Below are 115,343 nucleotides of genomic sequence, written 5' to 3' on the forward strand. Positions count from 1 at the left end.
TCAAAAACCACCACTAAGCACTGGCTTTATCATAAAAGGGAAGCGGCTGCTTACCTCAAAATTACTGAGCAAGAGAAACTGCTTAGCGCAAGAGCAGCAAACGAGCAAAAACAAGCACGCAATTACATTCAAAAGCCTACTCAAGCTATACAGGCAATGCAGTGGTATTGTTTGTCTTGTCAGCTAGAATATCAGGGATATTCTACTGGGGTAAACCCTTGTCCGAAATGCCGTTCTCACTTTTATAGAAGACCAATGTGAGGTGTAATGTTAATTAAGTTAGCTACCTAGTATTTTAAGGGGTAATGCTAACGCTTCATTACCTGTTTGACCAACAAACCAAATAATGGCACTCAAACCACCTAAGGTTAAAACATACCACAAGGCTGACACGATTTGTGCATAACGGTTAAGTGGTAATAGTTCGCTTAAATGTCGACGTTTATATTCAAAAAATATTTCAACACTACCAATAGCCAGTAAAAAACCTAACAGCGCTAAACCAAAATGATAACTGATGTAAACCCCTAGCCCGGCCCCTAATACACATGCCACTAAACCAACTCTGGAGTTAAATGAAAAAGCGATGCTTTTCAGCACATGACCGCCATCTAAAGGCAATACTGGTAGCATATTAAATAAATTAAGCAGCGCATTAAATACGGCTAGGCCTGCAAGTATTTCTATATCAGTAAGCCAATAGCCAACTAAACAAGCAATAGATAATATCAAACCAAAAAATGGCCCCATAATTGAAATAACAATATCTTGCCAACGGGTATTAATTTTATCATCGCTCAGCGCTAAACCGCCCACAAAGGGAATAAGATAAATACCCTTGGTTTTCAGTCCAAAGTACTTCATCGCCTTGATATGACCATATTCATGAAAAACAAGACAAAGTATCAGCGCAATAGCAAACTCAATAGAAAATAGCCAGCTATATGCCGCCAAGCTACCCGCAGCAAATAATACTTTAATAACCTTGGCACTTTTCAATAGCTTCAAACCAAGGCCTGCCATGCCAATGAAACTGAATTTAATGGGGTGTTTTTGATCTTGTCTAACTTGGCGTTGTTCTATGTCTTTTTCTTTTAAGGTGTTTTCATGCAAAAGTTCACCATTAATTAATAGCTGAAATAGCAATTCAAAAGGCTGCCATTGTAATAAGCCCTTAAGTTCAACGTGTACCTCACCTTGCTCATTTTGCAAGAGAAATTGATGTGAAAAACCCTCGTTGTCAGTACTGGCATCAATTTGCGAGACACATTGATCATCCCAAAACAGTTGCTGCCACCCAGCCATTGAACCCTCTAACCGTAATGTTTTACCTAAACACTCTATTGCTAATAATTGCACTGTATGTATGTCCTAATATAAACCCAATAAATAACGCCGAGCCCGATTATCACTATATTTATTGATACAGCAAGGTTTATCTGTAGGAAAATTATTTAAACCTTCAATGTCACAGTTATTTTACTGTATATTTTAAATAAAACCGCTATACTGTATAAAAACACAGTTAATTATTTTTTATGAAAGTCATCCCTATATTTGCAGAAGCGGGTATAAGTGGTTTTGAAAGCCCTGCTGCTGAATATAAAGAGCTTGGTTTATCACTTGACCAACTATTGATCAAACACCCTAACGCGACCTTTATTGGTCAAGCCAATGGCGACTCTATGCAAGGCGTTGGTATTTTTAATGGTGATTTATTGATTGTGGACAGGTCGTTAATGGCAAACAATGGCGATATTATTGTTGCTAATTATAATGGTTGCTTTGTTTGTAAATTGATAGATAAAACCCAAGCACTTTTATTGTCTGCATCAAGCAAACACCCTCCGGTTCATATAACACCTGAAGATGATTTTCAATTAGAAGGGGTGGTTACTCGCTCTATTCGTCTACATCAAAAATCACCTGAAATTACGCTATGTACGCATTAGTTGATGCCGTATCTTTTTACGCTAGCGCTGAAAAGGTATTTGATCCAAGCATACGCAATAAACCCGTAGTAGTGCTAACAAATAATGATGGCTGTATTTGTGCGGTGTGTCCTATTGCAAGACGTTTGGGTATTCCCAAGTTCAAGCCTTACTTTCAAATTAAGTACTTCTTAGAAAAGCATGGGGTTGTTGTGCGCTCATCTAACTATGAGCTATATGCAGATTTAAGTGAGCGGATGATGAATGTTATGGCCAGATATTGTGATAACCAATATATCTACTCTATTGATGAATCTTTTTTAGCATTTAAAAACTACGGTAGCATGATTAATGACTGGCATAAATACGGACATGAAATCCGCAAAGCTATTTGGAAAGAAACGCGTTTACCCGTTGGCGTAGGCTTTGGTACCACCCCTACCCTAGCAAAAGCCGCAAACCATGCAGCAAAAAAATTAACGGGGTTTAACGGTGTTGCTGTCATTGGTGATAATCAATCACGTATGGAAATACTTAAACGCATGTGTGTTACTGATGTATGGGGAATAGGAAATAGGCTAGGTAAAAAGCTTAACTTACTTGGTATTAATACCGCTGAGCAACTGGCTCAGCAATCAGCTAAAGACATGCGTAAACAATTTAGCGTGGTGGTTGAACGTACAGTTAATGAGCTTAACGGTATTGCTTGCTTATCTTGGGATGAGATCAAAGCGCCCAAAAAAGAAATATTTTCAACACGTAGCTTTGGTCAAAGAATAACAGATCACCAAGCATTAATGTTTGCGCTAGTTACCCATGGCGCTATTGTTGCTAAAAAACTACGCCAACAACAATCATTGGTTAAGCGCTTGCTAATTTTTGCTGCCAGTTCACCGCATGATAATCAGTATTATAAAAAGTCTCTGATCTATGAATTTCCGCTGGCAACAAATAGTAGTAGTCAAATAGCTTCAGCTATCGGCTTGGTTTTACAAGAAATCTTTCAAAGCGGTGTCTATTTCTATCGCTGCGGTGTTGGCGCTATTGCTTTACAAGACCAACAATATCAACAGCCTGATTTATTCGCACCTACGCAACCTAGCCCGTTAATAATGAAGTGTTTTGATGGCGTGAATCACCGTTATGGTCAAGGTACAATGACATTGGCAAGTGAAGGTAAAGCTGAAAGATGGCAAATGAGAAGACACTTTTTATCGCCACAATATACCAGTAGTTGGCGTGATATTCCTAAAATAAGTTGTTAGTATCTAATGTTAAACCGTATGAAAAATGGAGTTATATTAAAATGTCTCGTATTGAGTTTTCTAGTGAACAAAGAGCGGCCATGGTTGAAAAACTTCAAGACTATTTTGATAGTGAACTAGACCAAGAGCTTGAGCAGTTTGACGCTGAGTTTCTTTTAGACTTTTTTTCTAAAGAAATTGGCGCGCATTTTTACAATCAAGGGCTTCATGATGCTCGAGCGGTATTTGAGTCTAGAATTGAAGCAATTGATGATGAAATTTATGCTATTGAAAAAGAAACCAACTAATACCATTAATTTGATTAAAAGGTATAAATAGCACCTCTGACTATCGAGTGCTAGAATGCACAACTTAAATACCTAATAGGATAAATTATGAAATATGTTGTTTTAGTTATCATTATTGCCATGATAGCAATCTACTTTACCCGAAGTTCAAATAACGCCAAGGCTGCCATTGAGAATAATGCTATTGCTAAAAAATTTTTAGCCAACAATAAAACCGTCGAAAATGTCATTGAAACCGCCTCAGGGTTGCAATATCAAATACTAGAACAAGGTGATGGCACTGAACACCCAACAGCTAGCTCAAAAGTTAAAGTTCATTACCATGGCTCTTTATTAGATGGCACCGTTTTTGATAGTTCAGTAGAAAGAGGTGAGCCTATCAGCTTTGGCTTAAATCAAGTAATAAGTGGTTGGACTGAAGGCGTACAATTAATGGTTGTTGGTGATAAGTTTAAATTTTTCATTCCTTCAACGTTAGGCTACGGTGATAGAGCCGCAGGTAAAATTGCCGCTGGTTCATTACTTATTTTTGAAGTAACACTGTTGGAAATTCAATAGTGTGTCTTAGAGCAAGTAAGCGATAACCTCATTTAATGTTTACCCGATAAAAGCCAATGGCTGTAATCAAACACAGCGATTGGCTTATATTAGTAGTGTTACGATTGACTTGCTTTGTCAGCACGAGCTTGATGAAGTTTTTTGTAGCTTTCAATCAACCTAAGGTGTTTGTCTAAGCCTTCAAGTTTCATACTGGTTGGGGTTAGACCAAAAAATCTAACGTCTCCAACTACTGAGCCAACCACATTTTTCATCGTATCTACACCAAACATTCTGTTTAAGTTATCAATAAAGTCGTCTAATGCCATGTCATCATCTAAGGTGATCTCAAGCACGGCATGAACTGCTTGATAAAATAAGCCTCGTTCAACGGTATTATCATTATATTGAAGAAACTCTCCTACAAGCTCAACAGCATCTTCTAGGGCACCAAGCGCAAGGCAAATGAGAATTTTCAATTCTAAAATTGTCAACTGCCCCCACACGGTATTTTCATCGAACTCAATACCGATTAACGTTCTGATATCGATATAGTTATCTTGCTGACTATCTTCTAAACGCTCAAATAAACGTGCAAGTGCTTCATCACTTAAACGATGAAGATTTAAGATATCTTCACGATAATCTAATGCTTTATTGGTATTGTCCCAAATTAAATCTTCTACGGGGTAAACTTCAGAATAATCAGGTACCAGTATACGACACGCCGTTGCGCCAAGTTGATCAAAAACAGCAATGTAAACTTCTTTATCAAGCGCTTGTAGAATATCCATCAAACGATTGTTTTCTTGTTCATTTGTCCCTGAGAAATCCCATTCGCAAAACTCATAGTCATGTTTAGCACTAAAAAATCGCCACGAGATAACCCCAGTTGAGTCAACAAAATGCTCAACAAAATTCTCAGGTTCGGTAACGGCCATGCTATTGAATGTTGGTTTGGGTACATCATTTAACCCTTCAAAACTACGACCTTGAAGTAACTCAGTCAAGCTGCGCTCTAATGCGACTTCAAAGCTGGGATGAGCACCAAAAGACGCAAACACCCCACCCGTTTTTGGATTCATTAACGTGACACACATTACCGGGAACTGTCCCCCCAATGACGCATCTTTTATCACCACAGGAAACCCTTGAGCTTCCAAGCCCTTGATGCCAGCTAAAATGGCGGGATATTTTTCCAGCACGGTAAGCGGAACATCGGGTAAAACAATTTCTTGTTCTATAATTTGTCTTTTGACGGCTCGTTCAAAGATTTCTGATAAGCACTGCACCTGCGCTTCATAAAGATTATTCCCCGCACTCATACCATTACTTAAAAACAAGTTTTCAATTAAGTTAGAAGGAAAAAAAACTGTTTCACCATCTGATTGACGAACAAAAGGGATTGCACAAATACCGCGAGTTTTCATTCCTGAGTTAGTATCAATAAGGTGTGAACCGCATAACTCATCATCTGGGTTATAGATTGCTAAACAATGCTCATCTAAAATTCCTGCGGGGAGTTGATCATCGTCTTCAAGAGCAAACCATTTTTCATTGGGGTAATGAACAAATTCAGTATTGGCTATTTCATCACCGAAGAATTGATCATTATAAAAAAAGTTGCAGTTCAGGCGTTCTATAAACTCTCCTAAGGCTGAGCAAAGAGCACTCTCTTTGGTTGCTCCTTTACCGTTAGTAAAGCACATAGGAGATGCCGCATCTCGAATGTGTAATGACCATACATTAGGTACAATGTTACGCCAAGATGAAATTTCAATCTTCATGCCTAAGTTAGCTAAAATTTCTGTCATGTTAGCAATGGTTTGCTCAAGAGGTAGATCTTTACCTAGAATATAAGTATTAGCATCACCTTCTTGCTGCTCCATCAACATCGCTTGAGCGTCTTGCTCAAGGCTTTTAACCGCCTCAACTTGAAATTCTGGCCCTGTTTGTACCACTTTTTTTACCGTACAACGATCGATTGATCGTAAAATACCTTGCCTGTCTTTATCAGAAATACTATCGGGCAGTTCCACCTGAATTTTAAAAATTTGGTTATAGCGATCGTCAGGATCAACAATATTGTTTTGCGAAAGCCTAATATTATCGGTAGGAATATCACGCGCATTACAATACACCTTAACAAAATATGCTGCACACATAGCAGATGACGCTAAAAAATAATCAAAAGGCCCTGGCGCAGAACCATCGCCTTTATATCGTATCGGTTGATCAGCAATAACAGTAAAGTCATCAAACTTAGCTTCAAGTCTGAGATTGTCGAGAAAATTAACGTTAATTTCCATGGGATAGTTTCCGAAATAGTAAAATGCCATAGATGCTTGTTAAGTGTGTACTTAGCAGGCTATACCAATCGACCATTAATTCGTTTGGTAGTCTCTATCGCGGGATTAATCTTTATTGGGGGTAATTATCTGTGTTTTTAACGCAATAGTCTTGGGTTAATTGAAGAAATTAATAAAACAAAAGAAAACACGTATAAAAAATGCAGCTCCATGAGCTGCATTTTTATAACTAGCTTATATGCATCCTGCATCGTATTTAGTGTTTCTCTTCTTCCTTGACAACTTTCCTTAGTATATCCTTTGAGCAAATACCCACTCTTGTCCTTAGCAATACATCCGTATACATCCATGCTATATTTAGCCTTAGTTAATTCCTGTAACTAAAAAATTAGTGTTAAATCCTTTAACACACGTTTTGTCTCCTAGACACGTCTTCCTGACATCAATCGTCCTAATTGAATCACATCCCTATTTGTTTCTTCCGTTAGTGAATTCCTATTCACTCGACTTATTCCTTAAGCCTCCCTCAAATACTTTAGTACTCCGTACTGCAGCAATTTTCACCTCAAGTAATCATTACTCTAGTAAACTTAGTAAAAGAGCTTCCTGCTCTGTGCCTTCCTGACAAGACAAATATTACGCTAAAAACGGATATTTTGATGGCTACAAAAATGAGTTTTTAATAAAAAATTTAAGTGACAAATAGCATAATTAAAATTTTTTTCTTTATATTCAACAAGCTAATTATAAAAAACAAAAACGACAACAAAAAACTAACAACATATCTCACGAGCTTGTAAGACATGTCTCACAAAGAAATAGGCACATATCGCTAACAATATCTTTCATTCAATTTTACGTGATAGCGTAGTGCAGTAAAATTACCGACAAAGCGCATTTTCATGAAAAAATAAGAACACATCTGCGCAAGAATAATGCACTAAATAAACATTGCTAAAATGCAATTATATAATCAAGTGCCGCAGTAATCGCTGCAACTTGAGCGAGAATACAGTTTTCATCGTCAACTTTTGGGCTATCCGGGTAAACTTCGGTTGTCGTCGTATACTGAGCATCTGTTAATCCCATGCAAAGCCCTAATTCTTTACCAGCATAATTAATCACACCAAATTGCTCTAGGGTTACGCCAATAAGCTTGCCGTTGTCATCAGCGGGAGCAATATGAGTTACTTTTTCAACCGATTCAATGATTGCACGTTGAAAATTGGGCTGAGGATTAGCGGTATTTCCCACCAAATAAAAGCCATCAGGAATATTCCAATTTTTTTGCTCTATGGCGTCACGTGCCGATAATGCCGGTCGAAACACACTATTATCGGTATCTGTCGTTTCATGTAAATCAATATGCATGAAAATATCGACGGCCAGTGACTGCATAAATGTCATTATGGCTGCTGACTCTTGCGCAGGGCTGTTAGCATAAAATGAACGATTAGGATCAATAGCTTGATGATTCCAACGGTTAATCGTTTCATAGCCCCAAGGGCTTACACAAGGAATAACGATAATATTGAACAACTCACCATAACGACTGGTGGTCGACTTAGCTTGCTGCTCTAAAAATCGTAGTGCCCCTTGCACGCCACTAGTTTCATAACCATGTACGCCACCGGTAATTAACACACACTTTTTGTTCGCCTGCCAATGTTTACTTTTCAAAGCAAATAGCGGATAACGCATTTTATCAATAGCGAGTGCATCATATTGAACCACATCAAAAGCTGGGGCCAACGCTTGCACTTTGCTAATAACCTCATCTTGATATGAGCGTTTAATTGTCTGTGCATCAAACCATTGTGCCTTTTCAATATCACCCCAAGGTTGACCAAGTGTACCTATTTGATTCTCACGATTGTTAGACATATGCTACCTGTACTATTTTGAACTTGATAAGGAAGTAAGCCCATAAAATACCATACTAAGTTATGGACGATGTTATAGGCTTAATAAATTAAAGACGGGGGGTATTGATTCGTACGAGTAATACTCTTATTTAGCGTCTGCGCGTCCCATAAATTTGCGTTCTTCGGTATTGACTTTAATTCTGTCACCGGTAGAAACATGCTCAGGTACTTGAATGGTTAAACCGGTAGATAAAATAGCAGGTTTAGTTCGCGCAGTGGCACTTCCGCCTTTAATAGAGGGATCTGTTTCAGTTATGACTAATTCAACACTCGCGGGAAGATCAATTGCAACGGGTACATCATCAACAATAATAACCGAAAGACCTTCTGTTTCTTCGGTGATAAAAGAAATTTCTTCGCTGATACTTTCCTTATTCAAGTTATAAGGGGTGTAGTCTTCATTATCCATGAACACATACTCATCGCCATCAATATACGAGAACATTGATGGACGGCGGCTCAAATCAGCAAAATTCAACATATCTTCAGCTTTAAAGGTTTCATCTACTTTGCCGCCCGTTACTACATCGTATAAACGCATACGATATAAACTGCCGCCCGCTCTCCCTTGAGGTACAGAGCGTGTTATATCTCGTACAATTAATACCTTACCGTTATGCTCTATTGCAGCATTTTTTTTAATATCACTCGCCTTTGGCATGAGGAATCCTTTACATTAATTATAATTAAAAAATTACCTGAGAAAATACCACGAACTAGCGGTAATGCAAGTGTTGGATAAAAAAAACGTGCCTATATACTCAAACCACTTCACTCAGGAATAACAAGTACTCTACTTTTGGCGATATATCGCCCGTTATCGGACTAAAGTACAGCCTAGATAATTATTCTAATATTTTTCAACAGCTCCAGATAGCCATCTCCAAAGGGTAGGCAGAATAGGCAGAAAAACAATGATCATCAGAATGAAACCATCCTATGCAAGTTTCAAAATTAATTCACTATTTATCTTAATAAACAAAAAGGCTAAGGTAATTGCTTACCTTAGCCTTTGCTAAATAGAGCAGTGCTATGACAATAAGATAAACTTATTCGTAAGAGCGCTCTAGCCATGCTATTTGTAGTTTTAGATCGGCGATTTCATTATGGGCATCAGCTAATTGTTGTTGTGTACTTTTTTGCTCGTTAGCGTGGTTACTTTCACTAAGGCTGGTATTCAACTCAGTATTATTCGACATATTACTTCTATCCTCATGGGCCATATTAGCCTCCCAACATTGGTTGCTATACCTGTATTATTACATAAGGGGTTACAAAAGTAATATTATCGGCCAATATTATTACTATAAATTTGACCAATAATGGCAAATCATAGATTTCACAGCTTTTTAAATAAAGTTGCTTAACAACATTTACCACATAAGATCATCAGGAATTTGATAATCAGCATAAGGATCGTCTTCGGCTATTTCTTCATCAACAACCCTATCGTTTTGCACTAACACTACACTTGCATCAAGTTCAGCTAACTTCTCAGCTGTTTCACGTGTGACAATGTAAGTAACATCATCTAAGCCGCATAATGCTAATTGGCCATTAACCAGTGATTTGTGGGTAACGGTATCTAATGATAATTTTTTTATTTTTTTATCAAAGGTATAGTTATATTCATGATCACCTAAGGTCTGCTTAATTTGATGATGAATTAGAATTTGTTTAATACGCAAATGCTGTTCTTTTTGAGCTAGTTGACGCTTATGCGCTTCATTTAAGGCATTATCTTTAGCCAGCTTTTCTGCTTTTGCTTTGGCTAAATCTTGTTTTATTTGCTCTTGCAACGTTTCATCATGCTGAACACCGCTACGTTTTTGTTTGTTTTTTTTACGCTTATCTGAATTTGCTTGACGAGTTTTTTGCTTGGTTGTTAAACCCGCTTTTAGGAGTTGGTCTTGAAGTGATGCCATTGTCGTTTATTAATCGAATAAAATTGATAAACTATTCTAACAATAAAAAACCAACTGACAATCCCTAGTTGATTTTTCTTATCATGTTTGCGCTAAAAAATTTGCTGGCTTACATTTATTTTACTAGATGGATTGGACTATTACTTTTAATGGTAACCGGTTCTTCTGATGGCGTTACCTTAACATCTATCGTTTTTGATTGACCATTTTGATAACGATGATAAGAGAACTGCTTAAGATCTAACAAACGACTAAAGTCTTCAAAACTTTTAAAGTCGCTGCGAGTAAAGTTTTCTTCTTCTTTGGTTAATAAGCCATCAATATACATAGCATCACCATTAATATTGCAATTTGCAATAGCCGAGTACGGTTGACCATATTCATCAACTTTTAAAGCACGAACCATTTTCACTTCAAAAATCCAATCACCAACTTGTACATGCTTTGACATTGATTCTTTCACTTATAAACCTACTAAAACACTAACACAAAAAAATTATAACATTCGATTAACCTGAAAACCTATACAATTTTTATCATTTTTTAATGTTACTATAAAACAATCACTTAACTGTTGTTTTTACTAAATACTGCACCATCTAAACAAAAGCTTCGTTAGTGTGTATTTATACGTTATTCTTAAGGACACGAATTTTCACCCTTTTTGTACAACACTATTATGATAAAAAGAATAATTATTGCTTTATTGTTGATTAGCTCTCTTATTATGGCTTCAGGAGCCACTTGGGTTTACAGTCAAATAGATAGTGCCTTACCTATTTTGGACGGTAAAAAAACGGTTTTTGGATTAGCAAACAGCGCAACCATTGAACGTGACCAACAAGGCATAGCCACAATAAAAGCTGAAAGTCGTTTAGATGTTGCCGTTGCAACAGGGTTTGTGCATGCCCAAGAACGATTTTTTCAAATGGATTTACTCAGACGTAATTCCGCAGGTGAGCTATCAAGCTTATTTGGCTCAGCCGCACTTAAATATGATACATCAATAAGAGTTCATCGTTTTCGAGAAAGAGCCTTAGAGATAGTAAAAAGCTTACCTGCTGAGCAAAAAGCATTATTAAAATCTTATACTCGTGGCGTTAACCAAGGTTTAAAATACATTAGCTCACAACCTTTTGAATATCTGCTATTACAACAAGAGCCAGCACAATGGAGTGAAGAAGACTCTATATTAGTAGTCTTTAGCATGTACCTAGATTTACAATACCGAGATGGACAACGTGAACGCTCTTTAGGGTTAATGAAAGCAACCCTATCTAACGATGTTTACGACTTTTTAAATCCTAAGGGTAGTATTTGGGACGCCGCGATCGATAATAGTCAATTCTCCCCCTCTTCTTTGCCCAAAAAAGCCTGGCCATCAGCTTCGGCAGCAATGGTTGAAAACAGAGCATCTGCAAGTAAATTAACCGCTAACAATAACACTTCACAATATCTAGCCAAACAATTTCCAGGTTCAAATAACTGGGCGATATCAGGTGATATCAGTAGTACGGGGAGCGCCATTATAGCCAATGATATGCACTTAGGTTTAAGCGTGCCAAATACATGGTTTAGAGCAAGCTTTGAATACCCCAACAACGATAAACTGATAAAAGTCACTGGGGCTACACTACCTGGCACGCCAAATATAGTCGTGGGAAGTAATGGCGACATTGCTTGGGGATATACCAATAGTTACGGCGATTACAATGATGTGATAAAAATTGAAACCGTTAATGATGGCTCGCATTATCTTACTGCTGATGGCGCAAAAGCATTCAGCTTTCATAAACAACTGATTGCGATAAAAGATCAACAGCCCGTAGAAGTCACCATTAAAGAAACTATTTGGGGGCCTATCATTGGAGAAAACCATCAAGGGCAATTGTTAGCATATCGCTGGGTTGCTCACGACCTACAAGCGGTAAACTTTACCAGCAAAGAATTAGAGCTAGCAACATCTGTCAAGCAAGCGTTTGACATAGCCTCTCGTAGCGGTATTCCTGCACAAAATATGATGGTAGGCGATAAAGCTGGAAATATTGGCTGGACGATTATGGGGCCACTACCGATAAAATTTGGCGATACTGGCGAAATCCCCACCTTTTGGCATCAAGGAGATAACGGTTGGCGAGGTTATTTAACATCTGCACAATACCCGCGTGTTATTAATCCGGCCAACAATCGATTATGGACAGCAAACTCGCGTGTTGTCGGTGATAAAATGCTACAAAAAATTGGCAATGGCGGCTATGCCCTTGGCGCTCGTGCCAAACAAATACGTGACGATTTACTTGCCCTAACAACATTTGATGAGCAAGCATTACTCGCTATTGGTTTAGATGACAATGCTCTGTTTTTAAAACGCTGGCAAACCTTTTTATTAAAACAAGTACTAACTCCACAAGCATTAGCTAAGCATAAGCAATTTGTTGAAATAAAAACGTTACTTGACAAACAACCTATGGTGCAAGCAAGTTCTGATTCGGTGAGCTACCGCCTCGTTAGAAACTTTCGCGTGAATGTTCGCAACTTAGTTTTTAGTCAATTAAACGACACCCTTAAAAATATTGATAACGCTTTCGAGCCTCGCAGTATTATTCATCAACTTGAAACCCCGTTATGGACACTAATCACTGAGCAGCCTAACAATTTTTTGATGCGCCCATTAAGTAGCTGGCAAGCCATTTTTAACCAAGCACTACAACAAACTTTTGATGATATGACAACGTTAGACTCAGGTGAAAAACAAGCATTAACAGCGGCAACATGGGGTCAACAAAATACCACAGACATTAAACATCCTCTGAGCAAAGCGGTCCCTTTCATTGGTCACTGGCTAGATATGCCTGCTAATACGTTATCGGGTGACAGTTTTATGCCGAAAGTACAAGGCAAGGCTTTTGGTGCATCACAACGCATGGTAGTATCGCCAGGCCACGAACAACGAGGAATTTTTCACATGCCTACTAGCCAAGCCGGACACCCCTGGAGCCCATATTATGGAGCAGGCCACAAAGACTGGGAGCAAGGGAAAGCGTCGCCATTCTTACCCGGAGAAACCGTCTATAAGCTAACGTTGCTGAGTTATTAATGAACTGTTATTAATGAATAGGTATTAATGCACAGTGAGTAATAACCGGCTTCTATTATTAAAGCTATCTCTACAAAAATCACTACTATAATCACAACCATAAGGAACAAAAATGACAACGTTAATTTGGTGCTTATTTATCGCCACACTACTCCCGATTATAGCGAAAGGGCCTGTAGCTTATGCCATGAGTAAACTAGGAGGCTACAACAATAATCATCCTCGAGAGCAACAAAGCAAACTTACTGGTTTTGGCGCTCGCGCATTAGCGGCTCATCAAAATGCATTTGAATCTTTAATAATTTTTGCCCCAGCCGTGTTACTTGCCATTGCAACCCAACATACCGGTGAAAACATCACCTTGTTAGCCATAGTGCATATTTGTGCGCGAATAGCCTATAACATTTTTTACTTAATCAATAGTGACAAGCTACGCAGCATTGTTTGGTTTGTTGCCACGCTCTCTAGCTTTGGCATTATTTGGCAGTGTATCGCGTAAAGCTACTTGACTAAAAAAAATGGTATAAAGAAACTATTGACAGTATTTAGTTAAGGCCGCTAGAGTAAGGACTCTAGTGATATATTGCATTCATTATCAAAAGCCTCCTGCCCGAGGTTTTTTTATTGATCACAAACAGAAAATTATAGGAATCTACAGTGAGCGAAAAATTAGACTTAAATGAAATACGCAAAGAAATAACCAGCTTGGATAAAGAGTTATTAACATTATTTGCTAAACGTAGGGCGCTCACTCTAAATGTAGCAAAAAGTAAAGTACAGCAGATTCGCCCTATTCGTGATCAACAACGCGAGCAAGAGTTATTAATTCGATTAATAAAACAAGGTAAAGCGCTCGGATTAGATGCTCACTATGTCACGAGTGTATTCCAAACAATTATTGAAGACTCTGTTTTAAATCAGCAAGCTTACTTGCAAAGTTTAGCCAATCCAAATATTCAAACACCTACGGTTAGCGTTGCTTTTTTAGGTGACAAAGGCTCTTATAGCTATTTAGCAAGTCACCGCTACTTCTCAAGACGTGCTGAAAAAATTGTTGAATCTGGCTGCCAAAACTTCAGTGATATATTGCAACAGGTTGAATCAGGTCAAGTAGATTATGGTATGTTGCCTATTGAAAATACAAGCTCAGGCAGCATCAATCAGGTTTATGATCTACTACAGCATACAAATTTATCTATTGTTGGCGAAATCACTCAACCTATTGAACACTGTTTATTAACGGCTGTTGATACCAGTTTAGCCAAAATAAAAACGATATATGCTCACGGTCAACCTTTTGCTCAATGCAGTAATTTTTTAGACAAACAGAAAAACATTCGCATTGAATATTGCGATAGCACTGCTGATGCAATGGTAAAAGTATCTGAGTCGCGAGATGAGACCATAGCCGTTATTGGTAGTGAAGAAGGCGGGCAATTATATCAGCTGCAAGCGCTAGAGAAATCTATTGCCAACCAAAATGAAAACCACTCTCGCTTTATTCTTGTTGCAAGAAAAGCAGTGGATGTCGCCGAACAAATTCCAGCTAAAACAGCAATTATTTTAGCCACGGGTCAAAAAGCGGGAGCCTTAGTAGAGTGCTTATTAGTACTAAAAGAGAAAGGTATAAACATGTGCAAACTTGAATCTCGTCCTATTCAAGGTCGCCCATGGGAAGAAATGTTTTATATTGATGTTGAGGCCAATTTGAAAAGTTTTGCTTTGCAAGAAGCAATTAATGAAATAACAAAGCATACTAACTTTATCAAAGTGTTAGGCTGCTATCCTATTGAGCATATTAATCCAACCAGTGTGCCTAGCACCGAAATAGACTAGCACGGTTATAAATAGCTGCTTTGCCAATAAAAAAGGGGAACGTCGCCAAGCGATTTCCCCTCCCCCCTTTATACCTTCAGCCGTTGCTCTTTAGCAATTTCATTAGCAATAGCTTGCGGTGATCCCGTATTTCGACACAACCAATAATACGCACTGGGCACAATAAATAAAGTAAAAATACTGGCCAAAGACACACCAGCGAAAATAACCACACCAATCACCATACGACTTTCAGCGCCGGGACCTGAGGCCAGCACCAATGGAATAGCACTCGTTACCGTGGTAAACGTCGTCATGACAATGGGTCGTAAACGCTGCTCTGCACCGCCGAGTAACGCCTGTTCAAAAGCAATCCCTTTATCCCGAAGTTGGTTGGCAAACTCAACAATTAAAATACCATTTTTAGCGGCTAAGCCTATTAACATGACAATGCCAATTTGGCTATAAATGTTCAAACTCATCCCCATCAATTGAAGCCCTGCAAGTGCTCCCACTAATGCCAAGGGTACGGTAAATAAAATAACCCAAGGGTGGATAAAACTCTCAAACTGTGCTGATAACACTAAAAAGGTAATCAATAATGCCAAAGCAAAAATAAGTATAATTGCATTGCCAGACTCTTTTAATAATAACGACTGGCCTTTGTAGTCAACTTGCGCTTCTTCAGGCAACTGATTGTCAGCAATACCTTTTAAAAAGTCTAAAGCATCACCTAAAGCATATCCGTCGGCTAAACTCGCGGTAATGGTAATACTACGTAAACGATTGTAACGATTTAACCGTGACGAAGTTGCATTTTCTGTGATGTTTATTAGGTTTGATAATGGGATTAACTCATTAGTGCTACGCGAGCGCACATAAATGTTATCGATATCTGACGGGCTATGATATTGAGTTTCATCACCTTCAACTACCACATCGTATTCTTCTCCTCTTTCAACAAAGGTTGTTACCCGGCGCTGCCCTAACATTGTCTCTAAGGTTTTGGCAATATCACCAACAGGCACACCTAAATCATAAGCACGGTCACGATCAATTTTTATCATCAGTTGTGGATAGGTTTCTTTATAATCGCTATTAATTGATGACAAGTTTGGGTTTTTCTGTGCTTCTTTAATTAAAATATCCCGCCATTTTGCTAATTCACTGTATGTATTACCCTGAAGCACAAAAGCCACGGGTGAATGACTGCCGCCACCACCAATACCTCGACGCATCATTGCAAAGGCTCTCACATCAGTAACACTTTGTAATTCTTTGTTTATTTTCCCTATAAACTCAAAGGTATTAAAAGCTCGCTCTCCCCAGTCAGGCATACCAACAATTGCAATTCCGCCAGTACCGCCAAAACCGGGCACCCGCACAATCACGCGATCTAGTTCATCACGCTGTTGATAAGCTAATAATTTATCTTCAATTTGCTGCATGTTTTCAACATTGTTTTCGTAACTTGCTCCCTCAGCACTTTGCATTATTATAAATAGATTACCTCGATCTTCTTTTGGCGTATATTCAGAAGGCAGCTGTATAAACAGTAGATATACTGCGACTAAAGATAGCAAGAGTACACTCATCAATAACCAAGGTTGATGAATTGTATGTCGTAATGCACGCCCGTATGCTGCTTCAAACTTGGCAAACCCTTTATCGAGTAATTGACCTATTGAAGAGCTGCGCTCTCTATGTTTAAGCATTTTAGAGCACATCATCGGCGTTAATGATAATGCCGTCACACTGGAGAACACCACGGCAGCTGCAATAGCAATGGCAAATTCAGTAAACAAACGACCAACATTCCCAGATAAAAACACCAAAGGTACAAAAACCGCTACCAACACTAAGGTTGTTGCGACAACCGCAAAAGCCACTTCCCTTCCACCTTCATAAGCTGCCATTAAAGGGGTTTGCCCATTTTCAATACGACGATAAATATTTTCAAGTACCACAATAGAATCATCTACGACTAAACCAATAGCTAATACTAAGGCTAATAAGGTTAATAGATTAATAGAAAAGCCAAACCAAGATAAGGTCATCATTGAACCAATTAGCGCAACAGGTACTGTCACTGCCGGAATCAAGGTCGCGCGAACATTGCCTAAAAAGAGAAAAATCACCAACACTACCATCAGCATAGCAATCACTAAGGTGTTGTATACTTCATCTATCGACCCCTGGATAAAAACAGATGAGTCATAACTGTTGGTTATAGTTGTACCTACAGGCAAGCCATTACGTACAGCAATCATTTCTTTGCGCGCTGATTTAACCACCTCTAAGGTGTTGGCTTTCGACTGTTTTATAATACCTAAGCCAACCATATTATTGCCATTACCGCGAAACATATTTTCATCATCTTGGGCGGCTATTTTTACTTCGGCAATATCACCTAAACGTACTAATGATTGATCTTTATCGCGGGCAATCACCATATCCGAAAAATCTTTAACGGTTAAATAACTTCGCTCTACACGAATAGAAAAATCGCGATCGACTGATTCCACTTCTCCGGCAGGTAACTCAACATTTTCATTACGCAACGTTGTTTCTATATCTTGTACGGTAATACCACGAGCAGCCATTGAAACCCGATTCAATACTATTTTCATCGCGTAAGTGCGACCACCACCAACACGCACACGTGCCACGCCATCAACCACAGCAAAACGATCAACAATATAGCGATTAGCATAATCTGTTAACGCCAACGTACTCATAGTGTCACTTTGTAGTACAAACCATACAATGACACTTTCATCATCATTAGCTTTATAAACCTCTGGAGGATCGGCTTGTTCAGGCAGATTATTAAGTGCTCGCGATACCCTATCGCGCACATCATTGGTGGCAGAATCAATGTCACGGTCTAATGAAAACTCGATCGATATTGATGAACGTCCTACACGGGAGTTTGACGTAATAGTTTTCACACCTTCTATGCCACTAATTCTATCCTCTAATACTTGAGTTATTTTGGTTTCAACTATCGCAGCTGATGCGCCGGGATAAGAGGTATTAATACTAACCACAGGCGGATCAATATCAGGATATTCACGTAAAGGTAACAATAAAAACGCCACAATACCAAAAGTGATAATAAGCAAATTAAGCACAGTAGCAAACACGGGCCTTTTGACGGAAAGATCAGATAAAATCATTTACCTTCTCCTGAAGCAGTGCTTGTTTGTTCAGAGGCTGGTTGTTCAGGCTCATTGACTAGGCTGACCACTGCACCATCACGCAATTTTAACGTGCCTTTTGTAACGACTTGTTGACCCAGTTTAATCCCACTAATAACTTCTACAAGACCTGCTTGGCGGCGACCAATGGTAACATTTTTACGCTTTGCTAGTTTTTGCCCTGACTCCCCTTGCTCCACCACAAAGACAAAATGCTCTTCTTCTATAGGAATAATCGCGCTTTCAGGAATTTGCATGAGTGTTTGTTGTTGTCTTACTAACGTCAGGTTTAACAGCATACCCGGGCGTAACTTTAGCGCCTTGTTTTCAATGTTTGCTCTGACATTTATACTACGGGTAGAGGGATTGATACGACTATCTATCGCACTAATGCGACCGGTGAACTGCTTATTTTTATATGCACTGCTTCGGGCAGTAATCGTTTGCCCAACTTCAATGGTGGTTAGAAAGCGCTCAGGTAAAGTAAAATTAACTTTAATAACAGATAAATCATCTAAACTGGTAATAATACTGCCTGCATCGATATAAGCGCCTAAACTAATATCTCTAAACCCTAATACACCAGAAAATGGCGCTTTAATGGTTAAATCATCCAGTTTAGTGCGGGCACTTTGTAACTGTGCTGCTATGGCCTTTGTTTTCGCTTCTTGTTGGTCAACCAAGGATTTAGAGGTAGCATTACTGGTTAATAATTCTTGAAAACGCTTAAATTGCGCCATTGACTCAGATAAATTAGCATTTAACTCACTTACTTTGGCTAATGCTTGTTGGTTATTCAATTTAACTAACACATCACCTTTATTCACAACTTGACCGTCATTAAATAATATCTGCTCAACAAAATCTGAGTGCTTACTGGTGATTAACACCTGTTCATTAGCACGTGCTGTACCGATAGCCTCAAGACTATCAGTAAACTCTGCTAATGTAACTGTGGTAGTTTGTACTGAAATGATACGCTGAAAGGCTTTCTCTTTAACTTCAGCTTTTGGCCAAAGTATGTTGGCAATAATGCCAAGCAGAACCAATAGAATAATGAATAAGGGTAATCGTTTGGTGATATAGTTATCATTTAGCATTACTGAAAAGCCTCAAAGGTTAATCGAAAAGAAAGCGGCTTTATTATAACCTAAAATATCTAACATAGCGTTTACCTAATCCGCAATTTACCTTAAAATATCAGGCATTAACCGCATGTAGAGACATTATTTTGAATAAACTCGCTGTTTTAGCTTTTGCCTTACTTTTGTTTTTTAGCACCATGCTTTGGTACTTAGCTAATGGCTCACTCAATGAATATTTATCGAGCCAAGTACAATTACAGGGTCACTATTACAGCGGTCAACAAACAGAGTTAACCTCAGCAGAATATGCATCTAATACTGGGGTAGCTCAATTTAAACAACTAAAATTAGCTAATTTACAAGATCATCACAGCAAATATGTCTTAATTATTGATAATGCATTCGTTGAAGTCTTACCTGAACAATCCTCATTGGTCACTCAAATAAATCAAGTCTCCATTGATAACCTGACCATAAACATCGAGCGAAAATCGGGCAATGAATCAAATGTTGAGCAACTTATTAAGACTATTAGTTTAAAGCTTGCTCATGATTATCCTAAACACTATCCTGCTATCAGTGCTAAGATTTATGCAGCAAACAATCCAAGTCTCAATGCTGATGAATATGCGAAAAAACACCCTCAAACAATGCCTGTTATTAAAGATAACAAACCCAAGAAGACACGAGGAAAGCCTCAACAAAAAATAGCAATTAGTGCTATTACCATTAAAACAGTAACATTAAATACCATTAAACTTGATGGTATTGATACAGTACAACTGCATGATATTAAGATATCCATACCAAACCTTAATGAAGGCTATGTAAGTAATCAACTCGGTGGTGAACTTTTGCTTACTTTTTTAAGCTTGGCAGGCTAATAGTGTATATTTGCAACTTAAACACTTGAATTATAAGTCAAGCAGAGTAAGCTTGTACTACATAAAATACAACTAATTCAGATACTAAAAATAAAGGAACATGCAATTATGCCCTCATTGAATTTTTTTGCTAGCTCAAGGATAGTGTTAGGTTTACTCAGCTGTTCATTCATGTTTTCAACAAACCTGCAAGCCGTTGAGTTTGAAGTTGCCCCTATGGTGGGTTATACGTTCAGCCCTGATCTAACCAATGGTAAGGTAACTCAACTTTTATCAACCACAAACGAACCTAATTTTGCTCTAGCATTAAACTGGCACGACACGGAGTCAGGGCAAGGACAAGTTTTAATCAACTATATTTCTCGGGACTTCACCGATGATATCGACCAATCAACGCATTCATTTGAAACAGTTTACACCCACTTTAGCGGCATTGCCTTCTTTCCAGAAAAATACTATCTAACCACCTTTGGTTTTGGTTTAGGAGCTACCTACTTTAACAGTGACTTTGATGATGATTTATACCCATCATTAACCGTCTCGTTAGGGACCCGTTATACCTTATCAGACACCTTAACGTTGATAACAGAAGTACGAGGTTATGCAACATTTGTTAATGATAATGACACTTTATTTTGTCAAGATGATAACTGTTATGCTCATTTTAATTCGGGTATTTGGTTTGATAGTCAACTGTCAATCGGTGTTGCCTATAAGTTTTAATTAATTGCTTTTAAGTATATGTTTTTAAACTTATGTTTTTAAACTTTGATAATAGATTTGGATGGGGTAAAAAGTAAAGCAGGCCAAATGCTGACCTTAGTTAAATCTTTAAACACCTTTAAGCAGGCATGGTATTGGCTAATGTTTTTTTAGTTCATTAGCCTTTAACAACATGGTTTTACTTTCCGCCAAAAACTCATCAGCATACTCACCAAACCAATCAGACACCTGCGAAAACATCGTCACAAAGGCTTGTTTATCGCCTGTTTCCACATCCTCTAACAGCTCTAAAAATCGATAAGCAAAACGTTTCATCATACTAATATTGTCAGGATTTGAAAAAATGATATCGCTATATAAAATAGGGTCTTGTGCAAATAAGCGGCCCACCATAATGAGCTCTAACCGGTAAATAGGTGAACTCATGTTAACCAAGTTTTCAATATCAGCACCCTCAGCCATCAAATGATAACCATAAGCAATGGTAGAAAAATGTCGCATCACCTGCACCATAGACATGGCTTGATCATGCTCATGAGCACTAACAGAATACGTTTTAGCGCCCCACACCTGAAATTGCTTTAACAGCCATTGATATTGTGATTTATCACGACCATCACAGACAATAATCGTTTGCTTAATTAACCCGGTAACATCAGGACCAAACATCGGATGCAACCCTACTACAGGACCTTGATGCACTTTCATCATTTCATATAAAGGAGATTCTTTTATACTGGTAAAGTCGGCTAAAATACAGTCATCAGGCAAGTTATTTAAATGATGAATGACCATAGAGGTTAAACGAATTGGCACAGCAACAATGACCAGGTTAGCATCAGCAAGAATAACCTCACTATTTGGCCAGTCATCTTGCTCAATTACACTTACTTGGTAGCTTGAACGCTTAAAAAGATCAACAAAAACGCGTCCCAGTTGACCTTTGCCGCCAACAACCACTACCTTTTTACAATCAGGGTTAATGCATTGATAGCCACTAGCATCCTGACTCACATAAGAGTCTCTCATTAAGCGGCGAAGAATATCTTCAATTAAATCGCCCTTTAGTCCTGAATTTTCAGCTTGTTTCCGGCGCTTACTGATCAGAGCTGCTTCTCGTTCAGGATCAAAAATAGGCATTCCTTCAGCGCTTTTCAACTCGCCTACCTTAGTAGTAACTGCCAAGCGTTTTGTGAGTAACTCCACCAACTGACTATCGATACCATCAATTTCGTCACGTAACGCTTTAAGGTTGTTGTCAAAATTACTCATACTTTCTCTTATAGTCTATGGGTAAGCCATGAAAAATGTGTTGTTCATTTTTGCATAGATTACTTAAATACGCTGTTTTAATGCCTTATTGAGCATATCGTCTGCTTCAGCCAACAGTGTTTTAGTCGCTTCTAAATCAATACAAGCATCGGTTACCGAGACACCATATGCCATATCCTCAAGCGCCAACTCACTACTTTGATTACCCGCTTTAATGTTACTTTCTAACATAATACCGATAATAGATTTGTTGCCTTCAAGAATTTGATTAAAAACATTGGTTGCCACTAGAGGTTGGCGTCGGTAATCTTTATTAGAGTTACCATGACTGCAGTCAACTACAATTCCTGGCTCTAAACCATGCTTAGCTAACACTTGTTCACACTCACTAATATTAACACTGTCATAATTAGGTTGCTTACCGCCACGTAAAATAACATGACCGTCAGGATTGCCTGATGTTTTAATCAAAGAAACTTGGCCTTGACGGTTAATCCCCATAAAGCGATGCGATGATGCTGCAGATTGTAATGCATTAATGGCGACATCTAAACTACCATTAGTACCGTTTTTAAAACCAATAGGCATCGACAAGCCACTTGCCATTTCTCTATGAGTTTGTGACTCGGTAGTGCGCGCTCCAATTGCCGACCAGCTAAATAGCTCCGCTAAGTATTGTGGGCTGATTGGATCAAGCGCCTCAGTTGCAAGCGGTAAGCCTAACTCGGTTAAGTAGATTAATAATTCACGTGCTTTTCTTAGCCCCGTTTCAACATCAAACGAACCATCCATGTGAGGATCATTGATTAATCCTTTCCAGCCCACGGTAGTACGAGGCTTTTCAAAATAAACCCGCATCACTATGTATAGCGAGTCTTGGTATTGATCGTGTAGTTTCTTTAATTCTCGGGCATATTCTTTTGCTGCTTCAACATCATGAACCGAACAAGGACCACTGACCACCAATAAACGAGGATCGCGCTTATGAATAATATCAGCAATAATTTTGCGCGCAGATTTAACATAAGCACGACCTGGGTCTTTTAACGGCAACTCTGCTCTTAATTGCTGCGGCGTGATTAATACATGTTCTTCATTTACATGAATATCATTTAAGGTACTTTTATGGGCTGTATTTTCAGCAGTTAAGGTAGTCATCATCTTTTCCTAATGGTTAATTATGTATAACACAAACGTAAAGTGCGCAGAATAAAACAAGGTTTGCAGAAGATATTGAAAAGTTCAAATTGTACATTTAAAGGGGTACAGCTTAACCAAAAATAAAAACACAAAATTGTAAACATTTAATTACGCGATTTGTAAGGTTATTTTTACACATTATTTCACCTGAGTACACCTCTTTTTTAAGAAAAAGCTAGCTAATATTTCACTGTCATATAACTGTCACAAATTAGTCATGTAACTGTCATACAAAATTTTTACACTGCTCTCAGTTAATTTTTACCCCCTTTAACAAACTTAACAATTTAAGTAACAAAGTGAGAGATTTTATGAACACTTATTCAATGAGAACAGCAATGAAAAAAACAATAATTAACCTATCACTAGGTACAGTTGCCATTATAAGTAGCTTTGCAAGTGCTCAAGGTGGCAGCCGAGATACGATAACAGCGGTTGGCTCTTCAACTGTGTATCCTTTTTCAACTGTAGTTGCCGAACGTTTTGGCAAAAGTACTGAATTTAACACGCCAAAAATTGAATCAACGGGGACTGGTGGCGGCATGAAATTATTCTGTGCTAGCAACGCTATTGACACACCTGACCTTTCAAATGCGTCTCGTCGCATGAAACAAAGTGAATTTGACATGTGTGCTAAAAATGGTGTGACTAGTATCACTGAAGTACTTGTTGGATATGACGGTATTGTTATTGCAAACGCAAATTCCAGCAGCGTGATGAAAGTGACCCGCAAAGAACTATTTTTAGCGTTAGCTAAAGAAGTACCAGCAAAAGATGGTAGTGAGAAACTAGTCGTTAACCCATATAAGTTATGGAGCGAGATCAACCCTGCCCTACCAGCAAATAAGATTGAAGTATTAGGCCCACCACCTACCTCTGGTACTCGTGATGCCTTTGCCGAGTTAGTGCTAGAAGGCGGTTGTAAAAAGTATGCTTGGATTAAAGCCATTAAAAAACAAAACAAAGCTAAGTACAAAGAAATTTGTCATAGCGTGCGAGAAGACCACGCCTACATTGAAGCAGGTGAAAACGACAACTTAATTGTTCAAAAATTAATGGCTAACCCTAAAGCCTTTGGTATTTTTGGTTTTAGTTTTTTAGACCAAAACAGCGACACACTTCAAGGCTCTATCATTGACGGTCAAGGTCCTAGCTTTGATGCAATTGCAGACGGTTCATACCCTGTATCTCGTCCATTATATTTCTACGTGAAAAACGCTCACGTTGGTAAAGTACCCGGCATTTTAGAGTTTTTAACTGAATACACAAGTGAAGCTGCTATGGGTGAAGAAGGTTACTTAACTGATAAAGGGTTAATTCCATTAGGTGAAGAAAAGCTAGCATCAGTACGTAAAAATGTTTTGTCACTGACACCGTTAGCATTAAATAAATAAGGTAGTACAAACTAAGGTCTGTTGATCTTTACTGATAGGCGAGAATTTTTATTCTCGCCTTTATTTTTCAGAAAACTTGGTCTTAAAATATGAATTCCCCCTTACTGTTTGCAGTTTTACTTATTCTTACCTTAATGAGTTATTGGTTTGGCATAAAACGTTCATTAAACGTTGTTGGTGGTCCTGCACATAAAAAAGAACTTGCCTGCTTACCTGAGCAATTTGGCTTGTTGACCGCTATGGTTTGTGGTTTACCTGCTTTAATTACACTACTTATTTTTAATAGTGCGGAACAGCTTGTAATTGAACAGTTGCTCACGAGTACGCTACCCGAAAATATCAAATCACTTTCATCAATTGATTTAGGGTTATATCTCAATAATATTCGCTCATTAGCCACTACAGAAACACCCGATGCTTTAATCAATAGTATTAGTAATAGCAATGATTCTATCGTACAAGTTCAGCATCAAGCAGCATTAACATTACAAGCCCTCTATCAACAATCAACTTGGCTAAAAACTGCTTTGGTACTTATTGTCGCCGTTGTTAGTGTCACTCTTTTAGTTAAACAATTCAGCATAACGTTTAAAGCTCGTCAAAAAGCGGAAGCGATCGTTAGCGCACTCTTAGTTGCTTCATCTGCCATCGCAATTTTAACAACACTGGGTATTGTTGTTTCGGTATTATTTGAGTCTATCCAATTTTTTAAAAGTGTTGCGCCAAGTGACTTTATGTTTGGCACGCAATGGAGCCCTCAAACAGCGATGCGCGTAGATCAAGTGGCGGGTTCTGGATCGTTTGGTGCTGTGCCATTATTTGCCGGTACCATGCTAATCACTTTCATAGCCATGTTACTTGCGGTGCCTGTTGGTTTAATGATTGCTATTTATTTGTCCCAATATGCAAGCGCAAAACTACGTAGTTTTGCAAAGCCTATGCTCGAAGTGCTCGCAGGTATTCCAACGGTTGTTTACGGTTTTTTTGCCGCGTTAACCGTTGCCCCAGTAATTAGAAATATGGGGGAACATTTTGGTTTAAGTGTTGCTTCTGAAAGTGCTTTAGCTGCTGGTTTGGTTATGGGGACTATGATTATCCCATTTGTTTCATCATTATCTGAGGATGCTATTAGCGCAGTGCCAAAAGCACTAAAAGAAGCGTCATTAGGGATGGGCGCAACCCACAGTGAAACAGTAGTAAAGGTTTTATTGCCCGCCGCACTTCCCGGAATTGTTGGCGCTATTCTACTGGCAATATCTCGAGCGATTGGTGAAACCATGATAGTAGTGATGGCCGCAGGCATGGCAGCAAATTTAACCGCTAATCCATTAGACTCTGTGACAACTGTAACGGTACAAATAGTAACCTTACTCACCGGCGATCAAGAGTTTGATAGCCCAAAAACCTTAGCTGCTTTTGCTTTAGGTTTAATGTTATTTATCACCACACTCGGCTTAAATATTTTAGCCCTAAAAGTCGTTCGAAAATATCGAGAGCAATATGAATAATCTAAAAGAAACCGCTTCTGTGAGTAATAGCCTGCCTTCAACAACACAGAAGGTGAAGCTAAGCCTTAAAAAACGTCACCAAAAAGAAAAGCGCTTCAAAAGTATAGGACTGTTTGCGGTACTTTTTGGTTTTATGTTGGTTGTAATATTAATTAGTGATATTACTTCAAAAGCACTACCTGCATTCCATCAACATTGGATTAAACTTGATGTAGAGTATAACAGTGGCGGATTAAACATCGACCAAGCATCACCTCAGCATTTACAAAAGGCAAATTATAGAGCTGTTTTAAAGCAATCTATTTATCAAATGGTCGCAAGTAAGTCAGGTAAAAAGCTCTCTCGAAAAGATAAACGGCAATTGTTTAAGTTGTTTTCAACAAATGCTGAGTTCACAATTCAAGACTTTTTAATTGCTTCTCCTAAATATTTCAACAAGAAAACAAGTGTTTGGGTAAGGCTTGATGATGATGTTGACAGTTACTTAAAACAAGATTTCGCCTTAGGTGAAGCTGGACTACGTATCAATGAAACACAAGCGCAATGGTTAGCACAATGGACAAGTGAACACCGCATTGAAAGCCGCTTTAATGTTAGTTTTTTTACTGCCAGTGACTCACGTGAGCCTGAGCTTGCCGGCATTAAAGGTGCATTAATGGGCACCTTATTAACCATGATGGTAACCTTACTTTTATCCTTTCCTTTAGGTGTTGCAGGGGCGCTTTATTTAGAAGAGTTTGCTCCTAAAAACCGCATTACTGACTTAATTGAAATAAACATCAATAATTTAGCCGCGGTGCCTTCAATTGTATTTGGCTTACTTGGGTTGGCTGTCATCATCAACTTGTTTGGTTTGCCACGCTCTGCACCATTGGTAGGGGGAATTGTACTCACTTTGATGACATTACCAACAATAATTATTGCCAGTCGTGCTGCTATTAAAGCCGTTCCTCCTTCAATAAGAGAGGCGGCATTAGGGTTAGGTGCGTCAAAAATGCAAGTGACTTTTTCACATGTGTTGCCACAAGCAATGCCGGGGATTATTACTGGCGCTATTATCGGTATTGCCCAAGCACTCGGTGAAACAGCGCCGTTATTAATGATAGGTATGGTTGCTTTTATTGTTGATGTACCTTCGAGTATTGTTGATTCTGCTACGGTATTACCAATTCAAATATTTTTATGGGCTGACAGCCCTGAACGCGCTTTTTTAGCAAAAACTTCTGCGGCCATTTTAGTATTACTTACCTTGTTGTTAGTAATTAATGTAACTGCAACTGTGTTACGCAGTAAATTTGAGAATAAATAACATGAATAATATAGATTTAATTGTAAACGAAACAACAGCGGTAAAACTCGACCAATTAGAGTTTGCTGATACAGTTGGCAATATTTATGCGGATGATGCCAAAATGACCATTCGTGGTGCTAATGTGTTTTATGGTGAAAAACAAGCTATTCATAATGTCAGTTTAGATTTAGCTAAAAACCAAGTAACGGCGCTTATTGGGCCGTCAGGCTGTGGTAAATCAACCTTTTTACGTTGCTTAAACCGTATGAATGACACTATCGATACTTGTCGTATCACCGGAGAATTAATGCTAGATAATGAAAATATCTACGCAAAAGCACTTGACCCTGTACTGCTACGAGCGCGTGTAGGCATGGTTTTTCAAAAGCCCAACCCTTTCCCTAAATCAATTTACGATAATGTTGCCTATGGTGCTCGTATACATGGGCTAACCAACAACAAAGCTGAGTTAGACGAAATAGTTGAAACAAGCCTTCAAAAAGCTGGGTTATTTAATGAAGTAAAAGACCGGTTGAAAGATCCAGGTACTGGACTATCGGGTGGCCAGCAACAACGTTTATGTATTGCAAGAACCATCGCCGTTAGCCCAGAAGTTATCTTAATGGATGAGCCAGCTTCAGCACTTGATCCCATAGCTACCGCTATAATTGAGGAGTTAATAGATGAACTGAAGAATAAGTATACCATTGCTATTGTAACTCACTCAATGCAACAAGCCGCGCGAGTTTCACAGCATACGGCATATTTTCACATGGGTAAATTAGTTGAAATGGGCAAAACCGAAGATATCTTTACTCGCCCAAGTCACAAATTGACTGAAAACTATATTACCGGCCGTTTCGGTTAACAGGAGAATAACATGACCATTACCAAAAATACTGATAACCCATCTGGCTTCACACAAAAGCTACATTTAGATAAACATATTTCAAAACGCTTTAATGAAGAATTAGAGCAAGTAAGAACGTTAGTCATGAATATGGGTAAGCTGGTTGAGCAACAAGTTAATGACGGTCTTACATCCGTACTAACAGCAGACGCTAAACTCGCAGAAAAAGTGATTGAGCGCGATCAAAAAGTGAACGCCATGGAGTTGGAAATTGACGAATATTGCACCCACATTTTAGCACGCAGACAACCAGCTGCTAGCGATCTGCGCTTATTAGTGAGTGTGATCAAAAGTATTACTGACCTTGAGCGCATGGGTGACGAAGCCGTAAAGTTTGGCCGAAATGCCATCAAACTTGCCCGAGGTAATTTTGCCGAAGAAGAAGGTGCTCGACCGCTAGTCGAGCTCAAGCATTTAGGTAAACATGTCAGCGAGTCTGTGCACAAAGCACTTACTGCTTATGCACAAATGGATGTTGAGGCAGCATTAGAAATCATTAAAAATGATGATATCGTCGATGAAGAGTTTGACAACATTTCACGCCTGTTAGTGACCAAAATGATGGAAAACCCTCGTGAAATAAAAAATGCGCTACGTGTTACTTGGTGTGCCCGAGCGCTAGAGCGTATAGGCGATCACACGACTAATTTATGTGAATATATTGTTTATTTAGTGGAAGGTAAAGACGTGCGCCATGGTAATATGAATCAAATAAACCTAAATAATAAGTCAAAATAAGCCCAACAATTTAATCATCTTGCTGTGCTTACAACCTAAGGGCGATGTAATCAACTTTGGGTACAAGTGAAAAAGCATCACTTGTACCCATTTATTAACGTGCCAATAGCTTTTGTGGATTACTCAAAGTCGAAACATAACCTGACAGATTAAATCTAGGCTTTACAATTTATAAAACTACAACTTATCGACTACATTTAGGATTTCATTTATTGCTTGGCTATAGGTATCTGAATGTTTGCCATTTTTTACTATATATAAAGAAACATTGTCGCCGTAAGTCCAATGCTGTTGTAATTGTTGTAATGGTGTTTGTAAATCCTTATCACCTTGAAAGACGCTAATCGGTGTTTCTTTTAGTGCAAGCATCGGCTCATTGAGCTGATAGTTTTTCGGTAATAATAAGGTTATTGGCAAGATGCTCAGCGGTTTCAAATACCACCTTGAATTAAGGTAGCTATCAATGGCAATCGATAGTGATGGGGCGACACTATCTAAAATAATTCCTGACACCTTGTTGTCATTTACTGCGTACATAGCAACCATTGCCCCCAACGAACGTCCATAAACAATGGTACGTTCAGATGAACAAGTATTTAAGATGTTGCTCATAGCATCACCAATGAGCATTAATAATGCTGCCATAGTTTTAACTTGACCTAACGCACCATCTTGTCCTGGGTATGAGAAAGAAAACACCTTAAAGTTATGCTTTTGGAAAGCGTTAATAATAGATTTTTCATATTTTTTTATTCCACCATGACGCCCAGGAAAAAAGAGCAAACATTGTCTGTTTGATTGACCATACTCACGAACCAGTAATTGATTATTCGAACCATCATAAAATTTAAATTGATGTAATTCTTCAGTTTGAGCAGTTAAAACGATTTTAGGGAAGAGATAACGCGGTAGCTGGGTAGATAATAAATATGCGCCTAGAGAAAAATAGCCAGCGACGACGAGAGCGATCACAATCATGATGCGATTCATTTATTGTCCACTGATAAATAAACTGATACATAGGCCAAACTCATGCCTATTATTTGACAGTTTGATATTTGAGGGTTGTAATTCCCCAAAATGCATGACTTTTTGCATCTAACTGCCAACCTTTCTTAATGAGGGATTTTCGTATATAACGGTTCATAAAGCCATGTCCAAAAAGCACTAAATTCTCATGCTTTTCTGCTAAAGCTATCAGCCTTTCTGTCGCTAACTCAGCTCTTTTTTTAGCTTGTTTAAATGACTCGAACGAACCTTTAAAACCTAGCAGCCAAAGAAATCGTGATAGATAAACCCAATTCCAAGCTTTTAATTTTAGTGGAATTTTATATCTAGGCACTTCCATTTCTCGGTAAATTTTATCAATTTCTTCAACTTTTTTGTCCATGTAAATATATGCTGAATGACGTGCTCGCTTTAAATCACTTGCAACAACATAAAAAGATCTATATTGCTCATTTATATTTACCGGCCTGCTACTGCTATCAACAGCGGATAGGTTGTATTGCCTGATCCATTTTGTATACTCGCCAGCATTAACAACTAGGTTGTTGGCTGATGCTGGTTTTCCGTGGCGTATTAATACTATTTCCATTCTTCGCTACCCTGCTAATTGCTTTTTCCTGTATCACTGGTATCGATACTGATTTTATACCCGATATTATTGCGATACGTTAGCATGAAAGCTTTTTTACTTGGATCATTGTACTGCACATGACTAGCTATGATTTGATACCCCCACGGCTTACAATTTACGGCTTCGATAAACCAATGATTGTTTAGTAGTTCAGTGACCGTTTTCTGACCATTAATTTTAAGCTCGTGAACAATATGCTCAACCCCGCGAGTTTCAAGTACCAAGTGATAATCAAGGTATTTACAGTCAAATTTACTTGAAGTTGCCAAAGTATTTAGCGATATAAAAGCAAGCAATATAAAGCAAAATCTCACATGAGTTCCTTAAAAATCAACTTGGTGTTACTATAAAGCAGCCACTTGCTTTACTCAAGAGTCACTAAAGGAGAAGCATGTACAAGGCAAAAGTAATGTTTTATTTTTTTATGATTTTAGGTCTAAGTAAAAAGCCAATAAACCTACCAAAAAGACTTTGATACATTGCTTCTATCTCATTTTTACTGATACTTCCGCCAAATATAAGCATCTCAAGTTTTTCTCCTGGTTCTTTCACAATATAACCTGATGAGTTAAATCCGTTTTTTTCATAGAAAGCTTTACGTTTAAGCCTTTGTTGGTAATTTTTTTCGCGCTTATCAAGCAGTTCAATATTCAACACAATTCTTTTGCCTAAGTATACCACTTTCATTAAATCCAATACGTTACTGCCATATCCAGCTGAGCGACAAGCTTCAGCTATAGCGAAAAAGTGTGTCAAAACAATATCGTTATACTCAGTAGTATAAATTAGCCCAATCCAAGTATCATCGGCATAAAGGACGTTAAAACCTGCCTTCCCATGTCTCAATTTAAACCTAAGAAACCACGTTGGAAGTCGTTTGGCAGTGGTAAACGCATTTTTGTATAAATCGATAACCTTCGAGAAGTTATCTTCATTTTGATTGAGCGGTCGTAGGTTAATACGCAAATGTTATCCCTATAGCCTAATGAACAGGCGAAATAATGAGTTAGGCTTCATAAACATTCATTGATAGTCGCTAAGCCCAAATCAATATGAGCGACAATATAACCATACTCTTTTTTGGACAGTAAATCGTTTTCAAATTGTTGCTTGGCAAGTTGATGTGTCCATTTATTATTACACGATGGCAGTGGAATTGCGGTATCAATTTTTAATAGCTGTGCATCTTCAACTGCAAAACCTTTTTTTACCGCACTTTTAGCGCATAAACTCAATGCGTATTCTACTGCGTATTTGTCAACGCTTGGCATACCAATAAACTCTACATCGCAGGCAAGTTTTCGAGTTCCTTGTTGATCAAGGTAGTACAGTTGACCTGTGGTGCATGCGGTCATTAGCAAAGAAAACAGGATGATTAATAATTTATTCAAGTCTGGTTGTCCTTGGTTCAGTTAAAGCTATGTTAAAGCTAAGTTACAGCTAAATTCAGTCATGTCATGATAAAATATCCATTCAACCATGTTATTAACTTCTAAACTCAATTGGTAAGCTAGCGAATCAGCAAATATTGAACTTTTTAAAACAAGCCAAACAATAGCAATAAGCTCAACAGCCGAGCAAGTCGTCATTAACTTAGGTCGAGGGCGTAAGGTTTTAATAATTCCATCGGCACGATTTCTAATGCTCTGATATGAGTTCTTTGTAGATAAACTCTAGGTGCTCTATCATTTGCTAACGCTTCCATCCACCTTGTTGCACACAAGCACCAAGTATCACCGGCTTTAATCCCTTTAAAACCAACTTCAGGAACCGGTGTTGATAGATCATTCCCTGCAAAGCGAGAATATTCTAAAAATTGACTTGATGCTTCAATACAAACAGTATGTGACCCGGTATCTTGTTCACAAGTGTTACACTTTCCATCACGGTAAAACCCTGTGACCGGATTTGCACCGCATATTTCTAACGCTTCTCCAAATACATTAACTGACTCTGCCATTTCCATTTATCGTTCCTCAAAAATCACTGTAAATTATCACTAATATCCTATCTAATACCATATATAAACCCTAACCCATTAAAGGTGCAAGTATCAATTGATACCATTAAGTGATTATATTATGTTGATTGCATAAAGCAAAAAAGCGCCTTTCGGCGCTTTAATCAATTGATTCTGTCAAAGTGAATTAACCACCATGAACAATACGTTTATCAATTAAGTCTTCAACCACACTAGGATCTGCCAGTGTTGAGGTATCACCTAAACTGTCAACATCATTTTCGGCAATTTTACGTAAAATACGACGCATAATTTTACCTGAACGTGTTTTCGGTAATCCTGGAGCCCATTGTATATAATCAGGCTTAGCAAAACGACCTAACTCTTTGGCAACAAATTCTTTTAACTCTTTGTTAAGGTCGTCTGATTCTTCAGCACTTGCCATCAAGGTTACGTAACAGTAAACCCCCTGCCCCTTGATTTCATGCGGATAACCAACCACTGCAGCTTCAGCAACCGCAGGGTGCAGTACTAAGGCACTTTCAATTTCAGCCGTACCTAAACGGTGACCTGATACGTTTAATACATCATCTACGCGACCTGTGATCCAATAAAAACCATCTTCATCGCGCTTAGCACCATCACCGGTAAAATAGTTACCTGGATATTGGCTTAAATAGGTTTGATAGAAACGGTTATGATCGCCATACACGGTACGTAATTGTCCCGGCCAACTCGCCGTCATCACCAATAGCCCTTGGTTTTCACCTTCTAAGGTATTGCCATCTTTATCGAATAGCTCTGGTTGAACACCAAAGAATGGTTTACCCGCACAACCTGGTTTCATATCAACGGCGCCCGGTAACGAGGTAATCATAATGCCACCTGTCTCAGTTTGCCACCAAGTATCTACTATTGGGCAGTTACTCTTACCTACCACTTCATAATACCAATTCCATGCTTCTGGATTAATAGGCTCACCCACTGATCCTAACAAACGCAGTGAAGAAAGATCTGATTTTTCAACTAATTCATTGCCTAAACTCATTAACGCGCGAATGGCTGTAGGTGCCGTGTAAAAAACATTAACGTTATGTTTTTCACATACTTGCCAAAAGCGTCCAGCATCTGGATAGGTTGGTACACCTTCAAATACTAAGGTAGTTGCACCATTAGCTAACGGACCGTAGAAAATATAAGTATGACCCGTAATCCAGCCAGCATCAGCAGTACACCAATAAATTTCATCTTCTCGGTAGTCAAATACATATTTATGGGTCATTGCTGCATAGACAATATAACCACCACAGGTATGAACTACACCTTTAGGGGTACCAGTTGAACCCGAGGTATAGAGAATAAATAACGGATCTTCAGCATCCATAACTTCAGGCTCACAGGTTGCTGGTAAGTTGGCAACTGCATCGGCATAATTAATGTCTATTTTTTCGTTCCAAGCAACATCACCACCGGTACGAGTAACCACAATCACTGAATGTACTGCTGGGCAATCGGCAATGGCAGCGTCAACGTTAGCTTTAAGCGGTATATGCTTGCCACCACGTACTGACTCATCAGCAGTAATAATAACTTGGCACTCAGCATCAAGTACCCGTGCCTTTATTGACTCTGTCGAAAAACCACCAAACACTACTGAGTGAATGGCACCAATACGGGCACAAGCTAGCATTGCATAACCTACTTCAGGGATCATAGGCATATAAATACAAACACGATCGCCTTTTTTCACGCCACGTTCTTTTAATAAATTAGCAAAGCGACATACATGATCATGTAATTCTTGATAGGTTACTTTTAAATCATCTGAAGGATCATCACCTTCAAAAATAATCGCTGTATCATTGGCTTTAGTGGCTAAATGACGATCTATACAGTTATAACTAACGTTTAATTTAGCACCTGAAAACCAATTGATTTCAGAGTTTTTTAAATCGACTTTACTCACACTATCCCAAGGTTGGTACCAATCAATAAACTCTTTAGCTTGCTCACCCCAAAAAACATCTGGTTGCTCAATAGATTGTTTATACATAGCATCATAAGCAGCACTATCAATATGGGTATGCGCCTTTGCTTTTTCTGATACGGGATAACAAGGTTTTAATTCATTCATGTGATATTCCTTCGGGGCTTTGCCCCCAATGTAATAATTTTTAACTAAAATTGATTAACTTTATGCTAATTTTTTTGCGGCACTTTTCATATACGCCTTTAGTCTTAAATAATTCACTACCTATGTACCATTGCATATAAAAAAATTTCATTAAAAATAAGTAATGTACAGACTAGAAGCCATAACTACTCCATGTGACAAGCAATGATTATATGAAGCTCATTCATAATAATCCACTTATTTACCAGCTTATAAAATGAATGAATCTTTACTATTTTCAACAATGATTTTTAACAAAAAAAGCGCCCTTAGGCGCTTTTAACAACAATATTACAACAGTAGGTTGTGTTTATAAATTATAACCCGACTCTTCATGATCAACCTGATCTAGGCCATTAACTTCATGCTCTTCATCAACGCGAAGTCCATCGGTTGCCAGACTAACAACTTTTAGTAAAATATAAGTTACCACTGCCGTATAAGCGAATGTCGATATAATACCGATCAGTTGCACACCAACTTGCTCTGTCATTGTTGCAATGCCTTCAGCAAAACCATAACCACTAAATACGCCAAGGGTTGTTGCCGAGAAAACACCTGCAAGTAAAGTTCCTAAGATGCCACCAACACCATGCACAGGAAATACATCTAATGAATCATCAATTTTTAACTTCTGCTTTATATATACAGTTGAATAAAAGCAAACAAAGCCTGCACTAATACCAATAACTAAAGCACCGCCTGGGCCAACAAAACCTGATGCTGGAGTAATAGTGCCTAAGCCTGCCACCATTCCAGTAACTGCACCTAACACACTAGCTTTGCCAAATTTTTTCCATTCAATAGCCGCCCACGTTAAAGTGCCTGCTGCTGCAGAAATATGGGTTACCAGCATCGCCATTGACGCATCACCATTTGCCGCTAACGCACTTCCGCCATTAAAGCCAAACCAACCAACCCATAACATACCTGCGCCTGTAACCGACATGGTTAAGTTATGAGGTAGCATAGGGGTTTTAGGAAACCCACGTCTTGGACCAACCACCATGGCTGCAACTAGTGCTGCTGTACCTGCAGTAATATGTACAACAATTCCACCAGCAAAATCATACACGCCCATTTGGCTTAACCAACCGCCTCCCCAAACCCAATGAGTTACAGGTGCATAAACACAAAGCAGCCACAAGCCACAAAATAATAGTACAGAAGAGAATTTCATTCTTTCTGCAAAACCACCAATAATAAGTGCAGGGGTAATAACCGCAAAGGTCATTTGAAACAGCATAAATAAACTTTCAGGTATATCGCCGGATAAGGCTCCCTTGCCAATACCATTCATCATCACTTTTGAGAAATCACCAATAAAGCCATTACCTTCACTAAAGGCAAGGCTATATCCTACTAATAGCCATAAAATAGAAGAGATTGAGCCGATGGCAAAACATTGCATTAGAATTGAAAGCACATTTTTTTTGCGTACCAAGCCACCATAAAAAAGCGCTAAACCGGGTAAGGTCATTAACAAGACTAGGGCGGTAGACGTTAATATCCATGCGGTATTGGCACCATTAAGCGTGCCATCATCGGCAATAACCGATGTAGGTATAGCTAACAAGATTATAAATACTAGTAATAAGGGATGTTTTGACATGTTCAGTTCCAAAAATTTTTTATTGCCAACTTGATAGAAATTAGTGCAACCATTATCTATCAAAATTCATTAAACTTTTCTTTTGCACTGTTATGCACAAAATAAGCCACCAATAAAAAACCAACTAAAACAGCAAGATGAAACTCCCATGTTCGATAATAGCGCTTTTTATTGCACCAAAACAGTGAATAATCAAACAAGCAGCACAACAATGGTGCGAAACTTTTAAGGTGCTTCGAGTAAGCTAACAATAACGACATTTATCAAGTTTGTTCACCTAACTTTTGCAATTTGCCAGGTTAAAATAGAATAGCTGGTGGATATATTTACCAGTGCTGGTAAAAAAAAGCGGTATAAGTTTAATCTATATTCAAAATATTAATGATATGAATCATTGTTACGACTATTTAGCTATATCATTGTCACAATTTTTTGTTAAAATCGGCGCAATTTAAAACCTCTTCACCCACTCACAACTTGAGAATGTACATGAAACAACTATTATTCATTATACTAGCGATGTTTGCACCAAGCATCGCGTTTGCATCTGATGCCGCGCATCAAACCATAGATTTAACCTCCCATTGGGTTGGTTATGCTGCAATAGCTATTTTTGTTGTCGCATATAGCTTAGTTATTTTAGAAGAACAGTTACATCTTCGAAAGTCTAAGCCTGTTTTGCTTGCTGCGGGCCTTATTTGGATACTTATTGCTTGGTATTATGGCTCTCACGGTATGCCGCATGCTGCTGAAGTTGCTATTCGTCATAACTTTTTAGAATATGCCGAGCTTTTCTTCTTCTTGCTTGTTGCAATGACCTATATAAACGCAATGTTAGAGCGAGATGTTTTTGATGCCTTGCGCGATTGGTTGGTCGTTAAAGGATTTAGTTATAAGTCACTGTTTTGGTTAACAGGTATTCTGGCTTTCTTTATTTCACCTATTGCTGACAACTTAACTACAGCACTTATTATGTGTGCTGTAGTGCTGGCTGTTGGTAAGGACGAACCAAAATTTGTCGCGTTAAGCTGTATTAATATAGTGGTTGGCGCTAATGCTGGTGGTGCCTTTAGCCCATTCGGTGACATTACTACGTTAATGGTTTGGCAAAAAGGTATCGTTCAATTCCAAGAATTTTTTGCTTTATTTGTGCCGTCAGTTGTTAACTTTGTTATCCCTGCTTTTATTATGCAATTTGCAATTCCTAACGGTAACCCAACAGCAGCGTCAAGTAGAATGACGCCAATTAAACCTGGCGGTTTAGTGATTGTTGGTTTGTTTATTTTAACTATTATCACCGCAGTGTCTTTCCATAACTTCTTACACTTACCACCCGTATTTGGCATGATGCTAGGTTTAGCTTATCTTAAATTCTTTGGCTACTATATTCGCCAAACAAGCAAAAACGAAATTGACAAGTCAGATATGCCTACGGCACATGATGTTGAAGATGATTTTGATATTTTCAATAAAATTGCAAAAGCCGAGTGGGACACTTTATTCTTCTTCTACGGCGTTATTTTAGCTGTGGGTGGTTTAGGCTTTATCGGTTATTTAGGTATGACGTCTGAGTTTATGTACGGTGAGTTAGGACCAACAAATGCAAATATTTTAGTGGGTATTCTGTCGGCTATTGTCGATAACATTCCTGTCATGTTTGCGGTACTAACAATGAACCCTGAAATGTCACATACACAATGGTTATTAGTAACTTTAACAGCGGGTGTTGGCGGTAGCTTATTATCTATCGGCTCAGCTGCGGGTGTTGCTCTAATGGGACAAGCTCGAGGATATTATACTTTCTTTAGTCATTTAAAATGGACACCTGTTATCGCTTTAGGTTATGGCGCAAGTATTTATGTTCATTTACTTATAAATGGTTAATATCACTTTTTTATAAAAACTTGATATGATAAAAAGCTTCTAAACTATTTTAGAAGCTTTTTTATTTGTGATTGATAATTTTGATCGATAACAAAAACAGTAGGAAGAAAATGAAAACTTTAAGTGATTTAACAACCAACGCAAAACCTTGGCTCTTATTAGCTTTGTCAGCTTTAGCTCTCGAGCTGTGCGCTTTATTTTTTCAATACGTGCTAGATTTAGCGCCCTGTATCATGTGTGTTTATCAGCGCGTTGCTATTTGCGCTATTATAGTTGCTGGGGTTATTGGCTTTGCTGGCTGTGGTGTTTTAATTGCTAGAATCGTGGCTTATGGCTTATGGGCAACAGGCGCTATTTGGGGGTTAATCATAGCCTTAGAGCATGTAGAGATGCAGGAAAACTCAGGCTCATTATTTTTCAGTTGTGAGTTTGTTCCAAACTTTCCAACATGGGCGCCTTTACATCAATGGCTTCCAGCCATATTTGAAGCCACCGGCGATTGCGGTGAAATTAGCTGGCAGTTTCTAGGTTATAGTATGCCACAATGGATGGTTGTGGTTTATGGACTATATACTCTAGCTTTTGCACTGGTTATTCTAAACCGATTAATGCACGCTAAAAGACTTTAGCTTTGTGAAGTTAAATCTAGTTCAATTTATTAGGCTGTAATTGTTAAAGTTAGAGCCTAATAAATGCAGCTAATATCTGCTTTTTATTTAATAATTGGCGCTGCAACACCTGCAGCGACATAAGGTATAACTTGCTTGATGACCCCAGCAATATCAACTTGACGATCAAAATCATTTAACGCGATATCAATTAACGCGTCACTTGATGACATAGTAAAAACGATAGTTCCCATAGTGAAATGTAATCGCCAAAACATTTCTTCGGCGCTCAGTTCGGGATATGCTTTATGAACCGCTTCGGTAAAATTAGCAAAAACACCCGGATATTGAGTCGTTAAAAACCACCTTAAAAAGCCTTGGCTATCGGTATAACCTCGTCCTAAAAGCTGTAAAAAAGTACTAGTACCATTATCTTTAAAGCTATTTAAATGAAGCAATGGTTCAATAAAAGCAGAAAACACACCTATTAAGCTAGGCTTAACCTCAGTTTTACAAAGTGCAGCCAAAGCAGACTCTAAACGAGGCGCAAGTTCATTCATATAACGAGACATCACGGCTTTTATTAATTCTTTTTTTGAGCCAAAATGATAATTTACCGCCGCTAAGTTCACTTCAGCTTGGCTGGTGATCTCTCGTAAAGACGTACCATTGAAGCCTTTATCAGCAAAAAGAACCTCTGCCGCATCTAAAATTTTATTTTTTGTACTCATACTTTACTACACCAACAAACGTCAAATTCAAACAACTGTTTAAAATAGCCCATTTATCCATATCAGGTCAAGCCTAATCCCTAGTTAAATATTATTTATTAAAACAGCGGAGAAAAATTGAACTATTATTGGTGAATGCTTTCATACTTAATGTACATACATGTTACTTCCTGACTCAGTGGCCTGATCTGTCAATCTTCCCTGAGTCTTTTTTTGTCTTTGTTTCCTGACTTTTGTTAAGCATTCTGTACAATTTTAGCCAATTTGTTAATACAAATTATTGCACTGTAAAACCAGCCAATCCAATAAAAATAGCCCTTGTAGCGGTTTAGCGTTCCCTTCACTGACCTTATTAGGTAATGTATTTGAATTCATCCCTGCTTGGACTCCTAACCTATTGCGATATATTCCTAATTAGCTCCTTTGCCATTATATCGATATTTCAATATACTCAATCCACCTAACATATATTAACGCACTTATTTTATAATGAAAAAAATAACAAATACTTTTAAGTTAACAGCCATAGCTTTAGTTGTAGCTACTTCATTGGTTGGCTGTAGCCAAGATAACAAAAATACAAACGCTGCTAAGCAAGCTTCACCAACACCTGCCAAGGCCTTAACAGGTGAAGATGCACAAATATTTCTAGACGATGTTGCCAAAGAAATGAAAACGTTAGGCGCTTCAGGCGCTCGTGCTGCGTGGATTTATTCGAACTTTATCACTGAAGATACGGCATCTTTAGCCGCAGAAGCAGATCAATTATCAACTGAAGCTGGCGTTCACTTTGCGATGCAAGCAGCCAAGTTTGATAACGTAGATGTGAGCCCAACCCAACGTCGCCAATTAAATATTCTAAAACAATCCTTAGTATTACCTGCACCTCAAGATTCAGCTAAATCTGCAGAGCTTGCTAAAATAGGTGCAGAACTTGGGAGTATGTATGGTAAAGGAAGTTATACCACCAAAGAGGGTAAAAAACTTAGCCTAGGTGATATGACGTCAACCATGGCAACGTCTCGCAATTACGATGAACTATTAGAAATGTGGCAAGGGTGGCGTGAAATCAGTCCACCAATGAAACCTTTGTATACCCGTCAAGCACAACTCGCTAATGAAGGAGCAAACGGTCTGGGTTATAAAGATTTAGGAACAATGTGGCGTTCAAACTATGATATGCCTGCTGATGACTTTGCCACTGAGCTAGATCGTTTATGGGGGCAAGTAAAACCCTTATATGATGATTTACATTGCTATGTTCGCAGTGAATTAGGTAAAGAATACGGGGAAGATAAAGTACCACAAGACAAGCCTATTCCTGCTCACCTTTTAGGTAATATGTGGGCGCAATCATGGGGAAATATCTATGATCTAGTGGCACCAGAGGATGCAGATCCAGGGTACGATGTTACCCAACAATTAGCAGCGCATAATTACGATGAAATACAAATGGTCAAAGGTGCTGAAAAATTCTTCACTTCCCTAGGTTTTGATGCCTTGCCAGAAACGTTCTGGACCCGTTCTTTGTTTACCAAGCCCGCTGACAGAGATGTTATTTGCCATGCTTCAGCGTGGAGTTTAGATTCAAAAGATGATTTACGCATTAAAATGTGTATTCAAAAAACAGGGGAGGAATTCTCGGTTATTCATCACGAGTTAGGGCACAACTTCTATCAACGTGCCTATAAAGATCAACCGGTATTTTTCCAAAACAGTGCGAACGATGGTTTCCATGAAGCAATTGGCGATACTATAGCCCTTTCAGTTACACCAAAATATTTAAAAGAAATAGGCCTAATTGACAGCATTCCTGATGAGTCTAAAGATATTGGCTTATTAATGAAAAAGGCTTTAGATAAAGTTGCTTTTATCCCATTTGGTTTAATGGTTGATCAATGGCGTTGGAAAGTTTATTCAGGGGAAATAACTCCTGAAAACTACAACACTGCTTGGTGGGAATTACGTGAAAAATACCAAGGTGTAGCTGCACCTATAGCGCGTGATGTTGATGCGTTTGATCCTGGCGCAAAATACCATGTACCTGGTGGTGTTCCTTATAGCCGCTATTTCCTAGCACACATTCAACAGTTTGAATTTCATCGTGCCTTATGTGAAATTTCAGGGAATACCGACCCTATTCACCGTTGTTCAATTTACAACAACAAAGATGCAGGTAAAGCGCTTAATACCATGTTAGAAATGGGCTCTAGTCAACCTTGGCAACAAGCTTATAAGGTATTAACCGGTAATGAACAAATGGATGCTACGGCTATTTTAGATTACTTTGCTCCACTGCATACTTGGTTAAAAGATAAAAACCAAGGAAAGGAATGTGGCTTTTAATGGCTAAACGTTAAACCGTTAAACCGTTAAATACTTAGTGTTTACAAACAAAAGCCCTTGCATCATCGATGTCAGGGCTTTTTTCATTAGCGTCTTCAATAACAAATAATGCATTAACTAATTTGATATTTTTTCAACTTCATTGCGATTTTATTATGCGAAACATTTAAGCGCTCGGCCAATTTGCGTGTTGTCGGAAATAGCGGGTAAAGTTGTAACAAGAGTTTTTTTTCAAAATCTGCTTGGGCACTTGCCCAGTCATCGACTTCAAACGGTTTTATTTTAGCCAATGACGCATTTACCTGATTATTTTCTTGTGCAAACTTCTGCAAGGCTACTTTGACAGCCTCAGCCTCAATCACCGTTTGGGTATTTAGAGCAATTATCGAAAACAATAAGTTTTGTAATTGCCTAATATTGCCTGGCCAGTGATAAGACTGGAGTAAGTGTAGCGCTTGCTCGGTCAATTGCGGTGTTTTAGATAGCCCCTGCCCGTTTTGTTTAACTTGATTACAGGCATTTTTAATAAAGTATTTAGCCAGTAAAATAATATCGTCGGTTCTCTCTCTAAGCGGTGGTAAAGTTAAATGAAGCACATTTAACCGGTAGTAAAGATCTTCTCTGAACTCTTTTTTTGAAATCAATGTCGAAAGATTTTGGTGACTGGCACTAATAATCCTTACATTGGCGTGTAGCTCTTTAGTCCCACCAACCCGTCGATAAGAGAAATCTTGTAAGAAGCGAAGCAATTTAGCTTGCAAATAAATTGACATTTCAGCAATTTCATCAAGAAACACACTGCCGCCTTCAGCTAGCTCTATTAATCCAGGTTTACCAGACTTCTTAGCCCCCGTAAACGCGCCACCACTATAACCAAACAGTTCACTTTCTAATAAATGCTCAGGTAATGCGGCACAGTTGATAGCCAAAAACGGCGCTTTGGCTCTGCTACTGCTTTGATGAAGCGCACGAGCAATTAATTCTTTCCCCGTGCCAGTTTCACCGCTGATCAGTACAGGTAAATCTAATTTAGCAAAGCGCTCACTTTGCTCCTTTAACAGCAGAATACTTTCAGATTGACCAATAATATTATCTAAACTGTGCTCATGATGGGTTTGTATTAACGCTAACTGACGACCTATTGCCGTCATAGAGCGTAAAGAGATCATCGCACCGGTAATTTGATCAAAACCATTAGCAAGCGAACTCACCACAGGGGTTACATCAGCTAAATAGCTTTTCCCATCAAACACTAAAGAATGCGTGCTTGCTTTATCGGTTAAAAATGTTTGGTATTTTTGTTCAACAAACTGTTCAATTGATAAACCTATCATCACCTCAGAGTGCTTGGATTGCGCAAACAGATTTCTTGCGGAGGCATTCACAGCTAAAATAATGCCCTGATTATCAATATCTAAAATAGGATCAGGTATTCGGTCAAGTAACGTTTGCAAGTGGTTTTCACGTTGCTCTATTGGCAATAAGGTGACAACTTCAATACCGATAATACCCTCAATGTTACCTAAACAGGCACGGATGTCTTCAAGTGATAAGATTGAGTGTTCAATATGCACAAAGGTAAACTCTGTGCTGACCTCAACAGCCTTTAAATTCCATGACTTTAGCGCAAAAGCCGCGAGTATTTCTTGACTGATACCTATTCTGTCCGTTGATTGAATTTTGACCCGCATATCGCCCCTTGTAATAAAAATAGTACGCGTAACAATTATATTACAATACCATTAAAAAGCCTGTAATCACTAATTAAAAAGCTATTTTTGTATAAGTTTACTCTCTCGTAATAGGTGAACCAGCCCTACATTTGTAATAAAAACATGACAAAACAAAACGATTTTTAGATGAAAATCAATTAAGTCACTGAAATTAAACACTAAAACAATTATGGCCGTTTAATTGCAATAGACTGACTAACTAAAAAAACGTTTACAGACAGTATCAAATAGTTAAATACGTACTGAAATCTTTTTATTGATTAATGCCCCTTGAGAGAGAATATGACTAAAGATAATAATAAGCACTTCACCAGTGAGTCAATCGAAACTAAAGCTATCCACGCAGGCCGGATAAACGACGAGCAGTTTGGCTCATTAGCTACCCCTTTATACCAAACCTCAACATTCATATTTAACGATGCTCAACAAGGTGCAGATCGCTTTGCTGGAGAAAGTGAAGGCTTTATTTATACTCGTTTAGGTAACCCTACCACTCGCCAATTAGAGATGCGTGTAGCGGCAATGGAAGGAATGGAAGATGCCGCAGCAACCGCAACAGGCATGGCTGCAGTTTCTGCAGCGCTATTAACAAATTTGCAAGCAGGCGATCATATGATTTCGTCTAAAGCTGTTTATGGCTGTTCGTTTGCACTAATGAACCACATGTTGAAAAAATTTGGTATTGAAGTTACTTTTGTGGATATGACCGAGCCTGAAAATATTCATGCTGCGATTAAAGAAAACACAAAACTGATTTTTTTAGAAACGCCAATCAACCCGAACCTAGTGGTACTAGATTTAGCAACAATCTGTGCCATTGCGAAAAAACATCAATTATTATCTGTTGTCGATAACACCTTCTTGACTCCCGTTTTGCAGCAACCAGCTCAATTTGGCGCTGACATCGTCATACACAGTGCAACCAAATACTTAAACGGCCATGGCGATGTTGTTGCCGGTATAGTTTGTGGTAGCAATGAAATGATAAGCGACATTAAATTAACTACGTTAAAAGATATTGGCGCAACCATGAGCCCACATGATGCTTGGCTGATTATGCGTGGCATAAAAACCCTACCCATTAGAATGGAGCGCCATTGTAATAATGCACAAACTGTTGCTGAGTTTTTAGAACAACATCCCGTGGTAGCACAAGTGTATTATCCAGGCTTACAATCTCATCCTGGACACAAATTTATTGGTAAACAGATGAAAGCAGCAGGTGGTGTTATCGCTTTTGAATTGAATACCGATTTAACAGGAGGCGCTGACTTTATTAATAATACGCAGTTGTTTTCTATTGCAGTAAGTTTAGGTGACGCCGAGTCATTAATTCAACACCCGGCATCAATGACCCACTCGCCTTATGAGCCTGAGGAGCGCGCTGAAGCGGGGATTACCGATTCATTAATTAGAATATCAGTTGGTCTAGAGCATGTTGACGATATTATTGCTGATCTAAAGCAAGCATTAGCAAAGGTGACAGTAACAGCACAACAAAAAGCAGAGACTAAAAAGGCAGCGACTGCTGCTTAATTACTCACTGTTGATTAGTTCAGCAGCTAAAGTCTACAAGCTTAAGCTGCTATGTTATTTTACTTCGACGCTAAAACACACGCCAACTTGGGCAGCAACTGCGCTTTAATATTAGCTAGCTGCTCGTCGGTATATGGGGTTAAAGGTTGTTGTCCCCAAATGGGTTTAGGCCAACTGGCATCGGTTTTGTAACGCACAACATGATGCACATGCAATTGGTCAACAACATTGCCAAGTGCCGCCACATTCATTTTATCACCGGCAAACACCTGCATTAACAACTCGCTTAACAAGCTTGATTCATTCAATAGCTGTTGTTGCTGCTGCCAATCTAACTGATATACCTCAGTAATAGCATCAACTTTCGGTACTAAAATAAACCAAGGATAGGCACTATCATTACACAGCAATAATTTGCACAAGGGTAAATCCGCTAGTTCAAAACTATCGTTTGCTAGTTGAGGGTGCAAATTGAAAGGGGGTATTTGTTCAGACATGATTATTTCCTTTTATTCTTTCGACCACGGCCACGTGCGAGTTTCTTCGCTTCACGGGCAGCCACTTTTTTTGCTTCTACTTCGGCAAAGTGAGCATTTTCTTTTTCTATATTATCAGGCATTTCAAAGGTAATTGTGCCTAAGGTTTTATCTCTAATTTCATTAATTAAAATCACTGATGCTTTGTGCATATCAACATGTCCACCACTGCGAATACAACTGCGTTTACGGCCAATAGCCTCTATCAACTCTTCTTCGAGTGTTGGTAAGTTATCAAGTTTATAACGCTCGATTAAACGCTCAGGGTAGCTTTGTAGTAAAAATTCAGCTGCAAAATAAGCAATATCATCGTGATCAAATGCGGTGTCTTTAACGGCACCTGAAACGGCTAAGCGGTAGCCACTATTTTCATTGGCTATTTTTGGCCATAACATTCCAGGGGTGTCAAAAAGGTATAAACCTTCTTCTAACCGAATTCTTTGTTGTCCTTTGGTGACCGCTGGCTCATTACCAACTTTGGCTTTCGTTTTTCCAACAAGGGTATTAATCAAGGTTGATTTACCCACATTTGGAATCCCCATAATCACCGCATTAATTTGTTTACCTTCTTCATTTTTATTCGGCACGAGCTTTTTGATTAAATCAGGAATGATTTTTGAAGCTGCAGAGTTTTCAGTCGTTAAAGCAATCGCTTTAACATTATGTTGTGATTCAAAATACTCAAGCCAGGTTAAGGTTTTTTCAGCATCAGCCAAATCACTTTTATTTAAAATTTTAATCAGCGGCTTGTCGCCTCTTATTTCAGTGATCATTGGATTTTCACTGCTAAATGGCAAGCGGGCATCACACACTTCTATTACTACATCAATCTGAGGCAGTATTTCTTTAATTTCTTTTTGTGCTTTGTGCATATGACCGGGAAACCAGTTAATTGCCATGAAAAGTCCTAAGGTTAGCAAAATTCTAGCAAGGATCTTATCAAGCTTTACCGATTGGACAAAGCCTTATAAATTTTTATCCGCTAAAATTAAACTTTACACTCGAATTGCCGATAATATAAACAAAGCAACATTGATAGATGAGGTTGCTCAGACTTCCTGAATTAACTTTTTATGTGGCTTGAGTATCAATCAAATGAATTTTATAAATGAACTAATTTACAGCAAGCAAGTAGCGCAAACCAAAAAACTGGCAAAAGATAAAAAGCAAAAAAATCAATACCGCCAAATAGCTTTAATGAGCGATCATCAAGATGATGAAAAATCATCACAAACGCACATGGATGAGCTGTCTGATAATGAAGCGACTGAACTAACAGTGGTCATTAACGAAGAAGATGAGCGCCGCCATGGCGGTGACCGTAGAAAAGCACAACAAGATCGAGGGCGATATATTGAATCTCGCCAACAAAAAAACCGACGCTATCATGGTGAACTGTCTTTAAAGATTTAAAGTACAGGAGAGAAATGCTTCCTCTATTGATTGATAAAAGTAAGCCAAAGATTGTCTTCTTCCTATCTGCAGTGCCATGATGCAGAAGTTCACTTATCTGATAAAGCATCCATTTACATATTGAGTTAACAATATCTCGCTTTTTTCTGGCTAAATGCAAGGTTATTGATGATAATGGCAATCATTATTATCAATAAAAACAAAGCCTCACTTCTCTTTTAAAATGTTCTTTTAAATAACGTGTCATATAGATTTGAGGCTAGATGAGTAACCAATGGTATGAGTAAAAAATTTTATGTGGTCTGGAAAGGTGCTAAAACGGGTGTTTTCTCAACATGGAGCGAAGTACAACGTTATACTCAAGGTCGTTCCGACGCCCAATTTATGGGGTTTCCCTCTCAAGAAGAAGCTCAAGCTGCATTTGCTTCAACTTATACTAAGGCATTAATGAAACGTTCTTTGGCCAATAAAGGAAGCTCAACTAGCCAATCAAGGTCACAAAAAACTAACACAATAAATAGCTCCAATAAAAGCATGAGTGCTAGCACCAGTAATATTAATGCAGACATACAAATATATTGTGACGGTGCTTGCTCTCCAAATCCGGGGAAGTCAGGTACTGGCCTTGCCGTTTATCAACAAGGAAAAATCAGCACGCTTTATTACGGTTTGTACCAAGCTAATGGCACTAATAATACCGCCGAATTGAATGGTTTACTCTATGCATTTAAGTTAGCCAAAAAATACTTGGCAAACGTCGAAAAGGTACAGGTGCTGTCTGATTCAAAATATTCAATTGATTGCATCACTAAGTGGGCCAAAGGTTGGCAAGCCAAAGGATGGACACGAGGCAAAGGCGAAGAAATTAAAAACTTAGCCTTAATTAAAGACTGTTTCTCGCTTTATCAAGAACTCAAATCTCGATTAGTGATCAGCCATGTAAAGGGTCATGCCAATATTGAAGGTAATGAATTATCTGATCGCATGGCCGTATTAGCCAGAAAAGAACAGCAACAAGACTTAATTAAATATAATGGCGAGCTCGATATTAAAACCATTTTAGCCATGGAATCAGGCTAATTATGATTAATATAGTCATTATTTTAGTACTCATTGTGTTGTCTGCCATAGTATTAACTAAAAAATTCAACTTGCCTAGAAACATCAGTTTGCTTTTTATGGCGCAGCCTTTAGTGATGTGCTCTGCACCTATCATTGTTTTTATTGGCGGTTTATTGTCAAGTGAACTCACTGCCAATGCATCCCTTGCTACTTTACCTATTAGTTTAATGATTTTAGGTGTTGCAGCTGGCTCGATTCCTGGTGCTATGATTGCTAAAACCAAAGGACGTAAATTTGCGGTATTCACTGGGTTTAGTTGTCTGTTACTCGCTTCTCTTCTCGCTGTCTTGGCAACTACCTTGGCATTATTTAACCTGTTTGCATTAGCCAGTTTCTTATTTGGTATTGGTGGAGCCTTTACTCAGCAACTAAGGTTTGCCGCAATAGAAAGTACCGAGAACACTGATGATATTCCTAAAATATTAGCCATTTTAATGTTAAGTGGCGTATTCGCAGCATTTTTAGGACCTGAGATTGCAGTCACAGCTAAAGATTGGCTTGCTTCACCTCATGGTTATACCGGTTCATTTCTTTTATTAGCAATGTTCATTGGTTGTGCCACACTGATTATGATGTTTTTTAAAGAGCCTGAAATCCAAGAGAAATCTAATGAGGGTGAAGCAAGATCCTTAAGAGACATTACTAAGCAGCCTATTTTTATTATTGCTATTTGCACTGCTACCATAGGCTATGCACTAATGAGTTACTTAATGACTGCAACCCCCTTGAGCATGCATCATATGCAGGGACATAGTTTAATAGAAACCAAATGGGTGATTCAAAGTCATATTGCTGCAATGTACCTACCTTCATTATTAACACCTTGGTTGGTGAAAAAAATAGCATTGAAAGGTTTACTTAAACTCGGCAGTATTATTTATATTGTTGTTGCCCTCATTGCTTTTTCCGGTGAAGAAGTAATGCATTACTGGTGGGCATTAGTGTTATTAGGTATCGGATGGAATTTTTTATTTTTAACCGGCACGTCTTTGTTACCCCAAAGCTATCACCCATGTGAACGTCACAAAGTACAAGCTACTAACGACTTTGTTTTATTTGGTTTTCAAGCATTTGCATCACTTATGGCTGGCTGGGTATTATTCACTGGTGGTTGGCATTATGTGGTACTCACTAGTCTACCGTTGCTTGCTGTGTTACTGATTGTCAATGTACTTTATTTACGTCAAGATAATAAACAGCAACAAAGTAGTTAACAACTTAAGATAACAATTATTCAAAGGAGAAAGTAATGAGCGGAACAACTATGGTTGTGGTTATTGTTTGTGTTGTTTTTGGCGTTATGTATGAAATTTACAAAAAGCATATCGACTTTAAAACAAAAACCTTAAAACACAGCAAGTTATCAGATCAAGAAAGTAGTCAACTTAAACAACAAGTTGAAAAACTAACCGAGCGTGTACAAGTGCTTGAAAAAATAGTAACCGATGAGGGTTATCAAGTACAAAAAGATATCAATAATTTGTAGGTTATCTTCTATGAAATTAATCATGAAAACTGAATTTGATAACCTCAGAAATAATGATCATCACAGCTACGATGTCGACTCAAATGGAGACAAACAAGTGGTGAAAGTTTATTGTGATGATCAACTTATTGCTAAAAAATTGACTCAGAAAAAGTCGGTTAGGTATTTTGGTATTAATGATTATCAAAAACACCTAACGCAAGAGGGATAAACGGTCTACTTAGATAGCCATAACTCTATTTTTTCAACATAGATTTCAAGTCAGCAAAAGGGTTATAGGTTGCCGTGTCTTGGTTGGTATCGCCTGCTTTTATTTCGGTTTGATAGTTTGCATGCTCCGTGTACTTAGCGTGTTCGTTATCATGACAATATATACATAACAGCTCCCAATTACTGCCGTCGTTTGGGTTATTAGTATGATCATGATCCATATGATGTACGGTTAATTCTTTAATATTAGAGTAAACAAACTCACGCGCACAACGACCACACACCCAAGGAAATAATTTTAGAGCACGGTCACGGTAGCCCTGCTCTTTTTGTTTATAGTTAGCACTGGTGCCGAAACGATCTGAAGACATAATATAATTATTTACAAAATAAATGATTCATACATTGTATTGCCAAGTTAAGTGCTTAGCAATATATCTGTTGTTTTGAAGCTAGCTTATTTGATAATTTAACTATCAGTTTAACCATCACTTTGATTCATCAATCCTTGATAAGTTTTACCGTGAGGGATAGGTTTACGTGTCTGTGGATCAACTTGCACAAAAACAATATCATCGGCCAAACAAATGGTTTTTTTAGTCACTTTATTACGCACTAAACATGTGATGGTAATTGAGGTACTGCCTACTTTTTTGGTCTCTAGGCCGAATTCAACTACATCACCCTGCATTGCTGCTGACTCAAAGCTAATTTCACCAATATGTTTGGTCACTAGGCAATTAGTTTCTAACTGACAAATAGCGTAAATAGCGGCCTCTTCGTCTATCCATTCAAGTGCACGACCACCAAAAAGAGAATTAGCATAATTTAAATCATTTGGCATAACTAAACGACGAGAGAGAAAGCGCATACAAAACCTTATTTATAAAAAGTAATAATGATAAGCTGTAATTATAGCGACTTATACATTTTTGCTCTAGCTAACACGTTAAATTAAAAAGGGTCTTACCTTAATAAACACTTCAAATGGAACTTTTATGATAAAAAAAATAATTATAATTACTTTGCTTTTACTCAGTAATAACACATTCGCAGCAACTGAAAAAACACCTATTATCAGCGGCTATATGTTCGAGCATAAATCAACGTTATTGAAACAAAACAGACGTTACATGCTGTCTTTACCTGAACGTTATTACAGTAATAATCGCCATTATCCCACCCTGTATGTGATCGATGGCGATTTTCAGTTTCAACATACTTCTGCCTTAGTAACCAATCTAAGCCGTATGGGGAAAATTCCTCCGATGATAGTTATTGGCGTAGCGAATCAAGGGCAACAAGATTATATTTACCATACTACTTGGGCCGCTGATGATAACCCAGAATACGGCGGTGCTCCCTTGTTTAATCGCTACTTAGAGCAAGAACTGATGCCGCTAATTAAGCAAAATTATCGGACTAACTCACAACAAGCATTGGCAGGCTACTCGTTAGGCGGACTCTTCACCACCTATGCAATGATGCAAACAAACTCACCTTTTAATGCCTTTATCGCCATGAGCCCAAGTGCTTGGTTTGACGGTGAATCCTTAACAAAAAAATTACCTGCCTATATTTCAACATTGAAAACAACACCATCAACTCTCTTTCTTTCCGTTGCAAATGAAGAAGGAATGGGGGTGAGAAAACTTGTTGAGGCACTAAAAGAAAAAAACAAGGCAAACAATGAGTGGAATTGGCAGTTTAATACTTACCCAGAAGAAACTCATTTTAGTACTGCCATGCCTGCTCTGTATGATGCTCTGACTTTCTTAGCACCAAATTATTATGTAGATCCCCAAGAGATGATGAAACTTGAAAATTATCATCAAGTATTAGACGTATTTGAGAAGAAAAAGGCGTCATGGGCTGGTTTTCGTATTGAATGGCTACAGGCCTATCAATTAGCTAAGTATATGTTTTGGTCAAAACAATCTGCTGATATCGATGATTTTCTTAAAGAAGTATCAAGACGCTTTCCCGAATCACATACTGAAGTTAGCATACAATTAGCAAAAGGTTTTAATATTAAAAAACAACCAAAACGTGCTCAGCAATTGCTTTTAGCTATTGAAAAAACATCGGCAAATAATCCTTTATGGCATCGACAAATGAGCTTAAGCTATGCAGGGCTAGAGAATAAAGCCAAAGAACAAGCGCACCAGAGCAAAGCGCTAAGTTTAGCTAAAAAGCATCAACTCCCTACTTGGTTAGTATGGGAGTTGCAGTAAAGTACAGCAAATTGAGTAAAGCCTGATTACCGAACTGGTACCAAGCGGCAAGCAGATAGTTATGAAAACAGTTTTTTCAAACTATCTGCCATTTCAACAAACTTTTCTTTCATAGTACGTTTTACTTTTATATCAATGCCACTAAAGATACAAAACCCTTCGATTATAATGGTAGGTGTTACAATATGAGGATTAACTTGCGTGGCGGTTTGGTAGTCAATACCACCAAAGATACAAAAGGCTTTTGAAATCACATTAACGTTTTCAGGAATGTAAATGTTGCTGCCACTAAAAAGCGAAAACACTTTAATGCGCAATTCAGTTTGGGTAAATTTAGCATCGGTTAAGTCAATATCACAACCACTACATAAGCTGAAAGCGCGTATTTCTTTAGGCACAGTCCATGCGCCACTTCGAGTATTGCCACTAAAGACATTGATCATATGTTCAACATCTTCAGCATCACCTGAAACAATATTAGGCGCTAAATCTTGCTTTTTACTTTCAACGAAGGCTTTATCTACTGTTAACGGTAAATCTTTTGCAAGTTCAACTAATGTCTGATGACATTGTGATTCCATGGCTTGATCTAAACGGCGCTCGAATGCTTCGTAAGATAACTCACCATGACTGTAATTCATCACCAGTTGATCAATAATTTCACTGCGCACGCTTTCAATAGGTCTATCTGCTAAAATAACTGACATTTTATTTCCTTGTTTACAATTTTATTGTATTAGCGATAAAGAAAGCAAATGCCAAGCCAATTATTAATACCTTAAATTACAATAAGATACAAAGCTGAAGAAAAGTATCATAAAAAATAAAACGATTACTTAGTAAAATACACCATAACTTAGTTTTTTAGACAAGTTGCCTTTAACTCAATTTGATAAAACACCGGCAAGGCATAGTATCGATTAATGCAGTACCGCTTGAATAGGTAAACTTTCACATATTGCTGCTTCAGCAATTAATATTTCCTCTAAGCGCTGATCAACTTCAGCTTTATCAAAATACTCATAGGCGAGTTCAACAAACAAGTTTTTATGTTTTTCTTCTGATTTAGCAATAGCAACATACAGCTCTTTATCTTTTCCTTCAGGCAAGGCTTTTGATACTAAATAAAACTTTTCATAGCCACGAGCTTCTATCACTGCGGCCACTAGCAACCTGTCCATTAAGAAGAAACTAGTACCATTTCGAAACAGTTGCCTAATTTGATTAATGTAAGGATCTTTCTTGTCTTGTCCTAACGTTACATTTCTAGCTACTAGCAACTTTAATACTTGTTTAAAATGAATAAGCTCTTCAATTGCTAAATCTGTCATCGCGCGAACTAGTTTTGCTTTGTCTGGGTAGTGAGACAACATTGCCATTGCCATTCCTGAGGCTTTTTTCTCTGCAGCGGCATGATCTTGTAAAAAGCGCGGAAAATCAGCCATTACGGCATCAGTCCATGCTTGGGTGGTATGATATTTTAATTCAAACATGAGTATCTTTAGGTGTTAGTTAAATAAAAAAGATTTTACAGGTCAGACAAACATTAATAAAGCACCTTATCAATGCGACCTTTATTTGTGGATTCAATTTTCAACGTATTATTGAGCGCTTGCCAAGCTTTTACTTTACCGCCAATATTAATTTTTTCAAAACCATTTGCCTTTGCCTGACTTGGCTCTATACCTAGAAAGGCCAATAACTGCTGATAACTTTCGGGCTTGCTAACATCAATGGTTAATAAGTTTGACGGTCGGTGTTTAAAATAACGGAAAACCTGCTGCTGATGACGCTGATAACATTGCAATAAAAAATCATCTTGTGCGATATTATCTATTGTTAACGGTGAAAACACTTCGTTATAACAGCGTTTTAAGTGAGGATTGAAACCACCATCATTGCGTTGTAAATTGGTCATCATCCGTTGTAGTAATTGTTTTATTGAAGGCAGCCAAACGGATGCTTCACGAGTTAAGTAAATGAATTTACTTTCTGGATAATGGCAATCAAGGTGTTGATAATCACAAAATATAGGTGTATCAGCAAGGACTTGCGCTTCATTAAATGCATGTTGAGTATAAGCATTGTGCGCCGTTTTAAATCCTAACCCCAACATAGCCAAACAAACACTCGTTGTCGCAGTTCGGGGTAAGCCAATGATAAAAATTTTATTAATAGTCACAAATTGCACTCAAAAAAAGAATGGATTGTATCATTGACTGTGATCAATGAATAATATGCTAGCTACTTCATACTTATGGCTAATAGATTATAGCTATACTAAATGCTCTAATTCTTTATGAGTTAAAGGGTATTTGGTTAACTTAGAGCAAATAGGAATTTCAATGTCTAAACAATATGAAGAACACGACAGTATCAACTGGGAAGATTATTTAAAATCAGGCAACCGTATATTTATTGGTTCAGGTGCTGCGGTGCCCAACGCATTAATTGATAATTTAATCGCCAACTCAAAAAAATTACATGATATTGAAACCGTTCATATTTTAACGCTATCAGAAAATGTTTGGGCAAAAGCTGAACACAAAGACTTGTTTAAAGTTAACAGCTTGTTTATTGGCGGAAAAAATATTCGTGAAGCCATTGCTGAAGGTCGAGGTGACTATACGCCTTGCTTTATTTCTGATATTCCCCGTTTATTTAATGAAAATAGTTTACCCTTAGATGTCGCTTTAATTATGGTCAGCCCACCTGACGAATACGGTTACTGCTCGTTGGGCGTTAGTGTCGATATCGTCTCTTCTGCTGTGAAAGCCGCTAAATATGTTATTGCGCAAATAAATCCAAAAATGCCACGCACCAATGGCCATAGCTTTGTCCATTTGAACCAAATTCATGCCTGGATAAATGTTGCACAAGATTTACCTCAAATTATTCCGCCTGAATTTGATAAACGCACTGAACAAATCGGCCAATATGTTGCTATGTTAGTAGAAAACGAATCAACACTGCAAATTGGCATCGGCAAAATCCCTGAAGCAGTTTTACGTTATTTAGCCAATCATAAAGATCTAGGTATACACAGCGAAATGATTTCAGATGGCATCATTGATCTTATGCTTAAAGGCGTCATTAACAATCGTAAAAAAACCTTTCACAAAGGCAAAGCTGTAGTGACTTATTGCGTGGGTAGTCAAAAAGTATATGACTTTGTTGATGGTAATCCGCATATTGAATTTTACCCATCAGAGCATGTTAACTCACCGGTTAAAATTGCGAGGAATGACAAAATGGTATCTATTAATAGTGCCATAGAGGTCGATTTAACCGGGCAAGTTGTATCAGATTCTATCGGCTATCAGTTTTACAGCGGTATTGGTGGTCAAGTAGACTTTGTCCGCGGTGCTTCATTAAGCAAAGGAGGTAAAACCATTATTGCTTTACCTTCAACCACACGAGATGGCAACATTTCACGTATTGTTGCGCATATTACCGAAGGGGGTGGCGTGGTTACATCCCGTGGCCATGTGTCCTATGTAGTCACTGAATTTGGTATCGCCTCATTACAAGGTAAAAGCATTCGAGAACGCTCTCTAGAGCTTATTCGCATTGCTCATCCTAAATTTAGAGAACAGTTACTTGCTGACGTTCGTAACCATTACTGGGTGCCTGAGTACCAAGAAAGTTCCCCTAGTTCTGTGCCTGAGCTTGGCCCTGTAGAGATGAAAAAATTTACGTTTGCTAATGTGAACTATATTTTACGACCGCTCTCCCCCTCAGATGAACGAAAACTACAAGAGTTTTTCTATTCGCACAATAAAGAAACTTTGATCATGCGCTACAACCATCATATTACACAGATGACCCGTGAGAAATCTTGTAACTTAGTCAGTGTGAATCAACATGTCGATTTAGCCTTATGCTTCACCCGAAAAGATTATTTGGGCGAAGCAATCCAAGCTGTTGCCCGTTATTATTACATTGAGAGCATGAACTCAGGTGAAGTTGCCTTTGTGATAAAGGAAAGTTTACGTGGTCGAGGTATGGCAAGTACATTATTAAACGAAATGATCATTATTGCCAAAATTAGAAAGCTTGACAGTTTGGTTGCCTGTGTCCGGCGAGATAATGCCTCTATGCTAAAAGTTTTTGAAAAAGCAGGTTTTGTCAGACAGCCCAGTGAAGACTTTGATGAAGTCAGCTTAAAGCTTTCACTCACTAGTGGTATAGAAGAGGAATAAAATATGACAGTAGGTATAATAGGCCACTACAAATGTGGTGAACATGATATGGGTGAACACCATCCAGAAAATGGTAAACGGCTAACAGCTATTTCGGATCAACTGATCCGCAGCGGCCTAGATTATGTTGTTCGCCAATTTGATGCAAAACCCATCGATAAATCATTACTATCTTTAGCGCATACCCAAGAATACATTGATTTTGTGATTAAAAATGCCCCCAACGAAGGTGAGCCAAGCTTTAGTGTCGGCGAAGACGCGCTAATGAATTCGAAAACATTAACCTCCACTTTATTATCTGCCGGTGCTGCAGTTGATGCGGTAGATTTAGTAATGAGCGAAACACTGACCAGTGCTTTTTGTGCAAGCCGACCACCAGGACATCATGCCGAACACAATAAAGGAATGGGCTTTTGTTTTTTTAATAACGTCGCAATAGCCGCTGCTTATGCACGAAAAAAATATCAATTGAAGCGGGTTGCCATTGTAGATTTTGATGTCCATCATGGTAATGGCACTGAAGACATTATCAGAAACCATTTCCCGGTAGTTGATAGCACTAGTGATGGTGCTTATCTATTTTGCTCTAGTTATCAATACCCTTTTTACCCTTTTGACATTCAACAAAGTGATACGCCACCAGTTATTAATACGCCTTTAGCCGCTACCACCAAAGGCGAGGAGTTTAGAAAAGCAATCACAGAACACTGGCTACCTGCTCTCAACAAATTCAAGCCTGAGATGATTTTTATTTCCGCCGGCTTTGATGCTCATATTGAAGACGATATGTCTCATGTAAGCTTAACCGAAAGTGATTATCGCTGGGTAACAGATGAGTTAAAAACTATCGCTGAAGAATATGCTAATGGCAGAATCGTATCACTACTTGAAGGAGGGTATAATTTAAGTGCGCTCGGTAGAAGTGTAGTTGCCCATATTAATGGCTTAATTGGCAACTAATCAGCAATAGACTGGAGTTAATTCTCTCTCACTAGATATTCTTATTTATCAAGGCATTGTTTTTATGTTTTCATTATCAGAGTTAGAACAAGCAAGTCAGTTAGTTCATAAGGTATTCCCCGCAACACCGCAATACCAATGGCCGCAATTGAGTCAAAACCTAGGCTGTGAGGTCTGGGTAAAACATGAAAACCACACCCCCACTACAGCATTTAAAGTACGTGGTGGTATTGTGTTAATCGATCACTTGATGAAATCATCCCAGCCACCTAAAGGTTTAATTTCTGCTACTATTGGCAACCACGGGCAGAGTTTAGCCTTTGCTGGGAATCGAGTCGGGTTACCGGTGACTATTGTGGTACCTGAAAACAATAATGAAGATCAAAACCGCGCAATAAAATCTCACGGTGCTAATTTAATCATTCATGGCCATGATTTTGAAGCAGCTCGTCAACACAGTTTAAAAATTCAACATGAATTAGGCTATCGTGCTGTCGCCCCTTTTGAGCGTGAAATAGTCCTCGGCGTTGCCACTTATGCATTTGAGCTTTTTAAACATGTCGATTCTTTGGATGCTGTCTACGTTCCTATCGGAATGGGCTCAGGTATTGCTGGGTTAATTCAAGTTCGTGATTTGTTAGGGTTGAATACCAAAATTATTGGGGTGGTTGCAGAAGGCGCACCGACTTTTGCCTTGTCTTTTGCTGCAGGCAAAATAATTAATACCGAGCAAGCTCATACTATTGCAGACGGGGTTAAAACACGATCACCTATGGTTGAAGCCTTTGATATTATAAAAACAGGATGTGAACGTATTGTGCAAGTCAGTGACAATGAAATTGCACAAGCAATGTTGCACTATTACCAAGCGACACACAACCTAGCTGAAGGCGCAGGGGCAGTTTCGCTTGCCGCTTTAACTCAAGAAAAAGAAACCATGAAAGCTAAAAAAGTTGCCGTTATTTTAACTGGAGGAAATATTGATTATCAGCGTTTCACTCAATATATTAATGCAATAGCCTAATCGCTACCAATTATTAACCTTGATTGTCATTCAAATATTTTTTTATACCACTTATCCATTGACTCAAACAACTCGGCAGTGGCTTTGCGACTAGGGTCTAGCAGCTCATTACTTGACTTTTCTATCTCATCAATTATGTCACTGCTATTCTCTTTGATATTTTTCCACGCCTCATTTGCAAAATCTGCTGAGTCAAGTTTGCCCTGTTCAAGGCAAGCTTGCATATCAAAGATTTCCTCTGTACCAAACAAAATATTCGCGTCATCATTCAACACGCGCTTTTCATCACAATACTGGCTTACTTCTAGGTAAGTTAAGGTGCCGATTACCGCTACTGTGCCTATAGTGGCTGCAGACGCAGCGGTTATCGCTACTTTTTTTCCTGAACGTTTAACAAAACGTTTTGACACATTAGCACGTTTAATTTTGTGTCTATTTTGCATTTTTTGCACAATTTGTTGAGCATGCGTCAACTTAGCTACGCTCTCGATAGGTAAAGCCGCATAACCAAACAGAGCAAAAATACTAGAGAAGAAAAACTTCAGCGCTATAAACGCAGTAAACCCTACAATGACGAGAGTTGAGATAACCGCTTTCATAAACTGGACTTGCTCCTGTTAATATAAATAACAATGGGTAACATAACAAAAATTACTCATTGGCAAAAATGCCCACATAGGTTGGTGTGGTTGATGTTTTTTTAGCGCGATACATTCCCTTGGTATTAAATGGCATGCTGATATTACCTTGTGTATCAATAATAATAACGCCGCCGGTTCCGCCAACAGGCATTAACACCTCATCAATGACTTCTTTACCTGCTTGGGCAATGCTTTTATTTTGATATTGTACTCGAGCACAAATATCGGCCGCTACATTGTAACGAATAAAATACTCACCATGACCCGTGGCAGAAACTGCGCAAGAGCGATTGTCAGCAAAAGTACCTGCACCAATGACGGGCGCATCACCAATACGGCCAAAACGTTTATTTGTCATGCCTCCGGTCGAGGTTCCCGCCGCTATATTACCTTGAGCATCAAGTGCAACCGCTCCAACCGTACCCACTTTATACTCAACATTTAGTGCATCATGGGCCGCGCGATAATCTTTATTGTTCTGCTTAGCTTTTTTCATTTTTTCTTTCGCGTTAAGCAGTGATTTATATCTATGTTCAGTATCAAATATTTTATTGTCAACTAAGGCTAATCCTTGTGATTGAGCAAATTGCTCAGCGCCCTGCCCGCTGAGCATGACATGAACTGACTCATCCATCACTAAACGGGCAAGGTTAATTGGGTTCTCAATGCGTTTAACTCCCGATACTGCACCTGCCTGTCTATTTTTACCAAACATAATTGAAGCATCCATTTCATGGGTTTCATCAAAGGTATAAACAGCACCTTTTCCGGCATTAAAAAACGGTGAGTTTTCTAAAATGTTGATTGCAGCAGTCACAGCATCAATACTTGAACCACCGTTATCTAATACACTATACCCTGTCTCAACAGCCTGTTTGAGTTTGGCGCGATATGCATTTTCTCGCTCGGGGGTGAACTTTGCCTTCTCAATAGTGCCAGCACCACCATGAATAGCGATAGCAATAGGCTGAGCAGAGGCTTCCGTTGCATGTTTTTGCTCTGCAACACTGATATTTATTACGCTGAAAAATGAAAGCAACCCAATAGCAACACGTTGATAAAATGATATTTTTTTCATAAATAGAACCTTTATACCTTCAATAATATGTAAGTTGAATTAAAACTAAGCTAAGATCAGTAAACTGGCAATAAAATACCCAATTAGCGCAACGACACCACCAAAGAGCGCATAAGGTAATTGCGTTTTAACATGCTCAAGTAAATCACATCCTGATGCTATCGCTGAAACACAGGTCGTATCAGAAATAGGAGAGCAATGATCGCCGAAAACACCTCCGCCCAAAATAGCTGCAATAACCAATGATGGAGGCAAACCTAATGTTTGGATCAGCGGCACACCTATAGGAATTAAAATAGCAAAAGTGCCCCATGAGGTGCCGGTACTAAACGAGATAATCCCACCAACAACAAATAACATAGGCACAATCAGTAACAAAGGTAAATTATCACCAACAAATCCAGCTATAAACACCCCTGTACCAAGTTCTTTTAAACTTGCCCCCAAGGTTAATGAAAATAAAACTATAGTAACTAAAGGCAACAATTGTGCTAAACCGTTAAAGCCAACATCAACAAGTTCTTTGTGAGAAAAACGTTTAGACAGAAGCAATAAAAAATAGGCAATAGCTAATGCTAAGCAGGTCGCATAAAGAACGGATTCACTACCGCTACCTTTAGTCATATCCCCCTCTCCAGTCCAAAACATAAAGAAGAACATGCCAAGTACCATACTTAACAGCGGCACTATCATATATCGTGCCTTAGTTGGCTTTATCTCATCTTCTTTTAAATTATTTTCATTTTGGCAAGTGTCATTTTGGCTGTCACTATTTTGAAGTTCTACTTCAGAGCGCTTCATTGGGCCATAAACTTTGTCAGTAATAACTGTGTAAGCAACCATTAACAAGGCGATTATCGCGTAAAAATTAAAAGGAATTGTTCCCCAAAGTATCGACACAGAAGATTGCTCTAACTCATAACTATTAAGTAAAGCTAACACATACGCGCCCCAACCATTGAGTAAAACCAAAATACAAACCGGCGCAGAAGTACTGTCAATAATAAACGCCAGCCGAGCGCGGCTCATTTTAAATTTATCAAAGAGATCTCGGGATAAAATGCCTGCGGTAAGCACACTTAAATTAGACTCAATAAAAATAATCATCCCGGTAAACATTGTCATAGTACCGACTTGGCGTTTACTTTTAGCAATACCTTTGCTGACCAGTTTGTTGACCAAAGCCGTTACCCCACCAGAGTTTCTCACATAGGCAAGTAATGCACCGATTAACAAGCTAAACAGTAAGATTCGTGCATTGCCTGGTGAACTCACCACAGCAATTATTCGCTCAATAAGGCCGATAAATGCAAAGAAAATACTGTTTGAATGTTGCGGATACACCAAAAGTAATTCTGAGCTAAAAATAGCCATTAACAATGCGAGTATCACCTCTTTTTTCCATAGCACAACCGCTATTGCTACCAGTGGTGGAATTACTGACAACCATTCCATAAACATAACCTTAAAAAGAAATATTAAAAACGACAACAGTGTGGCAAATGCAAATTGAGTGTACAAGCTTTATCATTGTTTAGTTGTGTTAACACTGTCAAGAAGACTGGAATGAGTTTAATATATTCAAAGATATATCGCTTTTTTATCAATAACGTACTAAGGTTGTAGTTAATGATTAATAGCGAAATATCCACCTTTTTAAGGATTTAATGTGCTAAGTAGATATAAATTAGGTTTGCGCTTCAAAGTCGCTGTTACTTTAACTTCAATCATCCTAATAGCATTATTCACCACCAGCTTCACAAGTTATCAACAATCTAAAAAAATTGCTGAAAAAAAAGCCATTGAACTACAACAAAGCCATTTAGAGCTGATTAAACATGAAATAGAAGCGGCACTCAACCAGCATAAAAACATTTTGATGTCTTTGCGAGACACCCCATCTATCCAGGCAATTCTCCACGCAATTAAAGAGCATGGTCTTGACCCAAAATCGAATGAAAGCCTAAATATTTGGAAACAAAGACTTGCCACTACATTTACTGCCTTCTTAAAGAATCAGCCGCAATACTTGCAGATTAGATATATTAAAAATAGTGGTGACGAATTAGTCAGAGTTGAGCGCAACCACAATAACCAAGTAGTTATCACTAACGACTTAGCATTGCAGAATAAATCAAACTCAAACTATGTAAGTGAAACCATTAAGTTACCTTCTGGAGCCGTCTACTTTTCTGATGTTAGTCTCAATAAAGAACATGGAAAAATTCAGCAACCACATACCCCAGTGTTACGTTTAGCAACCCCTGTTTATAGTCAAGAAGGGGATGTTGAAGCATTAGTAGTCATTAATCTATCAACCAACACTTTATTTAATAAAGTTATTTCAACCAACCAAGACTCTCATCGTTATATTGTTGATAATCAAGGTAATTACATTGTACACAAAGAAGAAGCTAAGACCTTTGCCTCAGAACTAGACCATGACTATAATTTTTTTGAGATTGAAAGCCAATGGGCTAATCAAGTAAAAAGCAAAGAGCAACTAATGCAATTAAATAACGATAGAACTGAAATTATTGGGTTTAAAAAAATATACTTTGCCCCTTACGATCAGAGCAGATATTGGTTGCTAGTAGCACAAATGCCAGAAAAAACAGTTTTTTTTGAAATCAGAAAATCACTCAACAGTATGATTTATATCGATCTGTTCATAGGAGCAATTGCCTTAATTCTTATTCTTTGGCTTGTCACAAAGAAAATAATTCACCCTATATCAGCTTTAGCAAATAGCGCAGAAAAATTGCACCAAGGTGATTTATCGGTGCGCCTAGATCCCTTATCCGTTAATGATGAATTCAGCTCACTTTACCAATTAATTAACGATTTTGCTCAAAGTCAACAAAGAAACACGGCTGAATTAGAGCAAAAAATTGCAACTCAAACCAAGCGACTCTCGGCGGTTATAGATAACGTGGTTGATGGTATTATAACCATTGATGCCATAGGCACTATCGAATCCTTTAATCGCACTGCAGAAACTATATTTGGCTATAAAGAAAACGATGTTATCGGTAAAAATGTTAAAATGTTAATGCCAGACCCCTATCACAGTGAACACGACGGTTATCTTGCCAACCATATCAATACCGGTGAAAAGAAAATTATCGGTATTGGTCGTGAAGTGCTCGGTAAACGAAAAAATAGTAGTGTTTTTCCAATGGATCTCGCGGTAAGCGAAATATCACTCGATAATGCCAAACGTTTCGTAGGTATTGTTCGAGACATAACTGAGCGTAAGCGCATTGAGCAAATGCAAAAAGAGTTTATTTCAACGGTTAGTCATGAGCTGCGCACACCGTTAACCTCTATTAGCGGCTCTCTCGGCTTAGTGCTTGGTGGTGTCACCGGCGAATTACCCGAAAAAGCAAAAGAGCTACTTATAATTGCTAACAATAATAGTGAACGTTTAATTCACCTGATCAATGACATCCTTGATATTGAAAAAATGTCTGCTGGTAAGATGCAATTTGATTTTACCGTTGTCGATATAGTGCCTGTTATAAGCCAAGCAATAGATGCCAATCGTGGTTATGGGGAAAAACTGAATGTAGAGTTTACCTTTAATTCAGTTACATCTTCGCCATTAATGGTTCGCATTGATGAAAAGCGTATTGAACAAGTTATGTCAAATTTACTGTCCAATGCAGCTAAATATTCTCCTACAGGCAAACAGGTGATTATTACCTTGATAGCGTTAGAAGACGAAGTGCAAATTTCAGTTCAAGACCAAGGTAAAGGAATCCCCGAAGAGTTTAGAGACCAAATATTTGATAAATTTTCGCAAGCAGACAGCTCAGATACCCGACAAAAAGGTGGTACAGGGTTAGGGCTTAACATTACCAAAGCAATAATTGAACAGCATCAAGGACAAATTGATTTCAACTGCGAACCAAGTCAAGGTACCACCTTTAATGTGCGCTTGCCCTTATATGAAAACAAACAACCACTACAGTTACCTGATGAAGAGCAGCAACAACCCCCCTTAGTATTAATTATCGAAGACAACGAAGATATATCGACGTTGTTAGTGATGCTGATAGAAAAAGCCGGTTATACTTGTCATCAAGCATTTGATTATCAACAGGCTAAAGACTTGATTACAACACATACATATGATGTGATTACCCTTGATCTTGTTATTCCTGGTGGAGACGGGCTAACCTTGTTAAAAGAGTTACGTAGTGAAGCATCTACCTGTAACCTCCCGGTAATAGTTGTCGCATCACCCAATAATGATAAACACAACATCGAAGGTATCGATGGTTTAGAGGTGGTGGACTGGATAGAGAAACCAATAAACCCTGAACGGTTAATTAATTCGATTAGTGCAGGTTTATCTTTTGAGTTACCTACAAAAAGCCGCATCTTGCATGTAGAAGATGACGCTGATATTACCACCATAGTTAGCTCGTTATTGAATGATAATTACCAAATACGCACCGCTTCGTCCTTAACACAAGCAAAACATTTAATTGCTACAGAAACGTTTGATCTGGTGTTGTTGGATGTCGGATTGCCCGACGGTTCAGGTTTAGAATTATTAGATTTGTTAAAGTCTAATGGTAATAACATCCCTGTCGTCATCTTTTCTGCTCAAGATATTCCTAAAGAAATTGCCAGCCAAGTAATGGCGACACTGACTAAGTCAAAAACAAATAATGACAAGCTAATTGAACAAATCCATGCGGTTATCAATAGAAAAAAAACCAAAAATAACCAAACTAATCAGGAGAATTAATCATGCAAGCGCTTTCCCGAATTCTTTATGCAGAAGATCAAGTTGATATCCAGCAAGTAGCAATATTGGCACTAGAAACTGTGGGTGGTTTTACCGTAAAAACCTGTAACTCTGGCCTAGAAGCTACCGTTGCAATTGACGATTTCAAGCCGCAATTATTGCTTTTTGATGTAATGATGCCCGATATGGATGGTCCTACTGCATTTGCTAAAATAAAAGAAATGCCCGAGCACCAAAATATTCCGGCTATTTTCATGACCGCCAAAGTACAAAGTAATGAGGTACAAGCCTACCTTGATATGGGCGCTATCGCTGTGATAGCCAAGCCATTCGATCCGATGACCCTAGCAAGTGAAATTAAAGACATTTGGCAACGGAGCCAACAATAAAATGACTCAAGATAAAGTTGATGTTCAAGCAGCACTTCAGCAATTAAAAATTAGCTTTGTTGATAAAATACCCGCTAAAATTACAGAAATTCAGCAAGCCTGGTTAACGTTAAAAAAAGATCCTGAAAATGCTGAGATAAAGCAATTATTCCATCGTTTAACCCATACCTTGGCAGGAACTGCTGCGACCTTCAAATTAGATGAGTTAGCTGAATGTGCCCGAGAAATTGAGAATACCATTCAATGTTTCTCTACTAACCCATGTGAACCACTTACCATTACAGAAATATCCTCATTATTAGTAAGCCTAGAAGAAACCGCAAGCAATACCAATATTAGTCCCGTTAGTATTGATGAAAAAACAGAAGAAGATACCGCTGAATCAACAAATAAATCAATTGCCACAGCATCACATGATACTGCTAAAAACAACCTAGTTTACTTGGTTGATGATGATGAAGATTTTAACCATACGATAAAAATGCAAATCAAAACCTTTGGCTATCAGGTTGAGTCATTTACAAGTTTAACTAAATTTAATGAAGCATTAAAAAAGCAAGAGCCGGCAGTGGTTATTATGGATGTTATGTTCGGCAATAGTAAAACTGCTGGCATTGATTATATTGCCCAACTAAACCAAAGCCGCACTGTGCCTTTACAAACCATTTTTATTACCGGCAGTCATGATATTTTAACACGACTCAGTGCAGTACGTGCCAACGGCTTTGCGTATTTTACAAAGCCAGCAATGATGACGTCATTAGTCACTGCCCTTGATAAACTCAGCTTTAAAGTTGAAGAAAGCCCTTATAATATTTTGATTGTTGATGATTCAGTAACAAAATCTAAGCATGCGGCATTAACACTTCAACAAGCAGGCATGAATACCAAAGAAGTGAACGACCCGTTATTATTATTAAACGCGCTTGCTGAGTTTACCCCTGACTTGATCCTGATGGATATTTATATGCCTCATTGTACAGGCCTAGAGCTAAGTCAAGTGATAAGACAAATGGAAAGTTATGTGAGTACGCCGATTGTTTTTTTATCCTCAGAGGATGATTTAGGTAAAAAACTCGGTGCCTTAAGCTTAGGAGGAGATGACTTTCTAACCAAACCCGTTAAACCTTGGCACCTTGTTTCGGCTGTTTCAAGCCGAGCACTTCGTGCTCGATTGGTACGTAGACTTGCCGAAACTGATGGTCTCACCGGACTGTTAAACCATAGTAAAAGTAAAGCATGTTTAAAAAACGAACTTGCCAGGGCCAAACGTGAAAACACGCCATTATCTTTTGCAATGATAGATCTCGATTTTTTCAAACATGTGAATGACCACTATGGCCATCCGGCAGGTGATAGCGTGTTAAAAAGTATTGCTAACCTATTTAAACAACGCTTACGCACATATGATATTGTTGGTCGCTATGGCGGTGAGGAATTTATCATAATACTACCGAATACGGATCTTTCTACCGCAAAAAAAATAGTCGATGTGATCAGAACCCGATTTAGTAAACTGGTGCATTACTGTGAACAAGAAGATTTTCGCTGTACTTTTAGCTGTGGTATCGCCAGTTACCCAGAATTTCGCAATGAAAAAACAATCAGCGAAGAAGCTGATAAAGCGCTTTATCAAGCAAAAGAAGCAGGAAGAAATAAAGTGGTCTGCGCTAAAAGTGTTAGCTAGCTGCAACACAACGCTTACATATGCAGGCTTTACCCTTTGCATTATCTGGCACTTTATTTAGTACTTGTGCTGAAAATTGAACTTCATCGGAATTACACCAACAAACAGCCGCAGTGTTACAAGCTCCAGTGCCGCAAGCCAATGTTTCACCGCAGTTATTATCTTGCTGACAAATAGGACATAAACTTGCGTTTATCATTTCATCTGTATTGTTCAAAGCGCCTCTTTTTAGTAATCAATTAAGTTGTTAAAGTTCTCTAGGGTAATTGAAATTTGCTAATGTAGCTTGATAGCACTTCTCCCCCAAGGAATGGTGTTTATAATTACAATCCTGCTTCTACCATGGCTTTAATTTTATTTGCTTTGACAAAGTGATCTAATTGATGAGTTTGAATCCACCAAGTCGCAGCTTCCATCAACAATTCGCTATCATCATTTTTATTTGCGAAAAAGGCATAAAAAGACACACCTACATTGTCACCTTTAGCATTAATTTTTTTTTCACAAATATCGATTATTTTGGCTCTTAACGCGTTTCTCATGACTAGGTACACTCCTTGCTTTTACTTGTTATTAATTACTATCTTTAAATCACTATCTTTACATCAATAATTCTGGCTAAATTTTTCTGTTAGTTTATATCGCTATCAAGCCAGTTTATTCGTCAATCTATGAGACAAACAAAAACCTGCAGCCATTGATTTTACTGGTCTGTCCTGTTTACCAGTAAAAAAATACGTCAATAAAATATGATGTTTCCCTAGAAGAACAAGAACTTTTTTTTATTAAGGTATTAATAAATCTATTGATATCAAAAAAATTCAACGTAATATGTAACACTAATATTATTTTATTAGGCTAGATTATGGAAGCAAAGTTTACACGACTACGATTAAGTTTTATTGTATTAATTATCAGTATAGCGGTTGTGTGTGGCCAAAAATGGGCACAAGCAGCAACGATAGATTATGGAAAAGCCACTTTGGTAAGCAAATTTGCCAAATATGTTACTTGGCCTGGCGAAACCAGACAATCTAAATTTATTATCGGCGTTTTTGATGATGAGAATCAATATCAATATTTTAAAGAGTTTTTTGCTAATAAAGGGGTCAAAGGTAAAGACATCATAGTGACATTAGTTACAACTCATAATGAAGCTAAAGATGTTAATATTTTATACCTTCCGTCACCCAATCAAAGAAAATCATCTCGGTTGGCTGACAAAATCCTCAAGGATGGTCAAGTACTTCTAATGACAGAAGATATTAGAGACCTTTCTGAAACCATGGTAAACATTGCCTATAATAAGCAGCAACTTAAACTCACATTTTCTGTTGTTGATGATAATATAGCAGACAGTGACTTGATCATGCCCGATCTGTCATATTTTGTAGACGACAAGGATGACAAAAGTATATTGTCGCCAAGCCCTAGTTTTATTGCAAAAACCCAACAAGAAAAGCAAAAATTAGCACATCAAGCTTTGAAAAAAGTATTAGCGCAAAAAGAGTCGTTAGTAGAGCAACTTAGCCAAAAATTAAGCCTTCAAGAGAATACGGCTAATAAAGGTGATGCGGCACTGCAAGCATTGTCAGATCGTTTAAAAAAAGCTGAAAAAGAAGCCGATAACAACAGTAAAAAAATCAAGGCTAAAGACAAACAACTACAAAAACTAGAAACACAGCTAAATGCCCAAAAAGCGTTGTTAAAAATTAACAAACAAGATTTACAAACTGAAGATAACAGCAAAGTTACTGAACAAGAAAACCAAATCATTGAGTTAACCGAGCAACTTAACCTTCAAAAACAAGCACTTACTGAGCAACAGGCTGCTGCAACTAATGCCCTTGCCGAGCTTGATAAACTTAATAAGCTTAACCTCAACAAAAAACCACCTTCAAGCTACAAAGCACTTTTTTATGTGTTCTTACTAATTGCTATCGGTGCAATAGTAGCAGCCGTTATGATGTGGAAAAAGACTAAAGACGCTTCTTCACAGCCTGCCTCGCAATCAGATAAAAACCCTTTATTGCCAGTTAGAGAAGATCAATTAATTAAGTCTGAAAACTTTGCAGCATTAGGCTATATAGCAACCGACATTACTTATGCTATAGGGGAGTCTTTAGATGAGATGCAAACTAAGTTTGAAAAATCAGGTGAAACCAAAAATGCCGCTTCGCTCAAGCCCGTTATCACTTTATTAGAGAACTTTAATACAATAGCTGCAGATCAAGACGACACCAAAACACAAAGTTTTGATGTGACAGCTTATATTCAAAAAATGTTAATGCTTTATAATTTTGAATTTGAGCAAAGTAACATTGCGTATAATTATTCTGGTGAAAAGGCCTTAACGATAAAATCTGTGCCGGGGTATATTGCAATAGCATTGTTAAATGTTATTAATAACTCGCTAAAACATGGGTTTGATAATAAAGGCAATGGCAAAATTGCCGTTAAAGTTGAAAAAGGCGCTAAAAGCGGCGCTAAAATCATTTATTCTGATGACGGTAAAGGAATGAGTAAAAACACCATAAAACAGGTGTTTGAACCATTTTTCACCACCCGCAGTGATCGAGGCTATGTCGGCGTTGGCATGAGTACAACTTATGATTTAATTAAAAATAAATTAGCCGGTGACATTAAAATAGATAGTCAAGAAGGAAAAGGGACAACGGTGACTATTACCTTACCTTAAGGAATTTGCTTACCTTAAGGAATTAGCTTGCCTTAACGATTAACAGAGTAAGAGTTATAGGCAGGTTAAAATAGCAATTGTGTAAGCAAACGAGTCATTGTTAAAGCAGTGACTCGTTTTTTTTAATCCCGGAAACACTAAAAAGTGCTTAATAATTTTTTTGCCTCAATTAACGTTTATTGGCCCCTCCTCTGCCTGCATGACTAAAGTGTAGGGTAAAACTAATGTATCTGAAACTACTGAGAATGCTGAATCTATCACCACAAAAGGAATGTTATTCAGTGTGCTCCCAACATTCTCTGTTTTACTAGGCTCGCCATAAAACAAACATATATTATAAGAAATTCCACTGTAAACTCTTGGTATATGCTCACAATAGCTTTTTTTTGAGTAATGAGAAATTGTAACATGGTTGTTAGGTGGGTTTAGAGTTTTGATAGTAGCACATGAAAATGTACATAGCGCGAGAGAGAGACAAACAAATCCTTTCATAAAAGCTCCTATTAATAATTATTTTAAAAACGTTTAGTATGCGCTCGTAACTTTTTAATAGCCCAATCATAATGGCTAGATAACGCGGATATACAATAACTTGCAAGTGATGTACTGCCGGTCCAATCAAAGTGTTTTTTTGTAAAAAGCTGCTCATTAGAAAAAGACTGTATTAAAGCTAAGGCTTGATCATGACTTTTCTTCAGTCTTTGCATAGCATCATTAAGTTGAGTATTTTGATGACGCTGCCGAATTTCTTTATTCATGTCAGCATAGGTTTTCCAGTTATAAGGGGCTGGAAGAAATGGCGACTTTATACCAGTCATATTAGCATCAACCCAATTTAACAACAGTTGATGCCATTCCCAAAGGTGAATTAACACATCCCTGAGGTTTTTATCACGTTGCCAGTGAGCTTCAATTTTTTTGCTATCGTTTGAGAAATTAAATTCTGTTTTTAATGCACGCTCTGGCATTAGGTTGATAACTTCCCATAACAAGTCAAAGTGCGTGGTTGCCGCTTCAATTAAATCCGCTTTAGTTGTAGGTCTACTCATCTTTATACACCATTATCCTTAATTAAAGCAAAACCATATACAATTCAGTATCACTTTTGGTTTATAGCCTTGCGCTCAGCTTCATATGCTTCATAAGACTGGCGCTTTAGCTTTAAGCAATCTTGATGTTGTGAAGCTGATACTGCTGCTCTAATACATTCGCTTTTTCGGTAGTCTTGTCCAGCTTGATACAATTGCTTATTACTGCAGCCAGTTAATGCCAACAGTAATATAGCGACAAACAAACATTTATTCATATAATAATTCATACAGGTATTTTAACAATCATGCCAAAGTTATAATAGGTAAAAAATAAGAGGAAGAATTGAGGATAAAGTTCAATATTATTAAGAATAAGTAAGAAATAGCAAGTGGCTATGTGCAATAATCGCTAATTCACTGATGTAGCATTAGCGATACGAGCCAGCCTAGTTAGCCATTTAACAAGTAATTTTCATAACTAGTATTTTCAAGGTTTGAGGCTCAGCTAACCCAAGCGCTATTTGATTATGCCTGAGTCCATAATAATCTGCATAATTTCTTTCACTTTTGGACTGCTCATTAAACCAACAACATCATTATTGTTAAGCATACGTTTGATCTCGGGATCACGGGTTAGCATTTTGAAACGAGGGTTTTGTTTAACCGCTTCAACGCGAATAAGTGTTGTCATTATTTCTTCAGTAAGGCGCATTTTTACTGCTGTTTTATCAGTGACATCAACATCACCCAACACATTGGTTTCATCTAAAATTCGCTGTACTGTTTGGTCATCAAGTACCGCATTAATTTCAGGTGCGACCATCAAGCCAAGCACATCTCTTTTTTGCACCATTCGCCTAACTCTTTTACTATTTGCAAGCTTTTGAACATCAGGATTATTAGCTAAGGTAATACCATCGTTAATACCGCGAGCGGGATTTTTAAGTACATAAGAAGCTACACCAACCAATTGTGGTGCTTGAGGAAATTGCTGAGATAACACCGTATCAATTGTGCCACCCATTACTTTTTGCGACCAGTTATTAATAGGGTTATCAGGCGGTAATTCTCCTTGTGTTAATGCAGTGCCTACCATATTGGCAAACCAAACTAACGCCAAGCCTAAAGCTGCACCAATAAAGCCATTCGCAATTGCCCCTGGAATAGCTAAAGTTGATTGTCCATCGGTTATCTTTCCTAATACATGAAGTAAAATTCTTAATAAAATCGATATAACAATGGCGCTAATAACAAAAATGACAAACCCCGCAGCAAAATAGGCGCCAAGCCCCTGTAGCATTGTTTCTTTGCTTATTAGTACGGCACCTTCTTGCGCAAAGCTTACCGCAATAAAGTAGGCCGCGATTAAACTGACTAATTTTGCTAGCACTAATCCTAAACCGAGACGATAGCCTCGGTAAATAAAGTAAAGTAGTACTATTGAAAACAGCGCTATGCCAATCATAGATTTTTCCTTTAAAAGTAGGTGTTATACCAAGTTAACTTAAGATGTTTTTGTATACAAATAGTAAACATTTTGTTGCAAACATACAAACACTTATACTGTCTCTATGTTTTTGTTTAGCTCTTGAATTGATGCAAACTTTCACTGATTAAAATTTGCGCTTTGAATGGTTAAAGGTCTATTTCATTTGCTTGTGCTATACGCTCAAGTCTACCTTGCTCTTCAATAAAAGCCGCTTTAATTTCTTCTATTACGGTATCAACATTAGCTGCAGCATTGTTTTCTTCAAATAATCCTGAAAGTTGAGTTTTAGAGGTCAACTCACCACTTTCATACAAAGCCCACATTTCTTGAGCATATTGACTTAAAAGTAATTCAGGCGCAAATTGCCCATAGTATTGGGTCATATTATTCACATCGCGAATTAACATAGCTTTAGCATTGTTATTTGCTGAAGCATCTACCGCTTGAGGCAAGTCAATGATTACAGGACCATATTCATCAACAAGTACGTTAAATTCAGATAAATCACCATGAACAATACCAACACATAACATTCGCGCAACATAATTCATAACCAATTGATGGTCTTCTATCGCTTGTTCTTTGGACATAACCACATCGTTTAAGCGTGGAGCAACATCTCCACCTTCATCAGTGATTAATTCCATCAGCAATACACCATCAAAACAACCATACGGCTGAGGCACCCTAACACCCGCTTCTGCTACTGTATATAGTGCATCAACTTCAGCATTTTGCCATGCCTGCTCTTGTTGTTTTCGGCCATACTTAGAGCCTTTTTCCATCGCTCGGGAGCGTCTGCTATTTCGGCTTTTTCTGCCTTCTTGGTATTGAGCGGCTTTTTTAAAACTGCGTTTGTTCGCTTCTTTGTACACTTTAGCACAACGAATGTTATCACCGCAGCGAACCATATATACAGTCGCTTCTTTACCACTCATTAATTGGCTTACAACTGCATCAACAAGACCATCATCCACCAAGGGCTGGATTCGTTTTGGGATTTTCATAACACAGCTAAGCCTTTAAATAAATTTAGCCCGTTGGCTATAAATTGTTTTTGGTAAAAGAAAATTATATCACCCCATTAGATCAGTTAAAGTCTACAGTAATTAGCTTGAGCATATTAAATAAGCGACTGTTATCACAGTTGTATCGCTGCCAAGTATAGCATGAGCAATAACACTTTGATTAAATTTATTCCAAACTTATAGCGCCATTAGCAAGCTTAGAACAAGCGAGTTGATTAAACATAATTATTGCCCAACAATTACAATAGTCAATCAAGATCCTGATAATAAAGAGGGTTACCAAATTGATAGTAAAAAATAAAAGTAAACCACACAGCTTGAATAACTGCATGGTTTATAAAGAAAAAACATTGCTTGAATTTGGTACCCTCGCTACTGCACTACATTCCACCCTTCCTCAGTTTTTACAAACCTAAAAGATTGCACACCTTTTTGATTTTGTACGCCAACAAATGGCAATTTAAGATCTACATCGATATCAACATCACATTGATAACCACCTTGCTCTTCAACCTTATTGCAGCCAATTTTTTTTATATACCGAACCTTTACATCCCCCTCTTTAAAAACACCTGAAGATTTCTCAAGTTGAGATTTAAGTTGGCTTAACATTGCCTGTTTTATTTCATCCTCTGATGGCTCGACACCACCGCTGCATGCAACAACATTGATGACAGCTGTGCATAGCATAACAAGACTAATATTTCTCATTGTCGTATTTCCTTTTAATTGGTTTATGGTAGAACAGATTGATTTAATTTTTGATTAGTTAACTCAGCGTCTAAGTATTTATTTGCCTGCATCGCTTTAAAGGCGCCCAAAAGCCCAAACATGCCAAGAGGAATAAATAAAATGGGCGTTATCACCAAGAAGTAAGTCCAAACGCCAATAAACAGGCAACACCCTCCCATGAGTGCAGGTATGACTGTTGAGCCATGTTGAATGACACCACTCGACAAATTTTTAAAGTTGGCAATGTGGAATACACCGTCTGAGGTTGTTTGACCTGTAGCAATAATTTCATCTTCATTGGAAAAATACAGTCCTGCAGAACCATTTAGCAAGGCTGGTTTGCCATCAATAGTAAAAGCTGATTTGTGCTTGGTCTTAATATGACCTCTTCCCCTATTCATCTGCCCTGAAATTGTTTGCATATCTTGTTTATTAGATACCCAACCTCTGCGTACCTCAAATGTAAATAATGACATTTGCACCTCCTATGGTTTTTCATAATAACAACACCCGGATTAATGTATTTAACTCTCTTTTCTCAGTCATAGTTTTATAATAAAAGTGGTGACAAAACATCGACAGTTAACGGTAAATAACCGTCATTAGCTTAAAATAACGCTTGGGTGCGCCATAAAAGAGCCTGTTATTACAATTGGATGAGATGTAAATTAAGAGCTGAGTAAAAATAAGTGAAAGATAGATAGTTGTTGCAAATCCTATGAAATTTGAAATACTAAAACGGTAGAATAAGTCATGGAAATTTGGAATTTGTTTAAAGGCTACTAGCATAACAATGGCAAATAAAAGACAACGCGGTGTTAAAGCCTCTCGCATAAAGTTAGAGCAATACATGTCTATTGCAGGGATCAAGTCTCAAGCAGAGCTTGCTAGGAAAATTGCGGATAACGAAGAATTAGATAGCGAGCCTAAAGATCTGGTCAATCGAGTGTTTAGACAAAAAAATGTTGAACACCATTCCTTAGAACGTGTTGCCAAAGCCTTAAGCGTTGAAGCTTTTAAACTCTACCTGACACAAACCGACCAAGCAATTTTAGCCGATAGTCATATGGCTTGCATGCCTCAAGATACTGAAAATTCAAGCAGCTATAGCTCTGTGTTAAATAAAGCAGTTCCCGAAACTTCAACTGAAATGAATAACAATAGGACTAATAAAGGCTGGCAAACGTCGGTTATTATCACATTCACATTTATTTTAGTCGTTATTGTGGCCTATTATTCTTACCTGAAATTGCCCGATCATCCATTCAATCGTTCAAGTAATATTTCAGTCAATAACAGCTTAATTTACCCGAGTAGTAAAAGTTTATATCCGCTAGCGCGCCACATACAGCAAAGTCAAAACACTAATCGACTAGCCTTAGTTCCTGAGGCTTTATTTGAAGACTTTATTATAAGCAAAAAAGCTCTTGATGACTACGAAGTCGATAATATTTTGATTTTAGAATCCCTAGAACAAGAGCGTTACTTGTCACTTTTTATTAAACACTTTGATGGTGAAACAACGTCCATTGGTTCGGTGGTTAATCTGAGCAAAAATGAATTTCATCAATCATACCCATACCTAAGTAAGCGCGTTCACCAAACAATAGGCGATCATAATACCCGTAGCGAAATAGAAAGCCATACCGCCACAAAAATCACCGAGGCTAGATTATTAACAGAACGTTTTTTTAATGAGTACAATATGAATCAAGCATTGACTGAGCTCTCATCTCTTTCATCACAAAATGCTGAATCATTAGCAATTAACTGTCTTATTAAAGTGAATACCGGTTGGCATGAGAACGAAAAAGCCAGTTTTGAACAAGCAAGAACCCTATGTGGGCAAGCGCTAACACTTGACGGCCAACACCCTTTTGTTTTAACAACGAATGCATTTCGCTTATTTAAAAATGGGCAATTCGAGGCTGCAGCTTTTGCTTATAAACAAATACTTGAACAAATGCCAAACAATGTCGAAGGACTCCTTGGCCAAGCCCAACTCAATATGCATTATTATTTAGAAAATCCAGCGAATAGAAACCACTCGCTTGATCAGGCTATCAATTTAGCTCAACAAGCCATTGTTCACGATCCTAGCTACTGGAAAAGCTACCACTTACTGTCAAATTTTTTTTATTTAGCCAAACAACCTAAGCATGCCCTTGCTGTAATCAAAAAACTAACAGGGTTAGTTAGCAATCAAATAATACTTGCTAATGGTGCGATACTAAGTCTTTGCCAAGCAGATTTGACACAGGCGCAAGCGTATTCAAATAAAATGTTGATAGTAGATCCCAACTCTTATATCGCTTATGAAACCTTATACTTTGTTAATGCCTATCAAGGACGTCTGCAACTGGCACTAAAAAACATGAAACAGGCCATGGATCATTTTGATGAACACGGAGGTTTATATATGCAATGGGGGCAACTGGCAGATGCCCATCGATGGCTTAACAATAACGAACAAGCTGTCAAATATTATGAAATCGCTCTTGTTGAATATCAACAAGACCAAAGTAAAAACCAAACGACTGAAATTGATAATGTTTACTCATTATATTTTCAGTTAGCACTGCACAGATTAAAAGGAACTAGCGTTACGCCATCATTATTAGAACAATTATCACAATTAAAGCCAAAAAACTTGCCATTGGCCCATCAACTCAAAATTGCCATAATGCATCAGTGGCAACATAACAACAACAAAGCGACTCAGGTAACTAAAAACATTGTAAGTACCTGTCCCATTTACGCGCAATCACCAGATTTGACAGCATTAGCAATTTGATTAGCGTGATTATCAGCTTAGGTTTGGTTAATTAAGCCACTTTTTGTGCGCTAATTTGACTAGCAAGGTAATCGTCAAGCGTTCCCTCAAAGCTCACCAGTTTTTTCTCTTTTATGTCAATAATGCGAGTAGCCAAACTTGAAACAAACTCACGGTCATGACTGACAAAAATCAAGGTACCTTCAAAGTCTTTTAAGGCATTGTTTAAAGCGTCAATTGCTTCAATATCCATGTGGTTAGTTGGCTCATCCATGATCAAAACATTAATATCAGCCATCATTAACATGCCAAATAATAGGCGGTTTTTCTCACCACCTGAGCAGTTACGGGCTTTTTTATTCGCATCATCATCAGTAAACAGCAAACGCCCTAACATAGCCCTAACACTTAAATCATTGTGGCAAGGTCTGCGCCATTGCGACATCCAATCCATGAGTGTTAAATCATTCTCAAAAAAGGCACTACTATCTTGTGGGCAATAGCCTATAGAGGCATTTTCAGACCATTTAACCACACCTTGAGCACATGATAACTCATTCATTAAACAGCGTAAAAAGGTGGTTTTACCAACACCATTTTCACCTATTATCGCTAATTTTGCGCCCGCTGGTAGCAATAAGTCACCTTTTTCAAACAACATACCATCATCAAAGCCATGACCAATACCTTCAAGCTCTAGTGCTTGGCGGTGCATTTTTTTACCTGGTGCAAAAGCAATTTTAGGGGTAATACGGCTCGACGATTTCACATCATCAAGTTTAATTTTATCCATTTTTTTTGCACGAGAACTCGCTTGTTTCGCTTTTGAAGCATTTGCGCCAAAGCGATTAACAAAGTCTTGTAGCTCTGCAATTTCTTCTGCCTTTTTAGCATTTCCTGACAATAACTGTTCGCGTAATAAACTTGATTGCGCTATAAAGTATTCATAATTTCCCGGGTAAATACGCAGTTCGCCATAATCAATATCAGCCATATGGGTACAAACTGAATTAAGAAAATGTCGATCATGGGAGATAATGATCATGGTGCACTTTCGTTTATTTAACTCACCTTCTAACCAGCTAATAGTGTGGATATCCAAGTTATTGGTCGGCTCATCTAGTAATAATATATCAGGATTAGCAAAAAGAGCTTGTGCAAGTAAAACGCGTAGTTTCCAACCGGGTGCTACCTGTGCCATCAATCCAAAATGAAAAGACTCCTCAATACCGGCTTCAAGTAAAATTTCACCTGCTCGACTTTCTGCCGTGTAACCGTCCATTTCAGCAAATTGGCTTTCTAAATCACCAACTCGCATACCGTCAGCTTCGCTCATTTCAGCTTGAGCGTAAATAGCATCTCTTTCTTGTTTCACTTTCCATAATGCCTCATCACCCATAATTACAGTGTCTATGACGCTAAATTGTTCAAAAGCAAATTGATCTTGGCTCAATGTGCCAACCTTAATACCGGTGTTGATAGACACATTTCCTGAGCTTGGCGCTAACTCTCCACTCAAAATTTTCATGAAAGTAGACTTGCCACAACCATTAGCGCCAATCAGGCCATAACGGTTGCCATTGCCAAATTTAGCCGAGATATTTTCAAACAATGGTTCAGCACCAAATTGCATTGTAATATTAGATGTAGTGATCAAAAGGAGATTCCTGAATTTTTGCCAACAGTTATTGAATGATTGATTGCTAGGATAATGCAAATTACCAATTTAGGTAAAAAAACTAGTGCAGGAAACAACAAAAAAGACTCAAAATAATAAGGTCGCGCATTATACAGCAAATTCAAGACTAACTACAAATTCAAGACTATATAGTTTATCTTGATAATCCTATGCTGTTTTTTTCACCTGCCGTGTTATTGACTGTCTTAATAACTTCACTGGGCACATCAACGATAGAAAAACCTATAAAAATAACCTCTTATCGTAATATAAAGAGGAATATATTTTGCGATATATCAAAGTAGAAGCTAGACTCTTATGAAAGAATAGAATCTAGTGTTTGGTAGAGTTATCTGCCAATGTTACAGTGATACGATAAAATACATCACAAATTTAGCTTGATATTAACCTAAGTCAACAACCCAAAATGGAGAACTTTGTTGAAAGCAGTCCCAACAATACATTCTGAAAAGCTTGACTTAACTGCCGTTTATCAGTTTACCGGTGAACTAGCGCTTAACGACCTGCATAGCTATGTTGTGCTATTTCTTAAAAACATGAAAAAGTGTATTAAAGATCTAAACCAAGCGTTTGATTGCAATGATTTTGAAAAAATCAAAGTCGTTGCTCATAATATGAAAAGTGGCTCTTTATACTTAGGCGCTCAAGCATTAAGCAATTACTGTCGTGAGCTGGAATATGCAGCAATGGCTAGTCCACTTGAGCCTAAGTTAGTGAAATTGACAGGAGAAAAGGCTCTATCTGAGTTAAACGAGGTTATACATTTATTGGAAGCATGGAGTCAAAGTGTTAAAGAATTCAAAAAGTAATCATATTATTTTATATACCTGTGATATCGATGATGACAAGCTATTAATAGACACGCTTAATAATTTCAAATTGCGTGTTGTGGTAATTTCATCGATTCATGACATTAGTCTTCACATTAAAGAAGAAACCCCGAAAATAATATTTATTGCTGCCGAGCAGTTTCAAGAAACTCTGAGAGTGTATTTTGAAGCATTAGACGGTATCCATAATGCCACCCCCTGTGAACACCTCATTGTTTCACTCGTTTCACGTCATGATGAAAAAGAAGCATACGAAGCCTTTGCTGCTGGTATCATAGATGACTACCTTGTTTCACGACCGCTTTATGAGGCACATCGACCTTTGGTGATTTGTGAGCATTTGTTAAAAAGACTGGGGTTATGTTTTACCGAGGCCAATGGTGTTGATTTTATCAATCAAAACCAAAATTACTCAGAATATAGTAAAGCTATTATTGCCAAAGGCCTTGAACGCAAAGAAGAGCTGCGTCAAGATTTTGAGCAGAGCATTTCTAACATAGATCAGGCGCTAGATCGTGCCACCGAGCAAATTATTAGAGAACAAACAGCTAAACTTGATTTAGACTTACTAAAAAGTACGCTCTCAACAATTCGCTCTGACGAAATCAGGCCTGAGTTATTAAAAATTCAAGATAAAGCCTTAAGTTTATTACAAAAAGTTATCGTTAATGATCCTAACTTATTAACTGAGGAAGCACAGCAAACAGATACACCTGCTGATGTTGCTTCGGACAAAACTGACACTACAGAGGCCCCTGTCGTCAATCCTCCCCCATTAAATACTGATATATCTAAGGTTAAATTACCTCCTAACCTTTTACTTATTGAAGATGACCCGATGAGTATTCACACCACAACCTTATTATTTAAACCTTATAAAGTTAATGTAACTTCCGCCTATTCAGGTAGACGCGCGCTAATGCTGCTCAATCAACAAAAGTTTGATCTGGTGTTACTCGACATTAGTTTACCTGATACCAACGGATTGTACTTGCTAGATCAAATTAAAAAAAATGAAAGTCAAAATAGTGAAACCCCCTTTGTTATGCTGACCGGCGATAAAAACAAAAACACCGTAAAAAAAGCCATTCTTATGGGTGCAAAGGGCTATATCATTAAACCTATGTTTAAATCCACCATTATAAAATTATTCAAGCAGCATGACCTCCCATTGTACCTAGCATAAATATTCAGCCAGCCTAACATCAATTAGCCAATATTTTAGCTATCAGGGTTGTGCACATCTGGAAAAGCCTTTTTAGGCTTTGAAAACAGAAAACCTTGAAATAAGTCGACACCTAGTTTTTGCAAGGTATCTCGCTCTTCTATGCATTCTATTCCCTCAGCGATAACGGTGATGCCGGAGCGTTTTGCCATGGCGACAATTGCTCCTATGATATCTTGCTTCATGGGAGCTCTATGAACGCCTTGAATTAAACACATATCTATTTTAACAAAATCAGGTAGTAAAGAGACTAAGCTATTAAGACCAGAATAACCTTCCCCCAAGTCATCAACCGCCAATCGGTATCCCTGCTCTCTAATCAAGCGTAAATCATCTTGTAATTTACTACTATTACCCAAACTGGCCCGTTCAGTTACTTCCAATACAATTCTTGATGCCACTGTTAATAAAGGCTCACAGGCCTCAATTAATAAATCAGCACGAAGCTCTGAAGGATGAAGATTCACAAAGATAGTTTCTACTCGGTCGGGGTGACTTTTTAAAGTTTGTGCAACAAACTCTCGCACAGCATAGCCAACTTCAACAACACGTCCGATAACTTCAGCAGCAGCTAACAAGCGTAATGGTGTCGCTAGTTCAGGCTCATCGCAACGCAGTAAAGCTTCAAAGGCATAAATAGAACTATCACTACTACGAACAATGGGTTGAAACTCTACTCTAATTCTCGGTAAGGCTCGTTCAAATAATGCCGCTGTTGCTTTTACATCAGCGGTAAATTCATCGCCACCAAATCGAGAAGCGAGTAGCTTAGCACGCAATTGGTTAACTCGTCCGGTATCCACCGCTTTACGAATTGTGCTCACTAATTCTTTAGCACGAAAAGGTTTAATTAAGTAATCATAAGCATTAAGCCTAACAGCCTGTATAGCTGTTTCGACCGTACCTCCACCGGTAATAACCACAGTTGGTAGCTCTTGCCCTGAGACTCTCAATTCGTTCAACAACTCTAACCCATTGCCATCAACTAAAGACAAATCAGTGATCATGCCGTCATATTTTTGTTTTTCAATCGCCTTTCTAGCATCGGCTAAACTGTTAACCACTACAGGTTCAAAACCAGCATCTTTCAATATCCTGCGACACGCTTTAGCAACAGATAGATCATCTTCAACCAATAAAATTTGCTCTCCAAATGTATTTTCTGCGGGTGTGAGCTCTTCTGCTACTTCAACCTCTGCTGGCAACAAGCTTTGAGACCCAGTCTGATTAGCGATTTTACAACTGTTCTGATCAAGGTGAGAAAGAAGCACATCATTTCTAACGGGTTTGGTTAACACTGAGCATCGCCCACTATTAACAAACGTTTCACCTGCTTTATCAATAGCTCCTCCAGTGATCACCGTCACCCTATTAACGAGTTCAGGGTTATTACTTTCTAACCAATCAAAGAGTTCAATTGCACTACCATCAGTAAGGTTAAGATCACAAAGTATTACTACTGGCTGTAAACCTTTATTAATGGCTTCCTTAGCCAGAGTAAGCCCGTCGACTATTAAGACCTGATAATTACTCTTACTCAGTATTCTGCGATAGGCAATTTGAATAATTTCATCATCTTCAATGATCAAAACATCATTATTAACACCTGCTCCATCAGAAAAGCTTTGCTGTTGTTTGGCATTTGTTATTGCCGATCCTACAGCATTAAGTAACTGTTCACTTGATACCGGTTTCCATAATAATGTTAAATCCGGACGTTTTTCTGGTGTAACACTGCCATCGGTATAACCTGTTGTTAATAAAAAAGCTATTGTTGGAAAATTTTGCTTGGCATAATCAGCTACTTCATAACCAGTAGCGCCCGGCATCATCACATCACAAAAAACTAAACTATATTGCTCCCCCATCAATTTAAGCTGAGCAATGGCTTCAGTACCGGTTTCAACATCATCCACTTGATAGCCTGCATTCGTTAAAATTCGAACTAAGCCCATCCTTAATGAGTAATCATCTTCAGCTATCAGTACCTGGTGACCACGACCATTAAATGATGCGGTTTTACTGGGTTTTTTATGGGTGATTTTTTCACTACTGTAGGGTAATTCAACGGTGAAAGTTGATCCCTTGTCGAGTTTACTCTTCACCGACAGGGTGCCACCCGCTTCGTTAATTACGTTGTAGCATATTGCTAAACCTAACCCTGTTCCTTTGTTTTTGTCTTTAGTGGTAAAGAACGGGGCAAAAATATTCTCCTGGGTGCGTTGATCCATACCAGTACCTGTGTCTTGTACATTAAGTTCAACCATACAGGGCTTATCATCACTGGCATAATTCACCTTAAGCGAAATAGTTAACGAACCGCCTTGAGGCATAGCATCTCGAGCATTAACAACGAGGTTTAACAATACTTGATCAAATTGGACTGGATCAATTTTGACTAAAACAGGCTGCGGTGATAACTCCATGTTTAAATTGATGTTTTCATTAATTGTGCTAGCCAAAATTTTATTCATTTGAGTTAAACTTTCATTTAAATCAATCACCTTGTTTCTTACTGATCGCTGGCTAGAAAAAGTCAGTAATTGACTAGTCAACCCTTCTGCTCGTTTAGCTGCATTTAACACTTCTTTGATATCCGCTTTACTTTGCTTATCTTCAATACTGTCGTAAGCAAAAGTAGAGAATGAGGCTATCACTGCAATTAAGTTATTAAAATCATGGGCTATACCTGCTGCCAGTTGCCCCACCGCTTCCATTTTATGTGACTGTAGTAATTTTTCTTCAAGTTGCTTTTGATGGGTTACATCAAATACCGCACCTAACAATATTTGATTAGTTTGATCATATTGACCAACATCTAATAAGTATCGTTCCCCTTTACTTGGGTGTTGCCAGCGATATGTTATATTCCATTGTGTAAGCTTACCCATTTGAATTTCAGCCATTTTGTCACAGTATTTACTTCTATCCTGTGCATGAACATAGCTGGCATATATTTTAGGAGAGTTACATTCAAGCTTTGTTAGCCCGGTAATGTTTTCAGTATCTCCGGCAATCCAAGCATTTATAAAGCCTCCAACATCCTGTTTATCATATTCATAAAGGTAGAGAGGCAAATTATTTACAATACGCTGAAAACGGCTTAATAACTGTTTTGATGCAGCTTGCGAGGCAATATTAGCGGTTTGACGACGCAGTTGACTCAGCTCTGCTAAGGAACGGACTTTACATGCTACTTCCAATCGATCAATTGGTTTACTGATAAAGTCTACAGCACCGGCAGTTAGTGCTTCCACTTTTATTTTTCTATCTTCAAGTGCAGTCACAATCACTACCGCTAAACCAGGTATTCTTTTCTGGAGTGATAATTCGTTAAGCACTTCAATGCCAGACATTACTGGCATCATTAAATCAAGTAACACCACGTCAACTTCTTGAGTTGCAATAATATCTATGGCCTCTTTCCCGCTGCTAGCAAGTATAGGCTGATGCCCTTCATGGCTCACAAGATCGTTAAGCAAGCGACGATTCGTTGATTCATCATCAACAATCAATACTTTAGCGCATAAGTTGTTAGTCATTGGTGCTGGTGCTTGAAGCATCTTCTATCCTCTAATATCCTTGTTCTGTGTTATCACACTAACTCTAGCTGTTAGTATAGCCAAGTAGCTGTATTTTATTGCCTTATCACGATTATTTTTATTGGTCGATAGTATTTTGATAGGTAGATACTTTAGGAAGCAACATGGTAAAAGTACTCCCTTCACCTAATTCACTAATCAAGCCAAGAATACCACCATGCAAATTAACCAAATTTTCAACAATAACTAAACCTAAACCTGTGCCTTCATATTGACGAGTGACACCACCATCAATCTGTTCAAACGCATTAAACAACCGAGCCATATCATTTAAAGCAATACCAATACCGGTATCTTCAACGGCAATTTCGATATTATCTTCGCCATCAGTAGCACGAATCACCACCTGCCCTCCTGCAGGGGTGAACTTTATTGCATTTGACACCAAATTATAAAGACATTGGCGAAGTTTACGTTCATCAGCTTGTATCGTTTTAACGTTATTTTCATACTCGTAACTCAGGTTTATTTGTGCTGAATCAGCCATCTCTTGAAACACAAAGGTGATATTATTTAACAATACAGGAATATTAACCTCTGATATTACTAGTGACATTTTTCCTGCATCCAGTTTTGATACATCAAGCACATCATTGATTAATGACAGTAGGTGTTTACCGCTCGTTAATATTTCACTGACATATTCTATTTGGTTTTCAGGCATATCACCCAACACACCTCCATGTAAAGCTTCAGAAAAACCAATAATTGCATTTAACGGCGTACGTAATTCATGACTCATATTAGCCATAAACTCAGATTTTAACCGAGCCAATTGCTCTGCCTTGTCTTTGGCTTCAACTAACTCTTGCTCATCTTCCAGGCGAGCTGAGATATCTTGAACAATGGCAATGAACCGAGCCGGCTGTCCTGATGGGGCAATATATTGCAAATGAACTTCAACCGGTATTTCCTCTCCAGCTTTATTTTTGTGTCGCGATTGGAACAAGGTAGCATGACAAGGCCCGGCAATGAGCGGGGTTAATATTTCTCGGTATGCCTCAGCGTCGATATCTGAGCGAATGTCTACGGCTTTCATACTCAAGAGTTCACTTTGTTGATAACCTAAATAACGAATTGCTTGCTGGTTAACATAGAAAAACTTAAGCGTTTCAGGGTGAAACATAAACACCGCATCACCAATTAGATCCAAACTGGTTTTAAACTGATTAAGTTGCTCTTGAGCTTTAACTTTTTCGGTACTATCACTGACAATAGCAGTGAACATTTTTTCTCCCGAATACAAAAACTCACTCACAGCCAAAGACATTGGAAAGTGTCTGCCATTTTTTCGCTTACCAATAGCTTCTTGTTTAAGGTTCATCATTGAGCTTTGATCTACACTTAAGTGTCGCTCAATGTATTGATCATATTGAGCATGATGCGAATCTGGAATTAGTACATTTAGTTGTTGGCCTAAAATCTCATCTGCTGAATAACCAAATATGCTTTGTGCTGCATAGTTAAATGAGCAAATTTCTTTTTCTTTATTAATAGTCACTATACCTTCAGCAGCCGTTTTAACAATGCTTCTCACTAAGTCTTCATTACTTTTAAGCTCCCGTGTACGTTGCATAACTTTATCTTTAATTAAACGATGCTTCTGTCGGAGCACAACGACATAGAATGTGATGAATAAAGTTAATGTCAATGAAACAAACAACACTAACTTACTTGTTCTTGCTTGAGCGTTCGTAAAGTAAGTTTCACTTGGTTTGGCTATCACTGTCCATGTCCTACCACCTAAGATAAAAGTATCTTCTGTGTAGATACCTTGGCGTAATTGCTCAACTGTGATGATTGAGAGTGGATTATTTACTTGGTTAAATACGTCCGTATAGACAAATTGAGGCGCTGAGGATGAGGTTTCATCAAATAAATAAAGTTGATGATCCATAGAATAGCGTTGAGTTATACTTTCAAAGATGTTCTCAATACTAATTGCAAGAATTGCAAACCCCTTTAATTCACTCATACTTTGACGTTCAACACGCAAAGGAAGCACCTTATTATAAACGGCCAAAACCAGCAAAACACCAATATTGCCATTGCTTAATGGCACCAAATCTACTGGTTCACTCAGAACAGGCTCACCACTTTTAATCGCTAGTTCAAGTGCAAGAAGACGCTTGGTGTTTGACCCTAAGTCAAAACCTAATACCCCTGCATTTTCCTTATAAGGTGACACATGAGTTACCGGATAGTACTTAGCTCGCTCACCAGCAATTACCATATTCCCTTGAGGGTCTATTTCCGACAATTGAAATTGAGGATACCCTTGTGTTCGCATAGAATTTACATAGGCCTCTTTGTTTGCTAAAAGTAACTCCGGCGCCCAAGCAATCGCCTGAAACTTATTTTCACCGTGAATAATACCGTCAACAAAGCGCTGAATATTTTTGGTATTGATGACTGGCGCTTCTTGTATAAAAGCGCCAAGCGCACTCAATAAGATGAGTTGTTGTTCCACTAGAGATTCAATATCATGCATATGCGCTGAAGCATTATGCTTAAATCGGTCAACTTGTTCTTGGTTAACCAGCTTTTGTTCTAATAAAAAAAGTGCGCAAGAAACCGCTATTCCAGCTAGAAAAATAATAACAACGGGAATACTCCCCATTTTAGAGTGGTAAAAATCTTTCAAATTTAGGCAGTTAGAATTAAAACTTTATTTAATCATAGCCGTTATTTTGCAATTAGATAATTTTTATTTATATTTTCTGAACGAATAGCTGAGAATACTGCTGTCATGCTGTCAAAAAACCAACAGCAAACTTAACCCATTTAAACTGCTAAGCGAGTAATATGGCATTGGCTTAAATAAAAAGGAGCCGTGAAGTGACACACCTGCATTTTATGCTATTAATTTCAGAACAAAGGTTTTATTTCAACAATGAATCCCGTTAAAGTGTGCAATCATTAACTATTTAAGAGTATCGATCACATGGCACTACCTGTTCTTTATTCACTAAGAAATTGCCCTTATGCGATACGGGCGCGCATCGCAATTTTTAAATCACAACAGCCAGTAGCACTTCGCGATGTGATTTTAACTCGTAAACCACCTGCAATGATTAAAGCTTCAGCTAAAGCTACGGTGCCAATTCTAGTGTTAAATGAACCTAATACATTATCAGTTGAAAGAGGCAAAGATAGCGAAACGCGTAAAACTCATAAAGATAATACTTCACTAGTGATTGATGAAAGTTTAGACATTATGCTGTGGGCCCTTCAAGCATCAGATCCCCATGATTTACTACATAATTCTCAAGGTGAAATGCAACAGCAAATGTTAATACTCATCAACGATTTTGATGTGGAATTTAAGCGGCGGTTAAACGCTTATAAATGTGCAAAACGATACCATGAAACAAATTTAGCCGAATGTCGACAAGCCTGTGAAGAATATATCCTGAGACTTGAGCAACGCTTAACAGCACATGAATTCTTAATGTCTGAGCGAGAAAGCCTTGTTGATATAGCGCTACTGCCGTTTATACGTCAATTTGCACGAATTGAGCGTCAATGGTACTTACAATCACCATACCCAAAGGTTAAACAATGGCTTAATAATTATTTACAAAGCCCTATGTTTACTAAAGTTATGGCAAAATATCCATTATGGATAGAAAATGGCCAAGAAACCATTTTCGTTGGTGAGTAAGTATATGCATCAAAAATTAAAGTGCATGACTTGAAATAATTTTTGATATTTCTAGCATGGAAGATTTCCCAGTAAATTCAAATCTAACTTTACCTAACGCTGAAAAATATATTTCCAATTCCGCATCTAGATCGAATGTGCCCGATGTCTCTATAGAGTAAGCAACAATATTTTTATAAGGCAGAGAGGTGAAATCTTTTTTACTGCCGGTAATGCCTTGTACGTTTACTGATATTATTCTTTTGTTGGTAAATACCACACCATCACGCATCGTTTTAAAGGCATCAACTACTTCTTCACCTTCTAACAATAGTTCGGTTACTTTTTCAGCATAATCAATATCTTGTTTTAGCTTGAAAATATCTTTGTTATTAAAATCAATCATCGGATTTCCTTGAGTTCCTTTGTGGTTAAAGGATAATTAGTTACTTATTTCACATGTAAAAAACAATTGTTTTGCTCCTGCACATGTCCTGCTCAACCTAATTTAATACCTTTATACGCATTTAGTAAATAAATCTTTTTTACTATAGCCTAAACGCATTACTTACAATAACCTTGTGCCGTTGTTGGAGTCATACTTTGGCAACAGCTTATAAAAACTAAAAAAGCCTGAATAAGTTAATATTCAGGCTTTTGCTATCATCTTTATTTTTCAGAAATTTAGTGACAAGAATTTTACTTCTTAGCCAATTTCTCTTTGATACGTGCAGATTTACCTGAACGTTCACGAAGATAGTAAAGTTTCGCTTGACGAACATCACCGCGACGTTTCACTTCAATTGAGTCAACAATTGGGCTATGTGTCTGGAATACACGTTCTACACCAACACCGTTCGATATTTTACGAACAGTGAAAGCTGAATGTAAGCCACGGTTTTTAACAGCAATAACAACACCTTCAAATGCTTGAAGACGTGATTTATCACCTTCAGTAACTTTTACTTGAACTACAACTGTATCACCAGCGGCGTATGCAGGTAGATCTTTTTTTAATTGCTCTTGTTCGAGCATTTCAATAATTTTACTCATAATACCTTCTTCCTAGTATGCACAGTCTAAGTGGATCATGTTCGCTTTTTAATATCAGCCAACATTTTTTCCTGCTCATCTGTCAGAGCTAGGTTAATTAATAATTCTGGTCTTCTGGTCCATGTTCTCATTAGAGACTGCTCTTGGCGCCATAAACGTATGTGTTCGTGATTTCCACTTAACAAAACTTTTGGTACTGACATTTCATCCCCATTTGAGGTGGTCAATACTTCTGGCCTAGTGTAATGAGGACAATCTAATAAACCGTTAGAGAAAGAGTCTTGCTCTGCTGATTCTTTATGCCCCAATACGCCCGGCACTAATCGTGCTACGGCATCAATTACATTCATTGCCGGTAGTTCCCCACCACTTAAAATGTAATCGCCAACCGACCATTCTTCGTCAATATCTGACATGATTAGTCGTTCGTCTATACCTTCATAACGACCTGCAATAAAAATCAGGCAGTTATCTTGTGCTAATTCACTAACACCTGTTTGGTCCAGTTTACGTCCCTGCGGCGACAAATATATGACTTTCGCTTTTCTACCACTGGCTTCTGCTGCTTTTCGCGCAGAATAAATGGCATCCCTTAGTGGTTGTACCATCATCAACATCCCAGGACCACCGCCATAAGGACGATCGTCAACTGTGCGATGTCGATCATGAGTAAAGTCTCTTGGGTTCCACTTATGAAACTCAATTAACCCACCGCGGATCGCTCGGCCTGTCACCCCATACTCGGTAATAGCGTCAAACATTTCGGGAAAAAGGCTTATGACCCCTATCCACATTTTGCTCTTTTCTTTCATTGTAGTATGAGTACAAGAATCGACACTAGTCACAAGTTAAAAACCTGGGTCCCAGTCAACACAAATTTGGTTATTTTCTCTGCTTACCGACTCAATAACTTGCTCTAAAAGATAAGGAATTAACCGCTCTTTTTTACTAAAGCCATCGTTAAGGTTTGCTTTTACAACCAGTACATCGTTCGCGCCTGTTTCCATCATATCGGTAACAATCCCTAGATCGTAACCTTTGTTGGTAACCACATTCATGCCGATTAAATCACGCCAGTAAAATTCACCTTCGGGTAAATCTGGCAATGACTTTTCACTGGTCAATATTTCAGAGCCAACTAATGCTTGCGCTTCGTCTCTGTCGTCAATATTGCCCACTTTCACAATCAAACCTTTATTGTGTTTGCGCCAATCAGTAACTTCTACTGCTTGCGTCTTATTTCCTAATTTTAATGACCAAGGAAAATAGTCAAGTATAGCTTCAAGTTCATCAGTGAATGAATGAATTTTCAACCAACCTTTGATACCGTAAACTGCGCCTACTTTACCTAAGATAATTTGATTTTCTTTATTCATAACAACTCACAACAAAATTCTATGTCTACACTTTTACTTACTAAGTAACTTAATTAAGCCGCAGTTTGTGCGTCTTTAACTAACTTAGCCACACGATCAGATACACCAGCACCCTGACCAACCCAATGGTTGATACGGTCTAGGTCTAAGCGTAATTTTTCAGCTTGACCTTGTGCTGTTGGGTTGAAGAAACCAACTTTCTCGATGAAACGACCATCGCGAGAGTTACGGCTATCTGCAACAACAACCTGATAGAATGGACGCTTTTTAGCGCCACCACGAGCTAAACGAATGGTAACCATATCGCCCTCTTATATTTTAGTGTTAAAACGGATTTTTCCAGACACTTCTTGCCGCTAAGCGACAGAAAAGCTCGCGTATTCTACGCTTTTAACGAACAAATGCAAGTATTGTTTGAAATCTCTACCTGATTTACAAGATAAAAAGCCTTAGTATTATCTACCAAGGCTTTAATTTATTTATACTTTTGTTGGATTTAGCGGTTAACGTCCAAACATTCCGCCACCACCCATACCACCACCTGGCGGCATCATCCCTTGCATACTTCTCATCATTTTCTTCATGCCACCTTTACCTGACATTTTTTTCATCATTTTTTGCATTTGAGTAAACTGTTTCAGTAACTTATTCACATCTTGGATTTGCGTACCTGAGCCAGCAGCAATTCTGCGTTTACGTGAGCCTTTAATAATATCAGGGCGTTCGCGCTCACCAGGGGTCATAGAATTAATAATGGCTTCCATTTGCACGGTGATTTTATCATCCATGCCATCCTTAATTTTATCGGCCATGTTACCCATGCCCGGCAGTTTATCCATCATGCCCATCATGCCGCCCATATTTTTCATTTGGACCAGTTGATCACGAAAATCTTCTAAGCTAAAACTTTTACCGCTTTTGACTTTTTTTGCTAACTTTTCAGCTTGCTTGCGATCAACTTTTTGTTCAATTTCTTCAACAAGTGATAAAACGTCACCCATGCCTAAAATACGAGACGCTATTCTGTCAGGGTGAAAAGGCTCTAACGCTTCAATTTTTTCACCAACCCCCATAAATTTAATAGGCTTGCCAGTAATATGACGAATTGAAAGCGCTGCACCACCTCGGGCATCACCATCGGTTTTGGTTAATATAACCCCTGTTAGCGGTAACGCATCATTAAATGCTTTTGCCGTGTTTGCCGCATCTTGACCTGTCATTGCATCGACAGTAAACAAGGTTTCAATCGGATTAATAGCCGCATGCAGATCTTTAATTTCATCCATCATGCTTTCATCAACATGCAAACGACCTGCAGTATCAACTATCACCACATCAAAAAAGTTTTTCTTTGCATGCTCAATGGCATTGTTAGCAATATCAATAGGTTTTTGCTTAATATCACTAGGGAAAAAGCCAACACTAATTTCCGTTGCTAATGTTTCAAGCTGTTTAATTGCCGCGGGTCGATAAACATCAGCACTGACAACTAATACTTTTTTCTTTTCGCGCTCTGTTAGAAATTTAGCTAACTTCGCAACAGAAGTTGTTTTACCTGCACCTTGTAAACCAGCCATTAACACCACAGCAGGAGGTGCTGCTTTTAAATCAAGATTTTCATTAATCCCCCCCATGGCAAGTTCAAGCTCTTTTTGAACAATTTTTACGAACACTTGCCCCGGCGTTAAGCTCTTAGAAACATCTGTCCCTACCGCTTGTTCTTTAACTTTACCAACAAACGCGCGTATTACCGGTAAAGCGACATCTGCTTCAAGCAATGCCATGCGAACTTCGCGCAAGGTTTCTTTAATGTTGTCTTCAGTTAAACGACCACGGCCGCTTATATTTTTAAGGGTTTTACCTAATCGATCGGAAAGATTCTCAAACATGTATAACTCGAATACCGCTCTATAAAGCGAAAATTTTCATAAAATAATACCGCTATTATACCTGCGATAAAGTCATTGTCGAGACAGGATAATAGCGCTAGTTATTCGCAGCTCAGATTCACTCAGCTTAAGCCGGTTTAAAAGAGCAAGCCCGTTAATAAAAGAGCCCTTTTTTCATTAACAATTTAAACACGTTAATTGAGATAGCTTAAATCTGTACAACATCAATTAAAGCAATGCCCCCAGAGATAAAAGCATGATATAGTAAGATATATTTATTCTTATTTTTCATGGTTGTATTTATGGAAAACCTGCTACTTTTAATGACAAACTTTATTGAACTCAGTGCTGAAGCTAGCCCTTGGCTACTTTTAGGTTTAGTTATTGCCGGGTTAATGAAAGCGTGGGTACCCAGTAACGTATTAAGTAAACATTTAGGTCGTGGAAAGTTGGCGGTTGTCAAAGCCGCTTTAATTGGCGCTCCATTGCCTTTATGCTCATGTGGGGTGATACCTGTAGCAACGGAATTAAGACGCAGTGGCGCATCAGCTTCAGCGACTTCATCTTTTTTAGTAGCAACGCCTGAAACTGGCATAGATTCAGTCTCTGTATCATATGCGTTATTGGGACCAATTTTCGCTATTTATCGACCCATTGCTGCAATAATGTCAGCAATTATGACAGGTTTATTAGTGTCAACCGTTGGTCAGCATACTATTCTTGCCGTTAAGGATGACGTTAATAACAGCAACACAACTGATGATGGTAGTAAAAATAATCAACCAAACAACACTAGCTGTTGTGCCAATAAACCAATAGAAAAAGAAGTTACTGAAGCTAAAATCAGCAGCTGTTGCAGTACAAGCTCTAATAAGTCTCCAAAACCTGAGCCTGAAGTCAGCTCATGCTGTGCAACTAATGCCAATACCTCAATCGATGAAAAGTCAGCCAACCAGTCGCTGCTGTTGAGCCGTTTTACCGAAAAAACTAAAATGGGGCTTTATTATGCCGCAACCAAGTTGATTGACGACATCATTATTTGGCTTGCTATTGGTCTTACATTTGCAGCCATTGTTCGTACCTTTTTACCTGCCGAGTTTTTACTGAGTTATGGCAGTGGCTTACCCGCGATGCTATTGATGATTGTTATTTCAATTCCAATGTATATTTGTGCAACTGCCTCAACTCCTATTGCCGCAGGGTTCATAATGGCAGGTTTATCACCCGGTACGGCGTTGGTCTTTATGATGGCTGGGCCTGCAACCAATATTTCCACTTTAGGTGTTATAAAAAATGAAATGGGTAGCGCAGTATTAATTAGATACTTATTAGGGGTTGCGCTCAGTGCCATTGCCTTTGCCACTTTACTTGATTTTGGTTTAAGTTTTTATGCTATTGATATTACCGAGCAAATGACACATTCCCATCAAATGCTCCCTGACTGGTTTGGTTTGGCCTGTGCTTCATTAATCGCATTCTTATCTATTAAGCCTTTAAGAAAGTTAGTGCTTTAAACTTATTTGCCAAGCAAAATAGATGTGTTGCTTAGCTCCCCTAATGAAGCTTAATTGCGGTATTTTGCGCTTGTTAGGATATAGATCAAGCAAAGCGATTTTTTGTCATGGCAGTTGACGCCATTTCTGATAGAATCAGTAAAAATTACCTTTTATCGTTTTAGGAGCATACTTTAGTGGATTTTTTGGTTATTGGATCTAGCATGGCATTTATCGCCTATATGCTCGCCACTATGGCAATTGTCTCTCGCTTATTTCACCCGAATGGCCCTAATATTGAACGTGTGCTAATACTGGCTACCACGGCTATCGCAATCCATTTATCTAACGATGCACAATTATTTTTTAAACCTGACGGTATCAATTTTAGTCTAGCAAACGTTATTTCTCTGGTCAGTTTAATCATTACTATCACTATTTCAATGGTTGCCTTACGGTCAAAGGTTAATTTGTTATTACCTGTTATATATGGATTTGCTGGTATTTGGCAACTGGCTAGAATATTTATACCTACAACGGAATTCATCCCGCTAGCGGCTGAAAAAATCATTCTGGTTAGTCATATCAGCCTTGCGTTAATCGCTTATTGTATTTTAATCATCGCCACCTTGTATGCATTCCAAGTCTCTTATATTAATTTTAAGTTAAAAAGCAAAAATTTAACGGCTGTGGTGCACCTCCCCCCTTTAATGCAAGTTGAAAAACAACTCTTTACTATTTTAGCTGTGGGGACAATGTGTTTATTGTTAAGTGAAATCGTTGGGCTCGCTTTTTTAGAAGGTTTTTTTGCCAAACAAAATATCCACAAAACAGTTTTATCATTAGTGGCGCTCTGTATTTATGCCATTATACTGATTGGACATTATCTACAAGGTTGGCGTGGTCACCGCGTGTTAGCACTAACAATTACCGCCAGCGCATTCTTAACTTTGTCATACTTTGGTAGTCGATTCGTGAAAGAGTTTCTGCTATCTTAACCACATTACTTACTGTTTAATTACAATAAAGGATTCCCTTTTTGGATAACATATCAACTCAGATGCTGTTTATTATTCTTGGCATACTGATACTTGCTTCGGCGTATTTTTCTGGCTCTGAAACCGGCATGATGTCGCTTAATCGCTATCGATTGAGACATCTTGAAAAAGAAAAACACAAAGGGGCTAAACGAGTTAGTAAATTACTAGAACGTCCGGATAGACTGATTGGCCTAATCTTAATTGGTAATAATTTAGTTAATATAGCCGCTTCTTCCATTGCAACCATTATTGCCTTAAGACTAGCCGTTGATATAGGTATCTCCAAAGATCTTGCCCTTGGTATTGCAACTATTGTACTGACTTTATTGGTGCTTATTTTTGCTGAAGTGACGCCAAAAACGCTTGCTGCTCTATACCCCGAAAAAGTTGCATTTCCTAGCTCTATTATTTTAACCCTACTATTAAAAATATTATTCCCTTTTGTGATTGCCGTAAACTGGATCACTAACGGTATTTTAATGCTGTTAGGTATCAGCTCAGAGCAACGAGAACAACACAGTTTAAGTAGTGAAGAGCTACGTACTGTGGTAAATGAGTCTGGCGCATTACTGCACGAGCAAGATCAGAACATGTTGATGAGTATTCTTGATTTAGAAAAAGTCAGTGTCGATGACATTATGATCCCAAGAAGCGAACTTGTTGGTATTGACGTCAATGATGATTGGAAAAAAATTCAAAAACAACTGACTCAAGCACATCATACTCGGGTGCTATTATATCGTGACAACATAGACGATGTGGTGGGTTACCTACACGCTCGGGATGCATTAAAGCTACTGTCTAAAAACCAATTCACCAAAGCAACGTTATTACGTGCAGTAAGAGAATTGTATTTTATTCCTGAAGGCACCCCCTTAAAAGTACAATTACTCAAGTTTCAACATGCAAAAGAACGTTTAGGTTTGGTGGTTGATGAGTATGGTGATATTCAAGGATTAGTCACTTTAGAAGATATTTTAGAAGAAATTGTTGGCGACTTCACTACCACACAAACACCCACAGCGAGTGAAGAGGTAACACTACAGCCTGATGGTAGCTACTTAGTTGATGGTAGCGCTAGTATTCGTGATGTAAATAAAGAAATGTCATGGCAGTTACCAACAGACGGACCTAAAACCCTTAACGGCTTAATTATTGAACACTTAGAAGACATTCCACAAACCAATATTAGTGTTCGTATTTCTGGCTACCCTATAGAAATAGTGGATGTATCAGAAAATAGAATAAACACAGTACGGGTAATGCCTGAATATTTTGTCAGTGAAGAAGTAGAAGAAGTATAATTCTCTTTCATCACCAAAAAAGTTAACCACAATGTTATCCACAAGCAATATTAGGAAAATAGCTTTCCACAATTTCTGTGGATAACAATCTCAAAGCCCATTTGTATCTGCTTTTTACTATTTCAACCGTTTTTTTAATAAAAAATACATCTTTTTTTAACAAAAAAAGTTGATAAATCGCTAAGCTAGATAGCACAGGCTTTAGCGGTTTTTTACTAATAGAAATAGCAAAGTGGCAAGGTTTTTGATGTATTTACACTGACTATTTCTCAGACAAATTTACAACACCCGTTCTGAGCCAATTAGCCAAAAAACAACAGCCACAACCAACCATGATTTAAATCTTCTTCACAAGCTTTTAACTGGCTGGCATAGCGACGCGCACGGTTATCTACTTTTCTGGCCACCTTGAGCAACCAAGCTTTATTTTTATAACTTTTACGTTTATAGCCGCCCCAGCCTTCATGGTAATTTAGGTATTGGCCATAACCATCCCATTTTGACAAACCATTAACCTTCTGTGTTTTAGCAATAAACCAGCCCATAAAATCAATAGCATCTTCAAAGTCATCACGATCTGCACCATCATTATCCGTTTCTTTAATATAATCATCCCAAGTGACGGTTTTTGCTTGCGAATAACCATAAGCAGTGCTTACTCGTCCCCAAGGTATAAACCCCAGAAGATAATCCCTTGGCGGCGCTGCATCATGTTTAAATGAGCTTTCTTGATACATCATACTCATAGGCACATGAATAGGAGCACCCCAGCGATCTTGCGCTTTTTTTGCTGCAGCATACCAATCGCTATGCTCACGAAATATCTCACAAATATTTTCAGGATTTTTAGGGGGTGGTGTTGCACAACTTGATAACAATAAAATTGCTACCAAAGTCACACCTATAGATTTAAGGTTAAGCATAAAAAAATTATTGACTCATAGTGATAGCTCCAATAGTGCCAGAGTTTTATGTTGTTTTGCATTATTAACTTAATTATTTTTAAGATTTATTCACAATAAAATGAACTAAACCAATTAAACACACTCTTATATAACGTAATGTTGTTCCCTAAGTGTTTCATGTTTTATGCGCCTACCTTTGTAAGCGCATTTTTTTTCCCATATTTATATTTATATTTATTTTTATTTTGAAATACTTTGAACTTTATTGTTTTTTTACACTCTGACTTAATAGTAATGTTATTCCCTAGTGTTTCATGTTTTATGCGCCTACGATTGTAAGCGCATTTTTTTTGCTTCTTTTAGCATAATTATCTTTATCAAAATCTATTTATCATCTTCAACGTTGCGCGACATGACAATTGTCATGTCAGCTGATGACAAACATCTCTAACAAAAACTGATGCAATCCCCGAAAATACTCTCATCATAAATACTATTGTTGAATAGTTGGAGAGTAAAATGAATGCAGCCATAGCTATCGAATCACTATCATTTGGTTATAACAATACCCCCGTATTGAATGAGCTATCACTCACCATTGAACAAGGAAAACTAACTTGTTTACTAGGAAGTAATGGTGCAGGTAAAACAACACTCATCAATCTAATTTTAGGCCGGCTAGCTTGTCAACCAGACACCATCGCCTTATTTGGGAATAAGGGCACAAAAAAGCAATCACTTTCTCAAGTAAAGCATCGTATTGGTGCTATGTTACAAAATAGTACTGCGCCTGAACGCGCAAAAGTGAGTGAACTGATAGGGCTTTTTTCAAGCTATTATCCAACTCCTATCTGTGCTGAATCACTCATCGCACAACTCGGTTTGGAGGCAATCACCAATAAACGCTTTGGTCAATTATCGGGCGGTCAAAAACAGCTAGTTTTATTGGCGTTAGCTTTATGTGGTGACCCCGACTTGCTCTTCTTGGATGAACCAAGTGTGGGCATGGACGTGGAGGTACGCCGTACATTATGGGAGGTTATAACCCGTTTGAAAGCAAGAGGGAAAACGATTGTTTTAACGACCCATTACCTTGAAGAAGCCGATGCACTCGCCGATAGAGTCGTGGTGTTACAACAAGGAAAAATTATAGCTGATGGAACACCTACCGAAATAAAACTAACCTTTGAGCATAAAAAAATTAAAGCAAAAACGCGTCAATCACTCCCTTGGCTTGAGGCCTTACCCAATGTAATCAGTGCCAATATGCTAGGTCAATATGTTGAAGTAATGTCAACAAATACCGAGCACACCTTAAAACACTGGCTAAATACCGATTCATCATTAACAGATTTAACCATTGTAACCACAGATCTTGAGCAAGCCTTCAGGCAGATTACTCATTCACAAAACAATAAAGCACCAGCCAGTGTCATCCAAATTAATCACACTACTACACAGCAACTATAAGGCGATATTTATGTACCCGTTATCATCAAGATTTCCCAGTTCTATGGCATCGCTCAAAAAGGAGTGTGCATTAGATTTTAACATGGCACTTAGAGAGCCAGCCTTTATTATTCCAACGTTATTATTTCCACTAATGTTTTACTTCTTTTTTGGTTTGCTATTTGGTCAACAAGGAATGAATGGGCAAATGCCAACCTTTTTAATGGTAACTTATGGTGTTTTTGGCATTATGAGTCCGGCATTATTTGGCTTTGGTGCTAGCGTAGCAAATGACAGAGATAAAGGCTGGTTAGCCGTTAAGCAGGTTTCTCCGATGCCACCAGTGCAATTTATGTTTGCCAAATTATACAGTGCCATGGTATTTGCCTGTGCAATCATCATCGGATTATTTTGTCTTGGTGCACTTTTTGGCGAGGTCTTACTGACCAGAACACAATGGATATCTTTAGCGATAACGCTTCTCGCAGGCACTTTGCCATTTTGTGCTCTAGGCTTAGCTGTTGCCTTTTTAGTCAAAGGCAACGCTGCTGTTGCTGTACTCAATTTAATCTATTTACCCTCAGCATTTTTATCAGGCTTGTGGATTCCAATAAATTATTTTCCTCAATGGTTACAGTACATCGCTAATATCTTTCCTCCTTTTCATCTGTCGCAATTAGCATTAAAAATTATCGACATGGATATAGGACAGCCCATAGTCATTCACCTTTTAGCCTTACTTTTGAGCACTGGAGCATTTATCGCTGTTGCTATATGGGGCTATAAAAAAAGTCAAAGCCAATAGCGATAGCAGCGCGAAGTATTAGCTATAACCAATGCTCTTCGCAATGAAGAAACTTATACACACAAACCAACAACACATTGATTTAATCACATTGAAAAGAGTAAACCCTAATGTCTAAAAATATAGCTGTTATCCTAATAATACTGTCGCTAGTTGCCTTCTTTTTATGGTTACCTGAGCCTGAAATAAAACAAAAGCAATCAAATAATAACACCACGATTATCACCCAAACGAACTTATTCGATGGAGAAAGCTGGCTACCTGAAACAGACATTGTATTTTCTAAAGGGCTTATCATCGCAATGGGCAGTAACCTAGTTAGCCAATATCCACAGGCAAAAATAATCAATGGTAAAGGTAAAACCATCATTCCAGGTCTGATTGATGCTCACACCCATGCTTGGGGTGACGCACTGACAAAAGCGGTTAAATTTGGTGTGACCACTGAGTTAGATATGTTCACTAATAATATTTTTGCTATAACTCAGCGTGAGCTACGACAAGATAACCAAAAAAACAGCCAACAAGCCGACTTGTTTTCAGCGGGTACCTTAGTGACGGCTCCCAATGGGCATGGTACTGAATATGGCTTTAAAATACCTACCATTAAAAATGCTTCCCAAGCTGAAATGTTTGTCTCATCCCGTGTAGAAGAAGGCTCAGATTATATTAAAATTGTTTATAATGCTAATGCGCAAGGAATGCCATCAATTAATCAAGAAACACTGCAGGCCGTGATAGCTTCAGCTCAATCTCGAGGAAAATTAGCCGTGGTACATATTAGTAATTACCCGTCCGCTTTAGATGCCATTAAAGCGGGTGCTAATGGCTTAGTTCATAGCTTTATGGATAAAACTGATATGTCTCCCCTAGTCAATTTAATGGCTAAAAATTCACAATTTATTATCCCTACCCTTTCAGTAATGGACTCAATGGCTGGAGCAAAAAACAGTCAACAACTTCTTAGTGACTTTGAAAAGCAAGGGTTTGATCTTAGTGCTCAAAAAACACAACTTAGTACTCTGCTCAGTAACAAACATAACGCTTCAGCCTCAGCACAAGCCAAACACAACGTGAATACCTTTTTAGATGCTGGCGTGTTAATTTTAGCGGGTACTGATGCTCCTAACCCAGGAACCGCGCACGGTATTAGCTTGCATGGTGAATTAGCACTATTAGTACAAAGTGGTTTAACACCTACACAGGCACTAAAAGCAGCTACATCTAACCCTGCTAAAGCATTCAACTTAACTGATCGTGGTTTACTAAAAGTAGGGATGAAGGCCGATTTAGTCTTACTCGATGATGATCCAAAAACCAATATCAATAATACCCGAAAAATACATGCTATTTTCAAAAATGGTTTCAAAATTGAAAAAGCGGTGAATACGTTAGAGACAAAAAAAATCACACAGGCTATCAAACTTGGTGATTTTGATACCAGCTTAATGTCTGGGTTATCAACCCAATGGATGATTACTACCGACGAAATGTTTAAGGGTAAATCAACCGCTCAATTTGTACTGGCGACCTCAGCAACGGGTGCTTTTATCCACATTACCGGAGAAATAGATCCGCAGTTTTCATTCCCTTGGGCTGGAATATACCTGCCCTTAACACCATCAACCACCCAAGGGCTCGATATTTCATCGATGAAAGGCATTAATTTTAAAGCTAAAGGTAAAGTTGGCGATTATAAGTTACTGCTTTTTTCTACTCACCAACCAATGCGACCAATCGAAATAATATTTACTGTTACTGCTAGTTGGAACGATATACACTTATCTTTGGCGCAAGTACCCCAAGGGCTGCTGCAATCAATAAGTGCTGTTGCCCTGGTTGCTGGTAAAACACATGATGAAGTCAACATGAGTTTTGATGATATTTGGTTACAGTAAATGGTTAGGCTAAGACAATGAATATTTTTGTTAAATCACACCAGTTTTTATTGCCTAAAGAGCATGATATTGGCTTTAGTGCCTATGTTATTTTAGCTTTTTTAGGAATGTTTTTTTTCCATTTTTATTTTAAACCTGTGCAGGGTATTGAGCTAGGTATTGTGGTTGCAGGCGTGATTACTTTTCTTGTCTGTTACTTTCGTGCTTACTGGTGCCAAGGAAAAGCATTATTTTTATATATTGTCGCTATTTGCTTAATTGGTAGTGCTATGGCTAGCATTAATTCTGGAGCAAGTGTTTTTTTTGTTTATGCTGCTGGGTTTTGTTGCGGGTTTTCCCCTCGTGCCAAAGCCTTTCTTGCCCTGGTATTTGTACTTGTTTTTGTTGTAGTATTTACTTTGTTAACCAACCAAGGTGTGTTTTTCTGGTTTTCTGCTTTATTCTTTTCCTGCATTATCGGCCTATTAAATATTCATCAAGTTGAAGTGCAAAATAAAAACAAAGCGTTGAAGCAATCACAGCAAGAAATCCAACAAATTGCAGCAACGGCAGAGCGTGAAAGGATCAGCCGAGACTTACACGACTTACTCGGTCACAGCTTGTCTGTTATCACATTAAAAGCAGAGCTCGCTAGCAAAATGATTGATAAAGGGATGGCTTTATCTAAGATTAACGATGAAATAAAAGCTGTGGAAACACTTTCTAGAACAGCTCTCGCCCAAGTCAGAGGTGCTGTTAGTGGCTATAATAAGGCAACTATAGCCCAAGAGTTATTGCAAGCAAGCGTTGCCACCCAAGCGGCTGGGATAACGTTAATAGAAAATATTGATGTGTGCGAATTACCACCAGAAGTTGAATCTGAGCTAGCCTTAATCATTAGAGAATCTATCACCAATGTTATTCGTCATGCCGATACCAAGCGCGTGCAAGTCAATTTAACAAAACACAATAACCAATTAACATTAACCATTATTGATCAAGGGCAAATACCAGCATTCAAAGAAAACTCAGGTATTCAAAGTATGCGTAGTCGTATCAATAACATTGGTGGACAAATGCAGTTGATAATGAAGCCAAATACACAACTGCAATTCACCTTAGCATTGGTTTAATTGGAGGACTATTTATGATTAACATTTTGATCGCCGAAGACCAATCAATGGTATTAGGTGCTTTATCAGCATTACTAAACTTAGAAGATGATCTGAAAGTCGTAAAAACAGCAAACAATGGTAAACAAGCCCTTGAAATGTCGACACAGTGTCACCTTGATATTGTTCTAACGGACATAGAAATGCCTGAAATGACCGGAATTGAATTGGCGCAAGCATTACAAAAGGTTAACCATAATGCCAAAGTGATGATATTGACAACATTTGCCCGGGGGGGATATTTGCGCAGAGCAATGGATGCGGGAGTGAAAGGTTACCTACTAAAGGACGCTTCTTCAGATTCACTTGCCGATGCGATCAGAAAGGTACATCAAGGGAAAGTTATTGTTGCACCTGAATTAATCACAGAAGCTTGGGCCGATGACGACCCATTAACCGAGAAAGAAAGAAAAGTGCTTCGACTTGCCGCTGAAGGAAAAACAACAGAGGGCATAGCTAAACTGATTCATTTATCTGCCGGCACTGTACGCAATTATTTATCCGAAGCATCATCAAAACTTGGTGCTAAAAACAGGGTAGAAGCTGCCAGAATTGCCAAACAAAAAGGCTGGCTCTAGTTAAAATAACTTGGTTAATCTGTTCAAACTAACCCAATAAAAAACAAGGAAATAGTGAAAATCAACCTATTCATCTCAAAATATATTTATAAATAAAATGAACTTAGTTCAAAAAATAGACTCTATTATTAAGAGTATTGTTATCCCTTTAGTGTTTTATGCGCTACTTATTGTAAGCGCATTTTTTTTGCTTTTTTTGTCTTCATTTCTTAAATTAAACAGTCAATACAAGCATCAGCGTTCTGATAAGACTGGTTAATTATTTAAAATAGTCAGCCAAAAAATCATCGAAATTCAACGTATCACTCGCTTCTATTTCACGTTGTGCTTGGTGTGATCTTTCTACACCTTCAATAAAGTGCTGATGTGAGTAAAATTGATAGTTTCTAGCTAACGTTTCCTCACGATATTTTGCTGCTTGGTCTAATGAATATGATGACAAGCTAAGGCTTTGTTCATTCATCAGCGCCAAAATTTTTGCTGAAGGCGTTAAGCTTGCATCATTAATTTTGGCACGCTCTCTATCAATTGAAGCACTGTATTGCGTCGTTTTATAAGCTTTATCTAGCAGAGTCGCTACCTGTGCCATCTGATCAAATAGCTCATTTCCCCATGTAGCTATAGATTTTAAACTAACCTGTCCTTGATGATTAACATCACTTAGCAATAATTGTGGATCTCGACCGCGTAAAACAACTTCATTCATATTGTCTTCATATTTTTTTTGTAAATCGCAATCGAGGTGATTATTTTCAATGAAAGCACAATAGGTGATGAAAATATCTAAAAAATGAATTTGTTCAATACTAATACCCGTATCAACAAAGGGGTTAACATCAAGTGCTCTGACTTCAATATACTCAACCCCTCTTTCACGCAGGGCTTGCGACGGTTTTTCGCCTGATTTTATTACCTGTTTAGGTCGGATCGGAGCATATAATTCATTTTCAATTTGTAAAACATTGGTGTTAAGTTGCTGGTATTCACCGTCAACTTTCACACCAATATCTGAAAATTTGGTCGATTTCAATCCTATGGCTTGTTGTACGCCATCAACATAGTCATGCAAGTTGTTATAACAAATTTTTAAACTTGACTGCTCTGTGCTGGTATAACCCAGATCACTCATTCGTAACGAGGTAGCATAATCTAAATATAGCGCTCCACTAGGTGATTTTTTAAACGGTAACTTGGGATCTTTTCCTTGCAAAAATGACTGGCAAAGTGCAGGTGAACTACCGTATAAATAAGGAATCAACCAACAATAATGCTTATAGTTTCTTAAAATAGCGAAGTAGCGCTCAGAAATAAAATCATTCAGTGGTTGCTTGCTGTTGGGTGCTTGTAGATCTTGTACAACTTGCCAAAAATTTTGTGAAAATGAAAAATTAAAATGTATGCCTGCAATTACTTGCATCATAGAGCCATAGCGATTTTTCAAACCTTGCCGATATACGGTTTTCATTTTACCAATATTAGAGCTGCCATACTGAGCTAAAGGAACTTTATCAGCATCATCAACAAAGCAAGGCATACTCATGGGCCATAATAATTCACCGTCTATATTGGTAAAGGTATACTTTTGAATATCTTGTAATTGAGCAATAGCATGTTCTGGTGAGTAGCTAACTGGGGTAATAAACTCCAATAAGGTTTCAGAGTAATCTGTAGTGATTTCACTGTGGGTAAGTGCGGAACCTAAGTTGCTATAATGGCCATGCTGAGAAAGTTTTCCTTCAGGTAACACTCTTAACGCTTCACGTTCAATGCCCCGCCCGATACCAGCAAGCGCTTCAAGCTTGTCATCTTGATTGAAAGCGTCAATATAATCGTTTAATGATAATGTCAAAATAATTCCTAGCAGTGGTAAGCATAAGCCCCTATTTAATGAGGTATAAATGAGGGGCTTTTGTTAATTTTCAATGGTTAAAATAAAAATGCTGAAACTATTTTGCTAATTTCAGCTCAACAACCTCTAATTGCATTTTTTCTAGTTGTGGTCTGATAACTTGACCGTCGCCGACCACAATCCATTGCATCGGCTGGCTTAATTCTTTTGCCGCAATATCATTTAACTGTTTTTGGCTAATCGTATTAATGATTTGGCTTTGCTGCTCACCATAGTTTTTAGGTAAATTAAATTGTAATAGCTGTTGTAAAAATCCACTTTTCTGCCGTGGTGTTTCATAACTAAGCGCTTCATTTTGAGAAATAGCCTGACGCATAAACTCTGCTTCACTGTATGTTAACCCTTGATGTTGATATTTGTTTAACTCTTTTTCTATTTCAATCATAGCATCATAGGTGTGCTCTTTCTTAACACTCGCACCAGCGGTAAAGCTACCTAACGTTTTGCCTGCCGAAAAATAACTAGAAGCGCCATAAGTATAACCTTTGTCTTCTCTCAGGTTTAAATTGATCCGGCTATTAAAAGCACTTCCTAACGGATAATTCATTAGCGTTGCTTTAAAATAATCTCCTGTTGCATCATAAGCCATCGCTCTGCGACTATACTTAATAACAGATTGACTCGCTTTAGGTAAATCAACAAAATAAAGTTTATTGGGCGTAATATCAGGGAATGCACCATACGCTGGAATACTATAATCTTTTCCTCGCCACGACTTTAAATAACTTAGCTTAGGCAAGATGTCATTTTTAGTGATATCTCCAACTATCACTAAACTCGCATGCTTAGGTGAAAAGTATTGTTGATAAAAACCTTTTACATCATCAAGGCTAATCATCGCAACTGTTTTAGATGTTCCATGGTTAGGTAAGCCAACTCGATTAGCTTTACCATACATGACTTGCTTTAATGCTCTACTGGCTAATGTACTTGCATCTTTACTGCCTTGCTCGATTGCTTGAATGAGCTGATTTTTCACCCGATTAAAATCGTCCTCGTTAAATGCTGGATTTAACATCATATCTATCATAAGTAATAAGGTTGCATCTAAATTTTTTACCAATGAGCTAACGCTAATCGTTGTGTTTCGCCCTGATGCACTAATTGAGATATCACTCCCGAGTTTTGCTAATTCATTTGACAGAGCTTCTTTGGTGTAATTGGTGGTACCTTCATTCATTAAGCTTGCACTAAGTGAAGCAAGGCCAGCTTTCTCTATAGGGTCAAGTAAAGGGCCACCTTCAATGCTTAACAACAAACTTACCGTCGGTGTTTCACTGTTTTGGCTTGCAATAATATCTAAGCCATTGGTGAATTCATCACGCCAAAGTGTCGGTACATGAATTTGCGGGTTAGCACCCGAAGGAGGCACAATACTACGATCAAAATGGCTGGTATTCTTGATAATAGCCGTATCTAACGGCTCTGTTTCTTCAGGGTTAGCGGTATCAGGCAACTCAAAGTTATCAGCCTGAGCAATGAGATGCTTCTGGCCTTGGGGGAAAATTGACAATATCGCCGCGCCTTTACCTTTAATATATTTTTGGTACACGCGCATCACATCAGCTTTGGTTACATTATTATAACGTGCCACTTGTTGCTCAGTATAATCAGCATTACCTAATACCGTTTGGTAATGCGCTAACGTTGAAACCTTACCAGACACACTTTGTAACCCATAAATTGTGCCTGTTTCAATACTCACTTTAGTTTTCAATAAGTCTTCATCTTTAACGCCTCTTTGCTCAAACTCCAACAAAGTTGCATCAATCACCTGTTTGAGTTTGGCTAATGCTAAGCCTTGCTGAGGATTGGGCAAAGCATAGAAGCTCATTTGACAGGCCAGCTCTTTACAAGGGTGACTTGCCCCTGCTTGCACCGCGACGCCCGATTTAACTAAATTCTTGTACAGTAACGAGGTGGGACCATTACCAATAATATTTGAAAAAACATCTAAAGCAGCTTCATCTTCATGCATGCCATAAACCGTTGGAAAACTGATATACAATAAAGGTAGAGAAACATTATCACTAAACGAATAATAACGGTCATCATTTAAACTAGTTAACTGTTTAGCAATATTCTCAACTTTGGGTCCTGGTTTTAAATGACCAAAATATTGATTAACCCATGCTAAAGTTTCTGTTTCATCGATATCGCCACCAATCGTTAACACCGCATTGTTTGGTCCATACCAACGACTAAAGAAGGCTTTAAGATCCTTAACTGTGCCACGTTCAAGATCATCCATAAAGCCAATAACAGGCCAAGAATAAGGATGCTCTCTTGGATACATCATTTGATTTATAGTCTCATTTAACCGACCATAAGGACGATTATCAACATTCTGGCCTCGCTCATTTTTAACGGTTGCCCGTTGGATCTCAAACTTTTCTTCGGTGATGGTTTCTAATAAAAACCCCATGCGATCCGATTCAAGCCAGAGCATTTTTTCTAATTGGTTTCTCGGTACTGTCTCATAATAGTTGGTTCGGTCGGTATTGGTGGTGCCATTTAAATTACCACCACTTTGAGTGACAATTTTAAAATGCTGTTCATCTGCAACATTTTTTGATCCTTGAAACATCATATGTTCAAAAAAATGCGCAAATCCCGACTTCCCCAATTGCTCACGTGCCGAGCCAACGTGGTAGGTAACATCAACATGAACTAACGGATCAGAGTTATCTTGATGTAAAATAACAGTTAACCCATTAGCTAGGCTATATTTTTTAAAGGGTATTGCTAACCGACCTTCTTGTCCAACGACATGTTCAACTAAGGTTACCCCTGCTGGTAAACTTATGCTTTGTGCACTGGGCATAAATTTTTCTTGGCTTGTACAAGCAAATAATAATGAACTAAATAAAGCGATAACAGCAAGCTTTACTATAAAATGCATGGAAATTTTCAAATTAACATCCTGTAATCAAGGTAAATGTAAAACGATTGAATTATCATAACAAAGAATCGAACTAAGTAGACTTATTAAATGTTTAAAATTATTAATCAGACCAATGATTTTGTGGTTATCGCTAAAAATACTGAAGTTAGCTTTCATGATGAAGGTGAATTAGGCGCCGGGCTGTTTTCACAAGTAAAGCAGTACATGCTACAACAATTTAATGTGACCACGCTTTATCCGATACATAGGTTAGACAAAATAACTTCTGGGCTGCTTATTTTTGCAAAAAATTATCAAAGTGCAAAAATATTTGGCAAACTTTTTGATAGCCATCAAGTTGAAAAGTACTACCTAGCTATAAGCATTAAAAAGCCAACTAAAAAGCAAGGGTTAATTAAAGGTGACATGGCCAAAAGTCGTAGGGGAATGTTCAAACTTATGCGCACTATGGATAACCCAGCGGTTACCCAATTTTTCTCTTATCATATTGGCAACAAACAGCGTTTGTATTTATTAAAGCCACATTCAGGTAAAACCCATCAGCTTCGCGTCGCGTTAAGTAGTATTGGCGCACCGATACTCGGTGATCCCCTGTATGAAGCCTGTACAAAAAAAATCACAAATGCACCTGCCGATCGCGCTTACTTACATGCTTATGCATTGTGTTTTGAATTTCTAGGTCAGCGTTATGAGTTCGTTTTAGCACCAAACAAAGGGGAAAGCTACCTAACAGATACATGTAAAGAGCAGATAGCTGAAATTCAACAACCATGGCTGTTGAATTGGCCTAAACTTTAATTAAAAGTATTTAGGCCAACAATGTCGCACTGAAGCATACATATACATGCATTAGCTTGTTATAGGGAATGCCAGAACACAATAGCAATAGCACTTGGACAAACAAACTTAGTATACCAAGGCCATATTTTCCAAAACAGCGTGTCTTGCACTGTGTCATTACCTTGTTTAATTTCCTCAAGTATGTCGCTTCGATGCCAAATCCAGCCAACAAAAACACAACATAACATCGCAATCATTGGTTGACCATAAACAGTAGAAATGGCAATAACTAAACCAAACAACAGATCAAAATTTAAGACAATAAGCGCACTCAGAGCAAAAATCCCCAAACCAACGTAAGTTGTTGCTTTTTTACGATCAACATCATGGCGTTCAACGGCAAAGGAAACCGGCCCTTCTAGCATTGAAATGCTTGAGGTTAACGCAGCAATAGACATGAGCACAAAAAAACCAAAACCAACAAAAAGACCTATAGCCCCCATACCATCAAAGAGTGTAGGCAAAACATCAAATACTAAATTGGGTCCTGAAATCAAACTGCCATCATCACTGAATATTGCAACCCCTTGCGATTGGGCAACGTACATAGACGGAATAATTAATAAACCCGCTAAAAACGCAATAGAGACATCAATTAAAGTGACCTGTGCGCCAAGTGAAACTAAATTCTCTTTTTTTGAGATGTAAGAGCCATAAATAATCATAACACTTGTCCCTAACGATAAAGAGAAAAATGCTTGGCCAAGAGCACTGATTAATAAACCAGGTTCAAACACTCTTGAAATATCAGGGTTTAAATAAGCTGAAAAACCTTCGGCTGCCCCCTCTAAGGTAAACACATAAATAATTAAAAGAATTAACAAACCAATTAACATTGGCATTAATCGCTTAGACCACTTTTCAATTCCTTCCTCAACACCTTTACGAATAATCGAAATAGTTAATAGCATGAACAATGCGGTAAAAATTAAGTTGCGTGCAATTGACTGAGAAGTGAGCCAAGTTGAGCCTTGATTGAAACCTAATAAAGAGGTCACAGGCTCTATAGCAAAAGACATCATCCAGCCCGCTAAAATCCCATAAAAACTAAGAATAAGTGCTGCACAGACAATGCCACCGAAACCCACAATGAAGGCAAAATGTTTTTGCCACTGAGTCCGTGACATTTTTTGCATTGAAGTAACCGCATTCGCTTGCCCGTATCGACCAATTAAAAGCTCAGCCATAAAAGCAGGATAAGCCAAACAAAACGCCAACACTAAATACACTAAAACAAACGCTGCACCGCCATTAGTTGCCGTTTGCGTGGGGAACCCCCAAATATTACCTAGACCTACAGCTGAGCCAGCAGCTGCTAAAATAAATCCTAAACGCGAGCTAAAGCCGCCTCTTGATGTACTCATAGGGTACACTCGTTTATCAATTTCATTTATTATTCTCGTTATTTATTAATGTTTATTGCTTTATACCATTATTTACGATTTAAGTGTCGTAGCCGTATAATCTACGTAAAAGTGAACAAAAAAAATAGTGTTATGATAAGGATTTCTATAAAAAGTTAGTAAACAAAAGACTACGCTTTATACAAATTTACAACAAAAACCAACTGACCTTGTTATAATAATTATACCAAGTTGATTAAGTTCTTTCCCACTCAGCGAGAATTTAATCAAATTGGTATTAACTATCAAGTAGCTAAGGAGTGCTCTGTCTTGAAATATATAGGGGTTTTGTGCCCATCCCCTCGAAATGAACCTTAAGGTTATTTATTAGCCATTCATAAGTTATGATGGTGTAAAATAACTATAAAGGTCAATTATCATCACTAACCCAACCACTAAACGTATTCAAATACTTACATCGTCTGAAATAAACGAACTTTACGCTCTTCCTAACTTTAATCATACAGACAGAGAAGACTATTTTTCATTGGATAGTGAAACCCAAAAACTCGTTAATGAGCTAAGACGATTAGAAACCAGAGTATATTTTATCCTGCTATTAGGCTACTTTAGATCGCGCCCTATCATTTTTAATTTTTCATTTGAAGACGTTGTTGTTGATCTTGATTATGTCAGAACTAAATATTTCAATGGTAAAGATATGATGTTGACTGACTTACCTCGAACAACAAAAACAAAGTTGTTCAAAAAGCTACTTAACTATACTGGCTTTTCAAATTATCATAGTAAAATAGATAAAGAACTACTTCTTAAAAGGCTTAATGATGTTGTAAAAATAAACTTAGAGCCTCGATATGTTTTCGATGAGTGCATTGCTTATTTTGGTCAAAACAGAATAGCGCTTGCTGGTTATACAACACTACAAGACACTATCTCAACCGTTTTATCAAATGAACGAAGCCGTATTGAGCATATTCTCACTGAAAATTTAACTCATTCCACAAAAGCCATATTACTTAAATTACTTGAATCAAATAGTACCTTTACTGACCTAGCCAAATTGAAAAGAATGGCTAAAGATTTTTCGGCTAGTCAAATAGCACAAGAGTTGAAGACACATAAAACTATACGTTTACTTTACCCTGAAATTAAAGTGCTTATTGCTGAACTCAAATTATCCCCCAAAAACCTTGAATACTACGCGTCATTAGTTAAACACAAGACAGTTTATAAACTCAGAAGACATGCAGACAGCCAAACTATTTTATACCTCGTTTGCTATTTGTTTTTCAGGTACCGAGAAACTAACGATAACCTTGTAGCCGCTTTTATTTACTCCGTGAGAAAGCTCTCTGAATCAGCTAAAGGTTATGCTAAACAACGTATCGTTGAAGATGTAAATATTGTTAGAACTAAATTAAAATCTGCGGGTAGTTTATTAAAGTATTTCATCGATACCGATATGGATGATAATTTAAGCTTTGGAGATGTCCGTAAAAAAGCTTTTGAGCTTATTCCAGCCAATAGCATTAAACTGTTAAGTGATCATTTAGATAATAACGACTTTGATGGCCGTCAATACGAATGGCAATTCATCGATAAACAATCCAGTAAAATTAAAAAGCTTATCCGATCACTTTTTATGTCTATTGATATTGAATTCATTCATCTTAAAGACGAATTGCGTGAACAATACATCAAGGCTCACGAAGAATTAACCGCATTCAAAACAATAAAAACAATTAATCTCGATGTGGTATCTAAAAGTGAACGTGAATATATTGAAGGTGATAATACCAAGTTAATTGCTAATCGCTTTGAGTATTTCCTTTACCGTAAAGCCGAGCAGCTATTTCATAGCAATAACTTAACAGTTAGAGAAAGCGTTAATAATCGTAGTTTAACGTCAGATTTAATTCAACCTAAAGAATGGAAGCACAAGGCTGAAATCATTGAAAATACTGGCCTTGATAAGTTAATTACGCCCATTAATCAAACGCTAGCCGATAAGAGCCAACAATTAGAAATTAAGCTGAAGAAAGCAAGTGAACATATTTTTAGTGGCGATAATAAGTACGTTGAGTTTATTCCTGGTAAGGCCGAACTTAAGTGGTCAATTCCTAACAGCCGTTGGCAACAAACCATTGAAAATCCGCTTTATAATCAGATTCAACATATGGGTATTGTTGAACTAATGCTATTTGTCGATCAAAAAACAGGTTACTTAAATTCGTTTACCCATATATCAGCAACAAAAGAAAAATCACCGGTAGATAAAGAAGATCTCATTGCTTGTATTTTGGCAAACGGCACGAATTACGGCTTATATAAAATGGCGAATATTTCTGACCGTTCAATGGGGAAATTACGCAGTGTAGACGATAGTTATATTCGATATGAAACGCTGACTCAATCGAATGATAATATTTCTAATGCTATAGCCACATTGCCAATATTTGCTTATTACCATGTTGATGATAACCAATTTTTTTCAAGTATTGATGGTCAAAAGTTTGAGTGCCGCATTAATACGTTTAAAGCGCGTTATTCATCTAAATACTTTTCAAAAGGCAAAGGGGTTTCTGCACTCACATTGGTTTCAAACCATGTGCCAGTAAGTACGCAAGTGATTGGTGCTAATGAGTACGAAGGTCACTTTGCTTTCGATTTGCTTTACAATAATTCATCAGACATACAGCCAAATACTTTATCGACCGATACGCATGGTACCAACAATGTAAATTTCGCCATTCTAGATTTTTTTGGTTATACGTTCGCTCCTCGATACGCAAAAATGAAAAAAGTATTTTTTAATTTATTTGAAGTGTCTGAAGAGAACGGTGGCCGTATTCAATTGATAAAAGAAATTAACCATAAACTTATTACAGAAGAGTGGGACGAAATCCAACATATCGTGTGCTCATTAAGCCGAAAAACTACCACACAAAGCACTATCATTAGAAAGTTAAGTAACGGCAAGAGCCGTACATTGGCAGCACTTCATGAGTACGACCGTTTAATTAAATCTATTTATGTTTTGGAGTATGTCGATAATTCCACTCTGCGCCATTATGTACAGCAAGCACTAAACAGGGGTGAAGCATATCACCAATTAAAACGCGCTATTACTTCAGTTAATGGCAATAAGTTTCGAGGTGGCAATGATTACCAAGTGTCACAATGGAATGATTGTGCTCGGCTCATTTCAAACTGCATTATTTATTATAATTCAGCACTATTATCGGCATTTTTACAAATTCAAGAAAAAAATGGTAGGCAAGACGTAGTTGATATTATTTCAAGGTTATCACCTGTCGCTTGGCAGCATATTAATTTGAATGGGGAATATGCTTTTAATAAAGATCGTAAAGAAATTGATTTACTCGGTTTACTAAATGGCATTGAAGCACTTGGTAGTGCCGATTAAAAAAATAATCTTATCAAAAAGTATACTTTATGATGACTACATTTGACTATTATCAAAACTACTCTCATAATGTTTTTCTCAAAACATCTTAAGATATACGATAAAAAAATGTCTAAAATTGGATACGCAAGAGTCAGTTCGACAGGTCAAAGTTTAGAGGTTCAACTTGATAAATTAAATCAAGTTGGCTGCGATAAAATTTATCATGAAAAACAAAGTGGCAAAACAGCTTCACGGCCTGAATTTCAAAAATGCATGAATTATCTTAGAGAAGGCGATGTTTTTGTGATCACTCGATTAGATCGCCTCGCGCGTTCCGTTATTCATTTATCACAAGTAGCTGAACGCTTTCAGGCTGAAAATATTGATCTAGTAGTCATTGACCAAGCAATTGATACATCTACTCCCACTGGAAGGTTAATGTTTAACATGTTAGCAGCCATTGCCGAATTTGAAACTGATTTACGCTCTGAGCGACAATTAGAAGGTATTGCTAAAGCGAAAGAGCACGGTGTTAAATTTGGTCGGCCAACCAAGAGAACCGATGTAATAGATTTTGAAATTTATACTAAACGAAAAGAAGGTGTATCAATTGGTCAATTGGCAAAAAATTATGACTTGGGGTCAGCGACCATTTATAGAATATTGAATGATGTATCTGAAAAACTATCAACTGAAATAACAACTTTGCTTGATTAGAGTACGTCTTATAATTGAATACCTGTTTACCTTCTTATTAAGTCGGCAATAACTTGCCTACTTGAAATTATACAGTGCCCCTTATTTGCCGTTTTATTGACCAAAACTACTGATATTTCTACTTTAGGGTGTACTTTCATACTTAATTCTTTAAAAATAGTAGAGAATATTTTTGGTATGTTATTTGCTTTTAAAGTATGAGTAAGTATTGATGTTCATATCTCATACAAAAATGCAGCTTTTATTAAAAAATTAAGGATAATAACATGATAAATTCTATTGGTTCACAGAACTATGCTGTACAACAAGCCCGTTCTAATGTTGGTAAAGTTGAACAGACCGCCGAAAACTCTCCTAAAGTGCCTGAGAATGTTAATAGCAGTGACGCTCGAAAGGGGGCTATTTCTTTTATTGAATCAGCTACACCAGAAGAGTTAGAGGCTAGAGTTAATTCATTAATAGGCCGAATGCCATCAGCAGGCATGATTAATTTGAGAGAAATTATGAATTCTGATAATGGGGATGAAGTAGTAGGAAGAATAAATCGTTTGAGTGCTCAAATAGAACAAGAAAGTCGTAGTGTACTGAATCAAGAACAAGACTTAATCAGTCAGGGGCGAGCTGAGGGGAAAAGCAACAAAGATATTTTAATGAGTATTGTAAAATTACAAGATGAACAATCAGATGTATATAAATTAGCAATGCACTGGGGAAATGAAGGGCTTGGTTCACCTAAAACTTATGCCAAGCTGGTTGAATTAACGCCTAGCTATGTAAATTATTATGCTTAATGATTTTCTGAATAGCGGTTTTAAGTTAACTTAAAACCGCTAGAGGATATTTTTATTGGTACGTTACAGCAATCGAGCCATTTTGCCCTATTAATGTGGGACTAATGGTGCCACTACCTGCGTAATAAAATGCATATCGCCAACTTCGGTTAGCCGGTATAGCAGGTATAACCGTACTTAAATTAGCTCCCGCACCAAAATTTCCACTTATATTAACACACTGACTAAGCGTGCTTTCACATAAGTAAGTTGTTAAGTTACTATTATAATTCCATATATTCCATTGCCAAGTAATGTTTTGAACTGTAGCTGATGGAGATGTTCCAGCAGGGGCACTCATCAACGGGCCGAGATACCACTGACCTGCTGTATAAAGGCTTGGATTATATACCACTTTTGTCCATGCACCAGCAGCAGCAAAAGCCTCAATGCCTCCTTCTGATTTTAAAGCGCGTGGA

The 115,343-nt window shown here is 38.0% G+C and carries 102 protein-coding genes (2 of these 102 running past the window's edge); 48 read left to right on the top strand and 54 right to left on the bottom strand.

Annotation, left to right across the window (positions count from 1 at the left end; translation table 11 throughout):
• Positions 1–261 carry the end of a competence protein CoiA family protein gene (locus ABXG98_RS14785; RefSeq protein WP_353539461.1) on the top strand. 564 nt of this gene lie to the left of the window's left edge, so the window shows 261 of its 825 coding nt (coding positions 565–825); the start codon falls outside the window, past its left edge; its stop codon occupies positions 259–261.
• 18 nt (positions 262–279) lie between these two features.
• Here the strand turns inward: ABXG98_RS14785 and ABXG98_RS14790 are convergent, their stop codons facing one another.
• Entirely contained in the window at positions 280–1,359 is a 1,080-nt protein-coding gene (locus tag ABXG98_RS14790) for a metalloprotease (protein ID WP_353539462.1), read from the bottom strand.
• A gap of 179 nt (positions 1,360–1,538) precedes the next feature.
• Between ABXG98_RS14790 and ABXG98_RS14795 the strand changes: the two genes are divergently transcribed.
• The 4 genes from ABXG98_RS14795 to bamJ all read left to right on the top strand — a co-directional run bounded on the left by ABXG98_RS14795 (position 1,539) and on the right by bamJ (position 4,041).
• Complete coding sequence (locus ABXG98_RS14795) at positions 1,539–1,952, top strand: LexA family protein (RefSeq protein WP_353539463.1); 414 nt, start codon at positions 1,539–1,541, stop codon at positions 1,950–1,952.
• Positions 1,940–3,196: a Y-family DNA polymerase gene (locus tag ABXG98_RS14800; RefSeq protein ID WP_353539464.1), complete on the top strand. Its 1,257-nt coding sequence runs from the start codon at positions 1,940–1,942 to the stop codon at positions 3,194–3,196. Before ABXG98_RS14795 ends, ABXG98_RS14800 begins: the two co-directional genes overlap by 13 nt.
• 41 nt (positions 3,197–3,237) lie before the next feature.
• Complete coding sequence (locus ABXG98_RS14805) at positions 3,238–3,483, top strand: DUF2164 domain-containing protein (protein WP_353539465.1); 246 nt, start codon at positions 3,238–3,240, stop codon at positions 3,481–3,483.
• A gap of 87 nt (positions 3,484–3,570) precedes the next feature.
• Positions 3,571–4,041, top strand: coding sequence for a BamJ family beta-barrel-assembly machinery protein (gene bamJ, locus ABXG98_RS14810; RefSeq protein ID WP_353539466.1), 471 nt, complete (start codon positions 3,571–3,573; stop codon positions 4,039–4,041).
• A gap of 98 nt (positions 4,042–4,139) precedes the next feature.
• Here bamJ and ABXG98_RS14815 read toward each other — a convergent pair whose 3' ends face one another.
• The 6 genes from ABXG98_RS14815 to ABXG98_RS14840 all read right to left on the bottom strand — a co-directional run bounded on the left by ABXG98_RS14815 (position 4,140) and on the right by ABXG98_RS14840 (position 10,642).
• A complete protein-coding gene (locus ABXG98_RS14815) occupies positions 4,140–6,329 on the bottom strand; it encodes an OsmC domain/YcaO domain-containing protein (RefSeq protein ID WP_353539467.1) in 2,190 nt (729 codons plus the stop codon).
• A 954-nt stretch (positions 6,330–7,283) separates the two neighbouring features.
• Positions 7,284–8,213: a M14 family metallopeptidase gene (locus ABXG98_RS14820; protein ID WP_353539468.1), complete on the bottom strand. Its 930-nt coding sequence runs from the start codon at positions 8,211–8,213 to the stop codon at positions 7,284–7,286.
• Between the two features lie 126 nt (positions 8,214–8,339).
• Entirely contained in the window at positions 8,340–8,915 is a 576-nt protein-coding gene (gene efpL, locus ABXG98_RS14825) for an elongation factor P-like protein EfpL (protein ID WP_353539469.1), read from the bottom strand.
• A gap of 388 nt (positions 8,916–9,303) precedes the next feature.
• Positions 9,304–9,453, bottom strand: coding sequence for a hypothetical protein (locus tag ABXG98_RS14830; RefSeq protein ID WP_353539470.1), 150 nt, complete (start codon positions 9,451–9,453; stop codon positions 9,304–9,306).
• Between the two features lie 174 nt (positions 9,454–9,627).
• A complete protein-coding gene (locus ABXG98_RS14835) occupies positions 9,628–10,179 on the bottom strand; it encodes a DUF2058 domain-containing protein (protein ID WP_353539471.1) in 552 nt (183 codons plus the stop codon).
• A gap of 115 nt (positions 10,180–10,294) precedes the next feature.
• The gene (locus ABXG98_RS14840) at positions 10,295–10,642 is read right to left on the bottom strand and encodes a hypothetical protein (protein WP_353539472.1); all 348 of its coding nucleotides are present in this window, start codon (positions 10,640–10,642) and stop codon (positions 10,295–10,297) included.
• A 216-nt stretch (positions 10,643–10,858) separates the two neighbouring features.
• Between ABXG98_RS14840 and ABXG98_RS14845 the strand changes: the two genes are divergently transcribed.
• The 3 genes from ABXG98_RS14845 to pheA all read left to right on the top strand — a co-directional run bounded on the left by ABXG98_RS14845 (position 10,859) and on the right by pheA (position 15,112).
• Positions 10,859–13,276, top strand: coding sequence for a penicillin acylase family protein (locus ABXG98_RS14845; RefSeq protein ID WP_353539473.1), 2,418 nt, complete (start codon positions 10,859–10,861; stop codon positions 13,274–13,276).
• A 112-nt stretch (positions 13,277–13,388) separates the two neighbouring features.
• Positions 13,389–13,775: an MAPEG family protein gene (locus ABXG98_RS14850; protein ID WP_353539474.1), complete on the top strand. Its 387-nt coding sequence runs from the start codon at positions 13,389–13,391 to the stop codon at positions 13,773–13,775.
• A gap of 158 nt (positions 13,776–13,933) precedes the next feature.
• Complete coding sequence (pheA, locus tag ABXG98_RS14855) at positions 13,934–15,112, top strand: prephenate dehydratase (protein WP_353539475.1); 1,179 nt, start codon at positions 13,934–13,936, stop codon at positions 15,110–15,112.
• A gap of 68 nt (positions 15,113–15,180) precedes the next feature.
• Here the strand turns inward: pheA and ABXG98_RS14860 are convergent, their stop codons facing one another.
• Positions 15,181–18,270 carry an efflux RND transporter permease subunit gene (locus tag ABXG98_RS14860; RefSeq protein ID WP_353539476.1) on the bottom strand — a complete coding sequence of 1,030 codons (3,090 nt, stop codon included), beginning with the start codon at positions 18,268–18,270 and terminating at the stop codon, positions 15,181–15,183.
• The gene (locus tag ABXG98_RS14865; protein ID WP_353539477.1) at positions 18,267–19,391 is read right to left on the bottom strand and encodes an efflux RND transporter periplasmic adaptor subunit; all 1,125 of its coding nucleotides are present in this window, start codon (positions 19,389–19,391) and stop codon (positions 18,267–18,269) included. Before ABXG98_RS14865 ends, ABXG98_RS14860 begins: the two co-directional genes overlap by 4 nt.
• Before the next feature lie 131 nt (positions 19,392–19,522).
• On the opposite strand from ABXG98_RS14865, the gene ABXG98_RS14870 reads away from it, so the two are divergent.
• Positions 19,523–20,260: a hypothetical protein gene (locus tag ABXG98_RS14870; RefSeq protein ID WP_353539478.1), complete on the top strand. Its 738-nt coding sequence runs from the start codon at positions 19,523–19,525 to the stop codon at positions 20,258–20,260.
• Between the two features lie 171 nt (positions 20,261–20,431).
• Positions 20,432–20,983, top strand: a complete 552-nt coding sequence (locus ABXG98_RS14875; RefSeq protein ID WP_353539479.1) for a hypothetical protein — start codon at positions 20,432–20,434, stop codon at positions 20,981–20,983.
• Between the two features lie 138 nt (positions 20,984–21,121).
• On the opposite strand, the gene tyrA is transcribed toward ABXG98_RS14875, so the two are convergent.
• Both tyrA and ABXG98_RS14885 read right to left on the bottom strand, forming a co-directional pair.
• Positions 21,122–22,255 carry a bifunctional chorismate mutase/prephenate dehydrogenase gene (gene tyrA, locus ABXG98_RS14880; protein ID WP_353539480.1) on the bottom strand — a complete coding sequence of 378 codons (1,134 nt, stop codon included), beginning with the start codon at positions 22,253–22,255 and terminating at the stop codon, positions 21,122–21,124.
• A gap of 63 nt (positions 22,256–22,318) precedes the next feature.
• On the bottom strand, positions 22,319–23,413 hold the full coding sequence (locus tag ABXG98_RS14885) for a 3-deoxy-7-phosphoheptulonate synthase (protein ID WP_353539481.1): 1,095 nt from the start codon (positions 23,411–23,413) through the stop codon (positions 22,319–22,321).
• A gap of 380 nt (positions 23,414–23,793) precedes the next feature.
• On the opposite strand from ABXG98_RS14885, the gene ABXG98_RS14890 reads away from it, so the two are divergent.
• The 5 genes from ABXG98_RS14890 (at position 23,794) to phoU (ending at position 29,296) form a co-directional block, all read left to right on the top strand.
• A complete protein-coding gene (locus ABXG98_RS14890) occupies positions 23,794–24,849 on the top strand; it encodes a substrate-binding domain-containing protein (RefSeq protein ID WP_353539482.1) in 1,056 nt (351 codons plus the stop codon).
• 89 nt (positions 24,850–24,938) lie between these two features.
• Positions 24,939–26,357: a phosphate ABC transporter permease subunit PstC gene (pstC, locus tag ABXG98_RS14895; RefSeq protein WP_353539483.1), complete on the top strand. Its 1,419-nt coding sequence runs from the start codon at positions 24,939–24,941 to the stop codon at positions 26,355–26,357.
• On the top strand, positions 26,350–27,666 hold the full coding sequence (pstA, locus tag ABXG98_RS14900) for a phosphate ABC transporter permease PstA (RefSeq protein ID WP_353539484.1): 1,317 nt from the start codon (positions 26,350–26,352) through the stop codon (positions 27,664–27,666). Before pstC ends, pstA begins: the two co-directional genes overlap by 8 nt.
• Positions 27,667–27,769: 103 nt before the next feature.
• Complete coding sequence (gene pstB, locus ABXG98_RS14905; protein WP_502901566.1) at positions 27,770–28,516, top strand: phosphate ABC transporter ATP-binding protein PstB; 747 nt, start codon at positions 27,770–27,772, stop codon at positions 28,514–28,516.
• A gap of 12 nt (positions 28,517–28,528) precedes the next feature.
• Entirely contained in the window at positions 28,529–29,296 is a 768-nt protein-coding gene (gene phoU / locus ABXG98_RS14910; RefSeq protein ID WP_353539485.1) for a phosphate signaling complex protein PhoU, read from the top strand.
• Positions 29,297–29,473: 177 nt separating this feature from the next.
• On the opposite strand, the gene ABXG98_RS14915 is transcribed toward phoU, so the two are convergent.
• The 8 genes from ABXG98_RS14915 to ABXG98_RS14950 all read right to left on the bottom strand — a co-directional run bounded on the left by ABXG98_RS14915 (position 29,474) and on the right by ABXG98_RS14950 (position 36,680).
• Positions 29,474–30,286, bottom strand: a complete 813-nt coding sequence (locus tag ABXG98_RS14915) for an alpha/beta hydrolase (RefSeq protein WP_353539486.1) — start codon at positions 30,284–30,286, stop codon at positions 29,474–29,476.
• Between the two features lie 49 nt (positions 30,287–30,335).
• Positions 30,336–30,893, bottom strand: coding sequence for a histidine phosphatase family protein (locus tag ABXG98_RS14920; RefSeq protein ID WP_353539487.1), 558 nt, complete (start codon positions 30,891–30,893; stop codon positions 30,336–30,338).
• Positions 30,894–30,907: 14 nt separating this feature from the next.
• Positions 30,908–31,249: a hypothetical protein gene (locus tag ABXG98_RS14925; protein WP_353539488.1), complete on the bottom strand. Its 342-nt coding sequence runs from the start codon at positions 31,247–31,249 to the stop codon at positions 30,908–30,910.
• 100 nt (positions 31,250–31,349) lie between these two features.
• Positions 31,350–31,901, bottom strand: coding sequence for a GNAT family N-acetyltransferase (locus tag ABXG98_RS14930; protein ID WP_353539489.1), 552 nt, complete (start codon positions 31,899–31,901; stop codon positions 31,350–31,352).
• Between the two features lie 47 nt (positions 31,902–31,948).
• Complete coding sequence (locus ABXG98_RS14935) at positions 31,949–32,326, bottom strand: hypothetical protein (RefSeq protein ID WP_353539490.1); 378 nt, start codon at positions 32,324–32,326, stop codon at positions 31,949–31,951.
• A 197-nt stretch (positions 32,327–32,523) separates the two neighbouring features.
• Positions 32,524–32,901 carry a DUF2237 family protein gene (locus ABXG98_RS14940; protein ID WP_353539491.1) on the bottom strand — a complete coding sequence of 126 codons (378 nt, stop codon included), beginning with the start codon at positions 32,899–32,901 and terminating at the stop codon, positions 32,524–32,526.
• A gap of 181 nt (positions 32,902–33,082) precedes the next feature.
• Positions 33,083–35,029 carry an acetate--CoA ligase gene (gene acs / locus ABXG98_RS14945; protein WP_353539492.1) on the bottom strand — a complete coding sequence of 649 codons (1,947 nt, stop codon included), beginning with the start codon at positions 35,027–35,029 and terminating at the stop codon, positions 33,083–33,085.
• Positions 35,030–35,378: 349 nt separating this feature from the next.
• On the bottom strand, positions 35,379–36,680 hold the full coding sequence (locus ABXG98_RS14950; protein WP_353539493.1) for an ammonium transporter: 1,302 nt from the start codon (positions 36,678–36,680) through the stop codon (positions 35,379–35,381).
• Positions 36,681–37,169: 489 nt separating this feature from the next.
• Here ABXG98_RS14950 and nhaD point away from each other — a divergent pair, with 489 nt between their 5' ends.
• Positions 37,170–38,564, top strand: coding sequence for a sodium:proton antiporter NhaD (gene nhaD, locus ABXG98_RS14955; RefSeq protein ID WP_353539494.1), 1,395 nt, complete (start codon positions 37,170–37,172; stop codon positions 38,562–38,564).
• Between the two features lie 110 nt (positions 38,565–38,674).
• Complete coding sequence (gene dsbB / locus ABXG98_RS14960; protein ID WP_353539495.1) at positions 38,675–39,193, top strand: disulfide bond formation protein DsbB; 519 nt, start codon at positions 38,675–38,677, stop codon at positions 39,191–39,193.
• Positions 39,194–39,276: 83 nt separating this feature from the next.
• Here dsbB and psrA read toward each other — a convergent pair whose 3' ends face one another.
• Positions 39,277–39,903 (bottom strand): TetR family transcriptional repressor PsrA, encoded by a 627-nt coding sequence (gene psrA, locus ABXG98_RS14965; RefSeq protein WP_353539496.1) that lies wholly within the window; start codon positions 39,901–39,903, stop codon positions 39,277–39,279.
• Between the two features lie 489 nt (positions 39,904–40,392).
• On the opposite strand from psrA, the gene ABXG98_RS14970 reads away from it, so the two are divergent.
• Positions 40,393–42,249 (top strand): M2 family metallopeptidase, encoded by a 1,857-nt coding sequence (locus ABXG98_RS14970; protein ID WP_353539497.1) that lies wholly within the window; start codon positions 40,393–40,395, stop codon positions 42,247–42,249.
• Between the two features lie 113 nt (positions 42,250–42,362).
• On the opposite strand, the gene ABXG98_RS14975 is transcribed toward ABXG98_RS14970, so the two are convergent.
• Positions 42,363–43,940 carry a sigma 54-interacting transcriptional regulator gene (locus ABXG98_RS14975; protein ID WP_353539498.1) on the bottom strand — a complete coding sequence of 526 codons (1,578 nt, stop codon included), beginning with the start codon at positions 43,938–43,940 and terminating at the stop codon, positions 42,363–42,365.
• Positions 43,941–44,264: 324 nt separating this feature from the next.
• Here ABXG98_RS14975 and megL point away from each other — a divergent pair, with 324 nt between their 5' ends.
• Positions 44,265–45,518, top strand: a complete 1,254-nt coding sequence (gene megL / locus ABXG98_RS14980) for a methionine gamma-lyase (protein WP_353539499.1) — start codon at positions 44,265–44,267, stop codon at positions 45,516–45,518.
• 59 nt (positions 45,519–45,577) lie between these two features.
• On the opposite strand, the gene ABXG98_RS14985 is transcribed toward megL, so the two are convergent.
• Both ABXG98_RS14985 and ylqF read right to left on the bottom strand, forming a co-directional pair.
• A complete protein-coding gene (locus ABXG98_RS14985; RefSeq protein WP_353539500.1) occupies positions 45,578–46,015 on the bottom strand; it encodes an HIT domain-containing protein in 438 nt (145 codons plus the stop codon).
• A gap of 2 nt (positions 46,016–46,017) precedes the next feature.
• The gene (ylqF, locus tag ABXG98_RS14990) at positions 46,018–46,953 is read right to left on the bottom strand and encodes a ribosome biogenesis GTPase YlqF (protein ID WP_353539501.1); all 936 of its coding nucleotides are present in this window, start codon (positions 46,951–46,953) and stop codon (positions 46,018–46,020) included.
• A 196-nt stretch (positions 46,954–47,149) separates the two neighbouring features.
• Here ylqF and ABXG98_RS14995 point away from each other — a divergent pair, with 196 nt between their 5' ends.
• The 5 genes from ABXG98_RS14995 (at position 47,150) to ABXG98_RS15015 (ending at position 50,286) form a co-directional block, all read left to right on the top strand.
• A complete protein-coding gene (locus tag ABXG98_RS14995; protein ID WP_353539502.1) occupies positions 47,150–47,467 on the top strand; it encodes a hypothetical protein in 318 nt (105 codons plus the stop codon).
• A gap of 279 nt (positions 47,468–47,746) precedes the next feature.
• Positions 47,747–48,547 carry a ribonuclease H family protein gene (locus tag ABXG98_RS15000; protein WP_353539503.1) on the top strand — a complete coding sequence of 267 codons (801 nt, stop codon included), beginning with the start codon at positions 47,747–47,749 and terminating at the stop codon, positions 48,545–48,547.
• A 2-nt stretch (positions 48,548–48,549) separates the two neighbouring features.
• The gene (locus ABXG98_RS15005; protein ID WP_353539504.1) at positions 48,550–49,803 is read left to right on the top strand and encodes an MFS transporter; all 1,254 of its coding nucleotides are present in this window, start codon (positions 48,550–48,552) and stop codon (positions 49,801–49,803) included.
• 35 nt (positions 49,804–49,838) lie between these two features.
• A complete protein-coding gene (locus ABXG98_RS15010; RefSeq protein WP_353539505.1) occupies positions 49,839–50,075 on the top strand; it encodes a hypothetical protein in 237 nt (78 codons plus the stop codon).
• Positions 50,076–50,097: 22 nt separating this feature from the next.
• Entirely contained in the window at positions 50,098–50,286 is a 189-nt protein-coding gene (locus ABXG98_RS15015; protein ID WP_353539506.1) for a hypothetical protein, read from the top strand.
• A gap of 25 nt (positions 50,287–50,311) precedes the next feature.
• Here ABXG98_RS15015 and ABXG98_RS15020 read toward each other — a convergent pair whose 3' ends face one another.
• Positions 50,312–50,656 carry a YajD family HNH nuclease gene (locus tag ABXG98_RS15020; RefSeq protein ID WP_353539507.1) on the bottom strand — a complete coding sequence of 115 codons (345 nt, stop codon included), beginning with the start codon at positions 50,654–50,656 and terminating at the stop codon, positions 50,312–50,314.
• A 110-nt stretch (positions 50,657–50,766) separates the two neighbouring features.
• The gene (locus ABXG98_RS15025; protein WP_353539508.1) at positions 50,767–51,156 is read right to left on the bottom strand and encodes an acyl-CoA thioesterase; all 390 of its coding nucleotides are present in this window, start codon (positions 51,154–51,156) and stop codon (positions 50,767–50,769) included.
• A 127-nt stretch (positions 51,157–51,283) separates the two neighbouring features.
• Here ABXG98_RS15025 and ABXG98_RS15030 point away from each other — a divergent pair, with 127 nt between their 5' ends.
• Positions 51,284–52,519, top strand: a complete 1,236-nt coding sequence (locus tag ABXG98_RS15030; protein ID WP_353539509.1) for an alpha/beta hydrolase — start codon at positions 51,284–51,286, stop codon at positions 52,517–52,519.
• A gap of 59 nt (positions 52,520–52,578) precedes the next feature.
• Here the strand turns inward: ABXG98_RS15030 and ABXG98_RS15035 are convergent, their stop codons facing one another.
• From ABXG98_RS15035 to ABXG98_RS15045, 3 genes are all read right to left on the bottom strand, one after another.
• Positions 52,579–53,226, bottom strand: coding sequence for a DUF1707 domain-containing protein (locus tag ABXG98_RS15035; RefSeq protein WP_353539510.1), 648 nt, complete (start codon positions 53,224–53,226; stop codon positions 52,579–52,581).
• 213 nt (positions 53,227–53,439) lie between these two features.
• A complete protein-coding gene (locus ABXG98_RS15040) occupies positions 53,440–54,012 on the bottom strand; it encodes a tRNA-(ms[2]io[6]A)-hydroxylase (RefSeq protein ID WP_353539511.1) in 573 nt (190 codons plus the stop codon).
• A gap of 53 nt (positions 54,013–54,065) precedes the next feature.
• Positions 54,066–54,695 (bottom strand): sulfotransferase, encoded by a 630-nt coding sequence (locus tag ABXG98_RS15045; RefSeq protein WP_353539562.1) that lies wholly within the window; start codon positions 54,693–54,695, stop codon positions 54,066–54,068.
• A 169-nt stretch (positions 54,696–54,864) separates the two neighbouring features.
• Between ABXG98_RS15045 and ABXG98_RS15050 the strand changes: the two genes are divergently transcribed.
• The 3 genes from ABXG98_RS15050 to ABXG98_RS15060 all read left to right on the top strand — a co-directional run bounded on the left by ABXG98_RS15050 (position 54,865) and on the right by ABXG98_RS15060 (position 58,705).
• Positions 54,865–56,721 (top strand): GNAT family N-acetyltransferase, encoded by a 1,857-nt coding sequence (locus ABXG98_RS15050; RefSeq protein WP_353539512.1) that lies wholly within the window; start codon positions 54,865–54,867, stop codon positions 56,719–56,721.
• 3 nt (positions 56,722–56,724) lie between these two features.
• Positions 56,725–57,681 (top strand): histone deacetylase family protein, encoded by a 957-nt coding sequence (locus ABXG98_RS15055; RefSeq protein ID WP_353539513.1) that lies wholly within the window; start codon positions 56,725–56,727, stop codon positions 57,679–57,681.
• 64 nt (positions 57,682–57,745) lie between these two features.
• The gene (locus ABXG98_RS15060) at positions 57,746–58,705 is read left to right on the top strand and encodes a threonine dehydratase (protein WP_353539514.1); all 960 of its coding nucleotides are present in this window, start codon (positions 57,746–57,748) and stop codon (positions 58,703–58,705) included.
• Positions 58,706–58,731: 26 nt separating this feature from the next.
• Here the strand turns inward: ABXG98_RS15060 and ABXG98_RS15065 are convergent, their stop codons facing one another.
• From ABXG98_RS15065 to ABXG98_RS15075, 3 genes are read right to left on the bottom strand one after another with little or no spacing between them, the layout of a single operon-like run.
• Positions 58,732–59,304, bottom strand: coding sequence for a hypothetical protein (locus ABXG98_RS15065; RefSeq protein ID WP_353539515.1), 573 nt, complete (start codon positions 59,302–59,304; stop codon positions 58,732–58,734).
• A gap of 52 nt (positions 59,305–59,356) precedes the next feature.
• Positions 59,357–60,424: an isoaspartyl peptidase/L-asparaginase family protein gene (locus tag ABXG98_RS15070; protein WP_353539516.1), complete on the bottom strand. Its 1,068-nt coding sequence runs from the start codon at positions 60,422–60,424 to the stop codon at positions 59,357–59,359.
• Between the two features lie 45 nt (positions 60,425–60,469).
• The gene (locus ABXG98_RS15075) at positions 60,470–61,879 is read right to left on the bottom strand and encodes a Na+/H+ antiporter NhaC family protein (protein WP_353539517.1); all 1,410 of its coding nucleotides are present in this window, start codon (positions 61,877–61,879) and stop codon (positions 60,470–60,472) included.
• A 214-nt stretch (positions 61,880–62,093) separates the two neighbouring features.
• Here ABXG98_RS15075 and ABXG98_RS15080 point away from each other — a divergent pair, with 214 nt between their 5' ends.
• The 3 genes from ABXG98_RS15080 to ABXG98_RS15090 are packed head-to-tail and all read left to right on the top strand — an operon-like array spanning position 62,094 to position 67,259.
• Complete coding sequence (locus ABXG98_RS15080; RefSeq protein ID WP_353539518.1) at positions 62,094–65,183, top strand: response regulator; 3,090 nt, start codon at positions 62,094–62,096, stop codon at positions 65,181–65,183.
• A gap of 2 nt (positions 65,184–65,185) precedes the next feature.
• Complete coding sequence (locus ABXG98_RS15085) at positions 65,186–65,572, top strand: response regulator (protein ID WP_353539519.1); 387 nt, start codon at positions 65,186–65,188, stop codon at positions 65,570–65,572.
• A 1-nt stretch (position 65,573) separates the two neighbouring features.
• Entirely contained in the window at positions 65,574–67,259 is a 1,686-nt protein-coding gene (locus ABXG98_RS15090; protein ID WP_353539520.1) for a diguanylate cyclase, read from the top strand.
• Here ABXG98_RS15090 and ABXG98_RS15095 read toward each other — a convergent pair.
• Complete coding sequence (locus ABXG98_RS15095; RefSeq protein ID WP_353539521.1) at positions 67,252–67,476, bottom strand: cysteine-rich CWC family protein; 225 nt, start codon at positions 67,474–67,476, stop codon at positions 67,252–67,254. The two genes, ABXG98_RS15090 and ABXG98_RS15095, sit on opposite strands and share 8 nt — an antisense overlap.
• Before the next feature lie 106 nt (positions 67,477–67,582).
• Positions 67,583–67,801 carry a DUF6500 family protein gene (locus tag ABXG98_RS15100; RefSeq protein WP_353539522.1) on the bottom strand — a complete coding sequence of 73 codons (219 nt, stop codon included), beginning with the start codon at positions 67,799–67,801 and terminating at the stop codon, positions 67,583–67,585.
• Positions 67,802–68,124: 323 nt separating this feature from the next.
• Here ABXG98_RS15100 and ABXG98_RS15105 point away from each other — a divergent pair, with 323 nt between their 5' ends.
• Positions 68,125–69,957, top strand: a complete 1,833-nt coding sequence (locus ABXG98_RS15105) for a YfiR/HmsC family protein (protein ID WP_353539523.1) — start codon at positions 68,125–68,127, stop codon at positions 69,955–69,957.
• A gap of 165 nt (positions 69,958–70,122) precedes the next feature.
• Here ABXG98_RS15105 and ABXG98_RS15110 read toward each other — a convergent pair whose 3' ends face one another.
• The 7 genes from ABXG98_RS15110 to ABXG98_RS15140 all read right to left on the bottom strand — a co-directional run bounded on the left by ABXG98_RS15110 (position 70,123) and on the right by ABXG98_RS15140 (position 74,713).
• On the bottom strand, positions 70,123–70,449 hold the full coding sequence (locus tag ABXG98_RS15110; protein WP_353539524.1) for a YceK/YidQ family lipoprotein: 327 nt from the start codon (positions 70,447–70,449) through the stop codon (positions 70,123–70,125).
• A 23-nt stretch (positions 70,450–70,472) separates the two neighbouring features.
• On the bottom strand, positions 70,473–71,006 hold the full coding sequence (locus ABXG98_RS15115) for a ClbS/DfsB family four-helix bundle protein (RefSeq protein WP_353539525.1): 534 nt from the start codon (positions 71,004–71,006) through the stop codon (positions 70,473–70,475).
• Between the two features lie 50 nt (positions 71,007–71,056).
• On the bottom strand, positions 71,057–71,263 hold the full coding sequence (locus ABXG98_RS15120; RefSeq protein WP_353539526.1) for a hypothetical protein: 207 nt from the start codon (positions 71,261–71,263) through the stop codon (positions 71,057–71,059).
• Positions 71,264–71,505: 242 nt separating this feature from the next.
• Entirely contained in the window at positions 71,506–72,453 is a 948-nt protein-coding gene (locus ABXG98_RS15125; protein WP_353539527.1) for a CvpA family protein, read from the bottom strand.
• Between the two features lie 170 nt (positions 72,454–72,623).
• A complete protein-coding gene (locus ABXG98_RS15130; protein WP_353539528.1) occupies positions 72,624–73,484 on the bottom strand; it encodes a PA4780 family RIO1-like protein kinase in 861 nt (286 codons plus the stop codon).
• Positions 73,485–73,877: 393 nt separating this feature from the next.
• Positions 73,878–74,216 (bottom strand): hypothetical protein, encoded by a 339-nt coding sequence (locus ABXG98_RS15135; RefSeq protein WP_353539529.1) that lies wholly within the window; start codon positions 74,214–74,216, stop codon positions 73,878–73,880.
• A gap of 23 nt (positions 74,217–74,239) precedes the next feature.
• Complete coding sequence (locus tag ABXG98_RS15140) at positions 74,240–74,713, bottom strand: hypothetical protein (RefSeq protein WP_353539530.1); 474 nt, start codon at positions 74,711–74,713, stop codon at positions 74,240–74,242.
• 317 nt (positions 74,714–75,030) lie between these two features.
• Between ABXG98_RS15140 and ABXG98_RS15145 the strand changes: the two genes are divergently transcribed.
• Positions 75,031–77,031, top strand: a complete 2,001-nt coding sequence (locus ABXG98_RS15145) for a tetratricopeptide repeat protein (protein ID WP_353539531.1) — start codon at positions 75,031–75,033, stop codon at positions 77,029–77,031.
• Positions 77,032–77,062: 31 nt separating this feature from the next.
• Here ABXG98_RS15145 and ABXG98_RS15150 read toward each other — a convergent pair whose 3' ends face one another.
• Positions 77,063–78,667: an ABC-F family ATPase gene (locus tag ABXG98_RS15150; RefSeq protein ID WP_353539532.1), complete on the bottom strand. Its 1,605-nt coding sequence runs from the start codon at positions 78,665–78,667 to the stop codon at positions 77,063–77,065.
• A 458-nt stretch (positions 78,668–79,125) separates the two neighbouring features.
• Here ABXG98_RS15150 and ABXG98_RS15155 point away from each other — a divergent pair, with 458 nt between their 5' ends.
• Both ABXG98_RS15155 and ABXG98_RS15160 read left to right on the top strand, forming a co-directional pair.
• Complete coding sequence (locus ABXG98_RS15155; RefSeq protein WP_353539533.1) at positions 79,126–79,518, top strand: Hpt domain-containing protein; 393 nt, start codon at positions 79,126–79,128, stop codon at positions 79,516–79,518.
• The gene (locus ABXG98_RS15160; protein ID WP_353539534.1) at positions 79,496–80,725 is read left to right on the top strand and encodes a response regulator; all 1,230 of its coding nucleotides are present in this window, start codon (positions 79,496–79,498) and stop codon (positions 80,723–80,725) included. Before ABXG98_RS15155 ends, ABXG98_RS15160 begins: the two co-directional genes overlap by 23 nt.
• A gap of 35 nt (positions 80,726–80,760) precedes the next feature.
• Here the strand turns inward: ABXG98_RS15160 and ABXG98_RS15165 are convergent, their stop codons facing one another.
• Positions 80,761–84,327, bottom strand: coding sequence for a response regulator (locus ABXG98_RS15165; RefSeq protein ID WP_353539535.1), 3,567 nt, complete (start codon positions 84,325–84,327; stop codon positions 80,761–80,763).
• A 97-nt stretch (positions 84,328–84,424) separates the two neighbouring features.
• The gene (locus ABXG98_RS15170; protein WP_353539536.1) at positions 84,425–87,010 is read right to left on the bottom strand and encodes a PAS domain S-box protein; all 2,586 of its coding nucleotides are present in this window, start codon (positions 87,008–87,010) and stop codon (positions 84,425–84,427) included.
• 300 nt (positions 87,011–87,310) lie between these two features.
• On the opposite strand from ABXG98_RS15170, the gene ABXG98_RS15175 reads away from it, so the two are divergent.
• Positions 87,311–88,030, top strand: coding sequence for a glutathione S-transferase (locus ABXG98_RS15175; protein WP_353539537.1), 720 nt, complete (start codon positions 87,311–87,313; stop codon positions 88,028–88,030).
• Between the two features lie 16 nt (positions 88,031–88,046).
• Here ABXG98_RS15175 and ABXG98_RS15180 read toward each other — a convergent pair whose 3' ends face one another.
• From ABXG98_RS15180 to ffh, 6 genes are all read right to left on the bottom strand, one after another.
• Entirely contained in the window at positions 88,047–88,415 is a 369-nt protein-coding gene (locus ABXG98_RS15180) for a PH domain-containing protein (protein WP_353539538.1), read from the bottom strand.
• A 293-nt stretch (positions 88,416–88,708) separates the two neighbouring features.
• Positions 88,709–89,062: a 50S ribosomal protein L19 gene (gene rplS / locus ABXG98_RS15185; protein WP_353539539.1), complete on the bottom strand. Its 354-nt coding sequence runs from the start codon at positions 89,060–89,062 to the stop codon at positions 88,709–88,711.
• A gap of 35 nt (positions 89,063–89,097) precedes the next feature.
• On the bottom strand, positions 89,098–89,856 hold the full coding sequence (gene trmD, locus ABXG98_RS15190; RefSeq protein WP_353539563.1) for a tRNA (guanosine(37)-N1)-methyltransferase TrmD: 759 nt from the start codon (positions 89,854–89,856) through the stop codon (positions 89,098–89,100).
• Positions 89,857–89,910: 54 nt separating this feature from the next.
• Positions 89,911–90,438 carry a ribosome maturation factor RimM gene (gene rimM / locus ABXG98_RS15195; RefSeq protein WP_353539540.1) on the bottom strand — a complete coding sequence of 176 codons (528 nt, stop codon included), beginning with the start codon at positions 90,436–90,438 and terminating at the stop codon, positions 89,911–89,913.
• A gap of 53 nt (positions 90,439–90,491) precedes the next feature.
• Positions 90,492–90,740, bottom strand: coding sequence for a 30S ribosomal protein S16 (gene rpsP, locus ABXG98_RS15200; RefSeq protein ID WP_353539541.1), 249 nt, complete (start codon positions 90,738–90,740; stop codon positions 90,492–90,494).
• A gap of 201 nt (positions 90,741–90,941) precedes the next feature.
• The gene (ffh, locus tag ABXG98_RS15205) at positions 90,942–92,327 is read right to left on the bottom strand and encodes a signal recognition particle protein (RefSeq protein WP_353539542.1); all 1,386 of its coding nucleotides are present in this window, start codon (positions 92,325–92,327) and stop codon (positions 90,942–90,944) included.
• A gap of 302 nt (positions 92,328–92,629) precedes the next feature.
• On the opposite strand from ffh, the gene ABXG98_RS15210 reads away from it, so the two are divergent.
• The 3 genes from ABXG98_RS15210 to ABXG98_RS15220 all read left to right on the top strand — a co-directional run bounded on the left by ABXG98_RS15210 (position 92,630) and on the right by ABXG98_RS15220 (position 96,164).
• The gene (locus ABXG98_RS15210) at positions 92,630–93,841 is read left to right on the top strand and encodes an SO_0444 family Cu/Zn efflux transporter (RefSeq protein WP_353539543.1); all 1,212 of its coding nucleotides are present in this window, start codon (positions 92,630–92,632) and stop codon (positions 93,839–93,841) included.
• A 203-nt stretch (positions 93,842–94,044) separates the two neighbouring features.
• Positions 94,045–94,818 carry a cytochrome C assembly family protein gene (locus tag ABXG98_RS15215; RefSeq protein ID WP_353539544.1) on the top strand — a complete coding sequence of 258 codons (774 nt, stop codon included), beginning with the start codon at positions 94,045–94,047 and terminating at the stop codon, positions 94,816–94,818.
• A gap of 41 nt (positions 94,819–94,859) precedes the next feature.
• On the top strand, positions 94,860–96,164 hold the full coding sequence (locus ABXG98_RS15220) for an HlyC/CorC family transporter (RefSeq protein WP_353539545.1): 1,305 nt from the start codon (positions 94,860–94,862) through the stop codon (positions 96,162–96,164).
• 302 nt (positions 96,165–96,466) lie between these two features.
• Here ABXG98_RS15220 and ABXG98_RS15225 read toward each other — a convergent pair whose 3' ends face one another.
• Complete coding sequence (locus ABXG98_RS15225; RefSeq protein ID WP_502901565.1) at positions 96,467–97,057, bottom strand: transglycosylase SLT domain-containing protein; 591 nt, start codon at positions 97,055–97,057, stop codon at positions 96,467–96,469.
• A 531-nt stretch (positions 97,058–97,588) separates the two neighbouring features.
• Here ABXG98_RS15225 and ABXG98_RS15230 point away from each other — a divergent pair.
• The 5 genes from ABXG98_RS15230 (at position 97,589) to ABXG98_RS15250 (ending at position 102,950) form a co-directional block, all read left to right on the top strand.
• Positions 97,589–98,539 carry an ABC transporter ATP-binding protein gene (locus tag ABXG98_RS15230; RefSeq protein WP_353539547.1) on the top strand — a complete coding sequence of 317 codons (951 nt, stop codon included), beginning with the start codon at positions 97,589–97,591 and terminating at the stop codon, positions 98,537–98,539.
• 10 nt (positions 98,540–98,549) lie between these two features.
• Positions 98,550–99,323, top strand: a complete 774-nt coding sequence (locus ABXG98_RS15235; protein ID WP_353539548.1) for an ABC transporter permease — start codon at positions 98,550–98,552, stop codon at positions 99,321–99,323.
• A gap of 110 nt (positions 99,324–99,433) precedes the next feature.
• Positions 99,434–101,221, top strand: a complete 1,788-nt coding sequence (locus ABXG98_RS15240) for an amidohydrolase family protein (RefSeq protein ID WP_353539549.1) — start codon at positions 99,434–99,436, stop codon at positions 101,219–101,221.
• A 17-nt stretch (positions 101,222–101,238) separates the two neighbouring features.
• Positions 101,239–102,333 (top strand): sensor histidine kinase, encoded by a 1,095-nt coding sequence (locus tag ABXG98_RS15245; RefSeq protein ID WP_353539550.1) that lies wholly within the window; start codon positions 101,239–101,241, stop codon positions 102,331–102,333.
• A 14-nt stretch (positions 102,334–102,347) separates the two neighbouring features.
• A complete protein-coding gene (locus tag ABXG98_RS15250) occupies positions 102,348–102,950 on the top strand; it encodes a response regulator transcription factor (RefSeq protein WP_353539551.1) in 603 nt (200 codons plus the stop codon).
• Positions 102,951–103,209: 259 nt separating this feature from the next.
• Here the strand turns inward: ABXG98_RS15250 and gshA are convergent, their stop codons facing one another.
• Both gshA and ABXG98_RS15260 read right to left on the bottom strand, forming a co-directional pair.
• Positions 103,210–104,799, bottom strand: a complete 1,590-nt coding sequence (gene gshA, locus ABXG98_RS15255) for a glutamate--cysteine ligase (RefSeq protein WP_353539552.1) — start codon at positions 104,797–104,799, stop codon at positions 103,210–103,212.
• 97 nt (positions 104,800–104,896) lie between these two features.
• Entirely contained in the window at positions 104,897–107,761 is a 2,865-nt protein-coding gene (locus ABXG98_RS15260) for a M16 family metallopeptidase (RefSeq protein WP_353539564.1), read from the bottom strand.
• A gap of 90 nt (positions 107,762–107,851) precedes the next feature.
• Between ABXG98_RS15260 and ABXG98_RS15265 the strand changes: the two genes are divergently transcribed.
• Positions 107,852–108,562 (top strand): TIGR01621 family pseudouridine synthase, encoded by a 711-nt coding sequence (locus tag ABXG98_RS15265; RefSeq protein WP_353539553.1) that lies wholly within the window; start codon positions 107,852–107,854, stop codon positions 108,560–108,562.
• Between the two features lie 59 nt (positions 108,563–108,621).
• On the opposite strand, the gene ABXG98_RS15270 is transcribed toward ABXG98_RS15265, so the two are convergent.
• On the bottom strand, positions 108,622–109,968 hold the full coding sequence (locus ABXG98_RS15270; protein ID WP_353539554.1) for a sodium-dependent transporter: 1,347 nt from the start codon (positions 109,966–109,968) through the stop codon (positions 108,622–108,624).
• Positions 109,969–110,416: 448 nt separating this feature from the next.
• Between ABXG98_RS15270 and ABXG98_RS15275 the strand changes: the two genes are divergently transcribed.
• The 3 genes from ABXG98_RS15275 (at position 110,417) to ABXG98_RS15285 (ending at position 114,885) form a co-directional block, all read left to right on the top strand.
• Positions 110,417–113,395 carry a Tn3 family transposase gene (locus ABXG98_RS15275; RefSeq protein WP_353539565.1) on the top strand — a complete coding sequence of 993 codons (2,979 nt, stop codon included), beginning with the start codon at positions 110,417–110,419 and terminating at the stop codon, positions 113,393–113,395.
• A 108-nt stretch (positions 113,396–113,503) separates the two neighbouring features.
• Positions 113,504–114,094 carry a recombinase family protein gene (locus ABXG98_RS15280; protein ID WP_299074323.1) on the top strand — a complete coding sequence of 197 codons (591 nt, stop codon included), beginning with the start codon at positions 113,504–113,506 and terminating at the stop codon, positions 114,092–114,094.
• A 266-nt stretch (positions 114,095–114,360) separates the two neighbouring features.
• Positions 114,361–114,885 (top strand): hypothetical protein, encoded by a 525-nt coding sequence (locus ABXG98_RS15285; protein WP_101343871.1) that lies wholly within the window; start codon positions 114,361–114,363, stop codon positions 114,883–114,885.
• A 52-nt stretch (positions 114,886–114,937) separates the two neighbouring features.
• On the opposite strand, the gene ABXG98_RS15290 is transcribed toward ABXG98_RS15285, so the two are convergent.
• A protein-coding gene (locus tag ABXG98_RS15290) for a flagellar protein FlhE (RefSeq protein WP_353539555.1) crosses the window boundary here: on the bottom strand, positions 114,938–115,343 show its 3' portion. It continues 143 nt past the right edge of the window; 406 of the gene's 549 nt are visible here — the last part of the coding sequence; the start codon falls outside the window, past its right edge; its stop codon occupies positions 114,938–114,940.

The organism is Colwellia sp. KU-HH00111, from assembly GCF_040362745.1.
Classification (GTDB): Bacteria; Pseudomonadota; Gammaproteobacteria; order Enterobacterales; family Alteromonadaceae; genus Colwellia.

Excerpts from the sequence above, each read along its gene's own strand:
- psrA (WP_353539496.1), bottom strand. The coding sequence starts at position 39,903 with ATGAGTACAAAAAATAAAATTTTAGATGCGGCAGAGGTTCTTTTTGCT.
- ABXG98_RS14970 (WP_353539497.1), top strand. The coding sequence starts at position 40,393 with ATGAAAAAAATAACAAATACTTTTAAGTTAACAGCCATAGCTTTAGTT.
- pstB (WP_502901566.1), top strand. The coding sequence starts at position 27,770 with ATGACCATTCGTGGTGCTAATGTGTTTTATGGTGAAAAACAAGCTATT.
- ABXG98_RS14815 (WP_353539467.1), bottom strand. The coding sequence starts at position 6,329 with ATGGAAATTAACGTTAATTTTCTCGACAATCTCAGACTTGAAGCTAAG.
- acs (WP_353539492.1), bottom strand. The coding sequence starts at position 35,029 with ATGAATGAATTAAAACCTTGTTATCCCGTATCAGAAAAAGCAAAGGCG.
- ABXG98_RS15055 (WP_353539513.1), top strand. The coding sequence starts at position 56,725 with ATGACAGTAGGTATAATAGGCCACTACAAATGTGGTGAACATGATATG.
- ABXG98_RS14820 (WP_353539468.1), bottom strand. The coding sequence starts at position 8,213 with ATGTCTAACAATCGTGAGAATCAAATAGGTACACTTGGTCAACCTTGG.
- ABXG98_RS14865 (WP_353539477.1), bottom strand. The coding sequence starts at position 19,391 with ATGCTAAATGATAACTATATCACCAAACGATTACCCTTATTCATTATT.
- ABXG98_RS15035 (WP_353539510.1), bottom strand. The coding sequence starts at position 53,226 with ATGTCAGTTATTTTAGCAGATAGACCTATTGAAAGCGTGCGCAGTGAA.
- ABXG98_RS14805 (WP_353539465.1), top strand. The coding sequence starts at position 3,238 with ATGTCTCGTATTGAGTTTTCTAGTGAACAAAGAGCGGCCATGGTTGAA.
- ABXG98_RS15050 (WP_353539512.1), top strand. The coding sequence starts at position 54,865 with ATGTCTAAACAATATGAAGAACACGACAGTATCAACTGGGAAGATTAT.
- phoU (WP_353539485.1), top strand. The coding sequence starts at position 28,529 with ATGACCATTACCAAAAATACTGATAACCCATCTGGCTTCACACAAAAG.
- ABXG98_RS15135 (WP_353539529.1), bottom strand. The coding sequence starts at position 74,216 with ATGAGAAATATTAGTCTTGTTATGCTATGCACAGCTGTCATCAATGTT.
- ABXG98_RS15240 (WP_353539549.1), top strand. The coding sequence starts at position 99,434 with ATGTCTAAAAATATAGCTGTTATCCTAATAATACTGTCGCTAGTTGCC.
- ABXG98_RS15100 (WP_353539522.1), bottom strand. The coding sequence starts at position 67,801 with ATGAGAAACGCGTTAAGAGCCAAAATAATCGATATTTGTGAAAAAAAA.
- ABXG98_RS15245 (WP_353539550.1), top strand. The coding sequence starts at position 101,239 with ATGAATATTTTTGTTAAATCACACCAGTTTTTATTGCCTAAAGAGCAT.
- ABXG98_RS14850 (WP_353539474.1), top strand. The coding sequence starts at position 13,389 with ATGACAACGTTAATTTGGTGCTTATTTATCGCCACACTACTCCCGATT.
- ylqF (WP_353539501.1), bottom strand. The coding sequence starts at position 46,953 with ATGGCAATTAACTGGTTTCCCGGTCATATGCACAAAGCACAAAAAGAA.
- ABXG98_RS15125 (WP_353539527.1), bottom strand. The coding sequence starts at position 72,453 with ATGATTGGCATAGCGCTGTTTTCAATAGTACTACTTTACTTTATTTAC.
- ABXG98_RS14835 (WP_353539471.1), bottom strand. The coding sequence starts at position 10,179 with ATGGCATCACTTCAAGACCAACTCCTAAAAGCGGGTTTAACAACCAAG.
- ABXG98_RS15260 (WP_353539564.1), bottom strand. The coding sequence starts at position 107,761 with ATGCATTTTATAGTAAAGCTTGCTGTTATCGCTTTATTTAGTTCATTA.
- pstA (WP_353539484.1), top strand. The coding sequence starts at position 26,350 with ATGAATAATCTAAAAGAAACCGCTTCTGTGAGTAATAGCCTGCCTTCA.
- ABXG98_RS15180 (WP_353539538.1), bottom strand. The coding sequence starts at position 88,415 with ATGATTGATTTTAATAACAAAGATATTTTCAAGCTAAAACAAGATATT.
- ABXG98_RS15280 (WP_299074323.1), top strand. The coding sequence starts at position 113,504 with ATGTCTAAAATTGGATACGCAAGAGTCAGTTCGACAGGTCAAAGTTTA.
- ABXG98_RS14875 (WP_353539479.1), top strand. The coding sequence starts at position 20,432 with ATGTTTTCAACAAACCTGCAAGCCGTTGAGTTTGAAGTTGCCCCTATG.
- trmD (WP_353539563.1), bottom strand. The coding sequence starts at position 89,856 with ATGTGGATAGGGGTCATAAGCCTTTTTCCCGAAATGTTTGACGCTATT.
- ABXG98_RS15230 (WP_353539547.1), top strand. The coding sequence starts at position 97,589 with ATGAATGCAGCCATAGCTATCGAATCACTATCATTTGGTTATAACAAT.
- ABXG98_RS15235 (WP_353539548.1), top strand. The coding sequence starts at position 98,550 with ATGTACCCGTTATCATCAAGATTTCCCAGTTCTATGGCATCGCTCAAA.
- ABXG98_RS14885 (WP_353539481.1), bottom strand. The coding sequence starts at position 23,413 with ATGACTACCTTAACTGCTGAAAATACAGCCCATAAAAGTACCTTAAAT.
- ABXG98_RS15025 (WP_353539508.1), bottom strand. The coding sequence starts at position 51,156 with ATGCGCTTTCTCTCTCGTCGTTTAGTTATGCCAAATGATTTAAATTAT.
- ABXG98_RS15085 (WP_353539519.1), top strand. The coding sequence starts at position 65,186 with ATGCAAGCGCTTTCCCGAATTCTTTATGCAGAAGATCAAGTTGATATC.
- ABXG98_RS15060 (WP_353539514.1), top strand. The coding sequence starts at position 57,746 with ATGTTTTCATTATCAGAGTTAGAACAAGCAAGTCAGTTAGTTCATAAG.
- nhaD (WP_353539494.1), top strand. The coding sequence starts at position 37,170 with ATGAAACAACTATTATTCATTATACTAGCGATGTTTGCACCAAGCATC.
- ABXG98_RS15010 (WP_353539505.1), top strand. The coding sequence starts at position 49,839 with ATGAGCGGAACAACTATGGTTGTGGTTATTGTTTGTGTTGTTTTTGGC.
- ABXG98_RS14845 (WP_353539473.1), top strand. The coding sequence starts at position 10,859 with ATGATAAAAAGAATAATTATTGCTTTATTGTTGATTAGCTCTCTTATT.
- ABXG98_RS14800 (WP_353539464.1), top strand. The coding sequence starts at position 1,940 with ATGTACGCATTAGTTGATGCCGTATCTTTTTACGCTAGCGCTGAAAAG.
- efpL (WP_353539469.1), bottom strand. The coding sequence starts at position 8,915 with ATGCCAAAGGCGAGTGATATTAAAAAAAATGCTGCAATAGAGCATAAC.
- ABXG98_RS14830 (WP_353539470.1), bottom strand. The coding sequence starts at position 9,453 with ATGTCGAATAATACTGAGTTGAATACCAGCCTTAGTGAAAGTAACCAC.
- ABXG98_RS15030 (WP_353539509.1), top strand. The coding sequence starts at position 51,284 with ATGATAAAAAAAATAATTATAATTACTTTGCTTTTACTCAGTAATAAC.
- ABXG98_RS15285 (WP_101343871.1), top strand. The coding sequence starts at position 114,361 with ATGATAAATTCTATTGGTTCACAGAACTATGCTGTACAACAAGCCCGT.
- ABXG98_RS14890 (WP_353539482.1), top strand. The coding sequence starts at position 23,794 with ATGAAAAAAACAATAATTAACCTATCACTAGGTACAGTTGCCATTATA.
- ABXG98_RS15105 (WP_353539523.1), top strand. The coding sequence starts at position 68,125 with ATGGAAGCAAAGTTTACACGACTACGATTAAGTTTTATTGTATTAATT.
- tyrA (WP_353539480.1), bottom strand. The coding sequence starts at position 22,255 with ATGAGTAATTTTGACAACAACCTTAAAGCGTTACGTGACGAAATTGAT.
- ABXG98_RS14915 (WP_353539486.1), bottom strand. The coding sequence starts at position 30,286 with ATGAATCGCATCATGATTGTGATCGCTCTCGTCGTCGCTGGCTATTTT.
- ABXG98_RS15145 (WP_353539531.1), top strand. The coding sequence starts at position 75,031 with ATGGCAAATAAAAGACAACGCGGTGTTAAAGCCTCTCGCATAAAGTTA.
- ffh (WP_353539542.1), bottom strand. The coding sequence starts at position 92,327 with ATGTTTGAGAATCTTTCCGATCGATTAGGTAAAACCCTTAAAAATATA.
- ABXG98_RS15215 (WP_353539544.1), top strand. The coding sequence starts at position 94,045 with ATGGCATTTATCGCCTATATGCTCGCCACTATGGCAATTGTCTCTCGC.
- ABXG98_RS15040 (WP_353539511.1), bottom strand. The coding sequence starts at position 54,012 with ATGTTTGAATTAAAATATCATACCACCCAAGCATGGACTGATGCCGTA.
- rimM (WP_353539540.1), bottom strand. The coding sequence starts at position 90,438 with ATGAATAAAGAAAATCAAATTATCTTAGGTAAAGTAGGCGCAGTTTAC.
- ABXG98_RS15005 (WP_353539504.1), top strand. The coding sequence starts at position 48,550 with ATGATTAATATAGTCATTATTTTAGTACTCATTGTGTTGTCTGCCATA.
- ABXG98_RS14950 (WP_353539493.1), bottom strand. The coding sequence starts at position 36,680 with ATGTCAAAACATCCCTTATTACTAGTATTTATAATCTTGTTAGCTATA.
- ABXG98_RS15000 (WP_353539503.1), top strand. The coding sequence starts at position 47,747 with ATGAGTAAAAAATTTTATGTGGTCTGGAAAGGTGCTAAAACGGGTGTT.
- ABXG98_RS15110 (WP_353539524.1), bottom strand. The coding sequence starts at position 70,449 with ATGAAAGGATTTGTTTGTCTCTCTCTCGCGCTATGTACATTTTCATGT.
- ABXG98_RS14940 (WP_353539491.1), bottom strand. The coding sequence starts at position 32,901 with ATGGAAATGGCAGAGTCAGTTAATGTATTTGGAGAAGCGTTAGAAATA.
- ABXG98_RS15250 (WP_353539551.1), top strand. The coding sequence starts at position 102,348 with ATGATTAACATTTTGATCGCCGAAGACCAATCAATGGTATTAGGTGCT.
- ABXG98_RS14995 (WP_353539502.1), top strand. The coding sequence starts at position 47,150 with ATGAATTTTATAAATGAACTAATTTACAGCAAGCAAGTAGCGCAAACC.
- ABXG98_RS15090 (WP_353539520.1), top strand. The coding sequence starts at position 65,574 with ATGACTCAAGATAAAGTTGATGTTCAAGCAGCACTTCAGCAATTAAAA.
- ABXG98_RS15070 (WP_353539516.1), bottom strand. The coding sequence starts at position 60,424 with ATGAAAAAAATATCATTTTATCAACGTGTTGCTATTGGGTTGCTTTCA.
- ABXG98_RS14860 (WP_353539476.1), bottom strand. The coding sequence starts at position 18,270 with ATGATTTTATCTGATCTTTCCGTCAAAAGGCCCGTGTTTGCTACTGTG.
- ABXG98_RS15015 (WP_353539506.1), top strand. The coding sequence starts at position 50,098 with ATGAAAACTGAATTTGATAACCTCAGAAATAATGATCATCACAGCTAC.
- bamJ (WP_353539466.1), top strand. The coding sequence starts at position 3,571 with ATGAAATATGTTGTTTTAGTTATCATTATTGCCATGATAGCAATCTAC.
- ABXG98_RS15075 (WP_353539517.1), bottom strand. The coding sequence starts at position 61,879 with ATGGAATGGTTGTCAGTAATTCCACCACTGGTAGCAATAGCGGTTGTG.
- megL (WP_353539499.1), top strand. The coding sequence starts at position 44,265 with ATGACTAAAGATAATAATAAGCACTTCACCAGTGAGTCAATCGAAACT.
- ABXG98_RS15265 (WP_353539553.1), top strand. The coding sequence starts at position 107,852 with ATGTTTAAAATTATTAATCAGACCAATGATTTTGTGGTTATCGCTAAA.
- ABXG98_RS15140 (WP_353539530.1), bottom strand. The coding sequence starts at position 74,713 with ATGTCATTATTTACATTTGAGGTACGCAGAGGTTGGGTATCTAATAAA.
- ABXG98_RS15115 (WP_353539525.1), bottom strand. The coding sequence starts at position 71,006 with ATGAGTAGACCTACAACTAAAGCGGATTTAATTGAAGCGGCAACCACG.
- rpsP (WP_353539541.1), bottom strand. The coding sequence starts at position 90,740 with ATGGTTACCATTCGTTTAGCTCGTGGTGGCGCTAAAAAGCGTCCATTC.
- ABXG98_RS14920 (WP_353539487.1), bottom strand. The coding sequence starts at position 30,893 with ATGGAAATAGTATTAATACGCCACGGAAAACCAGCATCAGCCAACAAC.
- ABXG98_RS14795 (WP_353539463.1), top strand. The coding sequence starts at position 1,539 with ATGAAAGTCATCCCTATATTTGCAGAAGCGGGTATAAGTGGTTTTGAA.
- ABXG98_RS14975 (WP_353539498.1), bottom strand. The coding sequence starts at position 43,940 with ATGCGGGTCAAAATTCAATCAACGGACAGAATAGGTATCAGTCAAGAA.
- ABXG98_RS15120 (WP_353539526.1), bottom strand. The coding sequence starts at position 71,263 with ATGAATAAATGTTTGTTTGTCGCTATATTACTGTTGGCATTAACTGGC.
- ABXG98_RS15130 (WP_353539528.1), bottom strand. The coding sequence starts at position 73,484 with ATGAAAATCCCAAAACGAATCCAGCCCTTGGTGGATGATGGTCTTGTT.
- ABXG98_RS15020 (WP_353539507.1), bottom strand. The coding sequence starts at position 50,656 with ATGTCTTCAGATCGTTTCGGCACCAGTGCTAACTATAAACAAAAAGAG.
- dsbB (WP_353539495.1), top strand. The coding sequence starts at position 38,675 with ATGAAAACTTTAAGTGATTTAACAACCAACGCAAAACCTTGGCTCTTA.
- ABXG98_RS15175 (WP_353539537.1), top strand. The coding sequence starts at position 87,311 with ATGGCACTACCTGTTCTTTATTCACTAAGAAATTGCCCTTATGCGATA.
- ABXG98_RS15165 (WP_353539535.1), bottom strand. The coding sequence starts at position 84,327 with ATGCTTCAAGCACCAGCACCAATGACTAACAACTTATGCGCTAAAGTA.
- rplS (WP_353539539.1), bottom strand. The coding sequence starts at position 89,062 with ATGAGTAAAATTATTGAAATGCTCGAACAAGAGCAATTAAAAAAAGAT.
- ABXG98_RS15210 (WP_353539543.1), top strand. The coding sequence starts at position 92,630 with ATGGAAAACCTGCTACTTTTAATGACAAACTTTATTGAACTCAGTGCT.
- ABXG98_RS15065 (WP_353539515.1), bottom strand. The coding sequence starts at position 59,304 with ATGAAAGCGGTTATCTCAACTCTCGTCATTGTAGGGTTTACTGCGTTT.
- pstC (WP_353539483.1), top strand. The coding sequence starts at position 24,939 with ATGAATTCCCCCTTACTGTTTGCAGTTTTACTTATTCTTACCTTAATG.
- ABXG98_RS15270 (WP_353539554.1), bottom strand. The coding sequence starts at position 109,968 with ATGAGTACATCAAGAGGCGGCTTTAGCTCGCGTTTAGGATTTATTTTA.
- ABXG98_RS14985 (WP_353539500.1), bottom strand. The coding sequence starts at position 46,015 with ATGTCTGAACAAATACCCCCTTTCAATTTGCACCCTCAACTAGCAAAC.